Raw genomic sequence first — 115,343 nt, 5'->3', positions numbered from 1 at the left:
GAGATTGCCCGGCGCGAAACTGCCGATGTAATCGCCGACGAACATCTTGCCCGTCGTCGCGACGATCAGATGGATTTCGAATTCCGGATGGAAATGCCAGCGCACTGTGCGGTACGGAAAGCCGTGATACCACACCTTGAACGACTCGTCGCGTCGCACGCTGACCAGTTCGAGATCGGGTTGCACGTCGGTTCTCCTCCTGTTCGTTCGTCCGGCGCCTTGCGTTTCACGTCTTGCGGGCGCCATCGGCTTCATTGCTTTTGTGTACCGAAAGTTAGACCGCGAGCGCAATCGCGGCCACTAGAAATGAGACCGTGGACTGATACTTTTTTGCATTCGGGTTAGTCCTGGCCTTCCGGCTGTCAAATTTGATGCAATGCAACAGCCTGCCGACCGGCCGCTTGTCAACGTTTCTGTCAACGTTTCGCGGGCAGCGCATCGGCCGTCGAAAAGCTCGCCCCGCCGCGCTGCGCAACGATCTGCCATGAAAAAGCACTGTCCTTCGCCTTGACTTTCGATCGGCCGAATACGATCATTAGTTCACGTTTAGAGCAAATGCTCTTGATTCGAATCGGCGGCTCACGTCGCCGAGACAGCTTCTAGACTTATCCCAAGCAACGCACGCGAAAGACCGTGCGCATAAGACTTCACTAGCATGGGACCCGGGCAACGTATGGAACGGGCGTCAGCGCGAAAGCGCCAACGCCCGTCGGCACGCCAACCCGGGTCGACACAGGAGACGCACATGAACAGCGGCCAAAGCAGCGGCGCAAACAACGGCGCAAGCACGCAGGTGATCCTGCACATCGGCGCGGGATCGTTCCATCGCGCGCATCAGGCGTGGTATCTGCACCGGCTCAACGAAGCGAGTCAGCCTGGCGATACGCACTGGTCGCTCACCGTCGGCAATATCCGCAGCGACATGAATGCCGTCGCCGATGCACTGGCCGCGCAGAACGGCGTCTACACGCTCGAAACCGTCACGCCGCAAGGCAAGCGCGACTACGAGACGATCCGCTCTATCGAGCGGGTGGTGCCGTGGTCGGCGAATCTCGATGGGCTCGTCGACGCGGGCGCCGATCCCGCGTGCAAGATCATCGCGTTCACCGTGACGGAAGGCGGCTACTACCTCGACGAACACCATAAGCTCGACACGGCGAATCCCGATCTGTCCGCCGATCTGAACGGCGCGCGCACCACGATCTATGGCGCGCTCGCCGCGATTCTCGAAGCGCGGATGCAGCGCAACGCCGGCCCCGTTACGCTGCAGACCTGCGACAACCTGCGCAGCAACGGCGAGCGCTTCCGCGCGGGCATGACCGAGTTTCTGGAGCGGCGCGGCGCGAGCGCGCTGCGTCAATGGTTCGATGCGAACACGGCGTGCCCGAACTCGATGGTCGACCGGATCACGCCGCGCCCGACACCCGACGTGCGCGAGCGCGTGAAGGCGGCGACGGGCGTCGACGACGCGTGCCCCGTGATGGGTGAATCGTTCATCCAGTGGGTGATCGAGGATCACTTCGTCGCCGGGCGGCCGGCATGGGAGCAGGTCGGCGCGGAGATGGTCGAATCGGTGCTGCCGTATGAAGAGGCAAAGATCCGCATTCTGAACGCGACGCACAGTTGCATCGCGTGGGCGGGCACGCTGGTCGGCCTCTCGTATATTCACGAAGGGACGCACGATCCGGAAATCCGCCAGTTCGCGCACGACTACGTGACACAGGACGTGATCCCCTGCCTCACGCCGAGCCCGCTCGATCTCGCAAAGTATCGCGATGTCGTGCTCGAACGCTTCGGCAATCCTTATATCCAGGACACGAATCAGCGCGTCGCCGCCGATGGCTTTTCGAAGATCCCCGGCTTCATCGCGCCTACGCTGTCCGAGTGCTTCGAGCGCAAGGTCGAGCCGAACGCGACGGCGATGCTGCCCGCGCTCTTCTTCCGCTTTCTCGACAGGTGGCAGCGCGGCCAGTTGCCGTACACGTATCAGGACGGCGTGATGGACGAGAACGTCGCGCGCGGCTTCTTCAAGGCACCCGATCCGGTGCAGGCCTACTGCGCGGACCGTCTGCTCTGGGGCGGCATGGCGGGCACGGCTTCGCTCGAGAAAGTAGTGCGCGCGGCGCTCGAACGCGTCGATGCGTGGCTCGCGAAGCGCGGCGCTTGAAGCTGACTAAAGCCGACTGGAGCCGACTGACCTTGGCCGACTGACCCTGGCCGACTGACCCTGGCCGAATGAACTCGGCTGACCAAGACCGGCTGAAGCCGTCGACATCGCCTTGCTCGACACACGACAGCATGGCCGCGCGTGTGAATGCATCCATGCTGCATTCACGCGCGGCCGTTCCCATTGATCGCCGCGTTCGAAGCCTGCCATGCGTCAGGTCTATTGCGCATGGCATCGCCAGCGGCATGCGGCTAAAGTAGCGCATCTCCTACCGACGAAGGTTTCGCGCCCATGTATCTCGGCATCGACCTCGGCACGTCCGAAGTAAAAGTTCTGCTGCTCGCGTCCGACGGACGCGTGATCGGCACGGCAGGTTCTCCGTTTACCGTTTCGCGTCCGCATCAGCGCTGGTCGGAACAGAACCCGTCCGACTGGTGGCAAGGCACGCGCACCGCGCTCTTCGCATTGCGCGACCGTTACCCGGAAGAGTTCGCGCAGATTCGCGGCATCGGGCTGTCTGGACAGATGCACGGCGCGGTGCTGCTCGACAACGAAGACCGCGTGCTGCGACCCGCGATTCTGTGGAACGACATGCGCGCCGTCGAGGAATGCGATGAGCTGTACCGGCGCGCGCCGGACCTGCATCGCATCGCCGGCAATCTGGCGATGCCCGGCTTCACCGCGCCCAAGCTGCTGTGGGTCGCGCGACACGAGCCGGAGATCTTCCGGCAGACGGCCTGCGTGCTGCTGCCGAAGGACTATCTGCGCCTTCAACTGACGGGCGACAAGGTCTCCGATCCATCCGACGCAGCGGGCACGCTATGGCTCGACGTCGCGCAGCGCGACTGGTCCGATACATTGCTCGCCGCCTGCGACCTGAACCGCTCTCATATGCCGCGTCTGGCGGAAGGCAGCGCGCCATCGGGCATGCTGCGTCCCGAACTCGCGCGCGAGCTGGGCTTGCGCGAGCCCGTCGTGGTCGCGGCGGGCGGCGGCGACAACGCGACGAGCGCGATCGGCATCGGCGCGACGCAGCCGGGCGACGGCTTCGTGTCGCTCGGCACGTCGGGCGTGTTGTGCGTGATCGGCAACAGCTTCCGCCCGAATCCGGAGTCGGCCGTGCACGCGTTCTGCCACGCGATTCCTGACCGCTGGCATCAGATGAGCGTCGTGCTGTCGGCGGCGAGCTGCCTGCGCTGGGTCTGCAAGCTGACATCCACTGACGAGCCGACGCTGCTCGCCGAAGTCGAAAAACTCCCCGACGACGCGCTCGCGACCGCGCCGCTCTTCCTGCCGTATCTGTCCGGCGAACGCACGCCGCACAACGATCCGTATTCGCAAGGCGTGTTCTTCGGCATGACGCACGCGACCGATCGCGCGCTGCTCGGCTATGCGGTGCTCGAAGGCGTGACGCTCGCGCTGACGGACGGCCTCGACGCGTTGCGCGCGGCGGGCACCGAAGTGAGCGCGCTGTCGCTGCTCGGCGGCGGCGCGCGCAGCAACTACTGGGCGCAGTTGCTCGCGGATTCGCTGAACACGGCGACACGCAAGCATGGCGGCGGCGAAACGGGCGCGGCGCTGGGCGCGGCGCGTCTGGGCTGGCTCGCGGCGGGCGGCGATCCGTCGACGGTGCTGACCAAGCCGCCCGTCGAAATCGAATTCACGCCGAACGCGCGGCGTCATGCCGTGCTGCGCGAGCGGCTCGCCAGCTATCGCGCGCTGTACCGGCATGTGAAGCCGATGTTCGCGCCCGCGCGCGATGCGAACGCAACGTAATGTGAGCCCGTGATGCGCACTACGACGAATGCGTACGGCAAGCAGCACACCAGAACGTCCGATGCGGGCTGCCTGGTGTTACGCGCTTCGGCGCAATCCTGAGCGAACCCATCGTGCCCAAGTCCACTGAAAAGCTCGATCTCGCGACGCGCGCCGCCTGGCTCTACTACGTCGCCGGCAATACGCAGAACGAGATCGCCGAAAAACTGCAGGTGTCGCGGCCCGTCGCGCAGCGGCTGGTCGCGTTCGCCGTCGAGAAGAACCTGATCCGCGTGCGCGTCGATCATCAGCTTGCGGACTGCCTGTCGCTCGCCGCGCAACTGTCGAAGCGCTACGGGCTGTCGATGTGCGAAGTCGTGCCCGTCGACAACGACAACCCCGAAGAGATCGACCGCAAGCTCGCCGTCGCGGGCGCGCAGGTGATGGAGCGCTATCTCGGCGAAGAACGGCCGATGGTCGTCGCCGTGAGCAGCGGGCGCACGCTGAAGGCCGTCGTCGATCAGGTCGCGCAACTGGAGCGGCCGCAGCATCGGCTCGTGTCGATGGTCGGCGCGATCGCGCAGGACGGCTCGTCGAACCGCTACGACGTCGCGCTGCACATCTCCGAGAAGACGGGCGGCAAGCACTTCCTGCTGCCCGCGCCGCTGATCGCCGACAGCGAAGCGGAACGCGCGCAGTGGTGCAATCACCGTCTGTACCGGATCGTCGAGTCGCTGTCGGGCGAGGCGGATGTGGCGTTCGTCGGCATCGGCAATATCGGCTTGCATTGTCCGCTGCATGAGGATGGCTTCATCACGTCGGATGAAGTGGAGGAGCTGGTGTCGCTGGGCGCCGTCGCCGAATTGCTCGGCCTGCCCATCGACGCCGACGGCGCGCGCGTCGAATCGCCGACCGGCCGCCGCGTGACGAGCTTGCGGCTCGATTCGCCGCCGAAGCGTCCCGTGATCGGCTTCGCGGGCGGCGAGCGCAAGCGCGGTGCGGTGATCGCCGCGCTCAAGGGCGGCTGGCTGTCGGGACTCGTCACCGACGAGCTGTGCGCGCGCGCCGCGCTGAATCACGGCGCGGATGTGTCCGTCGCGTCACGCGCGTGATGAGACGACGCTAGCGCCCTCTCGAAACGATCGCAGCGCTTGCGTTGCTCAAAGCGCTTCGAGCGCGCCGCGCAGCGCTTCGATCACAGGCATCCAGTCGCCGAGCACCTGCTGACGGAAAAGACGTGCAGTCGGATACCACGGGTTGTCCTCGCCCGACATCATCCAGCGCCAGTCGGCCTGCTTTGGCAACATCACCCACACCGGCTTGCCGAGCGCGCCTGCCAGATGCGCAACGGACGTATCGACGGTGATCACGAGATCCAGACACTCGATCACGGCCGCCGTCGCGTCGAAGTCGTTCAGCAGTTGACCGAGCGCGCAGATCGGCCAGCGATGCGCGAGCCCGTCGAGTTGCGCCTCCGCCGCGCCCTTTTGCAACGCGAACCATGCGAGCCCTCGCACCGACGCAAGCGGTTCGAGTGCCGCAAGAGGCGCCGAACGATAGACGTCGAGATAGTGCTGCGGATTGCCCGCCCATACGAGTCCGATCTTCTTGCGCTCGCCCGCGGCCTGCGCGAGCCGCTCGCGCCAGACGGCGACCTGCGCCGCGTCCGCCGACAGATACGGCACCGCGTTCGGGATCGCGTCGTCGGAAAGCCACACGGGCACGCTCATCATGCGACACGAGTAGTCGTAGCCGCCGTCGGGCTGGCTCGTCAGCACGCGGTTGACACTGGGCATGCGGGAGATGAGCGGCGCCAGTTCGTTGCTGGTCCACACGTCGACGGTCGCGCCGAGACCGCGCAGCACATCGGCATAACGGATGAACTGCAACTGATCGCCGGCGCCCTGCTCGCGCGCGAGCAAAACGCGCTTGCCGCCGATCGGCTCGCCCTGCCATTCGGGCATGCCGAGCTTCGGATAATCGAGCAAGCCACTCGGCGTGGTCTTGCGATGCTCGTAATACGTCCAGCCGCGGCGGAAATTCCCACGCCGTAATTCCGACATGCCGAGCAGCTTGTAGGCGTTGGAAAGATTGGGGCTGAGTTCGATCGCGCGGCGCAGATGATCGTCGGCTTCGTCGTAGCGCGACAGACACGTCAGCGTGAAAGCGACGTTGTTGTGCAGCGTCGGCGAGTTGGGCGCGATCTCCAGAGCGCGCGCGTAGATCGCGAGCGCATCGTCGAACTTCAGTTGCGCATCCGTTGCGAATGCGAGGCCGAACAGCGCGTGGATATCGTACGGGTCCTGCTGCAAGGCGCGTTGAAAAACCTCGGCGGCTTCCGTATGCCGGCGCACTGCGTTCAACGTCCCGCCCAAACCGCGCAGCACGCGTATGTCCTGCGGCGCCAATTGCTCCGCGTACTGATAGGCGGCAACCGCTTCCTGCGGACGCGAAAGCGCTTCAAGCACATCGGCACGGCCGAGCGCCGCTTCGAAGAGATCGCTCTCGAGTTCAACCGCCTGCTGGAAACTGGCCAGCGCCTCTTCGCGCTTGCCCAGAAGCCGTTGCACCTCGCCGAGATTGCTGTGCGCCAGCGCGTGACGCGGCGCGTGCTGGACGGCCTGGCCGAAGAATCGCTCCGCGCCTGCATCGTCGCCGCGCGCGAGGGCCGCGATGCCGCGATCGATCAGGCAATCGGCGTCATGCGGCTCCAGCGCGAGCGCCGCATCGAAGCGTTCGATCGCGCGCTCGATGTCCTGGCGCTGCAGGTACAGCACGCCCAGCATGTAGAGCGTGCTCGCGTCGCACGGCTGCGCATCCAGAATCGCGCGATACGCGTGCTCGGCGCTATCGAGCCGGCCCGCGCGATGGAGCGCGAGCGCGTTCCTGATGGGGTCGTCGATCGGGTTGTCGACAGTCGATGTCGTGAAGGTTTCTTGTTGCGTGAAGACGGGAATGTTGTGCATGGCGTCTTGTGTCGTCGGCGGCACGCACATGCACGCGCGATTCGGATTGCGATCGCTTTGATGGCGTATTCGATGGGATGGACGGGAAATCGACAGAACGCGCCGGGCCGTTTGGCCTGAGTCGTCCCGTCAGACGATGCACAATTTTGATATGGGATAGGTCGCGGAAATATCGGATAAGTCCGAGTCTGCAAAAGCAAGGCGCCGTTGTTCCGCCATCGCCTTTATGGCAACGGCGGAACAACGGCGCCTGTAGCTGCGCGCTGGAACGGCGTTCGTTCAGCGCTCTTTCTATCGGCGAATCAGGCGGCAAGCACCTCGACGATCTTGCGCTGGAACGCCTGCCCGTCGCCATTGAACAGATGGCAATGATCGGGCGTTGCGCCAAGCCGGATCGTTGCGCCTTTCTCGTGCCGTTCAAGCGGCGGGATGCGCGCGATCAGACCGTCGGGCGCGACGCTGCTTTCGGCGTACAGATAAGCCGCATCGCCGAGCGATTCGACCGCCATGATGCGCGCCGACACGCCATACTCCGCCACGTCGATATGCAGATGCTCGGGCCGGATGCCGACCGTCACCTTGTCGCCCTCTTTCGCGCGGCCGGGCTCGACCAGCACGAGCTGTGTCTCGCCCGTTTCGTACTTCACGAGCACGCCTTTCGCCGACACCGACTGCACGACGCCTTCGAGGAAATTCATCTTCGGCGAGCCGATGAAGCCCGCGACAAAGCGGTTCGCGGGCGCGTGATACAGCATGTTGGGGCTGCCCACCTGTTCCAGATTGCCCGCCGACAGCACGACGATCTTGTCCGCGAGCGTCATCGCTTCGACCTGATCGTGCGTGACGTAGATCATCGTCGTCTTCAGTTCGTCGTGCAGACGCGCGAATTCGAGGCGCATCTTCACGCGCAGCGCGGCGTCGAGGTTCGACAGCGGTTCGTCGAACAGGAACACCTTCGGCTTGCGCGTGATCGCGCGGCCGATCGCGACGCGCTGCCGCTGGCCACCCGACAGCTGCTTCGGCTTGCGTTCGAGCAGATGGTCGATGTGCAGGATCTTCGCGGCGTTGCGCACGGCGGCGTCGATCTCCGGCTTCTTCGTGCCCGCGAGCTTGAGGCCGAACGCCATGTTGTCGTACAGCGTCATATGCGGATACAGCGCGTACGACTGGAACACCATCGCAATGCCGCGCTTGGCGGGCGGCACGTCGTTCATGCGCGTGCCGTCGATCTGCAGATCGCCGCCCGTGATGTCTTCGAGGCCGGCGATCATCCGCATCAGCGTGGACTTGCCGCAGCCGCTCGGCCCGACGAACACGACGAACTCGCCGTCCTGAATGTCGAGGTTGATGTCGCGCATCACCTCGTTCTCGTCGTAGGCTTTCCTGATGTTGCGCAGAGTTACGCTTGCCATGATGTGTCTCCATTGTCGACGGACGTTGGCGCTTTAGCGTCTACTTCCGTCCCATGCAAAATAGTTGCTGCTTCTCTACTACGTTCAATCGCTTTGCCGGAAAGCGTGCTTTCATGCGATGCCCGTCCGGCCATCACGTAACCTTCACGCGACCGTTATGCGCTGCATCCAGTCCGCGACCAGTCCCGGCAATTGCCTCATGTCGTCGAAGATATGTTGCGCGCCCACTCGGTGCAGCGCGCCGATCTGCTCGTCGCTCGCATGGCCGCCGCCGATGAATCCATACACCGTCATGCCCGCCGCCGTTGCCGCCGTGACGCCCGTCACGCTGTCTTCGATGACGAGGCATGCATCGGCGCTCACGCCCAGTCCGCGCGCGGCGGCGAGATAGACGTCGGGCGCGGGCTTCGGTTGCGCGACGGCATCCGCGCAAAACAGCCGGTTGCCGAAATGCCGGACGAGGCCCGTGCGCGCAAGCGCCGCTTCGACGTACGCGCGAAAGCTGTTGCTCGCGCACGCCTTCGTGAGCGGAATGCTCGCGAGCGCCGCCTCGATGCCCTCGACCATCGGCGCCTTCACGGCCGCGGCTTCGACAGCGCTGCGGATCGCGGCGATGTCCGTGGGCGTCAACGTCTTGCCGAGCTGCGTCGCCGTGCCTTGCAGCACACTCTCGATGCGCAAGCCCAGCAACGGCATCACGACGGGCGCAACGTCGGCATCGGCCCAGCGCGCTTCGAGCTCGTGTACGAGCATCGCGGCCGCGACGGCTTCGCTGTCGATCAGCACGCCGTCGCAATCGCAAATCAAAGCCAGCCTCGCGTCGGTTCTGATATCCGTCACTTGACCGCCCCGAACGTAAGGCCACGCACCAGCTGTTTCTGCGAAACCCAGCCGACGATCAGGATCGGCGCTACGGCCAGCAGCGACGCCGCCGACAGCTTCGCCCAGAACAGACCTTCAGGACTCGAATACGACGCGATGAAAACGGTCAGCGGCGCGGCGTTCGAACTCGACAGGTTGATGCTCCAGAACGCTTCGTTCCACGACAGGATCACGAGCAAGAGCGCCGTCGATGCGAGCCCCGGCAGCGCCATCGGCATCAGCAGATAGACGATCTCCTGCCACGTCGCGGCGCCGTCGATGCGGCCCGCTTCGAGAATGTCGCGCGGTATTTCGGCGAAGTACGTGAACGCCATCCACACGGCGATGGGGAGATTGATCAGCGTGTAGACGATCACGAGGCCCGTGACGGTATCGAGCAGCCCGCTGTTCTTCCACAGCAGATAGATCGGCACCAGCACGCCGACGGACGGCATCATCTTCGTCGACAGCATCCACAGCAGCACTTTCTGCGTGCGCCGGGTCGGGAAGAAGGCCATCGCATACGCGCACGGCACGGCGAGGATCAGGCACAGCAGCGTCACACCGACCGAGATCAGGATCGAGTTCCACGCGAAGCCGAAGTAATTGCTGCGCGCGAAAACCTCGCGGAAGCTGTCGAGCGTCGGCATGAAGAAGAGCGACGACGCGTACGCCTGCTGCTCGGTCTTGAATGCCGTGATCGTCATCCAGAAGATCGGGAAGAACAGCAGCAACGCGAGCAGCCACGCGATGATGCCGGGAATGCTGCGCCGGATGACAGCAAGCGGCGAAGCGGACGACGACTGAGTCGTCGTAACGGGTGTAGCAGCAACCTGGCTCATTTTTCGTACTCCCCTTTCAGGTTCTTCGCGAGCATGCGCACGAGGAAGAACGACACGATATTCGCGAGCACCACGGCGAGAATCCCGCCTGCCGATGCAAGGCCGACGTCGAACTGTTGCAGGCCCAGCGCGTAGATCAGGTACGACAGGTTGGTCGTCGCGTTGCCCGGACCGCCGCCCGTCGTCGTGTAGATTTCGGCGAAGATCGACAACAGGAAAATGGTTTCCATCATCACGACCACGGCGATCGCGCGCCTCAGGTGCGGCAGCGTGATGAAGAAGAACATCGAGAACGGACCGGCGCCGTCGATCTTCGCCGCTTCCTTCTGCTCCTGGTCGAGCGACTGGATCGCAGTGAACAGAATGAGGAAAGCGAACGGCAGCCACTGCCACGCGACGATGATGATCACGGCCGTCAACGGATAGTCGGCGAACCAGTCGATCGGCGTGAGGCCGATCGCGCGCATGCCTTGCGCGACGAGCCCGTACACCGGATGCAGGATCATGTTCTTCCAGATCAGCGCGGAGACCGTCGGCATCACGAAGAACGGCGCGATCGCGAGCAGCCGCGCGATGCCCTGCCCGTAGAACTTGCGGTCGAACAGCACCGCCATCAGCACGCCGCCGACCACGGTGATGACCAGCACGGCGACGATCAGCTGCAGCGTGTGCAGGATCGACGGACCGAACGCCGGGTCGCTGGCGAGGAACTTGTAGTTGTCGATACCCGTGAAACCTTTTTCATCCGGATTCAGCAGGTTGTAGCGCGAGAACGAAAACCAGATCGTCATCGCGAGCGGTATCGTCATCCACAGAACGAGAAGGCCTACGGACGGCGAAACGAGCCAGCGCGCGTGCGCGGCCTTGCGCTCTTCTCGCTCGTGTTCAGTTTTGGGCTGGGGTTGGGCGTGCATGAGGGGTAGACGCAAATGAAGACGCATGATGGACCACCTCTTCGGTAGTGCGCGGGTCGCGGGGCTTGCGGCTCGCTGTGCTGCCAGGGTCCGGCTGACGGTGCGCTGTCAGCCGGCGCGTTACATCGTTACAGCGCGGTTTCGAGGCCAGTGGCTGGGTACGCCGCTTGCGCCAGGGGAAACGCAAACGACGTGCCCATTTTCACTTCGTCGTTATTTCTGGTAGCCGGCCTGCTTGACGGCACGGTCGGCTGTTGCGTTGCCGGCTGCGAGCGCCTGATCGACGGACATCTGGCCCGCGACGGCGCCCGAAATGCTCTGGCCGACCACCGTCCCGAACGACTGGAACTCAGGGATGCCGACGAACTGCACGCCCGTGTACGGAACCGGCTTGGCCGTCGGATGGTTCGGGTCAGCCGTTTCGATTGCCTTCAGCACGAAGTCGGCGAACGGCGCGGCCTGCTTGTACTCGGGGCGCGCATACGTCGACTGGCGCGTGCCCGGCGGCACCGAGGCCCAGCCTTCATCCTTCGCGACGAGCTCGATGTACTGCTTCGACGTCGCCCACGTGATGAACTTCTTCGCGGCATCGGCCTGCTTCGACGACTTCGGAATCGCCAGCGCCCACGCCCACAGCCAGTGCGAGCCGTTCGGCGTCGCTTGCGTCGGCGCGGCCGCGAAGCCGACCTTGTCCGAGATCTGCGATTGCTGCTTGTTGTAGAGCATGCCCGCCGCGACCGTCGCGTCGATCCACATCGCGCACTTGCCCGACGACATCAGCGTGAGGTTCTCGTTGAAGCCGTTCGAGCTCGCTCCCGGAGGGCCGTCCTTCTTCAGCAGGTCGGTGTAGAAGGAAACGGCCTTTTTCCATTCGGGCGTCGTCAGCTGCGCATTCCACTTTTCGTCGAACCAGCGGCCGCCGAACGTATTCACGAGCGTCGTCACGTAAGCCATGTTCTCGCCCCAGCCAGCCTTGCCGCGCAGGCAGATGCCGTAGGTGCCCGCCGATTTGTCGGTGAGCTTGTCGGCGAACTGGGCGATCTGGTCATACGTCGGGTTGTCGGGCATCTTCAGGCCCTTCGCCGCGAACAGATCCTTGCGGTAGTACGTCATCGAGCTTTCGACGTAGAACGGCAGCGCGAACAGCGTGCCGTTGTACGAAAGACCATCGCGCGCCGTCTTCACGACGTCGTTCAGGTCGTAGTCGGCGGGCAGGCCCGTGAGCGGCGCGAGCCAGCCGCGCTTGCCCCATTGCGGCGTTTCATACGCGCCGATCGTCATCACGTCGAACTGGCCGCTGCCCGTCGTGATGTCGGTCGTCGCGCGCTGACGCAGCACGTTTTCTTCCAGGATCACCCAGTTCAGCTTGATGTCGGGATTCGCTTTCTCGAATGCCGGCGACAGCTTTTTCAGCTCGATCATGTCCGGGTTGTTCAACGTCGCGATCGTCACGGTCGCCGCGTTCGCGCTGAACGCGGCGCACGCGAGCGCCGCGGCGCCGAATACATTGAGCGCGGGTTTGAAGGTGGGCTTCATCGTTTGTCTCCTTTATTCGTACTTGCGTTTTGGTACGTGACCGGCGGGTACGCGCAGGACGCCGGAATTGGATGCCGGTGAATGAATGACGGTCAGCTCATCCAGTTGCCGCCGTCGACGTTCAGGGTTTGCGCGGTGATGTAATCCGCATCCGAAGACGCGAGGAACAGCGCCGCCCCCGTCAGATCCGCGGGCAGCCCCATCCTGCCCAGCGGCACCGCTTCACCGACGAGACGCTTCTTCTCGCCGAGCGGCCGGTTCTCGTAACGCGCGAAAAGGGCATCGACCTGATCCCACATCGGCGTATCGACGACGCCCGGAGCGATGCCGTTCACGTTGATCCCGTGAGGCGCGAGCGCCAGCGCAGCCGATTGCGTATAGCTCAGCACGGCCGCCTTCGTCGCGCAGTAGTGCGACACGAGCGCCTCGCCGCGCCGGCCCGCCTGCGACGACATGTTGATGATCTTGCCGCCGTGTCCCTGCTCGACCATGCGCTGTGCGACGGCCTGCATCAGGAAGAACATGCCCTTCACGTTGACCGCGAAGAGCTTGTCGAAGATGTCCCAGGATTCGTCGAGCAGCGGGCGCATGTCGAACAGCGCCGCATTGTTGAAAAGAATGTCGATCTGGCCGAAGCGCCGCACCGTCTCGTCGACGATGCGCGCGATGTCTTCGCGGCGCGTCACGTCCGCGCTGATCGTCAGCAGGCGGTCGCCGTCCGTTTCGCGCAGCGCGTGCGCGAACTCGCCAGCCGGCTTCACGTCGACCAGCACGCAGCGCGCTCCCTCCTCGAGATAGCGGCGGGCCACCGCCTCGCCGATACCGCTCGCTGCGCCCGTCAGAATCGCCACCTTGCCTTGCAGTCGGGCTGTCACAACCTGTCTCCGGTTCGTTTGATTCTTCGAATCAGCATGAGCGAACGCTCGTTTGCCGAGCAATTGCTCTCGTTGTGATCGAATGATCGGATACACGTCCGGTCATGTCAAGGCGCGTCGCGCAATTTCGATGGTGCAGCGCGGCAGCGTCAAAAGCCTCGGATACAGCGCTTCTTTCTAAGAATCGGCGATGACTTTGCAACGGGCAATGACAATTTTTCGAGATACGTTATATCATTTCGCCTTCGTTGATTCCGACGCTGTCCGGAGGTCGTGACATGGCCCGCTTATCCGATGCTCACGGTTTTCATGGCGCCGCCCGTCCCGGCGATCAGACCGCGCTGTCCGCGGAGAAGCTCGCGCGCAAGCTGGCCCGCGCCGATGCGCTCGCCGCCGAGCGCGGCCTCGCACTGACGACACTGCGCCGCAAGGTCTACACGCTGATCGCGCAGAGCGAGCGCCCGGTCGGCGCATATGACTTGCTCGCGGCGCTCGAGCCACAGCGCGGCCGCGTGCCGCCGACCACGGTCTACCGTGTGCTCGAGTTTCTCGTCGAGCATGGCTTCGTGCATCGGATCGAATCGAAGAATGCGTTTTTCGCGTGTTGCCAGATGGGCGAGCCGCATCAGAGCCAGTTCCTGATGTGTGAAGCGTGCGGCGAAACGGTAGAGATTCCCGGCGACGGAGTGGCCGCGCAGTTGTCACGCAGCGCACCAGGTTTCGAAGTGCATCACCAGGTCGTCGAACTGAGCGGGGTGTGCGCCGCCTGCAAGCACGCTCACCCATAACGCCGCGCCCCTTTCGTTTCAACCCGACGCCTTCAAGCCACAGGTCAATCCGATATGAAGAAGAACATCTCGATGTGGAAGTTTCTTACCCGCGCCGCCGCTTCGACGCTGATGGCCGTCGCATTTACTCAGGCGGCGCAGGCTCAGGATGCGAAGATTCCCGTCGTCGCCGCAGAGAATTTTTATGGCGACGTCGTGCAGCAACTCGGAGGCGACCGCGTCGACGTGACCAGCATCCTGAGCAATCCCGACCAGGACCCGCATCTGTTCGAAGCGAGCCCGAAGACGGCGCGCGCGTTGCAGCGTGCGAGCCTTGTCGTCTATAACGGCGCCGATTACGATCCGTGGATGACGAAGCTGCTGAACGCGTCGAAGAATGACAAGCGCAAGGTGATCGTCGCGGCCGATCTCGTCGGCAAGAAAAGCGGGGACAATCCGCACCTGTGGTACGACCCGCCGACGATGCCCGCCGTCGCCCGCGCGGTGAACGCGGCGCTGACGGCAGCCGATCCATCGCACAAGGCCGTGTACGATGCAAACCTCGCAAAGTTCCTCGATTCGCTCAAGCCGATGAACGACAAGATCGCCGCGCTGCACAGCCAGTACGCGCATGCGAGCGTGACGGCGACCGAGCCGGTGTTCGGCTACATGTCCGATGCGATCGGACTCGATATGCGTAACCAGCGCTTTCAGCTTGCCGCGATGAACGACACGGAAGCGAGCGCATCGGACATCGCTGCATTCGAGCGCGATCTTCGCGAGCGACGCGTGCGTGTTCTGATCTACAACAGCCAGGCAACGGAAGCCCTCACGAAACGCATGCTGAAACTCGCACAGCAATCGCACGTGCCGACGGTCAGCGTCACCGAGACGCAACCCGCCGGCAAGACCTTCCAGCAATGGATGCTGGCGCAGCTCGACACGCTCGGAAACGCGCTGGCCGCGGGCAACGGCGGCGGCGCGAACCAAGGAAAGACCCCATGAACATGCCTCGCCGCGCCGCATCGTCTGGCAACGCGCCCGTGCTCGAACTGGATCGCGTGACGTTCGAACTCGGCGACCGAAAGATCCTGCGCGACACCAGCTTCACGATCAACCAGGGCGAGTTCATCGGCGTGCTCGGGCCGAACGGCGCGGGCAAGACGACGCTGATGCGCTCGGTGCTCGGGCTCGTCCCCGCTGCAAGCGGCACGGTGCGCGTGCTCGGCGAGCCCGTGGTGCGCGGCAATCCGTCGATCGGCTACATGCCGCAGACACGCAGCGCGCTCGCCGGCCGCCGCGTGCGCGGACGCGATTTCGTCGCGATGGCCGCCGACGGGCATCGCTGGGGCCTGCCTCACGCCGATGCCAAAACACGCGCCGATGTCGATCGCGTGCTGGAACTTGTCGGCGGCAGCGCGCTGGCTGCGAGGCCGTTGTCCGAGCTGTCGGGCGGCGAGCGGCAACGGCTGCTGCTCGCGCAATGCCTGCTCGGCAATCCGCGCCTGCTGCTGCTCGACGAGCCGCTGATCAGCCTCGATCCGCATCATCAAAAGGCGGTCGTCGAGCTGGTGAAGCGCGTGCAGCAGGAGCTCGGCATCGCCGTACTGTTCTCCGCGCATGAGCTCAATCCGCTGCTGCATGCGCTCGATCGCGTGCTGTATCTCGGCAATGGCGTCGCCGCGCTCGGCACCGTCGATGAAGTGATCACGAAGCCGGTGCTTTCGCGCCTCTATGGTTCGACCATCGAAGTGATGCGCGTGAACGGCCGCATCTTCGTGATGTCGGGCGACGTCGAAGTCGAGAAGCACGATCACGAGCACGAGGACGATGACCATCATCACGGCGAGCCGCACAGCCACGGACATGCGCATAACCACGGGCATGCGCACCATCACGCCTCACGCGACGGACACACGCACGATGTTTGAATACGATTTCATGGTGAACGCCTTCGCGGCGTCGGGGATTGTCGCGGTGCTGTCGGGTATCGTCGGCTACTTCCTCGTGATGCGCGGGCAGACCTTCGCGGGACACGCGCTGTCGCACGTCGGCTTCACGGGCGCGACGGGCGCCGTGCTGATCGGCATTTCGCCGATCTGGGGGATGATTGGCTTCACGCTCGCGGCGGGCGTCGGCATGGGCGCGCTCGGCGAAAAGCTCGCGGGCCGCGATGTGGCGATCGGCGTGATCCTGTCGCTGGCGCTGGGTTTCGGTTTGTTGTTCCTGCACTTTTTCACCGCGTACGCGACGCAGGTCACGGCCTTGCTCTTCGGCAACGTGCTGGGCGTCAGCTCGGCGACGCTCGCGGTGCTCGCCGCGCTCGGCGTCGTCAGCCTGCTCGCGTTGGCGGCGATCATGCGGCCCTTGCTGTTCGCGTCGTTGCAGCCGGAACTGGCGGAAGCGAAAGGCGTGTCGCTGCGGCTCGTGTCGGTGCTGTTTCTGGCGATCGCTGCGCTCGCGGTGGCCGCATGCACGCAGATTGTCGGCGTGCTGCTCGTGTTCACGTTGATGGTCGGGCCGGCGGCGGCGGCGCAGAACCTGTCGACGCGTCTTTCCGTCGGGCTCGTGGTCGCTGCGCTGCTCGCGCTCGCGCAGGCGTGGATCGGCGTGACGCTCGCTTTCTACACCGACTGGCCGACGAGCTTCTGGATCACGTTGCTCGCGGCGCTCGTGTATGGTGCGAGCCTGATGGCGCAACACATGCGCAGATAAAGAACGGGGTGGCTTGCGAGCCACCCCGTTCCGTTTCAGGCACCGGCGGCCTCGACGTCTTGACGGTTAGCCGAGCAACACCTTCGCGTGATGCGCGAGATGATCCTCGATGAACGTCGAGATGAAGAAATAGCCGTGGTCGTAGCCTTCATGCCGACGCAGCGTGAGCGGCTGCCCCGCCGCGTTGCAGGCGGCCTCGAACACGTCGGGGTTGAGTTGCTCGGCGAGAAACTGATCCGCGAGGCCCTGATCGACCAGGATACCTTCCGCGAACTTGCGCTTCGCCTTGCCGACCAGTTCGCTTGCGTCGTACTGCTTCCACGCCTCGCGGTCCGCGCCGAGATAGCCGCTGAACGCCTTCTCGCCCCACGGACAGCGCATCGGCGCGGCAATCGGCGCAAACGCCGAGACCGACCGATAGATGTCCGGATGGCGCAGCGCGAGCATCAGCGCGCCGTGCCCTCCCATCGAGTGACCGAAGATGCCCAGTCTTTCACCATCGACCGGCAGTTCATTCGCGACCGTTTCGCGCAGCTCGTCCCGCACGTACGAGTACATCCGGTAGTGCTTCGACCAGGGCTCCTGCGTCGCGTCGACATAGAAGCCCGCGCCGACGCCGAAGTCCCACGACGCGCTCTCGCCCGGCACGCCCGCGCCACGCGGACTCGTATCGGGCGCGATCAGCGCGATGCCGTGCTGCGCGGCAAAGCGCTGCGCGCCCGCCTTGATCGGGAACGTCTCTTCGGTACAGGTCAGGCCTGCGAGGTAGAACAGCGCCGGCACCTTCCGCTGCGACGCCTCTTTCGGCATGAAGACCGAGAAGCGCATCGGCAGCCCGATCGCCTTCGACTCATGCCTGTAGATACGCTGCGTCCCGCCGAACGACGCATGCGATTCGATCAGTTCGAGCATCGCGCGCTCCTTTAGTAGATGACCACCGAGCGGATCGACTCGCCCTTCTTCATCAGGTCGAAGCCTTCGTTGATCTGGTCGAGCTTCAGGTGATGCGTGATCAGGTCGTCGATGTTGATCTTGCCTTCCATGTACCAGTCGACGATCTTCGGCACGTCGGTGCGGCCGCGCGCGCCGCCGAACGCCGAGCCCTTCCATTGACGGCCCGTCACCAGCTGGAACGGCCGCGTGCTGATTTCTTCGCCCACCGCCGCCACGCCGATGATGAACGACTGGCCCCAGCCCTTGTGCGTGCATTCGAGCGCCTGGCGCATCAGCGTCGTATTGCCGACGCATTCGAACGAATAGTCGGCGCCGCCATCGGTGAGCTGCACGATATGGTCGACGACGTTCTCGACTTCCTTCGGGTTGATGAAGTGCGTCATGCCGAACTTCTTCGCCAGTTCGACGCGGCCCGGATTGATGTCGACGCCGATGATCTTGTCAGCGCCGACCATCTTGGCGCCCTGGATCACATTGAGGCCGATGCCGCCCAGACCGAACACGACCACATTCGCGCCGGCCTCCACCTTCGCCGAATAGACCACGGCGCCGACGCCCGTCGTCACGCCGCAGCCGATATAGCAGACCTTGTCGAACGGCGCGTCCTCGCGGATCTTCGCGACGGCAATCTCAGGCACGACGATGTAATTCGAGAACGTCGATGTGCCCATGTAATGAAAGAGCGGCTTGCCGTCGAGCGAGAAGCGCGACGTCGAATCGGGCATCAGGCCCTTGCCCTGCGTCGAGCGGATCGCCTGACACAGGTTCGTCTTGCGCGACAGGCAGAACTTGCACTGGCGGCACTCGGGCGTGTAGAGGGGAATCACGTGATCGCCCTTCTTCAGCGTGCCGACGCCCGGCCCCACATCGACGACGACGCCCGCGCCTTCGTGACCGAGAATGGCCGGGAAGATGCCCTCGGGATCGGCGCCCGACAGCGTGTAGTAGTCGGTGTGGCAGATGCCCGTCGCCTTCACTTCGATCAGCACCTCACCGGCACGCGGCCCTTCGAGGTCGACTTCCTCGATCGTCAACGGTGCGCCGGCTTTCCATGCGATTGCTGCTTTCGTCTTCATCGTGAATGCTCTCCTGTGGTTCGCCAAGGCTGTTCCATGAATCTGAGTTTGAATCTGAATCTGTTCCCGACTGCCGTGAACGATTGCGGCCCGGATTGTCTCGCATGTTCGCGCGCCGCGCTTCGGACATCATCGCCGACAATCGCGACCCGTCCATGGCGTGCCGCGCCGCGCGATTGTCGTCATGCGACGCGGCGCGCGCCTCACGCCGATGGCCGCGCGAACCAGCCTTCGACGCGGCCGTAAAGATCGATAAAGCGCGCGTACCGCGCGGCAAGCGCCGTATCGTTTTGCGGTCCCGCGACGCGTGTCGCTGCGGGCGCGAGCGCCGCGAGATCGCTTGCATGCCAATGACCGCACGCGATTGCGCCGAGCATCGCCGCGCCACGCGCCGCCGCGTTCGGACAATCGACGGCATGCAGTTCCACATCGAGCGCATCGGCGAGCAACTGGCGCCAGCGCGCATCGACGGAACCGCCGCCCGCCAGACGCAGCGCCGACACTTGCGCGCCGCTTTGCCCGATCGCGTCGAGCCCCGCGCGCAACGAAAACGCGACGCCTTCGAATGCGGCCCGCATCATCGCGCCGCGCGATGTGCCCAGCGCGAGCCCGAGCCAGCCGCCGCGCGCCGAGGGATTGAGCCAGGGCGTGCGCTCGCCCGTCAGATAAGGCAAGAACGTCACACCCGACGCTGGATCGGATTCGAACGCATCGCGGTAGGCATCAGACCATTCGTAAGACAGCCAAGCTCGTACCGCCTCGAGCGCAACGCCGACGTTTTGCATTGCGGCCATCCGATACCAGTGGTCGGTGGCGGCCCTGTAGCGATGCAGGCCCTGTGCCTCGTTCGGCTGTTCCGTCGCGAGCACGAGAATCTGTCCGCCCGTGCCTGTGGTGAGCAGCGCGTCGCCATCGTTCGCGAGGCCGCTGCCGAGCGCGGCGCAAGGCGTGTCGCCTGCACCTGTGGCAAGCATGATGCCAGCGCGCAAGCCGAGCATGCGCGCCGCGTCGTCGGACAGCGAGCCACTTGCCGCATACGACGCAGCAAGCGGCGCGAACCGGTCGAACGGCAACCCGAGACGTTCCAGCAAGTCGTGATCCCATAGGCCGGTTGGATCGGCAAGCGCTGTCGCGCAGGCATCGGAAGGGTCGGTCGCGATTGCGCCGCCGAGCTTGAAGCGCAGCCAGTCTTTCGGTTGCAAGGCCCAGCGAGCCGCTTGCATGGACTGTGGCTCGTGCAGCGCGATCCATCGCAGCAGCGGGCCTGCCATGCCCGGCGCGACGGGGTTCGGCTGCGGCGCGGGCCATGCGTCGAGCAACGCCTGCGCCCGCGTATCGGGCCAAAGCATCGCGGGCCGCACGGCATCGCCTTGTGCGTCGCTCAATACGACGCCGTGCATCTGACCTGAAAAACCGATCGCCCGAACGGCGCTGCGTTGGGCCTGCGGCAAGCGCGAAGCCGCTTCGCGCAGCGCGCGCCACCAGATCTCCGGATCGATTTCCGCCCAGCCCGGCTGCGGCGTGTCGATCGAATATGCGATGCTCGCCGCGCATTGCTCGCGCGCTTCGACGTCGATGATCGCGAGCTTTAGTGAACCTGTACCAAGATCGATGCCAAGGAAGGACATGAATGCGATGGGTTAAATGCGGGTTGAACGTGTGTGTTGAAGAGAACCGTGCTTTCGGGGCACGGTGCGCTCCATCGAGATGGGACAGCTTGCGTCGAGACGGGACAGGTTGCGAACGGCCATTTTCATGTGCGACGGCCGGCCGCGCGGGTTAACCCACCCCCGACAGAACGCAGCCCGAAAACGCATTATGTGCGAGCCGCAATACACATCATATGGCCGCCGATACGTCACCATTGAGCGCCCCTTTGATGAACATCCCGCAAGCCGCCACGCCACAAGGGCTACGGCCAGATTCTTCCGATTCCGCCAAGGACACGTGTTTCAAATCCGTTTCGCGCATATCGTCGCCGCAAAGGTTGAAATAGAATGACGTGGTCTTGTCGCGTTTTTTCGTCCCGCATACCTTGGAGTCATCCCAAAACCAGATGTGGAGAGAGACAAGATGCACTCGAACACGGTTCATCCGTGCGACGAGCGACTGCCCTTCGGCCAGTTGCTGACGCTCGGCATCCAGCACGTGCTGGTGATGTACGCGGGCGCCGTCGCCGTGCCGCTGATCATCGGCAGTGCCCTCAAGCTGCCGAAAGAGCAAATTGCCTTTCTCATCAGCGCCGACCTTTTTTCGTGCGGCATCGCAACGCTGATCCAGACGCTCGGCCTGTGGATCTTCGGCATCCGGCTGCCCGTCATCATGGGCTGCACGTTCGCCGCAGTCGGCCCGATGGTCGCGATTGGCACGAACCCGAACTTGGGCATTCTCGACATCTTCGGCTCGACGATCGCGGCCGGCGTGATAGGCATCGTCGCCGCGCCGATGATCGGCAAGCTGCTGCGCTTTTTCCCTCCCGTCGTGGTCGGCGTGGTGATATCGGTGATCGGTCTTTCGCTGATGGAAGTGGGCATCAACTGGGCGGCAGGCGGAGTCGGCAATCCGGATTACGGCAACCCGATCTACCTCGCGCTGTCGCTCGTCGTGCTCACGCTCATCCTTTTGATCAACAAGTTTGGCAAAGGCTTCATCGCGAATATTTCGGTGCTGCTCGGCATTGTGGCGGGCTTCATCATTGCCGCGCTGCTCGGTCGCGTGAACATGGATGGCGTGACGAACGCACCGTGGGTCGGCTTCGTGATGCCGTTCCATTTCGGCCTGCCGCACTTCGATCCGCTCTCCATCGCGACGATGGTCACGGTGATGTTCGTCACGTTCATCGAATCGACAGGGATGTTCCTCGCCGTCGGCGACATGGTGGACCGACCCGTCGACCAAAAGACGCTCGTGCGCGGTCTGCGCGTGGACGGTCTCGGCACGCTGATCGGCGGCATCTTCAACTCCTTCCCTCATACGTCGTTCTCGCAGAATGTCGGCCTGATCGGCGTGACGGGCGTCAAGAGCCGCTTCGTCTGCGCGATGGGCGGCGTGATCCTCGTGCTGCTCGGCCTGTTCCCGAAGATGGCCCAACTGGTCGCGTCGGTGCCGGCCTTCGTGCTGGGCGGCGCGGGCATCGTGATGTTCGGCATGGTGGCAGCAAACGGCATCAAGGTGCTGTCGAAAGTCGACTTCGTGAAGAACCATCACAACCTCTTTATCGTCGCCGTAAGCATCGGTCTTGGCCTCGTGCCCGTAGTCTCGCCGAACTTCTTCTCGAAGCTGCCGCCCGCGCTCTCGCCTCTGCTGCACAGCGGGATTCTGCTGGCATCCGTTTCGGCTGTCGTGCTCAACCTGATCTTCAATGGCGTGAAGGGCGAACGCGCAGCGAAGCGCGACATTCATCGCACCGGTCACGACTTCGACGGACGCGCTGGCAACGACGACACCCTCGCCGGCGACGAAATGCTGCGCGCCGCCGACATGCACTAAGCCTCGCGCCAAACGCTGCACAAGGCGCCAGGCAGCAACTCTCGCCTTTACGCGTGCGCATGACTACGGTCGTGCGCACGCAAACGGCAGAACGAACACCCTCTTCCCGCTTCAAGCGACCAGGTTGTTGAAGTGTCGCGTCACCTTCGGCTCAAGATCGCGAGCCTCCTTCATCAGATTGATCTGCTTCGCCGATCTCGCCACTTCGAAAACTTCGGGCGCGATGTCATAGCCGCCGCGATCGTGCATCCATTCGAGCACGTCCGACAGATGCCACAACGACGTGCTGCCCTCATGAACGGGCGCGGGAAATTCCGTAGCATGCGACTGCATCAGCTTGCGCATGTTCTGGCGCGAGACGCCAGCCACTTCCGCCACATCCGTCAACCCGACAAAATCGGGCGCGGCCTCGACCAGTTGTGCCGTCGGCACCGCGCGGCGCACGTCCTTCAACGCGCTGACGAGCGCATGCGTCGCGCTTTTTGCCTCGCGCGCGAACGCGAGCGCAATACGCCCCGGCTGGCCGACACCGATGGTCGCATCGTCGCAACCTTGCGCAGCGAGACGCTCGACGATGTCGTCATGATCGCAATCTTCCGCGCTCAGACGGTACTTCAGTGTGAAGGTGTATTCCATGTTTGCTCCTTGTCCTTCCCTGGTTGCTGCTCCGGCTGCTCCGGCTGCTCTGGCTGCTGCCCGTGCTGCTGTTGTGCCCGCGCGCGCCTTTTCGCTTCGGCAATCACGTGCAAGGAAATGACCTTGTGCCGATGCGGCGCGCAATTCTCCACGATGCGACGCAACGTTCTTGCATGACTGACTGCATTGCGCGGCGTGCACCAGATGCTGGTGATGCAAAACTCGCCGCATCGGCAATCGCTGTCGTTGTAGGGGCAATACATTCGCCCCCACGCATGCCCGCAGCCCGTGCCGGGCACGACGCACCAGCCGTTTTCTTCCGCATAGCCGAGTGCCGACTCGACTTCCTTCTTCGAATGAGTTCGACGATTCATGAACAACTCCAGTCTATAGCGCCTGTCGTATGGTTGTCAATTGACAACCTTTAAATGGGCCATCAGTTTCCGTCCATCAGGTGCCGATACTAGCGGCTCACGGCGCGAGTAAACGATCTGGATAACTGAATTAGCCATTCGGACGATGGCTTGTAGGACGGCAATAAAAAAACGCCACGGCATGCCGTGGCGTTTTGCATAGAGAAAGGAAAAGCCGCTGTCGATGCGGCCAGGGACTCAGCCCGACGTCGCAGCCGATGCCGCAACGGGCGCACTGGCCGCGCCGTAGTCGGCGGGTGCGTCGGCGGGACGCGGCTGCTCGCCCGCGCGCTCGATCCATCCGCCGCCGAGCGCCTTGTACAGATCGACGAGGTTCGTCAGACGTTGCACGCGCGCCGTGATCAGCAACTGCTGTGCGTCGTACAGGGCGGTCTGCGCGGTCAGCACGGCAAGATAGCTGTCGACGCCGTTCCGGTAACGCAGGTCCGACAGATCGAGTCGACGCTGTTCCGCGAACGTGTCGCGTTCGAGCGCCTTGATCTGCTGATCGTACGTGCCGCGCGCGGCGAGCCCGTCGGCCACCTCTCGGAACGCCGTCTGGATCGCCTTCTCGTACTGCGCGATCTGGATGTTCTTCTCGACGTTCGCGAGATCGAGGTTCGCGCGGTTCTGGCCGCCTTCGAAAATCGGCAGCGTGATCTGCGGCGCGAAGCTCCACGCCGCCGAACCCGGCTTGAACAGCCCGCCGAGCGTCGGACTCAACGTGCCGAAGTTGCCCGTCAGCGAAACGCGCGGGAAGAATGCCGCGCGCGCCGCGCCGATATTCGCATTGGCTGCCAGCAGGTTTTGCTCGGCCTCCATGATGTCGGGACGGCGCGTGAGCAGATCCGACGGCAGACCGGCAGGAATGTCGGTCAGCAAGTCCTGGTCGTTGAGTACGAGTCCGCTCGGCATATCAGTCGGCAGCGGTTCGCCGATCAGCAGCACGAGCGCATTCTCAGCCTGTGCCCGCAGACGCGCTTGTGACTGCAGATTCGCATTCGCCTGTTCGACAACAGTCTCAGCCTGACGCAGATCGAGTTCAGAACCCGTGCCCGTGTCGTACTGCAGCTTTGTGATGCGATACGACTCTTGCGCGGTCTTGAGCGTGTCCTGCGTGACCTTCAACGAATCGTCAAAGGCGAGCACCGTCAGATACTGATCCGCGACGGAAGCAACGAGTGCGATCTCCGCGGCCTTGCGCGCCTGCGCCGTCGCCAGATATTGCGCGAGCGCCTGGTCCTTCAGGCTGCGGATGCGGCCGAAGAAGTCGATTTCCCACGATGCGTTCAGACCGACCGAGTACTCGTTGGAAATCGTCTTGCCGAAGAACGACAGGTCTTTCGGCGTGCGCTGCTTCGTCTGCGACGCGACGGCGTCGATCGTCGGCATCAGCGCCGCGCGCGCGATCTGATACTGCGCGCGCGAAGCCTCGATGTTCAACACCGACACGCGCAGATCGCGGTTGTTCTTCAGCGCGATATCGATCAGTCGTTGCAGCCGCTGATCGACGAAGAAATCGCGCCAGCCGATGTCGACGGCCGCCTGGCTGTTCGCCGAGCGCCCGCCCGTGCCGGGCGCAGGCTGCGTCGCATAAACGCCGTCGCTCGGGAACGCACCCGAGACAGGTGCGGCCGGCCGTTCGTACTTCGGCTCCATCGTGCAGCCCGCGGCGAAGAGCGCGACGGCCACTGCCATCAAAGAATATTTATGCATCTCAATGTCCTCAGCTGGCGTTGCCCGGGCCGCTGCCGCCCTGCGGGTCATGCGGATGGTGCTCGTTATAGTGTTTCAGCGCCTCGTCGGGGTCTTCCTTCTCGCCGGTGAACTTCGCGCGGATCACGACGAAGAACATCGGGATCATGAAAATCGCGAGGAAGGTCGCCGTCAGCATACCGCCGATCACGCCCGTACCGATTGCGTGCTGGCTCGCCGAGCCTGCGCCGTTACTGATCGCGAGCGGCAGCACGCCGAGAATGAACGCGAGCGACGTCATCAGAATCGGGCGCAGCCGCAGACGCGCCGCTTCGAGCGCCGCTTCGATCGGGCCCATGCCTTCGCCCTGCTGCAGCTCGCGCGCGAATTCCACGATCAGAATCGCATTCTTCGCGGACAGGCCCACCGTCGTCAGCAGACCGACCTGGAAGAACACGTCGTTCTCCAGTCCGCGCAGCGTCGCGGCCAGCAGCGCGCCCAGCACGCCGAGCGGCACGACCATGATCACCGAGAACGGAATCGACCAGCTTTCATACAGCGCCGCGAGACACAGGAACACGACGAGGATCGAGATGCCGTACAGGATCGGCGCCTGCGAGCCGGACTGACGCTCCTGGAACGACAGACCCGTCCACTCGTAGCCGATACCCGCCGGCAGCTTCGCTGCGATCGCTTCCATCGCCGTCATTGCCTGCCCCGTCGACTTGCCCGGTGCCGCCTGGCCCTGGATTTCCATCGCCGAAATACCGTTGTAGCGCTCGAGCTTCGGCGAACCATAGGCCCACTGACCACTTGCGAACGCGGTGAACGGCACCATCCCGCCCGCCGTGTTGCGCACGTACCAGTCGCTCAGGTTCTCCGGCGTCATGCGGAACGGCGCGTCGGCTTGCAGATACACCTTCTTGATCCGGCTGTCCGTATCGAGGAAGTTGTTGACGAACTGCGATGCCCACGCGATCGAGAACGTCTGGTCGATCGTCGACAGATTCACGCCCAGCGCCGACGCCTTTTCCTGGTCGATCGACACCTTGAACTGCGGCGTATCGTTCAGGCCGTTCGGACGCACCTGCGCGAGCGTCGGGTCCTTCGAGGCCATGCCGAGCAGCTGGTTGCGCGCATCCATCAGCTTTTGGTGACCGAGACCCGCGCGGTCCTGCAACTCGAAGTCGAAGCCCGATGCCGTGCCGAGTTCGGGAATCGACGGCGGATTCACCGGGTACACGGTTGCGTTCTTGTACGTCGAGAAGTGCATGAACATCCGGCCGACCAGCGCCTGCACCTTCTGATCCGCATGCTGACGCTCCGAATAATCCTTCATCCGCACGAACACGAGACCGGAGTTCTGGCCGCGGCCCGCGAAGCTGAAGCCGTTCACCGTGAACGTCGATTCGACGATCGACTTCTCGTCGTTCAGCAGATAGTCGGAGATGTCCTTCAGCGCGCGCGCCGTGGTTTCCTGCGTCGAGCCCGACGGCGTCTGCACCAGCACGAACATCGTGCCCTGGTCCTCATCCGGCAGGAACGACTTCGGCAGACGCACGAACAGCAGACCCACGGCGACGATCACCACCAGATAGATGATGAGCCAGCGGCCCGAGCGCTTGATCACGTGGTGCACGCCCGTGTGGTACTTGTCGCGGCTCTTGTCGAAGGTGCGGTTGAACCAGCCGAAGAAGCCCTTCTTCTCTTCGTGATGACCCTGCGGAATCGGCTTGAGAATCGTCGCGCACAGCGCCGGCGTCAAAATGAGCGCGACCAGCACGGACAGCACCATCGCCGCCACGATGGTCAGCGAGAACTGCCGGTAGATCGCGCCGACCGAGCCGCCCGAGAACGCCACGGGCACGAACACGGCAGAGAGCACGAGCGCCACGCCGACCAGCGCGCCCGTGATCTGGCCCATCGCCTTGCGCGTCGCGTCGCGCGGTGACAGGCCTTCTTCCGACATCACCCGCTCGACGTTCTCCACGACCACGATCGCGTCGTCCACCAGCAGGCCGATTGCGAGCACGAGACCGAACATCGACAGCACGTTGATCGAGAAGCCCACCGCGCTCATGATCGCGAACGTACCCAGCAGCACCACGGGCACCGCGATCGTCGGGATCAGCGTCGCGCGCAGGTTCTGCAGGAACAGGTACATCACGAGGAACACCAGCACGATGCCTTCGAGCAGCGTCTTGACCACTTCCTCGATCGACAGCCGCACGAACGGGGTCGTGTCATACGGGTACTTCACGACGAGACCATGCGGGAAGTACTTCGACAGCTGGTCGATCTTGTCGCGCACGGCCTTCGCCGTCGCCAGCGCGTTCGCGCCCGTCGCCAGCTGGATACCGAAGCCCGCCGTCGGCTGGCCGTTGTACTTGGTGTCGAAGTTGTAGTTTTCGCCGCCCAGTTCGATGCGCGCGACGTCCTTGATGCGGACCTGCGAGCCGTCCTGGTTCACCTTCAGCAGCACGTTGCCGAACTGCTCGGGCGTGTTCAGCAGCGTCGCTTCCGTGATCGTCGCCTGCAACAGCTGGCCCGGAATCGACGGCGTGCCGCCGAGCGAGCCGCCCGCCACCTGGACGTTCTGCGCCTGCAACGCGTTTTCGACATCCACGGGCGTGAGCCCATAGTTGGTCAGCTTGTGCGCGTCGAGCCAGATCCGCATCGCGTACTGCGAGCCGAACAGCGTGACGGTACCGACGCCGTCGATACGGCTCACCGGGTCCTGCACGTTCGACGCGACGTAGTTCGCGAGGTCGTACTTGCTCATGCTGCCGTCCGTCGACACGAACGCCAGCACCAGCAGGAAGCTGCTGCTCGACTTCGTCACCTTCGTGCCGAGCTGCTGCACCACTTGCGGCAGGAGCGGCGTCGCGAGCTGCAGCTTGTTCTGCACCTGCACCTGCGCGATGTCCGGGTTCGTGCCGGGCGCGAACGTCAGCGTGATGGTCGCCGTACCCGAATCGTCCGACGTCGACGACAGATACAGCAGGTGGTCGAGGCCGCTCATCTGCTGCTCGATCACCTGCGTGACGGTGTTTTCAACCGTTTTTGCCGATGCGCCCGGATACGTCGCGCTGACCTGCACGGCAGGCGGCGCAATCGTCGGGTATTGCGCGACCGGCAGCGTGAAGATCGACGCCAGACCCGCCAGCATCAGAATGATGGCGATCACCCATGCAAAGATCGGGCGATCGATAAAAAACTTTGCCATGAAGCAGGCTCCCTTTGATTACGCGCCCGATGCAGCGGAGGCCGCGGACGCGCCGCTGGCTGCCTGCGCGCCGCCCGGAGCCGGCGAGTTCTGCGTGCCCGCGGCTGCCGCGTCCGACGCGGCGGGTGCGGGCGGCAGTTGCGCCGGCACGCCCTTCGCCTGTGCGCCCGGACGGACCTTGTCGGTGCCTTGCACGATCACGCGGTCGCCCGCGTTCAGGCCACCATCGACCACCCAGTACTGGCCATACGTCGCCGAGGTCTGCAGCACGCGCGACTGGACCTTGTCGTCCTTGTCGAGCACGAGCGCCGTCGGCTGGCCCTTCTGGTCGTGCGTGACGCCCACTTGCGGGACGAGCAGCGCGTTGTCGTTCATGCCCTCTTCGATGCGCGCGCGCACGAACATGCCCGGCAGCAGCACATGATCCTTGTTGGGGAAGATCGCGCGGATCGTCACCGAGCCGGTGGTCTGATCGACGGTCACGTCGGTGAATTGCAGCTTGCCCTTCTCCGAATAGACACGGCCGTCTTCGAGAATCAGATCGACCTTGGCGGCATTCGGACCGCTCGTCTTCAGACGGCCCTGCTGGATTTCGCGGCGCAGCTTCAGGCCCGCGAGGCTCGATTGCGTCACGTCGACATAAACCGGGTCCAGTTGCTGAACCGTCGACATCAGCGTCGCCTGGCTTGCCTGCACGTAGGCGCCCGGCGTCACCTGCGAGATGCCGACCTGACCCGTCACGGGCGAAACGACATCCGTATAGCCGAGGTTGATCTGCGCGGTGTCGACAGCGGCCTTGCCTGCCGCGACATCGGCGGCGGCCTGGCCTTCGGCGGCCACGGCGTTGTCGTAGTCCTGCTTCGACACGGCGTTGGCCGCGACGAGCACCTTGTAGCGGTTCGCCTGCGCGGTCGTCGACGCGAGATTCGCCTGCGCCTTCGCGAGCGACGCCTTCGCGTTGTTCAGCGACGCGATGAACGGCGCCGGATCGATCTTGTACAGACGCTGGCCGGCCTTGACCTGCGTACCTTCCGTGAATTCGCGGCGCAGCACGATGCCGTCGACCCGCGCGCGCACTTGCGCGACGAGGAATGCGCTGGTGCGGCCCGGCAACTCGGTGACGACCGGCACGGACTGCGGCTGAACCGTGACGACACCGACTTCGGGAGTTTGTGGCGGAGGTGCTGATTGTTTTTGTCCGCACGCTGCCAGCATTACGGCAGCCGTCGCGGCAGTGAGTAAGCGGAATGGAACCCGTTCGACGCGCATGGAGCGACCTCTGTCAAAGACTGAGAAGGAAAAAGTGCGTGCATCTCTCTGCGGAGAAGGCTGCGCACATCGACGTCTCGACGACGACGCCATGACCGGACGCTCACGAATGCGCTTCCTGCGGGTGCACCCATTGCGAAATGCGCGAAGCCGGGAAATGCAGCACCGCGCCGCCCAATAATTGAGACAGCGCAAGGCACCTGTAAAAGGCAACAGTGACGGATATTAACCGTTCACTCCAACATGAGCTATCCGATCGATGGGGTGCTATTATATATACATTCATGAATGCACGTAAAAGAGCGTTCAGCCCGAAAGAAGGCGTTCTCCCGAAAGATCAACCTGGCGATAACCGGCATGGGAAATGATCTTTATCACGCACGTTTAAAAACGTCAGGGAAACCCCGCAATTACCAGCAGGTCACACGCATGGTCCGTCGAACCAAGGAAGAAGCGCAGGAGACGCGCACCCGCATCCTCGATGCCGCAGAAAAGGTCTTTTTTGAGAAAGGTGTGTCGCGCACTTCGCTGGCCGACATCGCGCAAACGGCGGGCGTCACGCGCGGGGCGATCTACTGGCACTTCGCCAACAAGGGTGAACTCTTCACGGTCATGTTCGACCGCGTGCTGCTGCCGCTCGACGAACTCAAGGCGGCCTCGGTGGACCCGAACGAAGCCGATCCGCTCGGCCGCCTGATCGATATCTGCACCGTGTGTCTGCGCGACACGGCCAACGACCCGCATCGCCGCCGGGTGTTCGAAATCCTGTTCCACAAGTGCGAGTTCGTCGAGGAGATGGGCCCCGTGATGGCGCGCTATCAGAACAACATGCGCGAGGGACTCGCCAACATGCAGGTGGCGATGCGCAACGCGATTTCCAAAGGACAACTGCCGGTGGACATGAACGTGCCCGTCGCCGCGTCGATGGTGCATGCGTTCATCAGCGGCTCGTTGCGCGACATGCTGTTCGTGCCCGAAGCGCTGGACTTCGGCCATCACGCGCGGCAGATGGTCGAAAGCATGATCGACGGGCTGCGCAGTCCGGCGTTGCGGCTGGGCGCGTGAGGACAGGCGCGCGAGGACCGGCGCCGTTAGCAGGCTATTCGTGCACGCGGCTGGAACCGCTCCTGACCGTCCGCGAAGAAGCCGGCTCAGGCGCCGCCGGCCGGCTCATGTTCGCTTCGACTTCGTTCAGACCGCCGTCCTCGCGCGCGCCTTCTGATTCGACGCATAGATAGAACCGCGCTCGAGCGGGCCGCCCGACTCGACGGCCGCGATCCACTGCTGCGTGCTCGCGACCGCCGCGAAGCGCGACTGCAACACGACGCAGAACACGCGATGAATCTCCTCGGCGCTCGCAAAGCCCGCGCTGTTCTCGTACGGCACCGAGCCCGTCGCATCGTGCAGAAACTCGACGGCCAGTCCCATGTGCAGCGCGTGATTGATCGTCGATGCGTCGCAGTTGTGCGTCATGTAGCCGATCACCGTCAACGTGTCGATGTCGCGCGCGGCGAGCCAGTCGGCAAGGTCCGTGTTCGTGAACGCGCTCGGCAGCGCTTTCTCCATGAAGTGATCGCGCTCGCGCGACGCCACCACGGAATGAAGCGCCGCGCCGTCGCTGCCGCGCGCGAAGATCGGCGCGCCGGGCGGCGTGAGGTTCTGCACGACGACCACGGGAATGCGCGCGGCGCGCGCCGCGTCGATTGCGCGGCCGATGTTCGCGAGCGACGTCTGCACGTCGGGGTATTCGATCGGCAGGTCGCCCGTGACGTATTCGTTCTGGACGTCGATGACGATCAGGGCGCGACGGGGCGTCGACATGGCAGGTCTCCTCAAGGTAGTGGTGAGCAGGTGGCGTGAGCGGCTGGCGGTTGCAGCCGCGATGCCGCATTCTTCGCTTTCCGGCCGCCGCGCGACAGTGACCCGAATGACAATTTTCGCTAGGATTGGGCCATTCGCATTTTCGCTCCGGAGGCCGTGAATGGCCCGCCACGCTTCCCGTTCCGCTGTTCCTCAAGGTGCTGTTCCTCAAGATGCTGTTCCTCAAGGTGCTGCTCCTCAAGGTGCCGTTCCCCAAGGTGCCGTTCCTCAAGGTGCTGTTCCTCAAGATGCCGTCCCCACGCCCCGACGCGTCAAGACGGCCACTCGCAACGCCGCCGCGAAAGAGCCACGCAGACATGTGATCGCTGCGATCGCATTCGACGGCATCAGCCCGTTTCATCTGTCCGTGCCTTGCGTCGTGTTCGGCGAGGACCGCAGCGACGGCGGCGTGCCCGTTTTCGATTTTCGCGTCTGCTCGATCGAGCCTGGCCCGCTGTCGACGACAGCCGGTTTTTCGATCGCCGCGACGCACGGTCTCGAAGTGCTCGCCGATGCCGATACGATCATCGTGCCCACGTGGCGCGATCCGCACGAAGATCCTCCAAGAGCGCTGCTCGACGCATTGCGCGCCGCTCACGCACGCGGCGCGCAACTGGTCGGCCTGTGCCTCGGCGCGTTCGTGCTCGCCGCCGCGGGCCTGCTCGACGGGCGTCCCGCGACGACGCACTGGGCGTGGGCCAGCGACTTCGCGCGCCGCTTTCCGAAAGTGAAAGTCGATCCGCAAGTCCTGTATGTCGACGACGGCGACATCCTCACGTCGGCGGGCACGGCGGCGGGACTCGACTGCTGCCTGCACGTCGTGCGCACGCTGTGCGGCGCGCAAAGCGCGAACCATGTCGCGCGGCGCCTCGTCGTGCCGCCGCATCGACAGGGCGGACAGGCGCAATACGTGCAGCAGCCGATGCCGCACGACGTGCGCGGCAATCGTCTCGCCGCGCTGCTCGACTGGGTGAACGGCGCGCTCGACGCGCCGCATACGCTGGATTCGCTCGCCGGCCGCGCGGCGATGAGCCGCCGCACGTTCACGCGTCACTTCAAGGCGGCGACGGGCACGACCGTCGGCGCGTGGCTGCTTGCGCAACGGCTCACCCTCGCGCAGCAATTGCTCGAGAGCACCGACGAGTCGATCGAATCGATTGCGGGAATGGCGGGATTCGGTTCGACGGCGTCGCTTCGTCAGCATTTCACTGACGCGTTCAGGACATCGCCGTCCGCGTGGCGGCGGGAGTTTCGCGGTGTGTGACGCGCGGCGGACCCGGCCCGCGATTCGCCGCCGGGCCGACAGTCACGAAGGCCGTCAGCCCTGCGTGAAGTACCGCGCGATGTAGAGCAGCAGCGCGACGAAGAAAATCATCGCGGCCCATGCCCAGTTGGGCAGCACATGCGGATCGTGCTCGTGATGCAAGCCGTGCAGCAGCGAATGCGCGGCGCGGCCCGTCAGCGTGCCGCCGTGCTGCTGGTCGTGCAGCCGCGCGCGGCGCGCGACGCCGCTCAGGCTGATCGGCCGCAGAAACACGTGCTGGCGGCGCCCCTGCGTGGCCGTCGCGCGATTCGGGCCCTTGCCGTGCTTCGCCTGAACGACTGCGCAGAACTCGGTGAAGAAATCGTCGGCGAGCTCGTGCAGCGCATTTTCGATCTGACGCGCTGGCAGTTCCGAAAGCGGCCCGGTCGCGGTCGCCCACACCGAATAGTCGATGCGCGTGCTCGGGCCGCGACCCGGCAAATGAAGCGCATCGTCGGTGCGCAGCGATACATCGATCTGTCCGCGCAACGAGCCGACGCCTTCCGCGCGTGCCTTGAAATTCAGCGTGCGGTGCGGCTTGTCGCTATCCGGGCCGTCCTCGCTCGCGACATGCGCGCGAATCTGGTAATGCGCGCGCAATGGTCCGAGCGGCACGGTCATCGTCAGCAGATATTCGCCGCCCTGGAGCCGGCGCAGCGACTCGCAGTTGTCGAGACTCGCGCGCAACAACGCGAGATCCTGCAGCGCGTCCCAGACTTCGGACGGCGCGAGCGGCACCCTCAACGCGTCGTTCAATTCCATGGCAGCCTCCCCGAAATACGCGCGACTGCGGGATCAGGACGTCTGATCGATGCGGTCGACGCGCGATGCGTAAAACGCCAGATAGCCCGCGATCTGCTTGACCTGTTCTAACGGGCTTTCATAACTCCAGACTGCGTTCTCGATGACCTCGTCTTCGGTGCGAAGATGAAAGTACGACGCTTCACCCTTGAACGGGCAGCGCGACGTATGAGTCGACCGTTCGAGCCGCGCCATGTTGACGTCGGCGCGGGGAAAATAAAACACGTCGGGATAGCCGGTTTCGCTCAGCGTGAGCGCGCCGAACGTATCCGCGAATGTCACGCCCTGATGGATCACGCGCACCCGGTGCCGGTTGGTCGTAATACGGATCGTATGGGGCGCCTGCCCATGAGCGCCGTGCGCTGGCGCACCACCGGACGCATCGCCGGGGCGGCCGCCTCGAACGGCATCGGCACCGTCAGCGCCGTCGGCGCTTCCGCTGGCTGGGGCATCGTTCATGTCGTCCGCTCCGCTGATGGCACATGCTTGTCCTGTCCGACTGGCCGCCCGGCTGAAGGGTCAGCCCGGCACTCGCGGCACGCGCCGCCTCGTTGTGATTCTGCGGTGCGCGTCTCCCTCGGCCACGCCGCGCCGACTCCGATACGGCGAAGCCACGAGCGTGTTCGTGGCTTCATTATTGACCAAACGCAGCGGGATTGCGCGACCTTCGTTGGCGGGATGGGGTCTCTACCGATTGCAGACGCGATTGCAGACGCGCACCTGTTGCGCCGCGCCCACGCTGCGCGCAGAAAGGGCGTTCAGCGCTGTCTCGGGCGGACTTTCGGGCAAGCATCGGCCATGCTTCGGGCCGCGCGTCGCACAGCCCCAAAGACCGCCCGCGCACCCGCCGACATTCCCGGCGAGCTTCGCAGGCGAATCCGGTCCGCTTACTGCGTGGCGAAGTAGAAGCCCGCCTTCGCCGTGCCGCTCGCCGGCACCGTGACGGCCTTCGACTGGTCGCGGTCCTTGTAGGAAGCGTGCACGGTGTAGCGACCGGGACGCAACCTGACCAGCATGTAAGGGCCGCGCGAAGTCACGTCGAGCACGTCGGCGCTATGCGCATCGACGATCTTCACCCTGACGTCCGCCAGGTAGTCGGAGCCGGGGCCCGTGAAGCGCAGCGACAACGGCCACTGGCTCTGCGCCGCGAGCAGCGCCTTCGATTCGTCGAGACCGACGCCGCCCGACGTGTACGACACGTCGCCCTGCTGCTGCACCTGCGGCAGGCCGCCGCCGTTGACGTTGCCCGCGCTCGTGTTATCCGTGGTGCTGCCGCCCGTGGTTTCGCTAGCCTGCTGCGCAAAGGCGCCGCCAGCGAGGCCGAGCGTGAGAACTGTCGCGGCCATCATGGCGCGTGTGACGATACGACGATGAATCATTGCGTGGCTCCTTTTTGGGCGATCCCAAACAGTCCTGACGAACTTGCGCATGCAATCTGTATGCCCGTTCATTCGTCATTCCCGCCGTCGCCTTGCAGGGCCGTAAATCGGGCTGGCTCCACGGCACGCGTTGCGCGAGCACATGAAAAAAGCTGCCGCCCTTTTTCCAGGGGCGGCAGCTTTTGCCGGTCGCAGCCGGCCGGCAGTGCAACATCAGCCCGGCGTCAGCCGATCGTCAGCCGAGGTCGACGGGCACGAAGATCTGCGCGTTGTCGCGCTGGATCAGCAGCGCGAGGCTGTTGCCCGCCGCAGTCACTGCCTGCTTCAGCTGATCGACGTTCGACACAGGGCGTCCGTTGACGGCCAGGATCACGTCGCCGGGCTGGATGCCCGCGCTCGCCGCCGCGCCGCCCGCATCCTGCACCAGCAGACCGTGCGATACAGACGCGCTGCTCTTCTCCTGCGGCGTCAGCGGACGCACGGCGACGCCGAGACGCCCTTGCATCTGCGCAGGGCCTTTTTCGTCATTCGACGCGATCTTCGCATCCGACAGCGAGCCGATCGTCACCTTCAAGTCCTTCGTCGACTTGTCGCGCCACACATGGACATCGGCTTGCGTGCCCGGCTTGATGCCCGCGATCTGCGACGGCAGATCCGACGAATCCGTCACGTCCGTGCCGTTCACGGACAGGATCACGTCGCCGGGCTGCAAGCCGGCCTTCGCGGCAGGACCGCCCGGATCGACGGAACTGACGAGCGCGCCTTGCGGCTTCTTCATGCCGAACGAATCTGCGAGCGTCTGGTTCATGCTCTGCACGGCGACGCCGAGACGTCCGCGGCTCACATGACCCGTCTTCACGAGATCGTCCTTGACCTTGATCGCCTCGTTGATCGGGATAGCGAACGAAAGACCCTGGAAGCCGCCCGTCTGCGAATAGATCATCGAGTTGATGCCGATCACTTCGCCTTGCAGATTGAAGAGCGGCCCGCCCGAATTACCCGGATTCACGGGCACGTCGGTCTGGATGAACGGCGTGTAGTTCTCGTTCGGCAGCGAGCGCGACTTCGCGCTGATGATGCCCGACGTCACCGTGTTGTCGAAGCCATACGGCGAGCCGATCGCAACGACCCACTGGCCGACCTTGCTCGCGCGCGGATCGCCGATCTTCACGGTCGGCAGGTCCTTCGCGTCGATCTTCAGGACTGCGACATCCGACTGCTTGTCCGAGCCGACCACCTTCGCCTTGAACTCGCGCTTGTCGGTGAGCTTCACCGTGACGACGTTCGCGCCGTCGACGACGTGCGCATTCGTCAGGACGTACCCGTCGCTGCTGACGATGAAGCCGGAACCGAGGCTCGCGCTCGGTTGATCGCCGCCGTCGTCGCCGCCGCCACCATTGGGGCCTTGCATGCCCGGCATCTGGCCGAAAAAGTGGCGGTAGAACTGATAGAACGGGTCGCTCGGATCGATGGGCAACTGGCCGTTGCCATTGCCGTTGCCGCGCATCGACGCCTGCTTCACGACGTGCTTCGCGCTGATGTTGACGACGGCGGGACCATACGTTTCGACGAGGCCCGAAAAATCGGGAATGCCCGTTTTCGCCGCAGCCTCGGCGGGCATCATCGCGGCGGCCTGCGCGGGCGAGATCACCTGCGGAGCGGGCACGTTGCGGTGGCCCGCCACGTAGCCCGCCGACAAGGCGACAACGACGGCCGCTGCAACGGCGCTACGGGTCAGTATTCTTGCTTTCATCGCGTACTCCTGACTGGGAGAGATTGGACTCTGATGTCTCGAAGAGTACGTGGCGTCGCTTAAATCAATCTTAAACAACGCTAACGGGATGAAAGCCCCGGCCGGGCAGCAAATTCAAAAACGAATGGTGACTTGCAGTCCGCCGGCGGGCGCATCGTCGAGCGTGACGGACGCGTGGTGCTGAAGCGCGATACGCCGCACGATCGCGAGCCCCAGACCGCTGCCCGACACGTCCGTGCGCGCGCGATTCACGCCCGCGCCGACGCGATAGAAACGGTCGAACACGCGCTCCCGCTCGTCGCGCGGAATGCCGGGACCGCTATCGGCGATCTGCACGACCGGCCGGCCGTTTTCGGCGCGCAGGCACACGTCGACGCGCCCGCCGCACGGCGTGTATTTGGTTGCGTTGTCGATCAGGTTGTTGAGCATCACGCGCAGCGCTTCGGCATCGCCGGGGACGGTCGCCCGCTCGCTCGCCTCGATGCCGAGATCGACGCGGCGCTCCTGCGCGAGCGGCAGATAGGCGGTCACGCATTCGTGAACCAGCGCGTCGAGATCGACGGTGGCCGTTGCCGCGTGTCCGTCCGGCTCGGAGCGCGCGAGCGCGAGCAGTTGCTCGGCAAGACGCGTCGCGCGCGTGACACCCGCTTGCAGATCGTCGAGCGCTTCGCGGCGCTCCGTTTCGTCGTGCGCGCGCGCCACCAGTTGCGCCTGAATCTGCACGGCGGCGAGCGGCGTGCGCAGTTCGTGCGCGGCATCGGCGACAAAGGCTTTTTGCGTATCCAGCGCGCCCGCCAGCCGTTCGAGCAGACCGTTCAATGCGCGCACGAGCGGCTGCACTTCGAGCGGCAGACGAGAGTCCGGCAACGGGTCGAGCGCCTCGGGGTGGCGCGCGTCGAGCGCGCCCGTGACGCGCCGCAAAGGCGCAAGCCCGCGCCCGACGACGCCCCACACCGCCACGCCCAACAGCGGCAGCAGAACGATCAGCGGCCACAGCGTGCGCAATGCGACGTTCGCCGCGAGCCGGTTGCGCACCGACACGGGCTGCGCGAGCTGCACGACGTTATCGCCGACGATTGCGCCATACACGCGCCAGTCGCCGCGCTCGGTGCGCTCCGTCGAAAAGCCGAGCTCGGCGCGCGGCGCGAGCGGCGCGCGCGGATGCGAGTAGTACATCAGCACGCCGTTGCGATTCCAGATCTGCAGCACGATGCCTTCGTCGCCCGTATCGCGCGAGCTGAGCACTTGCGAAAACGGCTCGGCGGGCAGCGCGGCGGCGATTTCCTGCAACTGGTAATCGAACAGTTCGTTGGCTTCGGCGAGCGCCTGACGGTAAATTAGCCAGCCCGCAATGCCGACGCCGAGCAACACGATAGCGAGCAGCCAGAACAGCAATTGACGGCGAATCGAACGCATCGTGTCAGGCTTCCTTTGCGATCATGTAGCCGAGACCGCGCACGTTGCGTATCAGCTCCGCGCCGAGCTTCTTGCGCAGCGCGTGGATATAGACCTCGACGGTATTGCTGCCGATTTCTTCGCCCCAGCCGTACATCTTCTCTTCGAGCTGGCTCTTCGACAGCACGGCGCCCGGCCGCGCGAGCAACGCCGCCAGCAGCGCGAACTCGCGCGCGGACAGCGCAACGGGCACGCCATCGAGCGTCACCTGATGCGACGCGGGATCGAGCGTCAGATTGCCGTGGCGAATCGTCGATTCGCTGCGTCCCGACTGACGGCGGATCAGCGCACGCATCCGCGCGCCGAGTTCGTCGAGATCGAACGGCTTGACGAGGTAATCGTCGGCGCCCGCGTCGAGTCCCTTTACTCGGTCCGCGACGGCATCGCGCGCGGTGACGATCAGCACGGGCAACTGATGGCCGCGCGAGCGCAGCGTGCGCAACACGTCGAGGCCGTCGCGCTTGGGCAAGCCGAGATCGAGCAGCACGAGATCGTAGGGCTCGCCCGCCGCCGCGCTCAACGCGGACTCGCCGTCCTGCACCCAGTCGACCGCGAAGCCTTCGCCGCGCAGCGCCTTGCGGACGCCCTCGGCGATCATCCGGTCGTCTTCAACGAGAAGTATGCGCATCGCTTTGTATCCGTGCCGGCTGTTCCGGCCGTTGCATTCCGGGATGGTTTTCCGATGCCAGCATTCTAGCGCCCGAGCGCTGAGCGGATGCCCGATGCATGCACGTTGCATGTCCTCGCGATGCGCCGGCGGACGCGGCGTGGCGCGCGCCAAACGCCGCGCTACACGCCGCACCGTGCGCGCCCCATCATTTTGTTCTCGACGTCACGGCAACTCTCTACAATGAGCGCTTTTGCATCGCGCGTGCGGTCTCTTTCGCTTGCCGGTGCTTGCATTTGCCTTTCCAGGCCGTTCGTTCCAGGCTGCCTGTCATGGTGCTTGCCGCGCCGCCTTTGCGCCGTCCGCCGGTGCGCCGCGACACCCGACTTGCGCTGCTGATCATTCGCCGATTCCTTCTACATGCCGCTCGCCTTCGCTTCACCCGCTTCGTCGTATGCCCGTTCGCTCGGGCGCCGTTTCAGATCGTTGACGGTCTCGCGCGCCGCCGTCGTGCTGTTCGCCTGTTCCGCGCTCGCCGTCGCCGCGCCCGCGCAGGCGCGCAAGAAAGCGCAGCACCCCGCCGTCAACGTCACCACGGTATTGCCCGCGCCCGTCATGGCGGGCTTGCAGCGCGCGCATGTGCCGCTGTCGTCGATCAGCGTCGTCGTCGAGAAGGTCGGCGACCGCACGCCCGTCCTCGCGCTGAACGCGGGCCAGCCGATGATGCCCGCGTCGACGATGAAGCTCGTCACGACCTACGCGGGCCTGTCGATGCTCGGTCCCGACTACCGCTGGAAGACCACGGCCTATGCGCAAGGCGACCTCGACGGCAACGGCGTGCTGCACGGCAATCTGTACATCCAGGGCACGGGCGATCCGAAACTCGTGCCCGAAGAGCTGATCGATCTCGTCCAGAAGATCCACAAGGCGGGCATCACGGGCATCGACGGCGCGCTCGTGCTCGACAAGCGCTTCTTCGATCCGTCGACGCGTGACCTGCCCGCCTTCGACGACGACGTGAACGCGCCGTACAACGTCGGCCCCGATCCGCTGCTGTACGCGTTCAAGTCACTGTCGTTCACGATGTCGCCGAACGACGACGGCAAGGTGCAAATCGACGTGCTGCCCGCGCTCGCGCAATTGCAGATCGACAACGAACTGCACGCGACGCGCGGTCCGTGCCGCGGCGAACTGGTGACGCCGGCCGTCACGCCTGCATCGAATGGTGTCGTCAATGCGTCGTTCGTCGGCGACTATCCGCTGCGCTGTGGCGAGCGCACGGTCAACGTGGCCGTGCTCGATCACACGACGTTCTTCGCGGGCGGCTTCCTCGCGCTGTGGCAGCAGACGGGCGGCACGTTCACTGGCACGACGCGAGAAGGCGCCGTGCCCATCGATGCGAAGCTCGTCGCGACGCACCAGGGTCCGGTGCTGTCGGACATCGTTCACGACATCAACAAGTTCAGCAACAACACGATGGCGCGCAATCTGTTCCTGACGATCGGCGCCGTCACGAACAAGCCGCCCGCGACGCCCGCGAAGTCGGCGGCGGCCATCGAATCGTTCCTGCATCGCAGCGCGATGCCGATGGAATACCTGTCGCTCGACAACGGCTCGGGCCTCTCGCGCAACGAGCACGTCACCGCGCTCGCGCTCGCCGATCTGCTGCAAAGCGCGAACGCGAGTCCCGTCGCGCAGGTGTTCGTCGATTCGCTGCCCGTGGTCGGCGTGGACGGCACGATGCGCAACCGCCTGACGTCGAAGCCCGTCAACGGCAATGCGCACATCAAGACGGGCACGCTGCGCGACGTGCGCGCGATCGCGGGCTACGTTGCTTCCGCAGATGGACAAAGCTACGTGGTGGTCAGCCTGATCAACGATCCGCATGCGGAAGCGGCGCGCGCCGCGCATGACGAACTGCTCGAATGGGTGTACCAGGGGCCTTCGACAATGCTCGCGGAAACAGCCGCGCCGGTCGCTGCGGAACGCAGCGCGGCGCCGCATCGCAAGACCAGGACAAACCCTCAGCGGCGCGGCGCGCACTGAGGATTCCTTCTAGCGAAGCGCTGCGCCGCGCGTCGTGAGGCGTTGTACGCTGTCGGGCAGTATGAAAATGGCGTCGGCAAACCGGTACACGCAGATACAAGCAAGCATCATCGCGCAAGCCGCACACGATGCGCGCCGCTCGTCGAACGACGCCGCATTCAAACAATAAAGACAATGCCGGCCTCCTGAAGGGGGCCGCAGGGACCCTCGGAGGGAGACGTCAATGCAATTCGATGCCGAATTGCTCCTGCTCGCCATGGCGCCGGTCTTTCTCGCGTGCATCGGCTGGGAAGCGTGGCACGTGCGGCGCACGCAACCCGAAGCGCGCATCTACAGCTGGCGCGACACGTTGTGCAATACGGCGCTCGCGCTGATGCATCAAGGCGCCGACAAGCTCGCCTGGCTGTTCGTCATTCCCGTCTATGCGTGGTGCTACGAGCATTACCGTCTCTTCGACTGGCACGTGGGCTGGTTGTCGTTCGCCGTGCTGTTCGTCGCGCAGGACCTGCTCTACTACGTGTTTCATCGCTGCAGCCATCGGGTGCGCTGGCTGTGGGCCGCGCATGTCGTGCATCACTCTTCGGAACGGATGAACTTTTCGACGGCGTTCCGGCAGAGTCTCATGTATCCCGTCGCGGGCATGTGGCTGTTCTGGATTCCACTCGCGTTGCTCGGCTTTCCGCCGAAGCAGATCGTCGGCATCGTGCTGATCAATCTGGCGTTTCAGTTCTTCGTGCATACGCAGGCGATCGGCAAGCTCGGCTGGCTCGAATACGTGCTGAATACGCCGTCGATTCATCGCGTCCATCACGCGCGCAACGACCGCTACATCGATCGCAACTACGCAGGCGTGCTCGTGATCTGGGACCGTCTGTTCGGCAGCTACGTCGGCGAAGACGCCAACGAGGCGCCCGTGTACGGTATCGTCGAGCCGCTGCGCACCTATAACCCGTTGAAGGCGACGTTTCACGAATGGGCGTCGATGGCGTGCGATGTCGCGCGGGTGCGCGGCTGGCGCAACCGGTTGAACGCGCTGTTCGCGCCGCCTGCATGGGCCGCGCAGTATCACGCGAACCTTCGCGGCGTACAAGGCGCGTTTGAATCGGCAGGACGCACGCAGCAGAACAACAACGCGGCCATCTAGCCGTCGCGAATCGAATAACAAGGGAAAGTTTTTGCAAAGCCGTCGCCGCGTCCACACGACGCTGGTCACTGCCTGCATCAGATGGCTCAAGAGACGGATCGCTCGAGGCCAAATACATACGAGGAGATAAAGACCTTATGAAGCAAGCATCGAACAAGACTGGCATCGTGCGCGTGGCACGGATCGCCGTCGCGTGCGCAGCATTCGCGACGCTCGTCGCGTGCGGCGGCAGTGACAACAACAATAACAACGCGAGCAGCACGCCGGCGGGCGGGGTCAAGCTGCAGGTGGTGTCGTTCGGGGACAGTCTGTCGGACGCCGGTACGTACACGCCCGTGATCGCCGCGAACTTCGGCGGCGGGCGCTTCACGACGAACCCCGGTGAAGTGTGGACGCAGAAGGTCGCCGAGTATTACGGCGATACGTTGACGCCCGCCTACGTCGGCGGCTTCGGCCAGCCGCTGAAGGCCACCGGCGGGTTCGGCTACGCGCAAGGCGGCGCCGATGTGGCAAATCCGATCGGCATCGGCTTCGCGCCCAACAACATGGCGGCCACGACCGTGCCCGTCGTGTCGCAGGTCAAGCAATATCTGACGGATCACGGCAGCTTCAACTCGAATCAGCTCGTGCTGATCAACGGCGGCGCAAACGACATCTTGCAGTTGCTGCAGAACACGCAGTTCATGACCAACCTTCAGACTCAGCTCGCGACGGCCACCTCCTCGGAGCAACAGAAGCTGATCATCGCGACGGCGGTCGGCACGCAGCTTCAGACGGCGATCGCGAGCTTCGTGGGCCTGGTCGGCACCACGTTGTCGAACGGTGCGACGCACGTCGTCGTGGTCGATGTGCCGGACATTGGCCTGACGCCGCTTGCGACGGGCGAAGCGGCAGCGAACAACGCGCCGCAACTGCCGACGCTGATCACGGGCATCGTGTCCGCGTACAACGCGCTGGTTGCAAATGGCCTGGCGACGGCCGGAATCGACACGAAGGTGATCAAGGTCAGTTCGTTCAACTGGCTGCATCAGTTGCTCGGCAGCTATCAGGCGCAAGGATTCACCAACGCGACAGGCACGGCCTGCAACATCACGCAGATGGAACAGAACGCAACGGCCTATGCGACGGCGAACCCGTCGGTGCTGGTCGGCGGCATGACGGCGCAGCAGTACGGCCAGCAATTCGGCTCGTCGCTGTTCTGCTCGCCGCAGACGCTGACCGTCGCAGGCGCGGACCAGTCGTATGTCTTCGCGGACACGCTCCATCCGACGACGCACGCGTATGCCGCGTTCGCCACGTTTGTCGAACAGCAGATCGCGGCGACGGGTCTGGGCAAGTAAGCGGAAATCCGGCGCCTGGCGGGAGCGTCGTCCGCTGACGTCCTCCCGTTTGGTTCGATATGAAAAAGCCCGGCTCCTTGCGAGTCGGGCTTGTTCTTTTTGCGCGCTGATTTTGTTTGCGCGTTCGCTCCGGGCATTGCGCGCGAAGCGTCGAAGACGAAGCGTCGAGCCGTCAGGACTCGTGCGCCTCGAATGCGGCCGCCGCCCTGCCGAGCCGGTCGTTGACGGCGATCCACTCGATCGTATCGGGCAACTTCTCGATCAGGATGCGCGACACGTTCGCGCGATCCAGCGCGCGCAGCAAGCCGTACAGATCGCGCGCATAGAGATGCGGGTCTTCCGGCGCGGCGACGAAATGCACGCCGTCCGCCTCGGCCCAGCGTCCCGCGCGCGAGGCACGCGCGACCAGCGCGACGCGCTCGTCGGGCGCGCGCGCGGCGAGCATCGGCTCGAGCACGTCGAACGGCAGCAATGCGAGCGGCGTGCGGGGCGCATAGTGCGCCTTCAGCGTGCCTGACGCGCGCGGCGCGCTCGCATCCGTTCCATCCGGCAGACGCGGCATCTCGCCGAGCACGTCGGCGATGTCTTGCGGCGTCACGTGACCCGGGCGCAGCAGCGCAGGAAATCCGCGCGACAGATCGATGATCGTCGATTCGATACCCACATCCGACGAACCGCCATCGAGCACATGAATCGTATCGCCGAACTCATCGCGCACATGTTGCGCGGTGGTCGGACTGACATGCCCGAAACGGTTCGCGGACGGCGCGGCCACGCCGCCATGTCCGTTGCGCAGCGCGCTGAATGCGTCGAGCAACGCCTGGGCGACGGGATGCGACGGACAGCGCAGTCCAACCGAATCCTGACCGCCGCTCACGGCAGCCGGAATATGCGCGGCACGCTTGAGAATCAGCGTAAGCGGACCCGGCCAGAAGGCATCGATCAGACGCTGTGCATCGGACGGCAGTTGCTCGACCCAGTAATTCGGATCGCCGTTCGGCGCGAGATGCACGATGACGGGATGATTCGCCGGCCTGCCCTTCGCCGCGTAGATGCGCGCGACGGCCTCGGGACTTTCCGCATCGCCGCCCAGCCCATAGACCGTCTCCGTTGGAAACGCTACGAGTTGTCCCGCATCGAGCAGCGCCGCTGAGTACGCGATTTCATCGGCGCCGACGTGCGACGCCGTGTCGGCAGGTTTCGTTTGATCCGGCATGACGGCTACCGCTCAAGTAGTCGGGATATGCAGCAGGCGCGCGCAGTCGCGGGCCGCCGTGCGTGCATGTTCGAGCGTCGCGGCCGTGAAGTTCACGTGGCCCATCTTGCGGCCAGGACGCGCATCTTCTTTCCCATACAGATGCAGACGCGCTTCCGGCATCGCGGCGACTTCATGCCACGGCGGCGTGACGGCCGCGCTCGGCCTTTCACCCTTCGCGTTGACGGGGAACCACACGTCGCCAAGGATATTCAGCATGACGGCGGGCGAATGCTGGCGCGTGTCGCCGAGCGGCATGCCCGTCATCGCGCGCACCTGCTGCTCGAACTGGCTCGTCGCGCACGCGTCGACCGTGTAGTGGCCGGAGTTGTGCGGACGCGGCGCCATTTCGTTCGCGACCAGCGTGCCGTCTTCGAGAATGAAGAACTCGACGCACAGCACGCCGACATAACCCAGTTTGTCAGCGATCTGCAGCGCGGCCAACTGCGCCTGTTCGACGAGCGTCGCGTTGGCGTCCGGCGCGGGCACGATGGTATGCGCCAGCACGCCATGACGATGGGTGTTCTGCGCGAGCGGATAGACGGCCGACGAGCCGTTCGTGCCGCGCGAGATCAGCGCCGACACTTCGAACTTCAACGGCAAGCGCTTTTCGAGCACGCAAGCGACGCCGCCCAGCGACGCATGCGCCGCGCGCACTTCCGCCGCGTTGCCGACGCGCACCTGGCCTTTGCCGTCGTAGCCGAGCCGCGCGGTCTTCAGGATGCCCGGCAGCACGGCTTCGAGTTCGGCATCGTCGAGCGCCGCCAGCGCATCCGACGATTCGATCACGACGTGCGGCGCAACGGGCACACCCGACGACGCGATGAAGCGCTTCTCCGCGATGCGGTCCTGCGCGACGGCGACGCAGCGCCCTGCGGGGCTCACGAACGTCGTGCGCGCGAGAAAATCGAGACTCGCCGCCGGCACGTTCTCGAACTCGGTCGATACCGCCGCGCACAGGCGCGCGAGTTCGGTAAGGGCCGCTTCGTCGTCGTAAGCCGCGCGCAGATGACGATCCGCGACGGCGCCCGCCGGACTGTTTTCATCCGGATCGAGGACGGCGACGCGATAGCCCATCGCCTGCGCGGCAAAGCAGAACATGCGGCCGAGCTGGCCGCCACCAACCATGCCGAGCCATGCGCCGGGCATAATCGGTGATACCGGAGTGTTGTCTGGATTCATCGTGGTGTTCGGTCGCGGCCGATGTGCGTATCGGCCGGTCAAAGCGTTGGACTGCGTTGAACTTCTTCGGGTGCTAGCCGCCGCGAATCTGAAGCGCTTACAGCGGCGGCAGCGTCATCGCGTGAGCCGCTTCGTTCTGGCGCACGCGGAAGGCGGCGAGCTTCTCCGCATATTCCGGCGACGTTCCGCTCAACATCGACACTGCGAACAGCGCCGCATTCGCCGCGCCTGCTTCGCCGATCGCGAACGTCGCGACGGGCACGCCTTTGGGCATCTGCACGATCGAGTGCAGCGAGTCGACGCCCTTCAGATACTTGCTGGCCACGGGCACGCCGAGCACGGGCACCGTCGTCTTCGCGGCCAGCATGCCGGGCAGATGCGCCGCGCCGCCGGCGCCCGCGATAATCGCCCGCACGCCGCGTTCGCGCGCGCTTTCAGCATAGGCGAACATTTCGTCCGGCATGCGGTGTGCCGAGACGACCTTCGCTTCGTACGGCACGCCGAATTCCTGCAGGACGGCGACTGCGTTCTTCATGACTTCCCAGTCGGAGCTGGAACCCATCAGCACGCCGACGAGCGGCGCGTCATGGGTATGTGCTGTCTGAACTTCACTCATGATGTTGCTTGTTCCGTGTGCGTGGCGCTCAGGCGAGCTTCTGACCCGTCAGGCGCTCGAGCGCTTCCTGATACTTCTGCGCCGTCTTCTCGACGACTTCGTCCGGCAGCTTCGGCGCGGGCGGCTCCTTCTTCCAGGGCTGCGTTTCGAGCCAGTCGCGCACGAACTGCTTGTCGAACGACGGCGGGTTCGTGCCGACCTGGTATTGATCGGCCGGCCAGAAGCGCGACGAATCGGCCGTCAGCGCTTCGTCCATCAGATAGAGCTGACCCTTGTCGTCGAGACCGAATTCGAACTTCGTGTCCGCGATGATGATGCCGCGCGTCGCCGCGTAGTCGGCGGCTTCCTTGTACAGGCGGATGGAAATATCCCGGATCGTCGCCGACAGTTCGGTGCCGATGCGGCGCTCCATCTCTTCGTACGTGATGTTTTCGTCGTGGTGGCCCATCTCGGCTTTCGCGGCCGGCGTGAAGATCGGCTCGGGCAGCTTCTGCGCGTTTTGCAGGCCCTCGGGCAGCGTCACGCCGCACACGGCGCCCGTCGCCTGATAGTCCTTCCAGCCGCTGCCGGCCAGATAGCCGCGCACCACGGCTTCGACGAGAATGGGCTCGAGGCGCTTCACGACGACCGCGCGGCCCTTGACCTGCTCGACTTCATCGGGCGCGACGACGGTTTCCGGCGCGACGCCCGTCAGGTGATTCGGCACGACGTGCTTGAGCTTGTCGAACCAGAAGTTGGCCATCTGGTTCAGCACGCGCCCCTTGTCCGGAATCGGCTCGCCCATGACCACGTCGAACGCGGACAGACGGTCCGTCGTGACAATCAGCAACTGGTCGTTGCCCACCGCGTAGTTGTCGCGGACTTTGCCGCGGCCGAGCAGCTGCAGCGAGCGGAGCGTGGATTCGTAAAGGGTAGACATCGTCGTGATTCGCAAAAAGGGGGCTGAAAAACGGCCCGGAACAAAAGGGAAACGCCGTTCCCCGGATCATGCGGGAACGGCGATCGGGCGACAACCTGGCCAGATGGCCAGGCGCCTGATGCTCGTGCAGCGGGCGAGCGGGGCCAAGCCCCGCCCGTGTGCCGCTTAGCGGACGACTTGCGCGAGCTCGCCCGCCTTGTACTTCTCAGCCATCTTGTCCAGCGAGATGGGCTTGATCTTCGACGCCTGGCCTTCGCAGCCGAACGCCAGATAGCGGTCCACGCAGACCTTCTTCGCGGCTTCGCGAGCCGGCTTCAGGTAGTCGCGCGGATCGAACTTCGAAGGGTTCTCGGCCATGTAGCGGCGGATCGCGCCCGTGATGGCCAGACGCAGATCGGTGTCGATGTTGATCTTGCGCACGCCATGCTTGATGCCGATCTGGATTTCCTCGACGGGCACGCCGTAGGTTTCCTTCATGTCGCCGCCGAATTCGCGGATTTCCGCGAGCAGGTCCTGCGGCACCGACGACGAACCGTGCATCACCAGGTGCGTGTTCGGAATGCGCTCGTGAATCTCACGGATGCGCTGAATCGACAGGATATCGCCCGTCGGCTTCTTCGAGAACTTGTACGCGCCGTGCGACGTGCCGATCGCGATCGCCAGTGCGTCGCACTGCGTGAGCTTCACGAAGTCCGCTGCCTGCTCGACGTCGGTCAGAAGCTGTTCGCGCGTCATCGTGCCTTCCGCGCCGTGGCCGTCTTCCTTGTCGCCCTTCATCGTTTCCAGCGAACCGAGCACGCCCAGTTCAGCTTCCACCGTCACGCCGATCGAGTGCGCCGCTTCGACGACCTTGCGCGACACGTCGACGTTGTACTCGTACGACGCCACCGTCTTGCCGTCGGCTTCGAGCGAGCCGTCCATCATCACGCTCGTGAAGCCGCTGCGGATCGCGGCCATGCAGACGGCCGGCGACTGGCCGTGATCCTGGTGCATCACGACGGGAATGTGCGGATACGATTCGATGGCCGCTTCGATCAGATGGCGCAGGAACGGCTCGCCGGCGTACTTACGCGCGCCTGCCGACGCCTGCATGATCACGGGCGCGTTGACCTGATCGGCCGCCGCCATGATCGCCTGCACCTGCTCCAGGTTGTTTACGTTGAATGCCGGAAGGCCATAGCCATGTTCGGCGGCATGGTCCAGCAGTTGACGCATTGATACGAGAGGCATTGATGTACTCCTTAGATTGAAACGAATCCTGTGCCGACGGCATCTATTTATGCAAATTCATGCAATTTTATCGTGAAGCAGACCGTGTCCCGAGCGCACCCTTCCCAAACTGCGTGCGCCGCCTCTCTTTCGGGGACACGGCGCTCTGCTTCACGCGCGCCGTTCGGCTCGCCGTCGCGGTTCCTTTACGGTTCCGCGACGGCTCGTATTTCCTCGCTCTTACGGCGTGCCAGTAAACAATCAGACCGGCTCGCCGACGCGCACGATCTTCAGCGTGTTCGTACCGCCCGCCTGGCCCATCGGCTCGCCGACCGTCAGCACGACCATGTCGCCGCGCGCCGCGTAGCCCTTGCCGACGACCACTTCGAGTGCCTGCTGGAGCGCGATGTCGCGATCGCTGCTGGTGTCGAGATGCAGCGGGTTCACGTTGCGGTAGATCTGCATCGCGCGCTCGCTGCCCTCGCGCGGCGTGAGCGCGAAGATGGGAACGTGCGTCCAGTGGCGCGACATCCACAGCGCCGTCGAGCCCGACTCCGTCAGCGCGACGATCGCCTTCGCGCCGAGGTGATACGCGGTGAAGAGCGCGCCCATTGCAATCGACTGATCGATGCGCGTGAAGGTTCGGTCGAGGAAGTCCTTGTCCAGTTCGACGTGCTCGGACTTCTCGGCTTCGACGCAAATCGCGGCCATCGTTTCGATCGTCTGCACCGGGTACTTGCCCGCCGCCGATTCCGCCGACAGCATCACGGCGTCCGTGCCGTCCAGCACTGCGTTCGCGACGTCGGAGACTTCGGCGCGCGTCGGCACAGGCGCATTGATCATCGATTCCATCATCTGCGTGGCCGTGATGACGAACTTGTTCGCCTCGCGCGCCATCTTGATCATGCGCTTTTGCAGCGCGGGCACGGCCGCGTTGCCGACTTCGACGGCCAGATCGCCGCGCGCGACCATGATGCCGTCTGATGCTTCGAGAATGCCTTGCAGCGCCGGAATCGCCTCGGCGCGCTCGATCTTCGCGATCATCTTCGGCTTGATGCCGTACGGCGCGCCCGCGATGTTCGCGAGCTGGCGCGCCATTTCCATGTCCGTCGCGTTTTTCGGGAACGACACGGCGACATAGTCCGCGCCCAGCGACATCGCCGTGTGGATATCCTCCATGTCCTTCGCGGTCAGCGCGGGCGCCGTCAGGCCGCCGCCCTGGCGGTTGATGCCCTTGTTGTTCGACAGGTCGCCGCCGATCTTCACGACGGTGTGAATCTCGTTGCCGATCACGCGCTGCACGCTCAGCACGATCAGGCCGTCGTTCAGGAGCAGCGTGTCGCCGGCTTTCAGGTCGCGCGGCAGGTCCTTGTAGTCGAGGCCGACGCGCTCGTCGTTGCCGAGTTCGCAGTCGGCGTCGAGGATGAAGGTGTTGCCGGCGACCAGCGTCGTCTTGCCGTTTTCGAACTTGCCGACGCGGATTTTCGGGCCTTGCAGATCGGCCATGATGCCGACTTCATGGCCTGCCTGCCGGGCCGCTGCGCGCACGAACTCCGCGCGCTGACGGTGATCGTCGGCGGTGCCGTGAGAAAAGTTGAGGCGCACCACGTCGGCGCCCGCTTCGATCATTTGCTGCAGGATTTCCTGCGTGCTGGAAGCCGGCCCGATGGTTGCGACAATCTTGGTGGCGCGATGCATGAGTCTCCTCGTTTGGATGAGATCGCTGGGATGAACGTCAGGAGTCGGATGCGGAGGCTGCGCAACGACAGGTGCTACATGGGGTGGTGCGCCGTTCGTTCCCTTCGAACCTTGAAGGCCCGGCGTCATATCGTGGGGGACTGCTGCGAAATCATTAAGCTGCACATAAACCCGCGGCGACGGCTGATCGGCCGCGGGCAAAGACTCATCATCGGCTTCGGTGTGCGAGGCGGGAGACACCGTTGCACTCGAACCGGCCTCTGCTTGCGCGTCTGTCGCGGCGTTTGCGGCGACGGCTTCGGAGGCCAGTTCCGTATTCTGTTCTGCTCGATCCGTGCGATCTGAGCGGTCTGCGGCAACGGCTGCGGTCTGTGCCGCTGGCGCGTTGCCCGGAGGTTGCAAAGCCGCCTGCGCGGCGGCCTCGGGTTGCAGCGCTTTTGCGGAGCGCGCTGCGCGCTCCCCTGCCGCTGCCGTGCGCGACGCGTTGCGCGTCTTCTGAGGCTTGTTGGGGGAGCGCGTCGCCATTATCAGGCTCGCGATTCCAGCACGGCGACGGCCGGCAGCTTCTTGCCCTCGAGGAACTCGAGGAATGCGCCGCCGCCCGTCGAGATATAGCTCACCTTGTCGTGGATGCCGTACTTGGCGATGGCCGCGAGCGTATCGCCGCCGCCCGCGATCGAGTACGCCGACGACTTCGCGATCGCTTCAGCCAGCGTCTTCGTGCCGTTGCCGAACTGGTCGAACTCGAACACACCGACAGGGCCGTTCCAGACGATCGTGCCCGCCCTCTCCAGCTGCGACGCGAGCGCCTTCGCCGTTTCCGGTCCGATGTCGAGGATCATGTCGTCGTCCTGCACATCGGCGACCTTCTTGATTTCGGCCTTGGCCGTCGGCGAAAACTCCTTGGCCGTGACCACGTCGCTCGGAATCGGCACCGATGCGCCGCGCGCCTTCGCCGATTCGATGATCGCCTTCGCTTCGTCGACGAGATCCGCTTCGACGAGCGACTTGCCGATCTTCAGACCGGCCGCGAGCATGAACGTGTTCGCGATGCCGCCGCCGACGATCAGCTGGTCGACCTTGTCGGCCAGCGATTTCAGGATGGTCAGCTTGGTCGACACCTTCGAGCCCGCGACGATCGCCACCAGCGGACGCTTCGGCGAGCCGAGCGCCTTGCCCAGCGCTTCGAGTTCGGCGGCGAGCAGCGGGCCCGCGCACGCGATGCTCGCGTACTTCGCGATGCCATGCGTCGTCGCTTCGGCGCGGTGCGCAGTGCCGAACGCGTCGTTCACGTAGACGTCGCAGAGCTTCGCCATTTTCTGCGCGAGCTCGTCGGAATCCTTCTTCTCGCCCTTGTTCACGCGGCAGTTTTCGAGCAGCACGACCTGGCCCGGCGCGACGTTCACGCCGTTCTCGACCCACTGCGACACGAGCGGCACGTCGCGGCCGAGCAATTCGGACAGGCGCTTCGCAACGGGCGCGAGCGAGTCCTCGGGCTTGAAGTCGCCTTCCGTCGGGCGGCCCAGGTGCGACGTGACCATGACGGCCGCGCCGGCGTCCAGTGCGGACTTGATGGCGGGCACGGAAGCGCGGATGCGGGTGTCTTCGGTGATGTTGCCGGCGTCGTCCTGTGGCACGTTCAGGTCGGCGCGGATGAAGACGCGTTTGCCGGATAGCTTGCCTTCGGCGATCAGATCGGAGAGACGCAATACCTGTTTCATGATTCGTATGCGAGTTGATTGGAAGGCGGTGCGGACGCTGCGCGAACGGCCTCTCGCGAACGGTGCCGGCGGCTTCGCGCGTGTTCCGGGAGACGGGTATTTTAACCGATCGACAGACCGATCTAACCCGTGGCGCGAGAATCCCGGTATTTGGCGGCGCCAGCGGGGCCCGACAGGTTATTGCACTGCAACATCCGCACGCCGCGTCAGAAGATCAGCCGCAACGCCGTGAACACCAGCATCCCGACGACGATCGTGCCCAGCATCGTGCGCCGCCAGAGGAACCACGCGAGGCCCGCGAGCGTGCCGTACAGCTCGTGATTCGACAGCGCGACGGACACGCCGCTGTCCGTCACCAGCACGTCCGGCACGACGACGGCCGCGAGCGCCGCCGCGGGGGCGTAGCGCAGCATCCGTTGCGCGCGCTCGGGCAAAACCGTGCGCTCACCCCCGATCAGAAACAGCGCGCGTGTCAGCGCTGTGACAAACGTCATGCCGATGATCGCAAGCCAGATCTGCAGCGTGGTCATCGCGGGTTCTCCGTGCTGTTGCGGATGCGGCGCAAGTCGGCGCGCTCTACCATCGCATCGGCGGCGCTGCCGGCGACGATCGCCGACAGGACGGCGAGCGGCAGCGCAAGCCGGTACGGCAGGTCGAACGCGATCAGCGCGACGATGCCCGCGACGCTGACGGCCGCGAGCGTCGAGCGCGACGAGATCGCCGATACCATCACGGGAATCAGCGCGAGCGTGCCCGCGAGCGAAAGGCCCCAGTTATCGGGAAAGAGGCTCGCGAGCAGAATGCCGACGATCGACGACACCTGCCACGACAGCCAGCTGGAGACGGCCATGCCCCAGAAATACGCTTCCTTGCCGGGCACATAGCCCGTCGCGAACGCCTTCTTCTGGAACAGCAGATAGATGACATCGCCGTTGAAGTAGCCGACGAGCAGCCGCCGGTACAGCGGCAGATACGAAAAATGCGGCGCGAGACCGGCGCTGAAGATAACGAAACGCGTGTTGACCATCGCGGCGGTCAGCAGAATGGTCCACACGGGCAGCTTCGCGAGCATCAGCGGCAGCACGGCCAGTTGCGACGAGCCCGCGTAGACCAGCAGCGACATGCCGAGCGATTGCGGCACCGTCATCACCGATTTGCTCATTGCGATGCCTGTCACGAGACCCCAGGAGAAGATCGCCATCAAGGTCGGCGAGTAGGCGCGCATGCCATCACGGAAGGCACGGCGATCGAGATCGGACAGGCGAGCGAGCATGAGGCGAGGCAATGCGGCGCGATGGACGCCGCGACGGCTGGAGGTCAGCGCCAGATCGTGAGGCAGCCGCTGGCGCATGCGGTTTTCTTTTCAGCGACCGCCGGATTATAGCGTCCAAGGTGCCCGCGAATGCCCGTTGCCTGTGCAAATGACGGTAAAATATCGCGTTTGCCGCGTGTCCCCGGCGCTTTGTGTAGTCGGCGCGCCACGCGCATCGCGCGTCACAACAAGTCCGTACATGTTGGAACGTTAGAACCCGAACCCGCACCGCCTGGAGAACCGTATGTCAATGGCCGACCGCGACGGCAAGATCTGGATGGATGGCAAGCTCATCGAATGGCGCGACGCCAAAATCCACGTCCTCACCCATACGCTGCACTATGGGATGGGCGTCTTCGAGGGCGTGCGCGCGTACAAGACGGTCGACGGCGGTACGTCGATCTTCCGTCTGAAAGAGCACACCAAGCGCCTGCTCAACTCGGCCAAGATCTTCCAGATGGACGTGCCGTTCGACCACGAAACGCTCGCCGCCGCGCAGCGCGAAGTCGTGCGCGAGAACAAGCTGGAGTCGTGCTATCTGCGCCCGATCATCTGGGTCGGCTCGGAAAAGCTGGGCGTGTCGGCAAAGGGCAATACCATTCACGTAGCGATCGCCGCCTGGCCGTGGGGCGCGTATCTCGGCGAAGACGGCATCAAGAAGGGCATCCGCGTGAAGACGTCGTCGTTCACGCGCCATCACGTGAACGTGTCGATGGTCCGCGCGAAGGCGTCGGGCTGGTACGTGAACTCGATCCTCGCGAACCAGGAAGCCACCGCCGACGGCTACGACGAAGCACTGCTGCTCGACGTCGACGGCTATGTGTCGGAAGGCTCGGGCGAGAACTTCTTCCTCGTGAACAACGGCAAGCTGTACACGCCCGACCTGTCGTCGTGCCTCGACGGCATCACGCGCGACACCGTCATCACGCTGGCGAAGGACGCGGGCATCGAGGTGATCGAAAAGCGCATCACGCGCGACGAAGTCTATACGGCCGACGAAGCCTTCTTCACCGGCACGGCCGCCGAAGTCACGCCCATCCGCGAACTCGACAACCGCACGATCGGCTCGGGCGCGCGCGGCCCGATCACGGAGAAGCTGCAATCGGCGTTCTTCGACATCGTAAACGGCAAGAGCGAGAAATACGCGCACTGGCTCACGAAGATCTGAATTCCGCGGGCGCGGCGGCCACACGTGAAGGCAAACGCCAGCCGCGCCTGCTCTTTGCATACAACGAGAAAGTCCCTATGAGTGAAATCAAGGAAATGCCGCTGGTCGAACTGTCGGCGAAAGATCTTCCTGCGTACTGCCCGAACCCGTCGATGCCGCGCTGGAGCAACCATCCCCGCGTCTTTATCGACGTGTCGCACGGCGAAGCGCGCTGCCCTTACTGCAGCACGCGCTACAAGCTGCGCGACGGCGAAGTGATCAAGGGTCACTGATCCGCGCACCGCTTCGTCTGCGGCACGGGCTGCGGCGCCACGCGTCGTCCGGCAACTCGCGCGGGAAGCCGGACTTCTCGCGGCGCACGCCGAAATAGCCTGAGCCGTAGCGTAGTCCACTGTTCCTGACAACCCCGGCTCCGCGCGCCTCGTGCGCGCGGCGCTTTATTTTCGACATCGGAAACTCCCCCTGATGCGTCGCGCGTTGGTTATCGCACCGAACTGGATCGGTGACGCATTGATGGCGCAGCCTTTGTTCGCGCGCCTCGTGAAATTGCATCCGCGTATCGCGATCGACGCGGTCGCGCCCAGCTGGGTCGCGCCCATCCTCGAGCGGATGCCTGAAATCCGCGACGTCTACGCGACCGATCTCGCGCACGGCAAGCTGCAGATGCTGCGCCGCTGGCAACTGGCGAGCGATCTGCGCGACGTAGGCTATGACGCTGCCTATGTGCTGCCGAATTCGCTGAAGTCGGCGCTGATTCCGTGGATGGCGGGCATTCCGCTACGCATCGGCTATACGGGCGAAAGCCGCTACGGTCTGCTGAACGTGCGGCACGCAAACCCGCGCAAGGACGAGCGTCCGCCGATGGTCGGCCAGTACGCGGCGCTCGCCTACGCGCCCGGCGCGAAAGTGCCCGACGACCTGACGCAGCCCCGGCTCGACGCCGACCTGAACGAGGCCGCGCGCGTCTCTTCCCGCTTCAACCTGGACACGCGCGTGCCGCTGCTGGTGTTCTGCCCCGGCGCCGAGTACGGCCCCGCGAAGCGCTGGCCGCCCGAGCATTTCGCGGCGCTCGCGCAGATGGTCGGCCAGTCGTTTCCGTACACGAAGATCGTCGCGCTCGGCTCGCCGAAAGACGCGCCCATCGCGCAGGCGATCGCCGACCGCGCGCCGAACGTGCGCAACCTGTGCGGCCAGACGGCGCTCGGCGAAGCGAGCGCGCTGATCTCGCGGGCGAGCGCCGTCGTGACCAACGACTCCGGGCTGATGCACGTCGCAGCGGCGCTGCGCCGTCCGCTCGTCGCCGTCTACGGATCGACCGATCCGCGCCACACGCCGCCCTTGTCGGAGCTCGCAAAGGTACAATGGCTGCATCTCGAGTGCAGTCCGTGCTTCCAGCGCGAGTGTCCGCTGGGCCATCTGAATTGCCTGCGGCAACTGAGCGCCGAGCAGGTGTTCGACGATCTGCGCGGCATGCTGCTCGCGCAACGCTGAGCGTTCGGGCCGCGCCGCCTGTCGAAACGCCTGCTGTGTGTTCGCAGGAAAGCATCGCGGGCAGGTCGACGGCCATCGGTCGTGTGTTGTGTGCGAAGCGCGCCGCGTCCGCTCGATGCGTCATGCTCGCGTCTTGCAGCGCGGGCATGCTGGCGGATGGCCTTGCAGGCGCGTTGGGAAAGGCCCGGAAAAAGTCGCCTGAAAACAGGCCGGAGAGTTGGCCCGGAATCGACCTGAAATCGACTTGGAATCCATCCGGAATCGACCTGAATTCGGCCCGGAAACTGTTCTGGAAAAGGCGTGGAAAAAGCCTGTGCATCCGTGCCACGAGCCAGCCCGCGCGAACTGTGCCGCTGAGGCACGAGACGCCGACCACTGACCCGCAACCGCGCGCCTTGCGCGCAAGAGACTGACGAGCCATGCCACGTTTTGCCCACATCTTCGAAGCCGCTGCGGACACGTTGAACGCCTACTACCAGGCGGTCGCGGAGGTCAATATCGACAGCTTGATGGGCCTGTGGATCGACGAGGAATTCGTCAGCTGCATCTGCGCCGATGGCTCGCATCTGCACGGCCTCGACGCGATCCGCGCGGGCCTTACGCTTCAGCTCGAAGCGCAGCCCGTCTCGATCGAACCGCTCGACATCCGCGTCTACGACAGCCTGGGCACCGTCGTTTATGCGATTGCCGAAGCGCACCGTCCGGCGGACCCGGCGGCCATTCCGTCGATGATCTTCACGACCTATGTGATGGTCCACGAGCGCGGCGAATGGAAGATCGCGCATATCCACGCGAGTGCGATGCCGAACGAAACGGCCACGCAGTTTGCTGCCAAAATGAGACATGGTCAGGGCGCGCTGCACTGAAGCGCGCCGCGAGACCCGCTTTTCCGAAGCCTCGCCTTGGGGCTTCGCTCGAATACCGGTGTTGGCATGAGCACGACCCACGACAAGAAAGCTTCTTCCAGACCGGCCCTCGATGCAGCGGCGGCGGTCCTGGAGGCTGCGATGGGAGCGCCCGTCGAGGCGACGGTCGACCTGCTCTACCGTGCCCCGCTCTGGCTGCCCAACAGCCATATCCAGACGATCGTTCCCGCCCTGTTCGGCCGCCGTCCCGTGGTCGCTTACCGGCGCGAACGTTGGGATACCCCCGACGGCGATTTCATCGATCTCGACTGGCTCGCGCCCGATCCCCTCACCGGCTATCGCGCGCGCCCTGACGCGCCGCTTTTCGTGCTGTTTCACGGACTCGAAGGCAGCTCGGACTCGCATTACGCGCGCACGCTGATGGCGGCCGCCTACGCGCGTGGCTGGCTCGGCGTCGTGCCGCACTTTCGCAGTTGCAGCGGTTCGATGAACCTGTTGCCGCGCTTCTACCATCTCGCCGACAGCAGCGAAGTGGACTGGGTGCTGCGCCGTCTGCGCGAGATGCACACGGGGCCGATCGTGGCGGCGGGCGTGTCGCTGGGCGGCAACGTGCTGCTGCGCTGGCTCGGCGAGCGCCGCGAGGATGCGTCGATCATCGCGGCGGCCGCGGCGATCTCCGCGCCGCTCGACGTGCACGCCGGGGGCCGCGCGCTGTCGCAAGGCCTGGGCATGATCTATACGCGCAGCTTCCTGAAGACGCTCAAGCAGAAGGCGCAGCAAAAGCTCGCGCAGTATCCGGGGCTGTTCGATCTCGACGATGTGCTCGCGAGCCGCACGATGTATGAGTTCGACGACGTCGTGACGGCGCCCTTGCACGGCTTCCGCAATGCCGACGACTATTGGACCCGCGCGACCAGCCGCCCGCTGCTGCCGGAAATCACGGTGCCGACGCTCGTGCTGAATGCGCGCAACGACCCTTTCCTGCCCGGCGCCGCGCTGCCGTCGCGCAGCGAGGTATCATCGGCGGTGCAACTCGATCAACCGGAGCATGGCGGACACGTCGGCTTCATGACGGGCCCTTTCCCTGGCCGTATCGACTGGCTTTCGCGCCGCGTCTTCGGCTACTTCGATCCGTTCACGCATCATGGATGACATCGTCAGGCAGGCACTCGCCAAATGGCCGAACGTGCCGCATTGCACCGGCTGGCTGCTGCTCGACAGGCGCGGCAACTGGCGCATGCGCGACGAAGCGGCGCAAGCGGCAGGCGCGCTCGGCGAGCCGATCCGCCACACGGCGCTGCTCGGCTTCATCAACCGCAACTACGAAGCCGATGACAAGGGCCAATGGTTCTTCCAGAACGGCCCGCAGCGCGTGTACGTCGAACTCGTCTACACGCCGTTCGTCGTGCGGCTTTCCACCGACGACGCGACCGGCAAGCTCGCGCTGACCGATCAGGCGGGCGCGGCGTTCGAACCCGCCGCAGCGTATCTCGACGACGAAGGCGGCATTCTCTTCACGGACGAATCTGCGCCCGCGCGCATCGCGGTCCTGCACGATCACGATCTCGACCTGTTCTCCGAACATGCCGAACTCGCCGACGACGGACGCAGCGGCCAGTTCCTCTGGCGCGACGATATCGCGTTGCGGCTACAGCCAGTACGCAAGGCCGACGTCGAGAAGCGCTTCGGATTCGTCGCAAGCCCAGCTACACGCGCCACAGCAGAGGCAGCCTCCGCCTCGGACAATTCCGCGCGCTAGCTGCTGTTCTTTTCGTCGTCGCGCTCTTCCTTGTAGCGCGCCTCCAGTTCATGCAGACGCGCATCGATGGTTGACAGGTCGTAGTAGCCGACCGACTTGATGTCGCGCGCTTCCTTGAGCTGCCGGATCGCCGACGGCCACGCCCCTTCCAGCGCGAATTTCTCCGCCAGCGCGCGATGCTGCGTCAGCGCATCGCCCGTGCCGACGCTCGCCTGCGCGAGATAGCGCCACCAGACGGGCTGCTGCGGATCGGCGCGCGTCTCGCGCAGCGCCTGCGCTTGCGCCTCGCCGAAACGGCGCGCGGTGAGGAGCGTCTGCAGATGCATGTCGATGGCCGCGTGCGATTGCGGCCAGCGCTTTTGCGCGAGTTCCGCGAGACGCACGGCTTCGTCGTTGCGGCCGGCGCGCCGCGCGATATCGACGGCGAGCACGTCGAGGCTCGGCGAACTGCGCGTCGCGTCGCCCTCCGCGCGCTCGGCCGACTCGAACGCCGCGCGCGCATTGGCGAGCGCTGCGGCAGCGTCGTCGTAACGTTCGAGCAGCGTCTGCGCGTAGGCGATGCCGTACCAGTTGCCCGCCACGTTGATCGCGGTGCGGTCCTCGATCTCCGTGCGCATGCGCGAAATGTCGTCCGCGTACTCGCTGCGCGAGCGGTCCTGGAGCACGCGTGCCCGCGCGCGCACGAACGCATATTCCGACGACTGGTGCGGCTGCCGGTACGGCGAGCGGCGCGCGCGGTCGGACATGTCGGCGATACGCTCGCCCGTCAGCGGGTGCGTGCGCGCGTAGGCGGGCGCGCCGGCGTCGCTCATCGACGCGCGATCGAGCCGCTCGAAGAACGCAACCATCCCGTACGGGTCGTAGCCCGCGCCCGCAAGCAGCTGAAAGCCGACGCGGTCCGCTTCATGCTCGGCCGCGCGCGAGAAGCGCAACTGGTTGTCGACGGCGTAGGCCTGGCCGCCGACGGCGATCGCGCTGCCCAGATCGCCGCTATGAGCGAGAACGCCCGCCAGCACGCCGAGCAGCATGCCCGCCAGCGCCGCGTAGCCGCTGTGCTCGCCCGCCGTGATCATGCGCGCGATGTGCCGCTGCAGCACGTGGCCCATTTCGTGGCCGAGCACCGATGCGAGTTCCGATTCCGTCTGGGTCGCGACGATCAGGCCCGTGTTCACGCCGATAAAACCGCCCGGCAGCGAGAACGCGTTGACCTGCGCATCGCGCATCGCGAACAGATCGAAGTCCGGACGATAGCCGCCGACGTACTGCGCGACCGCGGCGGCGGCCAGCTTCGTGGCGATCGAGTTCAGATAGTCGCGCACGAGCCAGTCGTCGAGATAGTCGGGATCGCTGCGGATTTCGCGCATCACGCGCTCGCCGAGCTTGCGCTCGGCTTGAGGCGTGAGCGTTCCGCCGGAGCCGTCGCCGAGGTCCGGCAGCTGTTGCGTCGACATCGGCGCACGCAGGCTCGCATTGCCGCCGGGGTTGCCGGAGAGGCGCGCCTGCGCGCCGCCATACATGCCGAACACGCCTTGCGCGATGTCGTGCGGCACGGAGGCATCGCCATACGCGTCGAGCGGCCCCGTGACGAGCGGCAGCTCAGAGGTATTCGACGGCTGCGCGATGATCGCGGGCGGAACGGCGAGCGTGACGGACAACAACGCAGCGATAAACCGTTTCAGACGCATTGCGGACGATGGGCGAAATCGAAAGCGGCGTAAGGAGCCGGAAGGAACGGGCCTCTTGCGATTGTACCGAGTGCAACGGATGCACAGGCTTCCTGAAACGCCTGGGCGGCGGCTCACGCGCGATCGAGCGCGGCTAGGCGATGTGGGTTATCGTGAATCGATGGCAATCCGCACCCGGGAGCCCGGCGGCATCCTGCGCTGCTATGATAGGCGCCCTCTGAAGGAGCCAACCATGTCCGAACTCACTCATTTCGACGCAGCCGGCCAGGCGCATATGGTGGACGTCGGCGGCAAAGCGGAAACGAAACGCATCGCGGTCGCGCGCGGGTCGATCCGCATGCTGCCCGCGACGTTCGAGCTGATCCGCAAAGGCGAAGCGAAGAAAGGAGATGTGATCGGCGTCGCGCGCATCGCTGCGATCCAGGGCGCCAAGCGCACTGCCGATCTGATTCCGCTCTGCCATCCGCTCGCGCTCACGCGCGTGGCCGTCGCTTTCGAACTCGACGAGACCGCGCCCGCCGTGCATTGCCGCGTGCAGGTCGAGACGCTGGGGCGCACGGGTGTCGAGATGGAGGCGCTGACGGCCGTTCAGGTCGGCCTTCTCACTGTCTACGACATGTGCAAGGCGGTGGATCGCGGGATGACCATCACCGATGTGAAGGTGCTGGAAAAGCACGGCGGCAAGTCAGGGGATTGGGTGGCGCAGTGACGGCGCGCTGCGCGCCGCTCACGTTTCCACGACACTTGGAACGGGCGACTCAACTTTCGTCGTCGCCATCGTCCTCGTCGTTGTCGTTGATGCCCTTCGGCGGCGTTCCGTACTTTTTCAGCAGGTCCGCCTTGAACGCGCCCAGCGTCTTCTGCTGGTCGCACAGATCGTACAGATACGCGAGCTGCGAAGGCCAGTCGTGCAACTCTTCCGCGAAAATTTTCAGGCGCTCGACGGTGTCGAATGCGCCGTTCGTATCGCCGGCGAGCGCCTGCAGCACCGCGTATCGCCGCAGCACCGTTTCGCCCGGCAGCAACGCAATCGCCTGACGATGCATTGCGAGCTTGTGCGGCAGATCCTGCGCGTTCATCGGCAGGAGCGTCGCCATGCCGTACTCGCCCCATGCGCCGAACAGGAACGACGGGTCCTCGCGATACTGGTCGAACGGACGCGAGCCGTAGTACAGCACCTCCGAGCGCGCGTAATCGCGATAGACGGGATACAGCGCAGCCAGCCCGCCGAACACGATCACGACGAACGCGCCGAACGAGACGCCGCCGGGAATCAGACGCAGCGGCTTCGTATCGAGCAGGCCGAACAAGAACATCGCGGGCAACAGGAAGAACATGTACTGCTGCGGATATTCAACGAGCGCGTGCATCACGAGCACGCCGATCATCGCAAGGCCGAACACGCGCGCAGCCGTGTGCGGCGCGCGCACGACGCGCACGAACCATGCGCCCAGCCCGAGCAGCACGATGCCCAGACCGATCAGCCCCGTCTTTGCGAGCAGATCGATAAAAATGTCATGCGAGTTGTTCGCGATCTCAACGCCGCCTAGCGCTTTTGCCAGATCGAACTGATAGCGCGGAAATTCGCCCCAGCCGACGCCGAGCAACGGGTGCGTGCGGAACATCGTCAAGCCGTATTTCCACAGCGCGAGACGCGGCGCGATCTGGCTCGCGTCTTTCATGCGCTCTGCCGCGGACTGTGCAAGGCCGAGGTCGTAATGCAGGTTCGCCCAGCGAATCACCGCATTCACCACGAAGAACAACACGGCGAGCACGACGGGCAACAGCCACTCGCGACTGCCGCGGCGTCGGGACGCATTGCGGCGCTGCTCGGCGAACGCCATCCAGAAGCCCGCGACGACGATCACGCCCATCTGCAGCCACGGACCGCGCGACACGGTCAACGCAAGCCCGCCCGAGTAAATCGCCGACACGAGCAGCCAGATGAAAACGTTGATGCGCCGCGTCTGCACGAGGTACATCGCGCCCGCAGTCGCAAACGCGATATAGGTTGCGAGGTGATTGGCCTGCGCCATGTTGCCGAACGGCCGGCGCTCCGACATCACGTTGTACGCGACGACGAGCGGCGTCACCTTCACCTCCAGGTGGAACAGCTGGATCACCTGACAGAAGACGGCAAAAAGCCCGCCGACCACCAGCGCGAACGCGGCCACCGTCACCGCGGTCTCCGACAGATTCGCGCGGCTGAACCCATAGCCCGCGTGCACCGCCATGAGCGAAGCAAGCAGGAAGCCGGCGCCGAGCCAGTTCATCGACGGCTGCGCGACGGGCAGCACGATGGACTGCGCGATCAGCACCAGCCCGAACGCCAGCGGCACCAGCGCCACCACGGGAGACGCGAACGCCACGCGCGGCCGGGTCGTCGACACCAGAAAGGCGACGCCCGCGCCCAGCAGCAGATAGAGCGCCAGCGCCGTGAATTCGGCATAGAACGTCGGGATCGGGTACGTGTGGTTGACGACGGCATACGGCAGGATCAACGCACAGGCCAACAGGAATAAGGACAGGTAACGCGCAAAGGGGTTGGACATGAGTAACCGGGGATCTCAGCAACCGGCGCACTATACAAAAAAATCCTTGCGCTGTGCGCCGGCCGGCCGAAATAACCTCGAATCGGGCCACGGCGCGAAAGCTTTTGCCGTGCCCCTTTACGATGTTCAACAGATTCAGGACGCGCCACCCGTCGTCGGGTTCCCGTCAGCCACGACACTCCGGCGGCGCGAGATTGGACGCCAGCGTCGGAGCGTCCACGGGCACCGGTCCGGCGCCCGGCGCGGGCAGCGACGACGCGGCCTTGCCGCCCGCAAAGCATTCCCACGTGATCGTGCCCTTCTGCACCGCGCCCTTCGCGAGCGCGACGCGCGCAGTCGGCGTGTCGGCGTTATCGGGCGCGGACGGCACGAACACGATCGTATTCGCGCCGTCTTCGGCGACGCGCGTCGTGAACGCAACGGTGATCTGACCCGTGTCGTCGTCGATGTGGATCGACTGGACATTGCGCGTGGCGGGCGGTGAAGCGTAACCGCTGCCGAATGCGTTGCCGCTGCCGGCGTTCTCGCCGACGGTCAGCTGCGCGGCGGCCGCCAGCGACATCCCCTCGCCGACGCGGCTGCGCGCGAGATAGTCCTGATAGGCGGGAATGGCATACGCCGCAATCACGCCGACGATCGCCAGCACGATCATCAGCTCGATCAGCGTGAAGCCCCAGAATCGCCCGATGCGCGCGAGCGCGGCGGACCAGGGGCGCATCGAACGGGCGTGCCGCCCGGGGGTGTGAAGCGTGGACAACGAAGCAACGGCAACAGTAGCGATCATCGGCAGACTCCTCAAAAACGAAAGCGCCTGCCCCGGGAATCAGGACAGGCGCTTCGATCGTAGCGAGCCGTGAATGGCGCCGGCAGTCGGCCGAATGGCTAATGGTGCGCGAGCGAATGCATCGGTAGAGTGAATGGCATCAATGCGTGCCGGGCGGCGCGCCCGTGATGCGCGCCGCGTTTCGCCGCTTCAGCGCGTAGCCGGCTATCACGACGAACAGCGCGCAGGCGATGCGCATGCCGTATTCGGCGATGGGTGTGTCGAGGATCGGCCAGCGGTCGCCGGCCGGGTCGTTGACGATGAGGCCGCCCGCGATCCAGCCGAGCAGCGCGCCGCCGACCGTGACGACGACCGGGTAGCGGTCCAGCAGTTTCAGAACGAGCTGGCTGCCCCACACGATCAGCGGAATGCTGACGAACAGCCCGAACACGACGAGGGCAATGCGGTGATCGGGCTCGGCTGCCTCGGCGGCGCCTGCGATCGCGATCACGTTGTCGAGGCTCATCACGGCATCGGCGATGATGATCGTCTTGATCGCCGTGATCAGCTTGTCGGCGGGTTTGACGTTCGCGTGGGCGTCGGGTGCGGGCGCGAGCAGGCGCACGCCGATCCACAGCAGCAACAGGCCGCCCGCGAACTTGAGCAGCGGCACGTCGAGCAGGGCGACGGCAAACGCAATCAGCACCACGCGCAGCACGATCGCGCCCAGCGTGCCCCACAGCACGCCCTTCGTGCGCTGCGCCGCCGGCAGATTGCGGCAGGCGAGCGCGATCACGACCGCGTTATCGCCACCCAGCAGGATGTCGATGACGATGATCTGAAAAACGGCGCCCCAATGGAGCGTGGCGAGGAACTCGAGCATGGAAAGCAGAATAAAAGGTGGCGAAAGCGACAGGCAACAAAAAAGCGAGGGAGCAATTGCTCGCTCCCTCGCTTTGAACTGCGTCTTACGAAAGAATTTCGTAAGAGTACCAAAAAACGCCGCAACCAGCCGGCGTTTCCGGCGCTATCGCCCCACGTCTTACAGGATCGACTTCAGCAGGCGAGCCATTTCCGACGGGTTCTTCGTGACCTTGATGCCGCAGGCGTCCATGATTTCCAGCTTCGCGTCAGCCGTATCCGCACCGCCCGAGATCAGCGCGCCGGCGTGGCCCATGCGCTTGCCCGGAGGCGCCGTGACGCCGGCGATGAAGCCGACCACCGGCTTCTTCATGTTGTCCTTGATCCAGTACGCCGCGTTCGCTTCGTCCGGGCCGCCGATTTCACCGATCATGATGACGGCGTCCGTATCCGGATCGTCGTTGAACATCTTCATCACGTCGATGTGCTTCAGACCGTTGATCGGGTCGCCGCCGATACCGACTGCCGACGACTGGCCGAGGCCGAGCGCCGTCAATTGGCCGACTGCTTCGTACGTCAGCGTGCCCGAACGCGACACGACGCCAATGCGGCCTTTCTTGTGGATGTGGCCCGGCATGATGCCGATCTTCAGTTCGTCCGGCGTGATCGTGCCCGGGCAGTTCGGTCCGAGCAGCAGCGTCTTGCGGCCTTCGCGGCGCATGCGGTCCTTCACTTCGATCATGTCGCGAACGGGGATGCCTTCCGTGATGCAGATCGCGAGATCGAGATCGGCTTCGACGGCTTCCCAGATTGCAGCAGCCGCGCCTGCGGGCGGCACGTAGATGACCGAGACGGTCGCGCCCGTTTCTGCCTTCGCTTCCTTGACGCTCGCGTAGATCGGAATGCCTTCGAAGTCTTCGCCAGCCTTTTTCGGGTTCACGCCCGCGACGAACGCTTCGCGGCCGTTTGCGTATTCACGGCATGCGCGCGTGTGGAACTGACCGGTCTTGCCGGTGATGCCCTGCGTGATGACCTTGGTGTCTTTGTTGATCAGAATCGACATGTATTGACCTCTGTTCGTTTGGCGACATGCGCTTTAGCGTCTTGCGGCAACTCTCTACCCGCGCCGCTCGCACGCCGCCATTCGTAATCCCGTGATAAGCGCCGGGGCGATCAGGCCTTGCCTGCGGCAGCCGCGACGACCTTCTGCGCGGCTTCTTCCATGCTGTCCGCCGAGATGATCGGCAGGCCGGAGTCAGCCAGCATCTTCTTGCCGAGGTCTTCGTTCGTGCCCTTCATGCGCACGACGAGCGGCACTTGCAGATCGACCGCCTTCGAAGCCGCGATCACGCCTTCCGCGATCACGTCGCAGCGCATGATGCCGCCGAAGATGTTGACGAGAATCGCCGTCAGGTTCGGGTTCTTCAGCATCAGCTTGAAGGCTTCCGTGACCTTCTCCGTCGTCGCGCCGCCGCCGACGTCGAGGAAGTTCGCCGGCTCGCCGCCGAACAGCTTGATCGTGTCCATGGTTGCCATGGCGAGGCCCGCGCCGTTCACGAGACAGCCGATGTTGCCGTCGAGCGAGATGTACGCGAGGTCGAACTTCGATGCTTCGACTTCAGCGGGATCTTCTTCGTCCAGATCGCGGTAAGCGACGATTTCCGGATGACGGAACAGTGCGTTCGAGTCGAAGTTGAACTTGGCGTCCAGCGCGATCACCTTGCCGTCGCCCGTCAGGATCAGCGGGTTGATTTCGGCCAGCGATGCGTCCGTTTCCCACGTTGCCTTGTACAGGCCTTGCAGGATCGTGCGAGCTTGCGGGATCGAAGCGTCGGGCACGCCGATCTTCTTCGCCAGATCGTCGGCTTCCGCGTCGAGCAGACCCTTCGACGGATCGACGGCAACCTTGTGGATCGCGTCCGGCGTCTTCGCGGCGACTTCTTCGATGTCCATGCCGCCTTCGCTCGAGGCCATCACGACGACCTTCTGCGACACGCGATCGATCACGAGACCGACATACAGTTCCTTCTTGATGTCAGCGCCTTCTTCGATCAGCAGACGATTCACCTTCTGGCCTTCCGGGCCCGTCTGGTGCGTGACCAGTTGCATGCCGAGAATCTGGTTCGCGTATTCGCGGACCTGCTCGAGCGATTTCGCGACCTTCACGCCGCCACCCTTGCCACGGCCACCCGCGTGGATCTGAGCCTTCACGACCCACACCGGGCCGCCCAGCTCTTCAGCGGCCTTGACCGCATCGTCCACCGAGAAGACCGGCTTGCCGCGCGGTACCGCGACTCCGAATTTCCGCAGGATTTCCTTACCCTGGTACTCGTGAATCTTCATGCGTGATTCCCTTCAGTCTGAGAGTTGGATTGAACTTCGCTTCCGCCTGGGCCGCTTACTCGGGACGGGCCGTCTTCACGGTCTGTCCGTCGGGCGCGGCGTCCGCGCGATCCGCTGAACGCGGCGCGTGGCCATACCAGCGCGGATAAAACTGGCGCACCGCCTCGCCGTCGAATCGCAGCGCATGGCAGCGGCCCAACTGGAATGGCGGTTTGTCGTTTGATTGCTCGCTTGCCTGACCGCTCGCGTGCTCGTTCGAAGCGTTGTTTTGTGCGTCCTGTCCGTTGCTGCCGTGTGCGTGCTGGCTCGAACCGTCTCCCGATCCGTTTTGCGAACCTGCTTGCTGCCCGTCTCCCGGTTTTCCCCTCGCGGTGTTCCACACGTCGCCGGCGAATGCCTGGATGGCTGCCGTCGGCAGGACTGCGCACAACTCGGTGAGATGCGTGCAGCCAGCCGTGCCGGCCAACAAGCGGACGGCATCACGGCGAAAGTTGCGGAACAGATTGAGCCCGATGAGGGCGCGATAGGCGGGATTGGAGGCTTCACACACACCGGGATACGGCACCCAGTCGGACGACGCTTCGGCGTCGACGACATTGAGCTTGCGATCGATCGTGATGCGGAGCCAGAGTTCATGGATCGGCAGGCCGTTCGGCCGGACACCCGACGCAAGCGCCACGTCACGTGGCTTTTCGTCGGTGAGGCACGCCTCGATATCCCACAGGCCATCTTCACGCTCGTACGCGTCCACTCGGATTGCGCGGCGATGGCGCAATTGTCGGGACACTGGCGGAGAGAGCGGCATGCGAGAAAAAAGGCCGGATTGAAGAACCGTTGAATTTTAGCATACTGGGTATTTGAGACTGGCCGAAGCCCGCCGGGGCTTGTCCCGACGGGCCTTGCGCGTAGTTGCGGCACGGGTCTCACGAGCGTTCATTCGGCGCGGCTGTTGTGGGGCCGTGGGGCGCCCGATTCATTCGCCCCATTCGCCCTATTCCGACGCCCAGTCTTCGTCGATACCCTTGAGAATCTTCCCGATGATCGCCTGCGAAAAGCCACGCGCAGCAAGGAAGCGCGCCTGCTTCGCGCGCTCGTTGGGCGTCTCGGGGAGTTGGCCGAATTTCTTGCGCCACACGGCTTGAGCGCGCGCCAGTTCCGTTTCGCGCAATTGCGCACCGACTTCTTCGACCAGCGCCTGCCCGACCGAATGGCGCTTGAGTTCGCCGACAATGCGGCTCGCGCCCATGCGCGACGCGCGCCGGTTGATCAGGCTTTCCGCGAAACGCGAATCGGATAGCCAGCCTTCGCGTTCGAGCGAATCCAGAAGTTCGTCGATGGATTCGCCCTCCTCCGCGTAGGGCGTGAGTTTGCGCGACAACTCCGCGCGACTGTATTCGCGGCGCGAAAGGTAGCCGAGCGCGCGGCCTTTGAGCGAACGCGCGGGACGTTGTGATGCGCGGCTTGCCGTATCGGCAGATTTGGGCTCGCCAGGCTGGCGACGTGATCGGGTGTAGGTGGTCTCGCCGCCGCCGTCGCCTGAACGGTTGAAAGGAGACGGACGGGAAGACGGACCGAGCCCCGCGGCACGATCGTGGGCATCGAACGATTCGAAAGGATCAGAATCGTCCGATGACGACTCGTGTGTACGCGACGAGGCCACAGACGTAGATGAAGCTGAAGATGATAGAGATGAGCGTGGCGACGATTCGAATGCCTCGTCGTCACGCGGGCCGCCCCCATCGTGTCCTGCGTCCGTGGTGGAAGCAGGGCGCGAAGAAACGGGGCGGCCCTTGCGTATCACGCGACGATTATTCTTCTTCGCCCGCGACTTCCGCGTCTGCACCGACTGCGGCGTCCGTCGGCATTGCGTTCACGCCGAGCGACTCGCGGATACGATTTTCGATCTCGCGCGCGATATCGGGATTCTCACGCAGGAATTCACGCGCGTTGTCCTTGCCCTGGCCAATACGCTCGCCGTTATAGCTGTACCAGGCACCGGCCTTGTCGACGATCTTCGCCTGCACGCCGAGATCGATGATTTCGCCCTGACGCGAGATGCCTTCGCCATACAGGATGTCGAAGATCGCTTCGCGGAACGGTGGCGACACCTTGTTCTTCACGACCTTCACACGCGTTTCATTGCCGATCACTTCGTCGTTCTTCTTGATCGAACCGATACGGCGAATGTCCAGACGCACCGACGCGTAGAACTTCAGCGCATTGCCGCCTGTCGTCGTTTCCGGGTTGCCGAACATCACGCCGATCTTCATGCGGATCTGGTTGATGAAGATGACGAGGCAGTTCGTGCGCTTGATCGTGCCCGTCAGCTTGCGCAGCGCCTGCGACATCAGACGCGCCTGCAGGCCGGGCAGTGAATCGCCCATTTCGCCTTCGATTTCAGCCTTCGGCACGAGCGCCGCAACCGAGTCGATCACGATCATGTCGATCGAACCCGAACGGACGAGTGCGTCCGCGATTTCGAGCGCCTGTTCGCCCGTGTCCGGCTGCGAGACCAGCAGATCGCTCACGTTCACGCCGAGCTTTTGCGCGTACTGGATGTCGAGCGCGTGCTCCGCGTCGATGAACGCCGCCGTGCCGCCGAGCTTTTGCATTTCGGCGACGACCTGCAGCGTCAGCGTGGTCTTGCCCGACGACTCCGGCCCGTAGATTTCCACCACACGGCCGCGCGGCAGACCGCCGACGCCCAGCGCGATGTCGAGGCCCAGCGATCCCGTCGAGACCACCTGAATATCTTCGACTGCCTCACCTTGGCCGAGCCGCATGACCGACCCCTTGCCGAACTGCTTTTCAATCTGCGCAAGCGCGGCAGCGAGGGCCTTGCTCTTTTCCGCAGTCAGTCCAGCCGAGCCTTTCTTGCTTTCTTCCATGAATCGTCCTTTGCTATGATGAACGGCGTCTGAGGCAGGTGCACCAGCTGATTCGACACCGCTTTGTACACGGTATGAACAGCCAGCACGCTAAACGCAGACACTGTATAAAAAAACAGTAGTTTTGGCAAGCCCGAATCACATGCGGACGTCCACATGTGCCAAGCGGGCCACACTCGCTACCCCACAAAAAATTTTCGGAGACGCTGTGCGCCGGAGCGCCCCGGTGCCGGCCGGGCAGGGCGCATCATGCGAATTCTCATTGCCGAAGACGACAGCATACTCGCGGACGGTCTCGTCCGATCACTCCGCCAATCGGCATACGCCGTCGACCATGTGAAGACGGGCGCGGAAGCGGATACCGCGCTGTCGATGCAGACTTTCGACCTCCTGATTCTCGATCTCGGACTGCCGAAAATGTCCGGTCTAGAAGTGCTGCGGCGCCTGCGCGCGCGCAATTCGAACCTGCCCGTGCTGATCCTGACGGCGGCGGACAGCGTCGACGAGCGCGTCAAGGGACTCGACCTCGGCGCCGACGACTATATGGCGAAGCCCTTCGCGCTCAACGAACTCGAAGCACGCGTGCGCGCGCTGACCCGGCGCGGCGCGGGCGGCGGACCGACCGTCGTCAGGCACGGATCGCTGTCGTTCGATCAGGTCGGTCGAATTGCCTATGCCAACGAGCAGGTTATCGATCTCTCCGCGCGTGAGCTAGGATTGCTCGAAGTCCTGTTGCAGCGGATCGGGCGGCTGGTATCGAAGGAACAGCTCGTCGATCACCTGTGCGAATGGGGCGAGGAAGTCAGCAACAACGCGATCGAGGTGTACGTGCACCGGCTGCGCAAGAAGATCGAACCGAGCGGCGTACGCATCATCACCGTGCGCGGGCTTGGCTATTGTCTCGAGAAGGCCGCGCCGTCACCTCCTACGCAAACGCAACCGCAAACGGCTGGCGAGCTGGCATCGCCGCAGACGCAGGCGCCGCAGCAATCCGAGGCGACCGCGTCGGCGGCGATGCCTGCCAGCCACCATTTCAAGTAAAGGCGCTCCATGTCCGTCCGCGCACCACGCGCCACGGCGCACGCGGCGGATATCGACGAAGTCCGCGACGCCCGTTACGCGAATCCGTTCGCGCCGCCCGACGAAACCGAAGCGGCGGCGGAGACGCGTCCGCGCTCGCTGTTCGGCGAAATCCTCGACTGGATGCTCGCGCCCCTGCTGCTGCTGTGGCCGATGAGTCTTGCCGTCACGTATCTGGTCGCGAAGTCGATTGCGAACGGGCCGTTCGACCGCGCGCTGGAAACCGACGCGTACGTGCTCGCGCGACAGATTCATCCCGTCAACGGCGTCGCGGAACTGACACTGCCCGAGTCGACGCGCGATTTCCTGCGCGCCGACAACATCGACAGCGTGTTCTATCAGGTGCTAGGCACGCGCGGTGAACTGGTCGGCGGCGATCGCGACATGCCGCTTCCGCGTGAAGAGGACCGGCCGCAGCCGGGCATCGTCGAGTTTCGCGACGACCTGCTGCGCGGCAACGATATCCGCGTGGCCTATACGACCGTCGAGTTTCCGCAGACGCCCGGCGCGCAGCCCGTGCTCGTGCAGGTGGCCGAGACGCTCGACAAGCGCAGCGCGCTCGCCAACGACATCATCAAAGGCGTGATCCTGCCGCAGTTCGTGATCCTGCCGCTCGCGATTTTGCTCGTATGGTTCGGGCTGTCGCGCGGCCTCGCGCCGCTGCATGCGCTGCAGGCGCATATCCGCGCGCGCCGCCCCGACGATCTGTCGCCGCTCGAAGCGCGCCGCGCGCCGCCCGAAATCGAACCGCTCGTCACGTCATTCAACGACCTGCTGACGCGCCTCGAACAGAACATGGAGCTGCAAAAGCGCTTCATCGCCGACGCCGCGCATCAAATGAAGACGCCGCTCGCCGGCTTGCGCACTCAGGCGGAACTGGCGCTGCGGCAGGATGCGTCGGCGGAAGTGCATCGGTCGCTCGAACAGATCGCAACCAGTTCCGAGCACGCCGCGCGGCTCGTCACGCAGCTGCTCGCGTTGGCGCGCGCGGAGAACCGCATGTCCGGGCAGATCTTCACGCCCGTCGAAATCGGCGACGTCGCTCGCAGCGCCGTGCGTGACTGGGTCCAGGCGGCGCTCGCGAAGCAGATGGATCTCGGCTACGAAGGACCGGAAACGCCCGAAGAAGCGATCGAGGTGGAAGGCAACCCGGTCATGCTGCGCGAGATGCTGTCCAATCTGATCGACAACGCGATCCGCTACACGCCCACAGGCGGACGCATCACCGTGCGGGTGCGGCGCGACGATGTCGCGGGGATGGCCTATCTGGAAGTCGAAGACACGGGCATGGGCATTCCTCCCGCTGAGCGCGAGCGCGTGCTCGAGCGCTTCTATCGGATTCTCGGACGCGAAGGAGACGGCAGCGGCCTCGGTCTCGCGATCGTCCGCGAAATCGCGACGATGCACGGCGGCAAGCTCAGCATCGAAGACAACGTGTATCAGACGTCGCCGCGCCTTGCCGGGACGCTCGTCCGTGTCAGCCTGCGGATGTTGGATCGTGCACGGGACTTACCCTAACCCGTCAGTTTAGTTCGTTTCAGTCAGCAATCGCATGCGGAGCGTTTTCAAGCTGTTAGCGGATGAATTGACGAAGTTGCATGCAATTAGCCGACGTCAGTCGAATTCGCGCGCTCTTAAACACATGCATCGCGAGTCAGAACGCCGTAAGTTTCCGCTCCAATAATCGCTACACGGCAACGCCTGTCCGGGCGAACCGCGACTTATATCAATACTGGAGACGACATATGGCTACCGTAAGCGGGCAAATCTCGCACGCGCCGATGACGAAAGACGAAAAACGGGTGATTTTCGCGTCGTCGTTGGGCACGGTTTTCGAGTGGTACGACTTTTACCTGGCCGGCTCTCTCGCGGCCTACATCAGCAAGAGCTTCTTCTCAGGCGTCAATCCGACGGCCGCCTTCATCTTTACCCTCCTCGGCTTCGCGGCCGGTTTCGCGGTGCGCCCGTTCGGCGCACTGGTGTTCGGGCGGCTCGGCGACATGGTCGGCCGCAAGTACACGTTCCTGATCACGATCGTCATCATGGGTCTGTCGACCTGCGTGGTCGGTTTCCTGCCTGGCTATGCGGCGATCGGCTTTGCATCACCGGTGATCTTCATCGCGATGCGTCTGCTGCAAGGCCTCGCGCTCGGCGGCGAGTACGGCGGCGCCGCAACGTATGTCGCGGAACACGCGCCCGCCAACCGGCGCGGCTTCTACACCGCGTGGATTCAGACGACGGCGACGCTCGGCCTGTTCCTGTCGCTGCTCGTGATTCTCGGCGTGCGCACGTCGATGGGCGAAGAAGCGTTCGGCAGCTGGGGCTGGCGCATTCCGTTCATTGCATCGCTGTTCCTGCTGGCCGTCTCGGTGTGGATCCGTCTGCAACTGCGGGAGTCGCCGGCATTCGAGCGCATCAAGGCCGAAGGCAAGACCTCGAAGGCGCCGCTCTCGGAAGCGTTCGGCCAGTGGAAGAATCTGAAGATCGTGATCCTGGCTCTGATCGGCGTAACGGCCGGCCAGGCTGTTGTCTGGTACACGGGTCAGTTCTATGCGCTCTTCTTCCTGACGCAAACGCTGAAGGTCGATGGCGCGAGCGCGAATATTCTGATCGCGATCGCACTGCTGATCGGCACGCCGTTCTTCCTGTTCTTCGGTTCGCTGTCTGACCGCATCGGCCGTAAGCCGATCATCATGGCGGGCTGCCTGATCGCCGCGCTGACGTACTTCCCGCTGTTCAAGGCGCTGACGCACTACGCGAACCCGGCTCTCGAAGCCGCGACGCAAAAGGCGCCCATCGTCGTGATCGCGAATCCGGACGAGTGCTCGTTCCAGTTCAATCCGGTCGGCACGGCCAAGTTCACGACATCCTGCGATATCGCGAAGAGCGCACTGTCGAAGGCCGGCTTGAACTACGACAACGTGGCGGCACCGGCGGGCACGCTTGCGCAGATCAAGGTCGGCGACACGACGATCGACACATATGACGGCAAGGCGGCGGGCGCCAAGGAAGCGGGCGCGACGTTCGACAAGACCTTGAGTACCGCGCTGAAGACTGCCGGCTATCCGCCGAAGGCCGACCCGTCGCAGCTCAACTGGCCGATGACGGTCGTGATCCTGACGATCCTCGTGATCTACGTGACGATGGTGTATGGGCCGATCGCGGCGATGCTGGTCGAGATGTTCCCGACACGCATCCGCTATACGTCGATGTCGCTGCCATATCACATCGGCAATGGCTGGTTCGGCGGCTTCCTGCCGGCGACCGCGTTCGCAATCGTTGCGGCCAACGGCAACATCTACTCCGGGCTGTGGTATCCAATCGTGATCGCGCTGGGCACCTTCGTGATCGGCCTGCTTTTCGTGCGGGAGACCAAGGACTCCAACATCTACGCGCAGGATTGAGCGCCGCGTAGACGAGGGGCCGTAAAAAGATGCCGGCGGGGGTTGACAGCCTCTGTCGGCATCTTCATAATTTCGCTTCTTTCGGCGAATTAGCTCAGTCGGTTAGAGCGACGGAATCATAATCCGCAGGTCCGGGGTTCGAGTCCCTGATTCGCCACCAAATGCAAGAAGCCGCTGTTTCTCACGAAACAGCGGCTTTTTTCATTTCCAGCACGCCGATTTAAAGATCGATGGCCGCGCAACCAACAGCGCTGCGCGCGCCCTCACCGCTCGACGATCCTCGTCAGATTCCCCCGCACTTTCTGCAGCAGCGCGATGAGTTGCTTCGCTTCCTCGTCGGTCAAGCCGCTCAGACCCTCCGCCGCAATCTGATCGCCGACTCTCTTCGCATCGTCCAGCGTCTGCTCGGCCTTCTCCGTCAATCGAATCTGCTTTTCGCGTCGATCACGCGGATTGCCGATGCGCTCGATCCATCCGCCCTCTTCCATCCTGTCGAGCAGCCGCCCAGCCGAAATGGGTGCGACCTCCAGCAGATCCGCGAGCCGTGCCTGATTGATATCGCCGTAATGCGACAGATACGCGAGCGCGCGACATTGCGCGCGCGTCAAGTCGATCGACAGCCGCGCGAGGTCGTCGAACCGCTTGCCGACCAGCCTGCCGACATCGGAAATGAGAAAGCCGAAGCGCTCGTCGAAATGGGTTTTCATCGCGCGATTATACGAAGAGGCTCCGCTTCGTCGGCCCGAAACATCCCGCGAAAAGCCGTATCCGGGAAATTCAGCGTTTCCATAAAAAGCGGCCGCCTATACAATAAGCATGCTTACTATCTCAAAATTATCGCTTCATGGCCCCCGATTCGCCGGCAGCAAAGCCCGCCGTCGCACTCAACCGTCCGATGATCACGATCGCGATCATGCTCGCGACGCTGATGCAGACGCTCGACAGCACCATCGCCAATGTCGCGCTGCCGCACATGCAGGGCAGTCTGTCGGCGTCGCAGGATGAGATCACGTGGGTGCTCACGTCGTACATCGTCGCGGCCGCGATCGCGACGCCGCTCACCGGCTGGCTGTCCGACCGGCTGAGCGTCAAGCGGCTGCTGATGTTCGCGATCGGCGGGTTCACGGTCGCGTCGGCGCTGTGCGGGCTGTCCGAGACGTTGACGCAGATCGTCGCGTCGCGTCTCTTGCAGGGTATCTTCGGCGCATCGCTCGTGCCGCTGTCGCAGTCGATCCTGCTCGACATCAACCCGCGCGAGAAGCAAGGCCAGGCGATGGCCGTCTGGGGCATGGGCGTGATGGTCGGCCCGATTCTCGGCCCGACGCTCGGCGGCTGGCTCACCGATAGCTACAACTGGCGCTGGGTCTTCTTCATCAATCTGCCGATCGGCGCGTTCGCGCTCTTTGGCGTGCTGACGTTTCTGCCGTCGCGCGAACCGAAACACGACGCGAAGTTCGACGCCTTCGGTTTCGCGACACTCGGCCTCGCTATCGGCGCGCTACAGGCGATGCTCGATCGCGGCGAGCAGCTCGACTGGTTCGGCTCGCATGAAATCGTCGTCGAAGCGCTGATCGCGTCGATCAGCTTCGCGTTCTTCATTGCGCATACGGCGACCGTCGGCAAGTCGTCGTTCTTCAAGTACGAGTTGCTGAAGGACCGCAACTTCGCGACGGGCACGTTCTTCATCTTCATCATCGGCGCGGTGATGTATGCGACGCGCGCACTGCTGCCGCCGATGCTGCAAAACCTGATGAACTATCCCGTCGCGACGACGGGCCTCGTCACCGCGCCGAGCGGCGCCGGCACGATGCTCGCGATGCTGCTCGCAGGGCGGCTGCTCAAGCACATCGACGCGCGCGCGATGCTTCTCACCGGCTTCGTCGTATCGGCATTCGCGCTCTGGCAGATGATGCATTACACGATCGTGCTGTCGGCATCGGACATCGTCTGGCCTGGCGTGATCCAGGGCTTCGGCCTCGGGCTCGTGTTCGTGCCGCTGAGCGCGCTCACTTTCTCGACGCTCACGCCCGCGCTGCGCGCCGACGGCACCGCGACCTATAGCCTGATGCGCAACATCGGCAGCAGTATCGGCATCTCGATCGTGCAGACGCTGCTCACGCGCAACACGCAGGTCGCGCACTCGGACCTCGCAGCGAACGTGAACATGTTCAACCCGATCGCCCAGCCGATACTCGCGACGGGTTCGCGCGTCGACGTCGCCGTGCTCGACGCATCGATCACGCAGCAGGCCGCGATGATCGCGTATCTGAACGACTTCAAGCTGATGTTCGTCGCGACGCTGGCCGTCATTCCCCTCGTGCTGCTGATTCGCCCGTCGCGGGGAGCAGGCAGCGAATCTGCCGCGCATGCGGCCATGGATTGAGGCGACGCACGACGTGAGCCCTCACCCGCGTCAGCCTTCGATCCGCCCTCGCGTGACGCCGAGCAGCGACGCCATCGCGTGACGCGCGCGCGGCGCATCCCGGTCGCGGATCGCTTCGAACACGGCCGTATGCTCGGCGAGCGACGCATTGAACACGTCGGCGCGTTTCGCGTTCAGACGCAACTGCGCTTCGAGCGTGCGCTCGATCAGCGTGCCGAGCGGTATCAGCAATTCGTTGCTGCATGCGGCGAGCACGCTCAGATGGAACTGCAGGTCTGCGCGCACCCATTCGTCGACGTTGCGCGCCGCGGCCATCGCCGAATGCGCGGCATCGAGCGCACCGAACGATTCGTCGCTGTGCGACGCCGCCGCGAGCGCGGCCGCGTAGGGCTCGATCATCTCGCGCATTTCCTGCAGCTTCAGCGCGAAATCCATCGCGGGCGCGACGCGCGAATACCAGTCGAGCAGATCCGCATCCAGCAGATTCCACGCGGTCTTCCGACGCACGCGCGTACCGACGCGCGGCCTCGACTCGATCAGCCCTTTCGACGTCAACGTGCGCAGCGCTTCGCGAAGCACGGTGCGGCTCACGCCGAACGTCTCCATCAGGTCCGCTTCGCGCGGCAGAATGGATTCCGGCGCATAGTCGCCGCGCAGAATGGCCGTCGCCAGCAAATACGCGACGCGGCCGTGCAGATCTCGCTGAATGTCGGTTCTCCTGATGCGGAATGTCGGTGGTCCGTTACGCGGCATCGCGTGGGGAAGCGGCGTGGACCGCCCGCGATTATCGGCGATCGGGCGCGCGAAACCCAACGCGAATCCCGTCTCGCCCGATAAAACCTTGCGTCAAATAATACTATTAATACTACTTTAAAGCGATTTTGCTGTAGCATGTGGCTCCTCGACTGCCGCGCCGCGCTCAATCCGTCGGCGAAACGAGGCGCTCATGAACTGCAACCGGCTTTGCCAGCAAAGGAGACACCCATGAAGATCACCCGAATCGAAACATTCATCGTTCCTCCGCGCTGGTGTTTCGTGAAGATCGAGACGGACGAAGGCCTTGTCGGCTGGGGCGAGCCCGTCGTCGAAGGGCGCGCGCATACCGTCGCGGCCGCCGTCGACGAGCTTTCCGACTATCTGATCGGCAAAGACCCGCGCAACATCGAGGACCACTGGCAGGTCATGTACCGCGCGGGCTTCTATCGCGGCGGCCCGATTTCGATGAGCGCGATTGCGGGCGTCGATCAGGCGCTGTGGGACATCAAGGGCAAATTTCACGGCGTGCCTGTGCACACGCTGCTCGGCGGCCAGGTGCGCGACCGCATCAAGGTGTATTCGTGGATCGGCGGCGACCGTCCAAGCGACGTCGCGAACAACGCGCGCGCCGTCGTCGAGCGCGGCTTCAAGGCCGTGAAGATGAACGGCTCGGAAGAGCTGCAGATCATCGACACTTTCGACAAGGTGCAAGGCGTCATCAACAACGTCGCGGCCGTGCGCGAAGCCGTCGGGCCGAACGTCGGCATCGGCGTGGATTTCCACGGCCGCGTTCACAAGCCGATGGCGAAGGTGCTCGCGAAGGAACTCGATCCGTTCAAGCTGATGTTCATCGAAGAGCCCGTGCTGTCGGAGAACGTCGAGGCGCTGCGCGACATCGTCAACCAGACGAGCACGCCCATCGCACTCGGCGAGCGTCTGTATTCGCGCTGGGACTTCAAGCACATTCTCGCGGGCGGTTACGTCGACATCATCCAGCCAGACGCATCGCACGCGGGCGGCATCACGGAATGCCGCAAGATCGCATCGATGGCGGAGGCCTACGACGTCGCGCTTGCGCTGCACTGCCCGCTCGGACCGATCGCGCTCGCGACATGCCTGCAGATCGACGCCGTCAGCTACAACGCGTTCATCCAGGAACAGAGCCTCGGCATCCACTACAACCAGGGCAACGATCTGCTCGACTACATCAAGAACCCTGAAGTCTTCAAATACGACGAAGGCTTCGTGTCGATTCCGCAAGGTCCGGGGCTCGGCATCGAAGTGAACGAGGACAAGGTGCGCGACATGGCGAAGATCGGCCATCGCTGGCGCAATCCGGTTTGGCGTCACGCGGACGGCAGCGTCGCCGAGTGGTGAGCAGGCTCGCGCCGTATCGCGAATGAACAAGCAGACGCCGCCTTCGGGCGGCGCTTGTCATTTGACAACCGTTCGTTTCGTCGCCGGCGTTACGTGAAGCGTCGCCACATAGGGCGTTTCAGTAACGTTACATAACTGACCGGGAAAGCGCGTTGCCGTCTTTCACACGCGTCGCAACCGCCGCGAAGGCCCTTGACGGACAAGGCTCCTCGCGATGCAAGACGACACTTCACGAGCTCTGGCCCGCTCCTTGCTGAACGTGATGCAAAACATCCGTTCAAGCAGAGGACGCAATGGGCGAATTTCTTCCTGACTATCTGATCCGCGAACAGGCGGCCGTCGGCGCGCTGGTGGTGTTCGGCGTGTTGCGCGTGATCGGCGCGGCGATCGCGTTCGAGCGCGGCTGGCGCATCGCGACGATCGAAAGGTGTTTCCTCGCCGCGGCGTTTCTTTATTGCGTGCCGCAACTCCTCGATCTGCTGATGCACATGACGAGCGCACATGCGGCAGCGGCTGAGCTCGAAGGCAAGGCGGCGGGCTGCGCGATCGGACTTTTTTGTGCGCCTATCGTCGGGCACAAACTGGGCTACGAGTGATCCGCGCATCGGCTTGCATCGGCGCCGCACGTCGGGTCGTGCGGCGCATTCGTGCGTGATGATCCGGCGCGCTTCAAGTGCTACAACGCTCCCAAGCGCTTCATGCACTTCAAGCACTTCAAGCACTTCAAGCGCTTCAAGCACTTCAAGCGTTCAAGCGTTCAACCCAACGCGACATACCCCGGCACGCTGTGCGACAACATAGCCGCAGCGGCGAAGATGCCGAGCATCGCAAGCGCCTCGAGATACAACACGTTCGAGAACGTATGCGCATCCATCGTCGCGGCGGTGCGCCGCAGTCTCGGCAGCGCGGCAAAACGGTTGAGTCCGCCCATCACTAGCGCGAGCGCAACGAGCACGAGCTTGAGCGTGAGCACGTGACCCCATGTGCTTCCCGTGATCGCGTCGAATGATCCGCCCGCACCGCGCACTGCATTGAACACGCCCGAGAGCACCACGAACACGACAGCGACGAGCGATACGTTCGACAACTGCGTCGCGGTGCGTATCATCACGCCGCGCGCGATCGACGTGCCGAGCGCCGGCAGCACCGAGAACCCCGCTGCGAGCACGAGGCCGCCCCACACGGACGTCGTGAGCACGTGCAGCGTTTGCGTGCCGATCGCGGCAGATGCGACACCCGCATCCGCCGCATGTCCGAGCGATGCCTTGCCGCCCGCAATCGCGATCACGGCGAGCCACAGCAGCGCATTGCGCAGCATGTTGGTCTGCCGTGCGAACGATACGAGCACCAGCACGAGCGCGCCGACGAACGCGATGCTCCAGCCGAAACCGACATGCGTCTGCGACAGCATCGTCGGCACGACGCCGATTGCCTCAGGCAGGCTGACACCCGCCATCTCCGCCGCCTGATAGAGCAGCCAGCCGAGATCGGCGAGCACGAGCACGATCGCGGCAGCCTGCATCGACCGCTGCGCGCGCAACCACGCTGGGCGCGCGGGCGCGATCTTCGCCTGCGCATCGTTCGCGAGCCACGCGCCGAGCAACGCCGAACCGACGGCAAACGCAAACGCGACGTTCATGAGCGCGGCCATCGCGACCTGCCCGATCCACAATCCGTCGACTCTCATTTGACGCTGAAGGCGTAGGTGCCTTTGGTGCGGTGTCCGTCTTCGGCAACGGCCGTCCATTGCACCGTGTAACGCCCCGGCGCGAGCGGCTGCAACGCGAGACGCATGGTCTGCGTGTCCGCTGCATCGACTTCGGAAGCGGCGGACGCCGCCGGCTTGCCATGCGCATCGACGAGCGCGATCTTGCTGAACGCCGGCTCGAGCGGCTCGCTGAAGTGGATCGTCACTGCGGAAGGCGCTGCTATCGCGGCATTGGGCGCGGGTTGGCGCGACGTCGGCGTCGCATGAGCGAAGGCGTTCGACGCGACGACGAGCGACACGCCGCACGCCGCAAGCCAGCGAAGTGGCGAGCGCAATGGCAGGGAAAGAGTCATAAGGTGGCTATGAATGGAACGCTGGAAAATGCAAGGACGGCAACGACGGTCGGAATAGTACGCTTCGATATCTCGCGGCTGAGTCAGTTCAACGATGCGGAGCCGTTCATCGCGCCGCGCGGCATCAGCATCACTTCGCGAACGAAGCGACGCGCGTGAATAGCGTGAAAGCGAAGAGCGCGAGACATCGCAATCGAGTGACCGCCTATCGATGCAAATGCGCAATCTTAAATGAGCTGGAAGCGCTGCCGCCAGGGCGCAACGCATTTTGTGAGCAAGCACGCGTCCTTATGCGATGACGATCGATTGCGTCAACTTGTCGCATCGACGGGTGTCGTGAGGGCGCATCAGGTGGGAAATCGGTCGCATGTGTCAAATAGTCACCATTACCCATCGATGATAGAATGCTGCGTCGCCGCGCAGCGTCGGAAGTATCCATCGCGCTGCACACACCGATCCGCTCGAAGTTCGGCAAGGTCCCCGATAATCATGGAGTTACGCGTGTCTTCAAGACGCATTTTCCGCCCTTTGCTCGCCCTGCTGTTTATCGGGTGCGCAGGCGTATCTGGCGCTGCGAAAGCGCAAACTCAGCCCAAAGCTCCGGACACGATGGAAGCGCGCGTGCAAGGCTGCACGGCATGTCACGGCTCGAAAGGCCAGGGCACGGATAACGACTACTTCCCGCGTCTCGCTGGCAAGCCGGCCGACTATCTGTACAACCAGTTGAAGAACTTCCGCGAAGGCCGCCGGAAGTATCCGCCGATGAACTACCTCGTCACGTATCTCTCGGACGACTACCTTCATCAGATCGCGACGTACTTCTCGCAGCAGCGTCCGCCGTATCCGACGCCGGCCAAGCCGACCGTCTCCGATGCGACGCTCTCGCGCGGCAAGGAAATCGTGCTGAACGGCGACGCATCGAAGCAGATTCCCGCTTGCGCGGCTTGCCACGGCAAGGGCCTCACGGGCATGGAACCGGCTATTCCGGGCCTGGTCGGACTGCACTCCGACTACATCAGCGCGCAGCTGGGCGCATGGCGTTCGGGTTCGCGCCACGCAATCGAGCCTGACTGCATGCACACGATCGCAACGCGTCTGACGGACGCCGACGTGAACGCGGTCGCCGCGTGGCTGTCCACGCAGCAGGCGCCGCAGAACCCCGTGCCGGTACCCGCCAAATCGTTGAAGACTCCGCTTGCCTGCGGCAGCGAACCGCAATAAGGCACCGGGAGAGACAAACAAATGAAACGCAAGTCTTTGTTCGCCCTTTCGGCTGTCGTCGTCGTCGCGGCCGCCGCACTCGTTCCCGTCCTGTGGTCGGGTGGCGACAACCTGCACAACGGCACCGCGATGGCGGCCACGCCGGCAGACCAGGCTGAACTGATCAAGAAGGGCGAGTACCTCGCCCGCGCGGGCGACTGTATCGCGTGCCATACGGTGCGCGGCGGCAAGATATTCGCCGGCGGCCTGCCGATGGCCACGCCGTTCGGCACGCTGTTCACGCCGAACATCACGCCCGATGACCAGCACGGCATCGGCAAATGGTCGCAGGACGACTTCTATCGCGCGATGCACACGGGCCGCTCGAAGGACGGCAGCCTGCTCTATCCGGCGTTCCCGTTCACGAGCTACACGAAGGTCTCGCGCGCCGATTCCGACGCGATCTACGCCTATCTGCGTTCGGTCCCGCCCGCATCGGTGCCGAGCCGTCCGCACGAACTCAAGTTCCCGTTCAACAACCGCAACCTGCTGATCGGCTGGCGCACGCTGTTCTTCCGTGAAGGCGACTACAAGCCGGACCCGACCAAGTCGGTCGAATGGAACCGTGGCGCGTATCTGATCGAAGGCCTCGGCCACTGCGGCATGTGCCACACGTCGATCAACGCGATGGGCGGTCCCGTCAACTCGGCTGCGTTTGCCGGCGGCCTGATCCCGCTGCAGAACTGGTACGCGCCGTCGCTGACGTCGAACAAGGAAGCGGGCCTCGGCGACTGGGACATCAAGGAAATTTCCGATCTGCTGAAAACAGGCGTGTCGCCGCGCGGCGCGGTGTTCGGTCCGATGGCCGAAGTGGTTCACAACAGCCTGCAGTACATGACGGACGAAGACATCCACGCGATGTCGACGTACCTCAAGACGATCCCGCAGAAGAGCGAAGCGCCTGAGCATCTGCAACTGGAAACGTCGGAGCAGTTCGGCGGCGAACTGTTGAAGCAAGGCCAGAAGGTCTACGCGGACAACTGCGCGAAGTGTCACGAAGCGAATGGTCTCGGCCAGCCGCCGAACTTCCCGCCGCTCGCGAACAACCAGTCGATCCAGATGCCGTCGGCCGTCAACCCGATCCGCATGGTGCTGAACGGCGGCTATCCGCCGAGCACGGATGGCAATCCGAAGCCGTATGGCATGCCGCCGTTCGCGCAGTCGCTGTCGAATCAGGAAGTCGCAGCCGTTGTGACGTACATCCGCCAGTCGTGGGGCAACCACGGCACGGCTGTGTCGCCGCAACAAGTAGTCGATCTGCGTTCGGCGCCGCTCGACTAAGCGCCGTCTGATGTATCGGGGCGCGGCCTGCGGTTATCGCGGCCGCGCCCTTCGCTTTTTGTAGCATCGTGTAGCATCGCGGTATCGAAGCCCGCCTGTCTTCGACGTAACGGAATCTGACATATCGGGCGTATAACGTATGTCCAGTGTCGTTTGTCGGATGGCGCAGGCATCATGCGGGAGGAAGTATCGTGCACGTCGGGGAGCGTCTGAACAGCATCACTCACCTCGTCGGCGCCGTGTTGTCGGTGGCGGGGCTCGCAACGCTCGTGACAATGGGCGCGCTCGACGGCGATGCGTACAAGGTCGTGAGCTTCAGCGTGTACGGCGCGATGCTTTGCGCGCTGTACGGCATCTCGACGCTCTACCACAGCGTGAAAGGTCCGCGTCTGAAGGCGATCTTGCAGAAGTGCGATCACTCCGCGATCTACCTGCTGATCGCGGGCAGCTATACGCCGTTCACGCTGGTCACGCTGCGTGGTCCGTGGGGCTGGTCGCTGTTCGGCGTGAGCTGGGGCCTGGCGGCGCTCGGGATCGTGCAGGAATTGACGCTCGGGCGACGCACCCGCAGCGTATCGATGGTGCTTTACGTGCTGATGGGATGGCTTGCGCTCGTCGCCATCCGCCCGCTGGTCACTGCGTTGCCGGCCGCGGGCACTGCATGGCTCGTGGCCGGCGGGATCATCTATAGCGCGGGCATCTACTTCTTCGTCAACGACGAGCGCATCCGGCACGGACACGGTATCTGGCACCTGTTCGTACTTGCCGGCAGTCTGTGTCAATTCGTCAGCGTCGCGCGTTATGTCGCGTGAGACGCGCGGCGGCGGATGCAACTTAATGCCAGTCGACGTGTCTGCATAGCGCGTCGAGCATTCGGCACGCATCGCGCGTGCCGCCGATTTCTCCGTGAACGGTGAGTGTCGGGCGAGCGATCGCCTCGATCGCCCGGGAGCGCGCCTGATGGCCGCGTTCGCACCGTTCGCACAATTGCATTGCAAAGAGCTTTTATGTCTTTTGATTCTCTCGGCTTGTCCGAATCGCTGGTCCGCGCCGTCAACGAACTGGGCTACACGTCCCCGACTCCGATCCAGCTGCAAGCCATCCCCGCCGTGCTCAACGGCGGCGACCTGATGGCCGGCGCGCAGACGGGCACCGGCAAGACGGCCGGCTTCACGCTGCCCATCCTGCAACGTCTTCTGACGATGCCGCCCGCGCCGGGCGGCAAGCGCGTCGTGCGCGCGCTTATTCTCACGCCGACGCGCGAACTCGCCGCACAGGTCGAAGAAAGCGTGCGTGCTTACGGCAAGTATCTGAAGCTCAAGTCGACGGTGATGTTCGGCGGCGTCGGCATCAATCCGCAGATCGACGCGTTGAGGCGCGGCGTCGATATCGTCGTCGCGACGCCGGGTCGTCTGCTCGATCACATGCAGCAGAAGACCATCGACCTGTCGCATCTCGAGATTCTCGTGCTCGACGAAGCGGACCGTATGCTCGACATGGGCTTCATCCACGACATCAAGCGCGTGCTCGCGAAGCTGCCGCCGAAGCGGCAGAACCTGCTGTTCTCCGCGACGTTCTCCGACGAGATCAAGGCGCTTGCCGACAGCCTGCTCGATTCGCCCGCGCTGATCGAAGTCGCGCGCCGCAACACGACGGCCGAAACGGTCGCGCAAAAGATTCACCCCGTCGATCGCGACCGCAAGCGCGAACTGCTGACTCACCTGATCAAGCAGCACAACTGGTTCCAGGTGCTCGTGTTCACGCGCACGAAGCATGGCGCGAACCGTCTCGCCGAACAGCTGACGAAGGACGGCATCAGCGCGCTCGCGATTCACGGCAACAAGAGCCAGTCGGCGCGCACGCGCGCGCTGTCCGAGTTCAAGGACGGCACGTTGCAGGTGCTCGTCGCAACGGATATCGCCGCGCGCGGCATCGACATCGATCAGTTGCCGCATGTCGTCAACTTCGATCTGCCGAACGTGCCCGAAGACTACGTGCATCGCATCGGCCGCACGGGCCGCGCGGGCGCGACGGGCGAAGCGGTGTCGCTGGTGTGCGTCGACGAACTGCAACTGCTGAAAGACATCGAGAAGCTGATCAAGCGCGCCGTGCCGCAAGAAGTGATCGCGGGCTTCGAGCCCGATCCGAATGCGCGTCCCGAACCGATCCAGCGTCGCGGACAAGGCAGTGGTGGCCGCGCACCGCGTCAGGGCCAAGGCCAAAGCCAGGGCCAACGGCAAGGCCAGCGTCAGCCGAAGCGCGAAGGCTCGTCGGGCGGGAACAACGGCGCGTCGCGCGAAGGTCAGCGCGGTTCGGCTTCGGGCTCAGGTTCGGGTTCGGCCGATAAGCCGAAGCACCAGCCGCACGCGAAGACGCAAAACGCGAAGACGCAAAGCGCAAAGCCCACGCATGCGCGTCACGATGGCGCGCGTCATCAGGACAAGCCGCGCGCGGCAGCGCATGACGGCGCGGCGCATGCTCCGCACGCGCCGCGCAAACCGCGCAATGCGAACCCGGGCGCGCTGCTCGGCGGCGGCAAGCCGCGCAGCGATGCGCCGCATACGCGGCGCGACGGTCAGCGCGGCAACTAACGCAAATCGATTGAAGCAATTCTGTCGATGCCTCGCGGACATCGACCCCGCTTCTGACTGCTATCTCCCAGCCGCCGCGCCGCCGGCGGCTTTCTTCAGGTACTCGATCTGCTGCGTCCAGCGTTCGAGTACCGCATCTCTCCCCTCTTCCAGTTCGAACGCGATGCCGGACGTGAGCCGCGCATAACGCACCCGCTGCGCTTCGCCCGATTCGATCGATCCCGCGAAGCACGCAAGCCCGGCACCTTCTGCATGCATCGGCGCAAGCTGGAGTTGAATCTGATAGAACGCATCGTCGAATACGAACGTCAACGCGGCGCGCCCGTTGAGTCCGATCGCTCGCGCCGCGCGCGACTGCGGCCACAGCGCGATACATAGCGTGCGCGAATCAGGCGCGTACAACTCGCCGATGCCGAGCAGCGACGTGCGCACGTGTCCGCCGCTCGTATCGACGGTCAGCAGCGACGCGGTGAATCCCACCTTCGATTCGAGCGCAGCGCCGTCGAAGAGTGCGCGCAACTCGACGGGCCATTCGTCGAATACCTGTTGATCGAGTGCGCGGTTTTGATCCGCGGATGCAGTCATGAATCTTTCCTCCGTCGATGGTTCGGGGCCGTTGCGATGCCGACGCACGCGCGTCATGGCAGTTGCCGAGCCCAATGCGAATGGCCCGCGCGTGGCGGGCCATCCGTTCGTCGTATGTCGTTCGTCAGCAGTCGAAACCGGCCAGCAAGGTGCGGCCGCGACATTCAGCGGAAGAACACGTGCTGCGTGATCTTCGCCAGCGGGTAGTGAACGCCGGGCTGGATCTTCGCCGGCAGATCGAGCGGCTTGAGCAGCATCTTCACACACATATCGGCTGACAGGTTGTGCCGCACGAGGCGGTTCACGCGCGCGGCCCTGTCGCGGTTATACGCGGGATCGTTGACGCGCTCGGGATAGCGGATCGCGAACACATGACGCAGCGCGATCTCCGAGTCTTCGTTCTTGATCTCCATCACGCGGCGCATCAGCGCGCCCAACACGGCCAGGCGGCCATTGCCTTCGATCTTGTTGTACTTCTTGAAGTATTTGAAAAAGTGCTTGTAGTGACGGACTTCGTCGGTGCGGATGTTGTCGGTGATTTCTTTCAGCACGGGTTCATCCGAACATTCGCCGATCGCGCGATACAGCGTGGCCGTACCCGTCTCGACGACGCAGCGCGCGACCATCTCCAGCGCACGCGTCTTCTCGAAGTCCTCGACACTGCAGGTCTTCGAATACTCTTCGAAGAAGTTACGGAAGGCCGTGTCCCAATCGAACTCCGGCCATACGTGCGCGATATATGCCTTCAGTGCGCGGCCGTGCTGCATCTCTTCCGGCTCCCACTCGTTGTTGAGCCACGCGGACACTTCCGGATCGCCGTTGAAGAACTTGCTCAGATTGCTGGTGTAGAGGTCGGTGCCGCTCTCGATGAACGAAGCCGCGCAAAGCAGCAACAACAGGTCTTCATTGGCGACCGCGCGTTGACGGTCGATGCGATTGAGATCGATGTCTTCGATGCGCCAGGGCATCACGTGGGCAGCCTCGTTGTGCATAAACGTACGCTCCGAAAACCGTAGCGCCCCGTGCGCGGGCTGATCCGTATGAATCCGGCTCGACCGCCGCCTGTGACTACTACAGTGCCTTGCAACATTTGACTTCTTTCTTTCATCTTAGCCGTTGCTCTGCGATTTCGCAGATAACACAGCACAGACCGTGCCGGAGGGTCGCAGTTCCACGCGAGCGTTAGTTGAAACGTGCAAATACCAACGGCAATCAACGCGACGCACAAAAGGAACGGGAAGCGTGTGAACGCAACGCCTTGCGGACTCGGCGCGACGGCTTCGCACACGCAATCGCATTGCGGTAATCGACGGTAAGAAGAGCCGCGAGCGTTATCGCAAAGGCCTTCGTTTGCGACGACAATGCGGGCTTTCGAATCGTTGTCATTGCGAGCTATTCGAGCATGCAGAGCGCAATCGGCATGACCGATACGACATCCGAAAGAACCGAAGCGCGAGGCCCACGCCGATGAAGGTCTTACAATACGGCCAAGCCAACCTTCGCCCGCTCATCGTGCGGCGCTCAACACAATCACCATGACACGAGACCCACGCCTCACGCTCAATGCACGTCAACAGGAACTGCTCGAGTGGGTACAGCGCGACGGCTTCGTGACGGTCGACGACCTGGCCTCGCACTTCGACGTAACACCGCAGACGATTCGCCGCGACGTCAACTGGCTCGCCGACATGAATCTGCTGCGCCGCTATCACGGCGGCGCCAGTCTGCCGACCAGTTCGGAGAACGTGTCGTACAGCGCGCGGCAGCGGATGTTCCATGACGAGAAGCGGCGCATCGCGGCCCTCGTTGCCACGCACATTCCCGATCAGGCTTCGCTCTTCATCAACCTCGGCACGACGACGGAGGAAGTCGCGCGCGCATTGAACCGGCATCGCGGGCTGCGCGTGATCACGAACAACCTGAACGTCGCGAGCATGATGAGCGGCTATCCGGACTGCGAGGTGCTGGTGACGGGCGGCATCGTGCGTCCGTGGGACAAGGGCATCGTCGGCGAGCTTGCGATCGACTTCATCCGGCAGTTCAAGGTCGACTTCGCGATCATCGGCACGTCGAGCATCGAGACGGACGGCACGCTGCGCGACTTCGACACGCGCGAAGTACGCGTCGCAGAAGCGATCATCGAGCATTCGCGCACCGTCTTTCTCGCCGCCGACCATTCGAAATTCGGCCGTCCGGCGCTCGTCCGCCAGGGACATCTGAACCAGATCGATTCGCTCTTCACCGACGCGCCGCCGCCCCCGGAAATGGCCGACACGCTGGCCAGCGCGGGCACGCAGGTCTACGTCGCGGAATGACCTTCTTCGGGGCACGCCCGGAGTAGTCGCAAGCCGATTTCCGCCATGCTGCACCGCACGCAATACCTCCAGTGAAATCAAGGAGTTGCCGTCGAACCCGGACCGCCTCTCAGTGGTCGCGCTGTCAACGGGAAAATTTTCGGGGGCCGATTTGGACTTCCCGCGGCGATTGACTACACTCCAGTTCCCCAACGTCCTTAAACGTCCTCGGACGGCAACGAATGCACGGACGTGGGGCGATAAAGCACTACTTCAGGCCTGATCCACGGGATTCACCCCCGTTGGATCCTCTGCCCGCCGAGAGGGCCGTCGGCTGGCGCAAAGGCAACCCGAGTACGCTTGACACGGAGAGAAACGATGCTGAGTCCGCATGAATTCGCCACGTTGTTGCTCGTCAAGGACGCCCCCAATCAGGTCGACATGGAACGCGAAGAGCTCGACGCCCTGCTCGAACGGCAGCTCGTTCAGCTCGAAAAACTCGCGTCTGGCTTGCAGCAATGGCGTGTCACGGAGTCCGGCGACACTGCTCTGCGCGCTATCAAGCGCTTTTCCTGACGGCAAACGATCGGGCTCACCGACGACTTGCCTGTCAAACCACCGCGTCCGCCGGCGTGTTCGCAACGAACACGCAAGCATACGGACGCCTGGACGGTCACGCGGCCTTGCCCGCCTGGCCGTCTTTACGTTTTTTTTGGCTTCGGTTTTGCGGCTTCGGTTTTACGCGTCGCTTCGGTTTTTGTGCGCCATTACACCTCGCGCCGCGCAGCCCCGTTCTGATGCACGCCCAGCGCGCTGACTGCACGCTCAGCCGCTGCGCAGCGTCGGATCGACGGCCGCACGCCAGCTCATTGCCTTCACGCGCTGCGCGTTGAAAAACTCCACCCATTGGTTGCGCGCGTGCGGATCGCTGCTCGCGCCCTGTGATTCATAGCGCTGCGCGATCGACGCCTGGAACGCGCAGAAATCCGCTTTCGAGAGCCCGCCGCGCTTGTTCGCCACATAGGCATCGAACATCGTCACATAGACGGACTGCGCGTCGTTTCCATAATCGACCCGTTGCGTGCCGCACATCGCCTGCAGATCCGCGAACGAAGGCGCGCCCAACGTTCCGCTCAGGCTCGGCGTGCTGACGCATGCCGTGAGCGCCACTGCCATCGACAGCGCCGCCGCGCCCGTCTTCCAGAGTCCACGCATGAAATTCACCTCGTCAAACCGCTAGTTGGCTGGTTGCCGAAAGTATCGTCCGGGCGCGGCATTCGCGCCACCAGCGTGCGCAAACGCGCGCCAATCCGGGTCAAGTCGAACTTTACTTTTTCGTATACGTTCATTAAAGTTTCGAAAACGAACATTTTGATTTCGAAACATGTCAGCTTTTCTTCTCCGTCAAGGGCGCTCCGGGTGACGCACGATTCCACTTATGACCTGCTCGTCGTCGGCGGCGGGATCAACGGCGCGGGCATCGCGCGCGACGCGGCGGGGCGCGGCCTGTCCGTGCTCCTGTGCGAGCAGGACGATCTGGCGTCGCATACGTCATCGGCGAGCACCAAGCTGATTCACGGCGGCTTGCGCTATCTCGAGTACCGTGAATTCGGCCTCGTGCGCAAGGCGCTCCAGGAACGCGAGACGCTGTTGCGCGCAGCGCCGCACATCATGCGGCCGCTGCGCTTCGTGATGCCGCATATGCCGGATCTGCGTCCCGCATGGCTGATCCGCGCCGGGCTCTTTCTCTACGATCACCTCGCGCGCCGCGAGCTGCTGCCGGGCTCGCGCGGCATCGACATGCGCCGGCATCCGGCCGGCAGGCCGCTCGTCGATTCGATCCGGCGTGGCTTCGTCTATTCGGACGGCTGGGTCGACGATGCGCGCCTCGTCGTGCTAAGCGCGCTCGACGCGCGCGAACATGGCGCGACGATCCTGACACGCACGAAGCTGGTCGGCGCCGAAAGAACGAATGGCGCGAACGGCGAATGGCATGCGCGACTTGCGCGCGCGGACGGCTCGACGATCACGGTGCGCGCTCGCTCGATTGCGAACGCGGCAGGGCCGTGGGTCGGCGAACTGCTGCGCGGTCCGCTTTCGCGCGGCCGCGATGCGAACTACAGCGTGCGGCTTGTGAAGGGCAGTCACATTGTCACGCGACGCCTGTTCGACCACGATCACGCGTACATCTTCCAGAACCCCGACAAGCGCATCATCTTCGCGATCCCGTACGAGCGCGACTTCACGCTGATCGGCACGACCGATCTCGAATACGATGGCGATCCGTCGAAAGTCGCGATCACCGAAGAAGAAACACGCTATCTGTGCGACTCGATCAACCGCTACTTCAAGAAGCCCATCGCGCCGCGCGACGTGTGCTGGACATACTCGGGCGTGCGCCCGCTGCTCGAGGACGAAAACGCGGACAACCCGTCGGCGGTCACGCGCGACTACCGGCTCGAACTCGACGCGCCCTCCGGCGAAGCGCCGCTGCTGTCGGTGTTCGGCGGCAAGATCACGACGTTTCGCAAGCTCGCGGAAGAAGCCGTCGACGAACTCACGCGCGCGCTGGGCGATGTCAAACCGTCGTGGACGGCGCGCGCGCCGCTGCCCGGCGGCGATATCGCGGATGCCGACTTCGAGCGCTTCGCGTCGCAGTTCCAGAAGCAGCACGCATGGCTTCCCGCCGATCTCGCGCGCCGCTATGCGCGCGCATACGGCACGCGTGCCGCACGCGTGACAGGCAACGCGCGTTCGCTCGCCGATCTTGGACATCGGTTCGCACCCGGCCTGTATGAAGCGGAATTGCGCTATCTGCGCGACACGGAATGGGCGACGACGGCACACGACGTGCTGTGGCGCCGCTCGAAGCTCGGGCTGCACGTCGAGCCGGGCACGCTCGATAGCGTCACACGAGAAATCGACGCCTGGTTCGCCCGCGAACCGTCGAAGCAGCACGCCTGCAACTAGCCAATCAGGAACGCTTGCGCGCGCCGCCACGTCACATGCAACAATCCGCGCAAGCACGTCGCGTTCACGCGGCCGGGGCGCGAAACCGCGCCCGTCCAACAAGACACGCATGGAGAAGACAATGCAGGATCAGTACATCCTGGCGCTAGACCAGGGCACCACCAGTTCGCGCGCGATGCTGTTCGACCGCAACGGCAATGTCGTCTCGGTGGCGCAGAAGGAGTTTCAGCAGATCTATCCGCGTCCGGGCTGGGTCGAGCACGATCCGCAGGAAATCTGGTCGACGCAGGCGGGCGTCGCCGCCGAGGCCGTCACGCGCGCCGGGCTGAACGGCACGTCGATCGCCGCGATCGGCATCACGAACCAGCGCGAGACGACCATTGTCTGGGATCGCGAAACGGGCCATCCCGTCTACAACGCAATCGTCTGGCAGGACCGGCGCGCGGCCGACTTCTGCGACCAGTTGAAGGCGCAAGGACTCGAAGGGATGGTGCGCGCGAAGACGGGCCTGCCCATCGATTCGTATTTCTCTGCGACGAAGATCCGCTGGATTCTGGACAACGTCGAAGGCGCGCGCGACAAGGCGAAGCAAGGCAAGCTCGCGTTCGGCACGGTCGACAGCTGGCTCATGTGGAACTTCACGAAACACGGGCTGCACATCACCGACGTGACGAACGCATCGCGAACGATGCTCTTCAACATCCATACGCTGCAATGGGACGACGAACTGCTCGACGCTTTCGACATTCCGCGCAGCATGCTGCCCGAAGTGCGTCCGTCGTCCGAGGTGTACGGGCCGACGAAAACGACTGTGTTCGCATCGACGATTCCGCTCGCGGGCATCGCCGGCGACCAGCACGCGGCCCTCTTCGGCCAGATGTGCACGCGCTCGGGGATGGTGAAGAACACTTACGGCACCGGCTGCTTTCTCGTGATGAACACGGGCACGAAGCCGATCGAATCGAAGAACAATCTCGTGACGACGATCGCCTGGCAGATCGGCGATCAGGTCAACTATGCGCTCGAAGGCAGCATCTTCATCGCGGGCGCTGTCGTGCAATGGCTGCGTGACGGGCTCGGCGTTATCCGCAGCGCGTCGGAGGTCGAAGCGCTCGCGCGCGGCGTGCCGCATTGCGACGGCGTGTATCTCGTGCCCGCGTTCGCGGGTCTCGGCGCGCCGCACTGGAACGCGCGCGCTCGCGGCACGCTGTTCGGCGTCACGCGCGGCACGACGTCCGCGCATATCGCGCGCGCGGCGCTCGATTCGATCGCGTATCAATCCGTCGACGTGCTGAAGGCGATGGAAGCGGATTCGGGCATTCACATCGACGAACTGCGCGTCGATGGCGGCGCGTGCGCGAACAATCTGCTGATGCAGTTCCAGGCCGATATTCTCGGCGTCGATACCGTGCGTCCGCAGATCAGCGAAACGACGGCGCTCGGCGCCGCGTATCTCGCCGGTCTCGCAACGGGCTACTGGAAAGACATCGCCGAACTGCAAAGCCAGTGGAAGCTCGAACACCGCTTCTCGCCGTCGATGCCTGCCGACGAAGCGAAAGCCTGTCTCGCGGGCTGGCAGCGCGCGATCCGCGCCGCCAAAGCGTGGGCCGACGCGCCCTGATGCGGCGCCGCCTCTTCCCGAACCCGCATGCACACGCACCCGCACACGCGCTTGCATTAGCCCGCGCGCCCGCTTGACGCGCGGGGCTGCGAAGCACGTATCATGTCGCTTTCAGCCCGCTGTCCAGTGCGTCGTTTCATCGGTACGCCGACGCTTGCGGGCTGCGCTTCCCTTCAGTATTTCCGCATGATCGATCATCTCATTTGCGACTGCGACGGCGTGCTCGTCGACAGCGAAGTCATCGCCGACCGCGTGATGCACGACACGCTCTCCTCGACGTTTCCGGTACTCGATTTCCACGAGATCTGCAAGACGGCTTTCGGCCAGCAGACTTCGCGTTTTCTGAAAAGCGTCGAAGCTGCTTTCGAAATCGTGCTGCCCGCCGACTTTCTTCAAACCGTCGAGGCGAACGTCGAGGTGGAGTTTGCTTCGTCGCTCTCCGCGATCAGCGGCGTGCGCGATGCGTTGCAGCGCGTGACGCTGCCCGTCGCCGTCGTGTCGAATAGCCATATGGCGCGCGTCAGCGCATCGGTGCGCCGCGCCGGGCTCGCCGAGATTTTCGGGCCGCGCGTGTTCAGCGCCGAGCAGGTCCCGCGCCCGAAGCCTTACCCCGACGTGTACCTGTTCGCCGCGCAACAGCTCGGCGTCGATCCGTCGCGCTGCATCGTCGTCGAGGATAGCGTCGCGGGCTTGAACGCGGCGCGCGCGGCGGGCATGAAGACGATTGCGTTCGTCGGCGCGAGCCACATTCCCGATGGTTACGCCGACGTGCTGCGCAATATGGGCATCACGCGGATCATGCAGCACATGGACGAGCTGCCCGCGCTGATCGATGCAGGCATGCGCGGAGAGTTTGGCGACGTGCAGTCGTAGCGCCGGATACGGCGCAGTCGCGCGCGATCGGCGACTGCGCCACGCTTTGCACAAAAAGGCCCGCGTATCGTCACGCGGGCCTTTTCATTTCGACTGAACGCTTACGGCATCACGCTTCGTCGATGCACAACTCACGCGCGGCGGCCAGCACCTGACGGAATTCGACCAGCTCCGCGATAGTCAGCATCGGCATATCGTGCTTCGCGGCGAACCGTTCGACGTCTGCGCCGCGCATCATCGTGCCGTCGGCGTTCATCAGTTCGCACAGCACGCCTGCGGGCTTCAGCCCGGCGAGCGTCACCAGATCGACGGTCCCTTCCGTGTGGCCGCGGCGCGCGAGCACGCCGCCCGGCATCGCGCGAAGCGGATACACGTGGCCCGGACGCACGATGTCCGAAGGCTTCGCGTGATCGGCGATCGCGGCGCGGATCGTCGTGATGCGGTCGGCCGCCGACACGCCCGTCGACACGCCCTCGCGCGCCTCGATCGATACCGTAAACGCCGTCGTATTGCGACTTTCGTTGTTGGCCGTCATCGGCGGCAGATCGAGCGCGCGCACCTTGTCGTCGGTGAGGCACAGGCAGACGATGCCGCTGCATTCGCGGATGAAGAGCGCCATCATCTCGACGCTCATCCGCTCGGCGGAAATGATCAGGTCCGCTTCGTTCTCGCGGTCATGGTCGTCCTGAAGCACGACGGCGCGGCCTTCGCGCAACGCGGCGAGCGCGGCGGCGATGCGCGGCGGAACGGGTTCGGAGGCAAGCAGGGGGAGATCGGCCAACGCGTCGTCAGCGACGATCGGCGAAGCGGGCCAGACAGATGCAGCAGACCGGGATACAACGGACATGTGAAACGCTCCTCGCAAGAGTGTGGGCGAAAAACGTTTCAGGGCATTGCAAACAGACAAACGCGCCCTGCGGGCCGCGAGCGCGCGTCCATCCAGCGAACGACACACCCGCGCCGCTCGCGACAACGAGCAGCACGGCAGGCATGAGCAGTCAGATGACTATCTGCACATCTTCTTCCATCCGGACTGTGACCGTCGGCTCTGGCCTCTCACCAGATCTGCTGACCCTGCGACCAAACGACGATGCAGGCGCTCGCGGGCTCGCAGACTCACGCGCGTTGCGCGCCGCCTGCATACCGCCGGTGGGGAATTTCGCCCCGCCCTGAAGACGTACTGATTGCCGGAACGATCCGGCTCGCAGAGCATACAGCAACCGCGCGCGGCGTGCAGCCCGCGTGTACCGGACGGTTCACGCGTCGGAATGACCACGCGCGGGCGGCGTATCTTCCGTGACGTCCTTCGCGGATTCTTTCGCGGCCTCCCAGCGCGGCGGGGTCTCCGCGTTCACCGTCACGCGAAACGCGCGCGCTTCCGTGTCGCCGGGATTGCGCAGGCTGTGCGGCTGATCGGCATCGAAGACGAGCGAATCGCCCGTCGCGAGCAGCTGGCGGCGCTCGTGCACGCTCACCTCGATCGCCCCCACGCTGACGACGAGATTCACCGTCGTCCCCGGCGCGCGGCGCGTGCCCGGCTCGGTGTGCAGCGGCGCGATGCGCAACTCGTGGAACTCGGCCGTCGACGGCTCGGCGTCGGGATACAGCGCGCGCGTCCAGAAGCGGCCATTCGACGTGACCACGCGCGCGGTGCTGTCCGCCGGCAAGTGCTCGAAGCCGTTCACGGCATGCTGGCGCAGGAACGCCGCCACCGACACCTTCAACGCCGCAGCGACCTTGCACAGCACCTTGATCGACGGCACGCTGCGCGCCGATTCGATCTGCGCGAGCATCGCGCGCGACACGCTCGACGCGCGGGCCAATGCATCGAGCGACAACTGACGCTCGGCGCGCAGCCGCGCGAGATTCACGCCGACGCGACGTTCGAGCGCATCGAACTCCGACGTGCGCGCTTCGTCATGTGCGTGCGGCACATCGTCTCGACCGTGGTGATCGCCAGAACCGTTGGAACCGTCGGATGCGCGATCGCGCACGAGCGCAAGCGGTGATTGCATGGTTGCCTCCTGACACCCCGCGGCAAGCGGAGCAAGCATGAATGGAGGCAAGCCTAGCACCCGGCTTTCACGCGCCCAACGAAGTTATCTTCACACTGTTATCACGATCGCAGAGGACGCTTATGCGCTGGCGTGCGATGCGAACAGCAAGTGTCGCGGGCGGCGGCCGGCGCGTCCTTATGGCTTGCGGCGCGTCCTGCACGTCGCGCAGGCCGGGAAGCATCGATCATCGAATGCACCGACACACGGCGCGATCGAACAACCGTCCAATGTAAAAAGCGCGACCACGATCATGGCCGCGCTTTCGACTCGCAACGTGCCGCTCAAGCCCGCTCGCGCACCTCGCGCGCAACGACAACGGCAGGCGCGTCCATCCGCGCGGCGATCCACGTCACCGCGAGCGCCACGAGCGCGACGACGGCCGCCACATACGGCAGCGCATCGAGCCCATAACCATGACCGATCGCGAGCCCGCCGAGCCACGCGCCGCCCGCATTGCCGACATTGAACGCGCCGATGTTGAGCGTCGACGCGAGATTCGGCGCAGCCTTCGCCTTCTCGACGACGCGCATCTGCAGCGGCGGCACCGTCGCAAACGCCGCGACGCCCCACACGAACACGGTGACGGCAGCCGCGATCCGCGAGTGGCTCGTATGCGCAAACACGGCCATCACGACGGCGAGCGCGATCAGAATGCCCATCAGCGACGGCATCAGCGAGCGGTCCGCCAGCTTGCCGCCGATCGTGTTGCCGACCGTCAGACCCACGCCGAACAGCACGAGAATCAACGTGACGCCGTGCGGCGTGAAGCCGCTCACCTGCTCGAGAATCGGCGCGATGTACGTGAACACGACGAACACGCCGCCGAAGCCCAGCACCGTCATCGTCAGCGCGAGCCACACTTGCGGCTCTTTCAGCACGCGCACTTCGTGACCCAGCCCCGCCGGCCCGCTGTCGTGCCGGTTCGGCACGAGCGCAGTCACGCCGAGAAACGACAGCACGCCGAACGCGGCGACGATCCAGAACGCGACGCGCCAGCCGAACTGCTGGCCGATGAACGTGCCGAACGGCACGCCGAGCACGTTCGCGAGCGTGAGACCCGTGAACATCAGTGCAATCGCGCTCGCACGCTTTTCCTGCGGCACGAGCGACGCGGCCACCACCGCGCCGATGCCGAAGAACGAGCCGTGCGCAAACGACGTCACGACGCGCGCGACCATCAGCATCGGATAGTCGGACGCAATTGCGCACAGCACATTGCCGACGATGAACACGCCCATCAGCAGTTGCAGCGCGAGCTTGCGCGGCATCTTGCTGGTGACGACGGCGAGCAGCGGCGCGCCGACGGCCACGCCGAGCGCGTAGCCGCTGACGAGCAGCCCGGCGGACGGAAGCGACACGGACAGGTCTTTCGCCACTTCGGGCAGCAAGCCCATGATGACGAATTCCGTCGTGCCGATGGCGAATGCGCTGATCGCGAGCGCAAGCAAAGGGATAGGCATGTGAGACTCCAGACGACGATTCAGAAGGACGCGCGCCCAACGTTGCGCGCCGCCGTCACGAATTCGATGACGACGCCGGGCGCCAGCGCGACGAACAGTTGCACTTCACCCGAGAGCGGCACATCGGCGCTCTGATTCGCGACGCCCGCCGCTTCCAGCCGCGCGAGCAGCGCCTGCCACTCGTCGTCGCCGTCGAGACGGAACGCGATGTGGTCGATGCGCGGACTCGTGCGGCCCGAGTGGTGCGGCAGCGTCGAATCGACGAGATGGATCACGGGGCGGCGATCGGCGGGGCGGCCACCCGCGTACAGCCAGTAGCCACCGACGCCGAACGGCGGCCGCGCCCCTTCCGTCAGCCCGACGACATCGACAAAGAACTGCCGTGTAGCGTCGAGATCAGGGGTGACGATCGTCGCGTGGTCGAGATGCATGATGCGGACTCCGGGTAAACGCGGATTTCGCGTTTTTCAGCGTGGGATTGTCCGCGCACGTCGATATTTTGATAATTGGCGTACCATTTGAAGGATTTTCAAACGGTTCTGAATAATGACCGACAATCTGGGCGATATTCGCCTCTTCGTCGAAGCGGCGCAACTGGGCAGCCTGTCGGCGGCGGGGCGCAAGCTCGGCCTGACGCCGGCGGCCGCCAGCGCGCGCCTCGCGAAGCTCGAAGGCGGACTCAAGGCGCGCCTTTTCGAGCGCACGACGCGGCAGCTGCGTCTCACCGACGAAGGCCGTCTCTATCTGAACTGCTGCCAGCAGGCGCTGCGCGCGCTCGACGACGCCGAAGCCGCATTGCAGGAAGGCCAGAACGCGGTGCGCGGCAAGGTGCGCATTTCCGCGACATCCGATTTCGGCCGCAATCTGCTGATGCACTGGCTCGACGAATTCAACGCGCTTTATCCGGACGTCACGTTCGCGCTGACGCTGTCCGACTCGCTGTCGAATCTGGTCCAGGAAGACATCGATCTCGCGATCCGCTTCGGCGTGCCGCAGGACAGCTCGCTCGTCGCGCGCCGGCTCGCGCCGAATCCGCGCGTGCTGTGCGCGTCGCCGGAATACATCGCACGGCGCGGCGAGCCGACAGATCCGCTCGATCTGGCGCGCTTCGACTGCATCGTGCTCGGCACGGCGTCGGGGCCCGTCAACGAATGGCGCTTCACGCGCGGCGTCGATACCGTCACCTATACGGTTCCGCTCGAATCGGCGCGCGAAACCAACGACGGCGCCGTCGCCCGCGAATGGGCGCTGCGCGGCTACGGCATCGTGATCAAGTCGATGTGGGACGTCGAAGCGGACCTGAAAAGCGACGGCCTGCGCGTGCTGCTGCCCGACTGGCGTTATCCCGATGCGCCGTTGCACGCGCTGTATCACCGCAACCGTTTCATGGCGCCGCGCGTGCGCGTGCTGCTCGATTTTCTCGCCGGCCGTTTCGCAACGGTGACGGGCGAACTGGAAGCGCAATTCGGGCTGCCGCACCCGCCGGACAGCGAGCCGACGCCCGTAAGCGGTGCGCGAAAAACGTCTGCACGGGCGCAAAAACCGTCGGCAGACGCGGCCCCGGACGCATGACCGTCACGGCGGCAAGCCGCCAAAGCCCCACGTCGCAAAGGGCTATAATGTTGGACTACGCTGTAAAACGCGCTCCGGGCTGGCCAGACCCCCATTCTCGCGCCCCCGGCGCCGCGCGTTTTTGTCTCTTCACCCTTTATTGACGCCCCCAGATTAATCACTGCGACCGGCGAACACTCGATGACCAAGAAAGTTTATGTAAAAACCTTTGGCTGCCAGATGAACGAGTACGACTCCGACAAGATGGTCGACGTACTCGGCGCGGCTGAAGGCCTCGTCAAGACCGACAACCCCGAAGACGCCGACGTCATTCTGTTCAACACGTGCTCTGTGCGCGAAAAAGCGCAGGAGAAAGTGTTCTCCGATCTCGGCCGCGTGCGCGAACTGAAAGAAGCGAACCCGAATCTGCTGATCGGCGTCGGCGGGTGCGTGGCGAGCCAGGAAGGCGCGTCGATCGTCTCCCGCGCGCCTTACGTCGACCTCGTGTTCGGTCCGCAAACGCTGCACCGTCTGCCGCAGATGATCGACCAGCGCCGCGCGAGCGGCCGTCCGCAGGTCGACATCACGTTCCCGGAAATCGAGAAGTTCGATCACCTGCCGCCCGCGCGCGTCGAAGGGCCGAGCGCATTCGTGTCGATCATGGAAGGCTGCAGCAAGTACTGCAGCTATTGCGTCGTGCCGTACACGCGCGGCGAGGAAGTGTCGCGCCCTCTCGACGACGTGCTGACGGAAATCGCCGGTCTCGCCGATCAGGGCGTGCGCGAAGTGACGCTGCTCGGCCAGAACGTGAACGCCTATCGAGGCGCGATGACGCTCGGCGCCAGTGAAATCGCCGACTTCGCGACGCTGATCGAATACGTCGCTGAGATTCCGGGCATCGAACGGATTCGCTATACGACCTCGCATCCGAAGGAATTCACGCAGCGGCTGATCGACACCTACGCGAAGGTGCCGAAGCTCGTCAGCCATCTGCATCTGCCCGTGCAGCACGGCTCCGACCGCATCCTGATGGCGATGAAGCGCGGCTACACCGTGCTCGAATACAAGTCGGTGATCCGCAAGCTGCGCGCGATCCGCCCGGACCTGTCGCTGTCGACGGACATGATCGTCGGCTTCCCCGGCGAAACGGAAGAAGACTTCGACAAGATGATGCAGCTCGTGCACGACATGAGCTACGACACGAGCTTCTCGTTCATCTACAGCCCGCGTCCCGGCACGCCCGCCGCGAACCTGCACGACGACACGCCGCGCGAAGTGAAGCTGCGCCGCTTGCAGCACCTGCAGGCGACCATCGAAGAAAACGTGCAGCGCATCAGCGCGTCGATGGTCGGCAAGGTCGAGCGCATTCTGGTCGAGCGCCCGGCGCGCAAGGACCCGAACGAGCTCGCGGGCCGCACCGAGAACAACCGCGTCGTGAACTTCCCCGCGCCGATGGAATCGCATGCGCGCCTGATCGGCCAGATGATCGACGTGAAGATCGTGCATGCGTACCCGCACTCGCTGCGCGGCGAACTCGTGATGGTTCACGAGGTTCACGACACGGCATCCGCCACTCATTAAGCCGTAGCGCACCGACAGGATCGAATATCAGCCTTGAAGCCCACTCAGCAACATCTGGAATTCACTGCGCCGCGCGAGGATAACGCGCGGCTCGCCAACCTCTGCGGCCCCCTCGACGAGAACCTGAGGCAGATCGAACAGGCACTCGACGTCACGCTGCAACGCCGCGGACACCGCATCAGCATTCGCGGGCGCGGCGCAAAAGTCGCGCTCAATGCGCTCGAAAACTTCTACAACAGCGCGCGCGATCCACTCTCCGTCGACGACATCCAGCTCGCGCTCGTCGAAGCGCGCCATCCGGGCAACAACGGACGCCCGAACGGCGGGAACGGCGATACGGAAGAACTCGATCCGCGTTTTCGCGGCGACCCCGATCATCCGTTCGACGAACCGGCGCACGAAGGCATCGACGAAGTTGAAGAACTCGGCCCGAAGCTGTACACGCGGCGCGCCGATCTGCGCGGCCGCACGCCTGCGCAGCGCGAGTATCTGAAGCAGATCGTCTCGCACGACGTGACGTTCGGCGTCGGTCCGGCGGGCACGGGCAAGACGTACCTCGCCGTCGCGTGCGCCGTCGATTCACTCGAGCGCGATCAGGTCAAGCGCATCGTGCTGACGCGCCCGGCCGTCGAAGCAGGCGAGCGGCTCGGCTTCCTGCCCGGCGATCTCGCGCAGAAAGTCGATCCGTATCTGCGTCCGCTATACGACGCGCTCTACGATCTGCTCGGCTTCGACAAGACCGCGAAGATGTTCGAGCGTCAGATGATCGAAATCGCGCCGCTCGCGTACATGCGCGGCCGCACGCTCAATCACGCGTTCATCATTCTCGACGAGGCGCAGAACACGACGCCCGAGCAGATGAAGATGTTCCTCACGCGTATCGGCTTCGGCTCGAAGGCGGTCGTCACGGGCGATACGACGCAGGTCGACTTGCCGCGCGGCCACAAGAGCGGGCTGATCGAAGCGCAGCAGGTGCTCGCGAACGTGCGCGGCATCGCGCTCACGCGCTTCACGAGCGCCGACGTGGTGCGGCATCCGCTCGTCGCGCGGATCGTCGAAGCGTATGACGCGCACTCGAAGAAGGAAGCGAGCGCGTCCGATGCAGCCGACGCCGCCCGGTGACACGGACATGACAGGCACCAGGAACCCTGCATGAGCCGCGCCCCGAAACTGTCGCTGAACCTGCAATTTCCCGCTGGAAAAGCGTGGCCCGAGCACAAGGCGCTGTTGCCCAAGGCAACCGTCGCCGCGTGGATCAAGGCCGCGCTTTTCGCCGACGCCGAGCTGACCGTGCGTTTCGTCGATGCGGACGAAGGCCGCACGCTTAACCGCACGTATCGCGGCAAGGACTACGCGACCAACGTGCTGACCTTCGCGTACGCGGAATCGGAAGACGATCCCGTGACGGGCGACCTGATCCTGTGCTGCCCCGTCGTCGAGAAAGAAGCGAACGAACAGGGCAAGCCGCTCGAGGCGCACTACGCGCATCTGCTCGTCCACGGCACGCTGCACGCCCAAGGCTACGACCACGAGCAAGAGGACGAAGCCGAAGAAATGGAAGCGATCGAAACCGAAGTGCTCGGCAAGCTCGGCTTCCCCGATCCGTACGAATGACGAATGACGCTCGACGCAGCATCACGCGACCGAGCTGGCATCGCCGCCCTGTCCCGCAGATCGCAGGCTCCGAACTTTAGTCCAGCCGCCCATCGATCGAAACCAACGTGAGCCAGCCCCTTTCCTCACCGACGCCGCCTCAGCCCTGCCCCGGCTATCCGCCGTCGCTCGGCGAGTCGCGCCTGCTGACGGACGACGAACTGCGCGCGTCGCTCGATTGCTCGCTGCGCGACTGGGACGGCAAGCGCGACCTGTGGCTCTTCGGCTACGGCTCGCTGATCTGGAACCCCGGCCTGCCGACCGTCGAGGGGATGCGCTCGCGCGTGCACGGCTATCACCGCGGGCTGTATCTGTGGTCGCGCGTCAATCGCGGCACGCCGGAGCAGCCGGGCCTCGTGCTCGCGCTCGATCGCGGCGGCTCGTGCAGCGGCATCGCGTTCCGGCTCGCGGCAGAAGGCGCGATGCCGCATCTCGAAGCGCTCTGGCGCCGCGAGATGGCGATGGGCTCGTATCGTCCCGCGTGGCTGCCGTGCGTGCTCGCCGACGGACGGCGCATCGAAGCGCTCGCGTTCGTGATGCGCCGCGACGTGCCGTCGTACACGGGCAAGCTGTCCGACGAAATGGTGAGTACGGTGCTCGGCTGCGCGTCGGGCCGCTACGGCACGACGCTCGACTACGTGAGCCGCACCGTCGAGGCGCTGCGCGAAAGCGGCATGCCCGATCGCGCGCTCGAGGCGCTGCTTGCGCGTTGCCGCAAGTGAGCGCTGCGCCGCCGCGCGCCGATATGCGTCCAAATGCGTCGAAACGCATCGATTGGCGCTGGCATGCAGGCCCGCCGAAAGGAAGCGCCCGCAATTTTGACCATGCGCCCCCCGGCGCTCCGATATCAGTTAGGATAAAAGCGAGCGTCACCCCGCTGGACGTCTTTGCCATCAAACGGCAACAACTGCGCCGGGAACTGCGCTTTGCACCGCCTCGTGCGCCGGGACACGGTCCTGCCATGAGCGTGGTGTATCCTTAACGCTCTGCAACAGCGCGCCCGGCTTTTCGGGGCGCACCACCATGAACGACACGTATCCCAGTCGACGCCATACCAGCGACAAACCCCAGGAAAAACGCTCGCTCCTTGAGCGATTGACCGATTTCATCTCGCCCGAGCCCGATTCTCGCGGCGAACTCCTCGAAATCCTGCAAGACGCGCACGAGCGCAATCTGATCGACGCCGACTCGCTGTCGATGATCGAAGGCGTGTTCCAGGTTTCCGAGCTCTGCGCACGCGACATCATGATTCCGCGCGCGCAAATGGACGCGATCAACATCGCGGACGCCCCCGACGAATTCATCCCGTACATGCTGGAAAAGGCGCACTCGCGCTACCCCGTGTACGAAGGCAACCGCGACAACGTGATCGGCGTGCTGCTCGCGAAAGACCTGCTGCGCTACTACGCCGAAGAAGAAGCCGACGTGCGCGGCATGCTGCGCCCCGCCGTGTTCATCCCCGAATCGAAGCGCCTGAACGTGCTGCTGCACGACTTCCGCGTGAACCGCAATCACATCGCGATCGTCGTCGACGAATACGGCGGCGTCGCGGGCGTCATCACGATCGAGGACGTGCTGGAGCAGATCGTCGGCGACATCGAGGACGAATACGATTTCGACGAGGAAAGCGGCAACATCATCGCGTCGCCGGACGGCCGCTTCCGCGTGCGCGCGCTGACCGAGATCGAGCAGTTCAACGAAGAGTTCGGCACGCACTTTTCCGACGAGGAAGTCGACACGATCGGCGGACTCGTCACGCACCATTTCGGACGCGTGCCGCATCGCGGCGAGAAGGTGAAGATCGACGACCTGATCTTCGAAGTGCTGCGCGCCGACGCACGGCAGATCCACATGCTGCTCGTGCGTCGCGATCCGCTCGCCGGACAGCGCGAGCGCGACGCACAGCACGTGCAGACCTGATTTCCCCCTTTGGTTTTCATCAAGCCGACCACGCAACAATGGCCGACCCGATCACTTCCCGTCTGCGCCGCGGCGTGACACCCGACGCAGCCGATAGAGGCGCACGGGTGCTGCCGTGGTGGCATTACCTCACCGCCGCCGCCGTCGGCGCGCTCAACACGCTTTCGTTCGCGCCGACGCCTCACGGCGGCTGGCTCGAACTGGCGATCTTCGCTTTCTTCTTCGCGTGGCTCACGCGCACGACGGGCTGGCGGAGCGCCGCGCTCACCGGCTTCGCGTTCGGCTTCGGCAACTACGTGACGGGCGTGTGGTGGCTGTACGTGAGCATGCACTTCTACGGCGGAATGGCCGCGCCGCTCGCCGGCACGGCGCTCGTGCTGTTCTCGATGTATCTGGCCGTCTATCCGGCGTTCGCCGCGGGCATCTGGTCGTTCTGCGCGGGACACGCGCGCAACGGCAAGCTTGCCGACCTCCAGCCTTTCTCGCCGACGTGGCATGGCGCGTTCGCTTTCGCGAGCGCGTGGGCCATCGGCGAATGGCTGCGCGGCACGGTGTTCACCGGCTTTCCGTGGCTCGCGAGCGGCTATGCGCAAGTCGACGGGCCGTTTGCCGGATTCGCGCCCGTTGCGGGCGTGTACGGCGTCGGCTGGGTGATGGCGCTCGCCGCCGCGCTGATCGCGCAGGCCGTGCTGCGCTCGCGCGCGGCGTCGAACGGCGATGCGAAGGCTGCGCCGCGTACCGCGCGCGTCGTCACGCCCGCCGCGATCGCCGTCGCGCTGATCGCAGCGGGTTTGCTGCTGCCGCTCGTCGCGTGGACGACGCCCGCGAACGCGCCGCTGACCGTGCGCCTGCTGCAAGGCAACGTGAAGCAGGACATGAAGTTCGAAGAGTCGGGCGTGAAGGCCGCGATCGACGAATACGAACGGATGATCACCGCGAAGCCCGCCGATCTCGTCGTCACGCCGGAAACCGCGATTCCCGTGCTCGCGCAAGCCATTCCCGAGTCGTTCGCGTTGGCCGTGCGCCGTTTCGCCGACTCGACGAATACGTCGATCCTGTTCGGCGCGATCGGCGGCACGATCACGGCGGAGGGCCATGTCGTCGATTACACGAACAGCCTGTTCGGCATCACGCCCGGCGAAGCGGGCGTGTACCGCTACGACAAGCATCATCTCGTGCCGTTCGGCGAGTTCGTGCCGTGGGGCTTTCGCTGGTTCGTGAACCTGATGAGCATTCCCCTCGGCGATTTCGCGCGCGGCGCACCCGTGCAAAAACCGTTCGTCGTGCACAACCAGCCCGTCGCCGTCGATATCTGCTACGAGGACATCTTCGGCGAGGAAATCGCGCGCACGGTGCGCGAGAGCGACACGCCTGCGGGCGTGCTCGTCAACTCGACGAATCTCGCGTGGTTCGGCAACACGATCGCGCTCGACCAGCACCTGCAGATCGCGCGCATGCGCTCGCTCGAAACGGGACGCCCGATGCTGCGCGCGACGAACACGGGCGCGACGGCCGCCATCGACGCGCGCGGCAACGTGATCGCGCGGCTGCCGACGTTCACGGAAGGCTCGATCGAAACCGTCGTCCAGGGCACCACGGGCAAGACGCCGTACGTGACGAGCGGCAACAACACGGTGCTCGCGGCGTCGCTGCTGTTCCTCGCGTTCGGTTTCGCGTTCGGGCCGGGCCGCAACCGGTCGAACGGCAAGAACGGTAAAAACGGCGCGGGCAGCGCGAGCGACAACCCAAAGCGCAATCGCGACGCCTGACAGGCCCGGAACAGCGGGCGGCGCAACGACAACAAGCACAACGGCGCGCCCCCGTTGAGTCGCCAGGCAATCACCAGGCCCCGGAAAGTCTCAAGCCACCGGCAATCCGGTAAAATTCAGGGTTTTACAGCACTGGGCCGCGCAACCGGCCGGCTGATTGATCGACGGCCAGCAAGGCCATCGCGTCACGCCAGCCGCACGGCATCCGCGTCCTGCCTGAAAGGCACCTTCAAGGCTCTTCATGCTCACGTTTCAGCAAATCATCCTGACGCTGCAATCCTATTGGGACAAGCAGGGTTGCGCGCTGCTCCAGCCGATCGACATGGAAGTCGGCGCGGGCACGTCCCACGTCCATACGTTCCTGCGCGCGATCGGCCCCGAGCCGTGGCGCGCCGCGTACGTCCAGCCGTCGCGCCGCCCGAAAGACGGCCGCTACGGCGAGAATCCGAACCGCCTGCAGCACTACTATCAGTACCAGGTCGTGCTGAAGCCCGCGCCTGAAAACATCCTCGACCTGTACCTCGGCTCGCTCGAAGCGCTCGGCTTCGACCTGAAGCAGAACGACGTGCGCTTCGTCGAGGACGACTGGGAAAATCCGACGCTCGGTGCGTGGGGTCTCGGCTGGGAAGTGTGGCTGAACGGCATGGAAGTGACGCAGTTCACGTACTTCCAGCAGGTGGGCGGCCTCGACTGCAAGCCGGTGCTCGGCGAAATCACCTACGGTCTCGAACGTCTCGCGATGTATCTGCAGAAGGTCGAGAACGTCTATGACCTCATCTGGACCGAGTGGGAAGAAGAAGGCCCGAACGGTCCCGAACTGCGCCGCCTCACTTACGGCGACGTGTATCACCAGAACGAAGTCGAGCAGTCGACGTACAACTTCGAACAGGCCAACACCGATCTGCTGTTCACGTTCTTCAACAGCTACGAAAGCGAAGCGAAGCGCATGATCGAAGTGCCGCTCGCGCTGCCTGCTTATGAACTCGTGCTGAAGGCCGCTCATACATTCAACCTGCTCGACGCGCGCGGCGCGATTTCCGTGACGGAGCGCGCCGCGTACATCGGCCGCATTCGCGCACTGTCGCGCCTCGTCGCGCAAGCGTATTACGACTCGCGCGAAAAGCTCGGCTTCCCGATGCTCGGCAATCCCGTGCACGGCGTACCCGGCCTCACCACCGACGAACAGGACGCCGCGCTGCCCGCGTGGGCGCCGCCGCTCAAAGTCGAACGCAAGATCGATCAGGACTGACGAGACCAAGAAGACATGACGCAATCCCATCAAGCCACCCTGCTCGTCGAACTGCTGACCGAGGAACTGCCGCCCAAAGCGCTCGCGCGTCTTGGCGATGCGTTCGCGGAAGGCATCGCGCAACGTCTCGCCGCGCGCGATCTGATCGAAGGCGAACTGTCGTTCCAGCGTTACGCGACGCCGCGCCGTCTCGCCGTGACCGTGAAGAACGTGCGCAGCGTCGCGCCGGAAAAACACGTGCGCGAAAAAGTGCTGCCCGTCTCCGTCGCGCTCGATGCGAACGGCCAGCCCACGCCGCCGCTCGCGAAGAAACTCGCGGCGCTCGGCTTCCCCGATTTCTCGGTGAACGACCTCGAACGCGCGAACGACGGCAAGGCCGAAGCGTTCTTCCTGCGCTACGCGGCGCCCGGCGCGACGCTCGCCGAAGGACTGCAAGCCGCGCTCGACGAAACGCTCGCGAAGCTGCCCATTCCGAAGGTGATGACGTATCAGCGCCCGGACGGCTCGAACGTGCAGTTCGTGCGCCCCGTGCATCGCCTGACGGTGCTGCATGACAACCATGTCGTGCCCGTCACCGCGTTCGGCATCGACGCCGACGACACGACGCTCGGCCATCGCTTCCTGTCCGAAGGCTACGTGCAGATCCAGCACGCGGACCATTACGCGGACACGCTGATGCACAAGGGCCACGTGATGCCGAGCTTCACGGACCGCAAGGAAGCGATCCGCGAGCATCTGCTCGCGCAAGCAAACGGCGATCAGGTGGTGATGCCCGAGTCGCTGCTCGACGAAGTGACGTCGCTGGTCGAATGGCCCGTCGTCTACGCATGCAAATTCGAGGACGAGTTCCTGCAAGTGCCGCAGGAATGCCTGATCCTCACGATGCAGACGAACCAGAAGTACTTCGCGCTCACCGATGTTCACGGCAAGCTGCGCTCGCGCTTTCTGATCGTGTCGAACATCGAGACGAAGACGCCTGCCGAGATCGTCGAAGGCAATGAGCGTGTCGTGCGTCCGCGTCTCGCCGACGCGAAGTTCTTCTTCGAGCACGACAAGAAGAAGCCGCTCGCCGAGCGCGTGCCGCAACTCGCGAACGTCGTCTATCACAACAAGCTCGGCTCGGCGCTGCAACGCGTCGAGCGCGTCGAAGCGCTGTCGACCGTCATCGCGCAGATGATCGGCGCGGACGTCGCGCTCGCGAAGCGCGGCGCGCATCTCGCGAAGGCCGATCTGCTGACCGACATGGTCGGCGAATTCCCCGAGCTGCAAGGCACGATGGGCACGTACTACGCGCGCCACGACGGCGAGCCGGAAGAAGTCGCGCTCGCGTGCACGGAGCACTATCAGCCGCGCTTCTCCGGCGACGCATTGCCGTCGACGGCGACGGGCACGGTCGTCGCGCTCGCCGACAAGCTCGAAACGATCGTCGGCATATGGGGCATCGGCCTGCAGCCGACGGGCGAAAAAGATCCGTTCGCACTGCGCCGTCACGCGCTCGGCGTGCTTCGCATTCTGGTCGAGAAGCAGTTGCCCGTCGATCTCGTCGAACTGCTGCGCGCCGCTTACGCGCAATTCGCGAACGTGCCGAGCGTCGCCGATTCGACGCAAGCGATCTACGAGTTCTGCATCGACCGTCTGCGCGGCCTGCTGCGCGAGCGCGGCTTTGCCGTCGGCGAAGTCGATGCCGTGCTCGCACTGAACCCGACGCGCTTCGACGACATCGTCGCGCGGCTGGATGCCGTGCGCGAATTCGCGGCGCTCGCGGAAGCGGCATCGCTGGCGGCTGCGAACAAGCGCATCTCGAACATCCTGAAGAAGTCGGAAGGCGCGAAGGTCGACGGCGTGGATATCGCGCTGCTCATCGAAGCAGCCGAAAAGGCGCTGCATGCGCAACTCGAGCAGGTCACGCCGCGCGTGCAGTCGCAACTGGCTGAGCGTCAGTACACGGGCGCGCTGTCGGCGCTCGCGGCGCTGCGCGAGCCCGTCGATACGTTCTTCAACGACGTGATGGTCAATGCCGAAGATCCGGCGCTGCGCGCGAATCGCCTTGCGCTGCTCGGCGCGCTGCATCAGCAGATGAACTGCGTCGCCGATATTTCCCGCCTCGCCGCCTGAGCACCACATCATGCCGATCAGCGCAAAGAAACTCGTGGTGCTCGACCGGGACGGCGTGATCAACGTCGACTCGGACGCGTACATCAAATCGCCCGATGAGTGGGTTGCCCTGCCCGGCAGTCTCGAAGCGATCGCGCGTTTGAACCAGGCCGGTTATCGCGTGGCCATCGCGACGAACCAGTCGGGCATCGGCCGGGGACTGTTCGACATGAACGCGCTCAACGCGATGCATCTGAAGATGCATCGCGCGGCGGCGGCTGTCGGCGCGCGCATCGATGCCGTGTTCTTCTGCCCGCATACGGCGGAAGATCACTGCGAGTGCCGCAAGCCGAAGCCCGGCATGCTGAAGCTGATCGCCGAGCGCTTCGAGATCGACCCGGAAGAAACGCCCGCAGTCGGCGATTCGCTGCGCGATCTGCAAGCGGCCGCAGCGCTCGGCTTCGTCCCGCATCTGGTGCTGACGGGCAAGGGCAAGAAGACGCTCGCGGCAGGCGGCCTGCCCGAAGGCACGCGCGTGCATGACGACCTGCGTGCCTTCGCGCTCGACTTCCTCGCCGAAGAACAAGAATGACGCGCACGGGCGCGCCCTCATCTCACCGACCACACCGATGCGCTTCATCCGATCGCTGTTGCTGCTGATCTTCTTCGCGGTCTTCACGATTCCGTACGCGACCGCGTGCTTCTTCGCGTTTCCGTTCATGCGCGCCGACAAGCGCTACTGGATGGCCGTCGGCTGGTGCCGCGTGACGCTCGCCGTCGTGCGCGTGCTGAACGGCATCCGTTATCAAGTGCAAGGCATGGAGAATCTGCCGCGCGGTCCGGCCGTGCTGTTGTCGAAGCATCAGTCCGCGTGGGAGACGATCGCGTTCCCCGCGCTGATGCCGCGTCCGCTGTGCTACGTGTTCAAGCGCGAGTTGCTGTACGTGCCGTTCTTCGGCTGGACGCTCGGCTTGCTGAAGATGGTTCACATCGACCGCAAGGAAGGCAAGAACGCGTTTGCATCGGTGACGAGGCAAGGCGCGCGACGCCTCGCGGAAGGCGCGTGGATCATCATGTTCCCCGAAGGCACGCGCACGCCGACGGGCAAGCAGGGCAAGTACAAGACGGGCGGCGCTCGCTTCGCGGTCGCAACGGGAGCGGTCGTCGTTCCCATCGCGCACAACGCGGGGCGCGTGTGGCCCCGCAACTCGTTTACGAAATATCCGGGTATAGTCACAGTGTCGATCGGCAAACCGATCGACACCACCGGGCTCACGCCCGACGAAGTGAACACGCGCGTCGAAACGTGGATCGAAGCTGAAATGCGCCGCATCGATCCAGCCGCTTATGGCGTCGAGCAGAATTCGCCCGCCGCCGCCCGTATCTGACGCGCCACGCCGCAACGGGCCCGTGCAGCACGCGTGCCCCGCGCGACGTATCAGCGCGAAGTGAGTCCGATGCAGAAGTCTCCAAAGCCGCAGCCTGCTGCGGCGCTCGATAGCCGGCAACTCGATCTGCCGCTCTTCGACGAGCCGGGCCAGTCTGCCGCGCCGCCGCAGTCCAAGCCCGCCGTTCCCCTTGCTCCCGACGGTTCGAAACTGCGCAGCGTCACGCTCGGCGCGCGCACGCTGTTTTACGCGTTGAAGCGCTCGTCGCGCCGCTCGATCGGCTTTGCAATCGACAGCACGGGGCTCACGATCACGGCGCCACGCTGGGTCACGCTCGCCGACATCGAAACGGCGATCGCCGAAAAACAGCGTTGGATTTTCACGAAGCTCACCGAATGGCAGACCCGCACCGAGCAGCGCGTGATGCCGCGCGTCGACTGGAAAGACGGCGCCGAACTGCCCTATCTCGGACGGACCGTGCGCGTGACGCTTGCGGCGCACAACGGTCTCGTCGCATTCGATGCCGAACAGAACGTGCTCGCGCTGCCGTTGCCCGCGCACGCCGATCCGCAGCAGATCAAGGACCGCGTACAAGGCTGGCTGCAAGGCGAGGCGAAGCGCATCTTCGGCGAGCGTCTCGATGTGTATGCGCAGAAGCTTGGCGTCACGTATCGCGCGTATGCGTTGTCATCGGCGGCGACGCGCTGGGGCAGTTGTTCGAGCGACGGCAAGATCCGGCTCAACTGGCGGCTGATTCACTTCCCGCTGTCGATCATCGACTATGTGGCCGCGCATGAACTCGCGCATCTGCGCGAGATGAACCACAGTCCGCGTTTCTGGCAGACGGTCGAATCGATCTTCCCCGAGTTCAAGGAAGCGCGGCAGACGCTCAAGCATCATCCGCCCGAGTTGCTGCCTACGCTGTAAAGCAAAAAGCGCCGGACTCATCATCCGGCGCTTTCGTTTTTACATCACGACTTCTTTTGAATGAACTCGATCTTGTAGCCGTCCGGGTCGGTGACGAACGCGATCACCGTCGTGCCGTGCTTCATCGGACCGGCTTCGCGCACCACCGTGCCGCCCTGCTGCTTGATCTTCTCGCATGCCGCATACGCATCGTCGACTTCGACGGCGAGGTGGCCGAACGCGTTGCCCATGTCGTATGCCTCGGTGTCCCAGTTGTGGGTGAGCTCGATTACCGTGCCGTCTTTTTCGTCTTCGTAGCCGACGAAGGCGAGCGTGAACTTGCCCTCCGGATAGTCATTGCGGCGCAGCACTTTCATGCCGAGCAGCTCCGTGTAGAACTTGATCGAGCGGTCGAGGTTGCCGACTCGAAGCATCGTGTGAAGAAGGCGCATCGTGTACTCCCTGTTGCTTGATGATGTCGAGGACGTCAATGTACAGAAAAAGCCGCGCGGCCGCAGACGGCGACGTCGCGGCGTCGTCCTCGTTCGCGTGCGCCGCATGCTCAGAACAGATGCCGCAGCCCCGCCATCATGCCGATCTGCGAGCCCTTCTGCGCGAGGCCGACGCCGTTGACGCCCTGCAACTGCGCGCCGATCAGATCGCCGCGATACAGCGCGTAATCGGCTTCGACATACACGTCCGTGCGTTTGGACAGATTGTAGTCGGCGACCAGTTGATACTGCCACGCGGAGCCGTCCTGCGCATGTGTCTTGCCGTCCTGCAAGGTCCGCCACACGTTCGCGGCGAAATGCCATGCGGCGCCCACCTGTTGCGTGATGCCGCCCAGTATCATCCGCCGGCGTGAAAAGTCCGTGTACTTGAGCGCGGCCAGCACGGGTGCCGTGAACGGTCCGTTCGCGAAGTTCGAAAAGCCCGGGTCGTTGCGGTTGACGATATAGCCGAGCGCGAAGCGCGTCTGGTCCCATGTGTACGACGCGCCGAACGTCCACGCTTTCGCGGTACTGCCGTTCACCGAATCGCGCGTCTCCTCGTATGCGCCGCCGAGATTCACGGGCCCGCCGTGCGGCGCATAGGCGGCGGCCGCGCCGAACTGCGAGCCATACGACGTATGCCCCGCGACGCCGCCGAACGCATAGGCCGCCGAGAACATCAGGTCATGCGCGCGCGCCTGATACTGCACCTGATTGCTCGTCCAGATGCCGCCCGACATCGTCACTTCCGGCTGGAAGCTGAAGTTGTATGGAATCCACGGATTGCTGCCGTAGCCGCCGATCGTGATGCCCTCGATCAGCACGTTCGGCATGCGCCCGAAGATCAGCTTGCCATACGACGACGACTGCACGCCGATCTGCGCTTCGTTGAAGAACGGCAGAGTCGGATCGCTCTGGCCGCCGTTGATGAAGAAGCGATTTTCGAGCTTGAAGAAAGTGGACCAGCCGCCGCCCAGGTCCTCGACGCCGCGCAAGCCCCAGCGGCTCTCCGACATGCCGCCGTTGCCGAGGCCCACGCTCGAATCGCCTTTCGTGTTCACGTGCGTCATATAGCGGACGCTTTCGTCGACGATTCCGTATAGCGTGACGCTCGATTGCGCGTGCGCCGTCGTAGCCGTCAACACGGGCGCCAGCGCCGCGCAGGCACAGAACAGATGCCTCTTGCTCACCATCGTCATACCGTCTCCTCAACCAGCATGCATTCGAATTGAATTGCCAGGGAAATTCATCAAGCGGTGCGGCGGCCAGCGCGAATGGCGAGCGCGGGCAAATGCGTAAGATTAATCTGTGTGATGCGTCAGAAAGATAAAAGAAAGCCCGCGTGTTGCGGGCTGTCTACACTGATCCGTGCAAATGCAACGAGCGGCGTTGCATGATCTCCGGCTAACCGCCCGCTGCGCGCGAGACGGCTTGCGCGACGGCCACGTACTCTTCGACGGGCACGTCTTCGGCGCGGCGTTGCAGATCGAAGCCGAGCGCCTCGAAATCGACGACATCGCGATAGCTCGTCAACGTGTTGCGCAGCATCTTGCGACGCTGCGAGAACGCCGCGGTAACGACGTTGCCGAGCGTCTTTTCATCGACGACGGGCAGTTCGTGCGGCGCATACGGAATCATGCGGACAATGGCCGAATCGACTTTGGGCGGCGGCTGGAACGATTCGGGCGGCACGTCGAGCAGCTTGTCGATCACATAGCGGTACTGGAGCATCACCGAAAGCCGGCTGAACGCCTTGGTGCCCGGCTCCGCGACCATGCGCTCGACCACTTCGTCCTGCAGCATGAAGTGCTGATCGATCACGCGCCCGGCGAAAGTGGCGAGATGAAACAGCAGCGGACTCGAAATGTTGTACGGCAGATTGCCGACGATGCGCAGCGTCGGCTTGTCGCCATCCGTCGCGAGTGAGCCGAAGTCGAACGCGAGCGCGTCGCCTTCGTGCAGCTCGAGCAGATCGCCGAACTTCTTCTTCAGACGCCCGATCAGATCGCGGTCCAGTTCGACGGCGTGCAGCGGCGCTTCGGGCGTCGCAAGACGCTCGATCAGCGGTCCGGTGAGCGCGCCCAGCCCCGGCCCGATTTCGACCATGCGTTCGCCGCGTTGCGGACGGATCACGTCGACGATCGAATCGATGATGCCGAGGTCGACGAGAAAATTCTGTCCGAAGCGCTTGCGCGCGAAGTGGCCCTGGTGCTGTCTGCTTGAACTGTTGGACATCGAAAGAAGCTTAAGAAAAAATCACGCGGCGCGGCGGTTGCGCGCCATGGAAACCGCGGTGTCGATTGCGGCGATCAGGCTGCCCGCATCCGCGCGGCCCGTGCCCGCGAGATCGAGCGCCGTGCCGTGATCGACGGAAGTGCGGACGATGGGCAGGCCCAGCGTCACGTTGATGCCCTCGCCGAACGTCGCGTATTTGAGCACGGGCAGGCCCTGGTCATGGAACATCGCGAGCACGCAATCGGCTTCGTTCAGATAGCGCGGCTGGAACAGGGTATCGGCGGGATACGGGCCGCGCGCGTCGATGCCCTGACCGTTGGCAAGCTTCAGCGCGGGCGAGATCACGTCGATCTCCTCGCGGCCGAGATAGCCGTTTTCGCCCGCATGCGGATTCAGGCCCGTGACGAGAATGCGCGGCGCGGGCAAGCCGAAGTGATGGCGCAGATCGTGATCGATGATGCGCAACGTATCGACGAGCCCATCGACAGTCAATGCCGACGACACATCCTTCAACGGCAGATGCGTGGTCGCGAGCGCGACGCGCAGCGGCCGCGCGCCCGTGCCCGCGAGCATCATCACGACGTGCGGCGTGTGCGTGCGCTCGGCGAGATATTCGGTGTGGCCGGTGAAGGGCACGCCTGCATCGTTGATCGTGCTCTTTTGCAGCGGCGCGGTCACGACCGCATCGAATGTGCCGGCAAGCGCGCCGTCGATCGCGGCGTCGAGCAAGCCGAGCACATACGGACCGTTTTTCGCATCGAGCTTGCCCGCCTGCGCGGGCACGGCGAGCGCGTGATGCTGCGTCGCGATGCGGCGCCCCTGCTGCGCCGTCCAGTGGATGCCGACGGCCTTCGCGCGCTCGGCGAGCAGGCCGCTGTCGCCGAGCACCGTGAAGTGCGCATCGGGCCA

General features: G+C 64.4%; 103 protein-coding genes, 1 tRNA gene, 1 pseudogene and 1 riboswitch (2 of these 106 cut by a window edge). Of the genes and pseudogenes, 49 read left to right on the top strand and 56 right to left on the bottom strand.

All coding sequences use genetic code 11. The features are described from left to right. Positions 1-186 carry the 5' end (the start) of an AraC family transcriptional regulator gene (locus VSR68_RS00745; protein ID WP_342937986.1) on the bottom strand. Its footprint begins 816 nt before the window's first position, so only the first 186 of its 1,002 coding nucleotides appear in the window; its start codon is at positions 184-186; its stop codon lies off the left edge, out of view. A gap of 559 nt (positions 187-745) precedes the next feature. On the opposite strand from VSR68_RS00745, the gene dalD reads away from it, so the two are divergent. From dalD to VSR68_RS00730, 3 genes are all read left to right on the top strand, one after another. After that, a complete protein-coding gene (gene dalD / locus VSR68_RS00740; RefSeq protein WP_342937985.1) occupies positions 746-2,167 on the top strand; it encodes a D-arabinitol 4-dehydrogenase in 1,422 nt (473 codons plus the stop codon). A 291-nt stretch (positions 2,168-2,458) separates the two neighbouring features. Then, positions 2,459-3,943, top strand: coding sequence for a xylulokinase (gene xylB, locus VSR68_RS00735; protein WP_342937984.1), 1,485 nt, complete (start codon positions 2,459-2,461; stop codon positions 3,941-3,943). Positions 3,944-4,056: 113 nt separating this feature from the next. Then, positions 4,057-5,034: a sugar-binding transcriptional regulator gene (locus VSR68_RS00730; protein ID WP_342937983.1), complete on the top strand. Its 978-nt coding sequence runs from the start codon at positions 4,057-4,059 to the stop codon at positions 5,032-5,034. A 48-nt stretch (positions 5,035-5,082) separates the two neighbouring features. Here VSR68_RS00730 and VSR68_RS00725 read toward each other — a convergent pair whose 3' ends face one another. The 7 genes from VSR68_RS00725 to VSR68_RS00695 form a co-directional block, all read right to left on the bottom strand. Then, positions 5,083-6,888: a tetratricopeptide repeat protein gene (locus tag VSR68_RS00725; protein ID WP_342937982.1), complete on the bottom strand. Its 1,806-nt coding sequence runs from the start codon at positions 6,886-6,888 to the stop codon at positions 5,083-5,085. A 302-nt stretch (positions 6,889-7,190) separates the two neighbouring features. Further along, the gene (locus VSR68_RS00720; RefSeq protein ID WP_342937981.1) at positions 7,191-8,300 is read right to left on the bottom strand and encodes a sn-glycerol-3-phosphate ABC transporter ATP-binding protein UgpC; all 1,110 of its coding nucleotides are present in this window, start codon (positions 8,298-8,300) and stop codon (positions 7,191-7,193) included. Between the two features lie 144 nt (positions 8,301-8,444). Then, the gene (locus VSR68_RS00715) at positions 8,445-9,140 is read right to left on the bottom strand and encodes an HAD-IA family hydrolase (RefSeq protein ID WP_342937980.1); all 696 of its coding nucleotides are present in this window, start codon (positions 9,138-9,140) and stop codon (positions 8,445-8,447) included. Then, positions 9,137-10,003, bottom strand: a complete 867-nt coding sequence (locus VSR68_RS00710; RefSeq protein WP_342937979.1) for a carbohydrate ABC transporter permease — start codon at positions 10,001-10,003, stop codon at positions 9,137-9,139. Before VSR68_RS00710 ends, VSR68_RS00715 begins: the two co-directional genes overlap by 4 nt. Next, a complete protein-coding gene (locus VSR68_RS00705; protein WP_342937978.1) occupies positions 10,000-10,944 on the bottom strand; it encodes a sugar ABC transporter permease in 945 nt (314 codons plus the stop codon). The genes VSR68_RS00710 and VSR68_RS00705 overlap by 4 nt, the downstream gene beginning before the upstream one ends. A gap of 186 nt (positions 10,945-11,130) precedes the next feature. Further along, positions 11,131-12,453, bottom strand: a complete 1,323-nt coding sequence (locus VSR68_RS00700; protein ID WP_342937977.1) for a sugar ABC transporter substrate-binding protein — start codon at positions 12,451-12,453, stop codon at positions 11,131-11,133. A gap of 92 nt (positions 12,454-12,545) precedes the next feature. Continuing rightward, a complete protein-coding gene (locus VSR68_RS00695) occupies positions 12,546-13,328 on the bottom strand; it encodes an L-iditol 2-dehydrogenase (protein WP_342937976.1) in 783 nt (260 codons plus the stop codon). A gap of 278 nt (positions 13,329-13,606) precedes the next feature. Between VSR68_RS00695 and VSR68_RS00690 the strand changes: the two genes are divergently transcribed. Genes VSR68_RS00690 through VSR68_RS00675 form a run of 4 tightly spaced genes read left to right on the top strand, consistent with a single transcriptional unit; the run spans position 13,607 to position 16,810 of the window. Next, positions 13,607-14,116, top strand: a complete 510-nt coding sequence (locus VSR68_RS00690) for a Fur family transcriptional regulator (RefSeq protein WP_342937975.1) — start codon at positions 13,607-13,609, stop codon at positions 14,114-14,116. A gap of 54 nt (positions 14,117-14,170) precedes the next feature. Continuing rightward, the gene (locus VSR68_RS00685; RefSeq protein ID WP_342937974.1) at positions 14,171-15,100 is read left to right on the top strand and encodes a metal ABC transporter solute-binding protein; all 930 of its coding nucleotides are present in this window, start codon (positions 14,171-14,173) and stop codon (positions 15,098-15,100) included. Continuing rightward, the gene (locus VSR68_RS00680; RefSeq protein ID WP_342937973.1) at positions 15,097-16,026 is read left to right on the top strand and encodes an ABC transporter ATP-binding protein; all 930 of its coding nucleotides are present in this window, start codon (positions 15,097-15,099) and stop codon (positions 16,024-16,026) included. The genes VSR68_RS00685 and VSR68_RS00680 overlap by 4 nt, the downstream gene beginning before the upstream one ends. After that, positions 16,019-16,810: a metal ABC transporter permease gene (locus tag VSR68_RS00675; RefSeq protein ID WP_342937972.1), complete on the top strand. Its 792-nt coding sequence runs from the start codon at positions 16,019-16,021 to the stop codon at positions 16,808-16,810. The genes VSR68_RS00680 and VSR68_RS00675 overlap by 8 nt, the downstream gene beginning before the upstream one ends. Positions 16,811-16,876: 66 nt before the next feature. On the opposite strand, the gene fghA is transcribed toward VSR68_RS00675, so the two are convergent. The 3 genes from fghA to VSR68_RS00660 form a co-directional block, all read right to left on the bottom strand. After that, entirely contained in the window at positions 16,877-17,722 is an 846-nt protein-coding gene (fghA, locus tag VSR68_RS00670) for an S-formylglutathione hydrolase (RefSeq protein ID WP_342937971.1), read from the bottom strand. Between the two features lie 11 nt (positions 17,723-17,733). Continuing rightward, complete coding sequence (locus VSR68_RS00665; RefSeq protein ID WP_342937970.1) at positions 17,734-18,840, bottom strand: S-(hydroxymethyl)glutathione dehydrogenase/class III alcohol dehydrogenase; 1,107 nt, start codon at positions 18,838-18,840, stop codon at positions 17,734-17,736. Positions 18,841-19,043: 203 nt separating this feature from the next. Beyond that, entirely contained in the window at positions 19,044-20,468 is a 1,425-nt protein-coding gene (locus VSR68_RS00660; protein WP_342937969.1) for a xylulokinase, read from the bottom strand. A gap of 445 nt (positions 20,469-20,913) precedes the next feature. Between VSR68_RS00660 and VSR68_RS00655 the strand changes: the two genes are divergently transcribed. Further along, entirely contained in the window at positions 20,914-22,329 is a 1,416-nt protein-coding gene (locus VSR68_RS00655) for a nucleobase:cation symporter-2 family protein (RefSeq protein ID WP_342937968.1), read from the top strand. 111 nt (positions 22,330-22,440) lie between these two features. Here VSR68_RS00655 and VSR68_RS00650 read toward each other — a convergent pair whose 3' ends face one another. The 5 genes and pseudogenes from VSR68_RS00650 to VSR68_RS00630 all read right to left on the bottom strand — a co-directional run bounded on the left by VSR68_RS00650 (position 22,441) and on the right by VSR68_RS00630 (position 29,568). Then, entirely contained in the window at positions 22,441-22,965 is a 525-nt protein-coding gene (locus VSR68_RS00650; RefSeq protein ID WP_342937967.1) for a DNA-binding protein, read from the bottom strand. 128 nt (positions 22,966-23,093) lie between these two features. Beyond that, positions 23,094-23,339, bottom strand: a pseudogene (locus VSR68_RS00645) (hypothetical protein); the annotation flags it as partial. 237 nt (positions 23,340-23,576) lie between these two features. Next, the gene (locus VSR68_RS00640; protein WP_342937966.1) at positions 23,577-25,094 is read right to left on the bottom strand and encodes an efflux transporter outer membrane subunit; all 1,518 of its coding nucleotides are present in this window, start codon (positions 25,092-25,094) and stop codon (positions 23,577-23,579) included. Between the two features lie 10 nt (positions 25,095-25,104). After that, positions 25,105-28,299, bottom strand: coding sequence for an efflux RND transporter permease subunit (locus VSR68_RS00635; protein ID WP_342937965.1), 3,195 nt, complete (start codon positions 28,297-28,299; stop codon positions 25,105-25,107). 18 nt (positions 28,300-28,317) lie between these two features. Next, complete coding sequence (locus VSR68_RS00630) at positions 28,318-29,568, bottom strand: efflux RND transporter periplasmic adaptor subunit (protein WP_342937964.1); 1,251 nt, start codon at positions 29,566-29,568, stop codon at positions 28,318-28,320. A 429-nt stretch (positions 29,569-29,997) separates the two neighbouring features. On the opposite strand from VSR68_RS00630, the gene VSR68_RS00625 reads away from it, so the two are divergent. Then, positions 29,998-30,633, top strand: a complete 636-nt coding sequence (locus tag VSR68_RS00625) for a TetR family transcriptional regulator (RefSeq protein WP_342937963.1) — start codon at positions 29,998-30,000, stop codon at positions 30,631-30,633. 126 nt (positions 30,634-30,759) lie between these two features. On the opposite strand, the gene VSR68_RS00620 is transcribed toward VSR68_RS00625, so the two are convergent. Next, positions 30,760-31,389, bottom strand: coding sequence for a cysteine hydrolase family protein (locus tag VSR68_RS00620; protein ID WP_342937962.1), 630 nt, complete (start codon positions 31,387-31,389; stop codon positions 30,760-30,762). A gap of 125 nt (positions 31,390-31,514) precedes the next feature. On the opposite strand from VSR68_RS00620, the gene VSR68_RS00615 reads away from it, so the two are divergent. Together VSR68_RS00615 and VSR68_RS00610 are read left to right on the top strand one after the other, a co-directional pair. After that, a complete protein-coding gene (locus VSR68_RS00615) occupies positions 31,515-31,751 on the top strand; it encodes a hypothetical protein (RefSeq protein WP_342937961.1) in 237 nt (78 codons plus the stop codon). Beyond that, positions 31,748-32,692 carry a helix-turn-helix domain-containing protein gene (locus tag VSR68_RS00610; protein WP_342937960.1) on the top strand — a complete coding sequence of 315 codons (945 nt, stop codon included), beginning with the start codon at positions 31,748-31,750 and terminating at the stop codon, positions 32,690-32,692. The genes VSR68_RS00615 and VSR68_RS00610 overlap by 4 nt, the downstream gene beginning before the upstream one ends. 54 nt (positions 32,693-32,746) lie before the next feature. On the opposite strand, the gene VSR68_RS00605 is transcribed toward VSR68_RS00610, so the two are convergent. The 6 genes from VSR68_RS00605 to VSR68_RS00580 form a co-directional block, all read right to left on the bottom strand. Further along, positions 32,747-33,493: a CoxG family protein gene (locus tag VSR68_RS00605; protein ID WP_090865552.1), complete on the bottom strand. Its 747-nt coding sequence runs from the start codon at positions 33,491-33,493 to the stop codon at positions 32,747-32,749. 33 nt (positions 33,494-33,526) lie between these two features. Then, the gene (locus VSR68_RS00600; RefSeq protein WP_342937959.1) at positions 33,527-33,991 is read right to left on the bottom strand and encodes a DUF427 domain-containing protein; all 465 of its coding nucleotides are present in this window, start codon (positions 33,989-33,991) and stop codon (positions 33,527-33,529) included. Positions 33,992-34,419: 428 nt separating this feature from the next. Next, positions 34,420-34,911, bottom strand: a complete 492-nt coding sequence (locus VSR68_RS00595; protein WP_342937958.1) for a carboxypeptidase regulatory-like domain-containing protein — start codon at positions 34,909-34,911, stop codon at positions 34,420-34,422. A gap of 235 nt (positions 34,912-35,146) precedes the next feature. Beyond that, on the bottom strand, positions 35,147-36,664 hold the full coding sequence (locus VSR68_RS00590; protein ID WP_342937957.1) for a DegQ family serine endoprotease: 1,518 nt from the start codon (positions 36,662-36,664) through the stop codon (positions 35,147-35,149). A gap of 114 nt (positions 36,665-36,778) precedes the next feature. Then, positions 36,779-38,080, bottom strand: a complete 1,302-nt coding sequence (locus VSR68_RS00585) for an ATP-binding protein (protein WP_342937956.1) — start codon at positions 38,078-38,080, stop codon at positions 36,779-36,781. A 4-nt stretch (positions 38,081-38,084) separates the two neighbouring features. Then, positions 38,085-38,747 (bottom strand): response regulator, encoded by a 663-nt coding sequence (locus VSR68_RS00580; protein ID WP_342937955.1) that lies wholly within the window; start codon positions 38,745-38,747, stop codon positions 38,085-38,087. A 399-nt stretch (positions 38,748-39,146) separates the two neighbouring features. Between VSR68_RS00580 and dacB the strand changes: the two genes are divergently transcribed. From dacB to VSR68_RS00565, 3 genes are all read left to right on the top strand, one after another. Further along, positions 39,147-40,772, top strand: a complete 1,626-nt coding sequence (gene dacB / locus VSR68_RS00575) for a D-alanyl-D-alanine carboxypeptidase/D-alanyl-D-alanine endopeptidase (protein ID WP_342937954.1) — start codon at positions 39,147-39,149, stop codon at positions 40,770-40,772. Between the two features lie 223 nt (positions 40,773-40,995). After that, positions 40,996-41,916 (top strand): sterol desaturase family protein, encoded by a 921-nt coding sequence (locus tag VSR68_RS00570; RefSeq protein ID WP_342937953.1) that lies wholly within the window; start codon positions 40,996-40,998, stop codon positions 41,914-41,916. 137 nt (positions 41,917-42,053) lie between these two features. Next, positions 42,054-43,256 (top strand): SGNH/GDSL hydrolase family protein, encoded by a 1,203-nt coding sequence (locus VSR68_RS00565; protein ID WP_342937952.1) that lies wholly within the window; start codon positions 42,054-42,056, stop codon positions 43,254-43,256. A 172-nt stretch (positions 43,257-43,428) separates the two neighbouring features. Here the strand turns inward: VSR68_RS00565 and VSR68_RS00560 are convergent, their stop codons facing one another. From VSR68_RS00560 to VSR68_RS00520, 9 genes are all read right to left on the bottom strand, one after another. Further along, positions 43,429-44,472: an L-threonylcarbamoyladenylate synthase gene (locus tag VSR68_RS00560; RefSeq protein ID WP_342937951.1), complete on the bottom strand. Its 1,044-nt coding sequence runs from the start codon at positions 44,470-44,472 to the stop codon at positions 43,429-43,431. Positions 44,473-44,484: 12 nt separating this feature from the next. After that, positions 44,485-45,693 carry a 5-(carboxyamino)imidazole ribonucleotide synthase gene (locus VSR68_RS00555; RefSeq protein ID WP_342937950.1) on the bottom strand — a complete coding sequence of 403 codons (1,209 nt, stop codon included), beginning with the start codon at positions 45,691-45,693 and terminating at the stop codon, positions 44,485-44,487. A gap of 97 nt (positions 45,694-45,790) precedes the next feature. Continuing rightward, positions 45,791-46,309: a 5-(carboxyamino)imidazole ribonucleotide mutase gene (gene purE, locus VSR68_RS00550; protein ID WP_087738774.1), complete on the bottom strand. Its 519-nt coding sequence runs from the start codon at positions 46,307-46,309 to the stop codon at positions 45,791-45,793. Between the two features lie 28 nt (positions 46,310-46,337). Beyond that, positions 46,338-47,228, bottom strand: coding sequence for a phosphoribosylaminoimidazolesuccinocarboxamide synthase (locus VSR68_RS00545; protein ID WP_342937949.1), 891 nt, complete (start codon positions 47,226-47,228; stop codon positions 46,338-46,340). A gap of 165 nt (positions 47,229-47,393) precedes the next feature. Next, positions 47,394-48,458 (bottom strand): class II fructose-bisphosphate aldolase, encoded by a 1,065-nt coding sequence (gene fba / locus VSR68_RS00540; RefSeq protein WP_342937948.1) that lies wholly within the window; start codon positions 48,456-48,458, stop codon positions 47,394-47,396. A 240-nt stretch (positions 48,459-48,698) separates the two neighbouring features. Next, a complete protein-coding gene (pyk, locus tag VSR68_RS00535) occupies positions 48,699-50,135 on the bottom strand; it encodes a pyruvate kinase (RefSeq protein ID WP_342937947.1) in 1,437 nt (478 codons plus the stop codon). 527 nt (positions 50,136-50,662) lie between these two features. Continuing rightward, the gene (locus VSR68_RS00530; protein ID WP_342937946.1) at positions 50,663-51,856 is read right to left on the bottom strand and encodes a phosphoglycerate kinase; all 1,194 of its coding nucleotides are present in this window, start codon (positions 51,854-51,856) and stop codon (positions 50,663-50,665) included. Between the two features lie 206 nt (positions 51,857-52,062). Next, positions 52,063-52,386, bottom strand: coding sequence for an AzlD domain-containing protein (locus VSR68_RS00525; RefSeq protein WP_087738778.1), 324 nt, complete (start codon positions 52,384-52,386; stop codon positions 52,063-52,065). After that, a complete protein-coding gene (locus VSR68_RS00520) occupies positions 52,383-53,129 on the bottom strand; it encodes an AzlC family ABC transporter permease (protein ID WP_342938418.1) in 747 nt (248 codons plus the stop codon). The genes VSR68_RS00525 and VSR68_RS00520 overlap by 4 nt, the downstream gene beginning before the upstream one ends. Before the next feature lie 283 nt (positions 53,130-53,412). On the opposite strand from VSR68_RS00520, the gene VSR68_RS00515 reads away from it, so the two are divergent. The 6 genes from VSR68_RS00515 (at position 53,413) to VSR68_RS00490 (ending at position 58,452) form a co-directional block, all read left to right on the top strand. Continuing rightward, on the top strand, positions 53,413-54,336 hold the full coding sequence (locus VSR68_RS00515) for a branched-chain amino acid transaminase (protein ID WP_342937945.1): 924 nt from the start codon (positions 53,413-53,415) through the stop codon (positions 54,334-54,336). Between the two features lie 77 nt (positions 54,337-54,413). Then, on the top strand, positions 54,414-54,608 hold the full coding sequence (locus VSR68_RS00510) for a zinc-finger domain-containing protein (RefSeq protein WP_342937944.1): 195 nt from the start codon (positions 54,414-54,416) through the stop codon (positions 54,606-54,608). A gap of 193 nt (positions 54,609-54,801) precedes the next feature. After that, entirely contained in the window at positions 54,802-55,827 is a 1,026-nt protein-coding gene (gene waaF, locus VSR68_RS00505) for a lipopolysaccharide heptosyltransferase II (protein WP_342937943.1), read from the top strand. A 419-nt stretch (positions 55,828-56,246) separates the two neighbouring features. Further along, positions 56,247-56,693 (top strand): nuclear transport factor 2 family protein, encoded by a 447-nt coding sequence (locus VSR68_RS00500; RefSeq protein ID WP_090865533.1) that lies wholly within the window; start codon positions 56,247-56,249, stop codon positions 56,691-56,693. 141 nt (positions 56,694-56,834) lie between these two features. Then, positions 56,835-57,845 carry a hydrolase gene (locus tag VSR68_RS00495; protein WP_342938417.1) on the top strand — a complete coding sequence of 337 codons (1,011 nt, stop codon included), beginning with the start codon at positions 56,835-56,837 and terminating at the stop codon, positions 57,843-57,845. After that, positions 57,838-58,452 (top strand): DUF2946 family protein, encoded by a 615-nt coding sequence (locus tag VSR68_RS00490; RefSeq protein ID WP_342937942.1) that lies wholly within the window; start codon positions 57,838-57,840, stop codon positions 58,450-58,452. The genes VSR68_RS00495 and VSR68_RS00490 overlap by 8 nt, the downstream gene beginning before the upstream one ends. Here VSR68_RS00490 and VSR68_RS00485 read toward each other — a convergent pair. Beyond that, complete coding sequence (locus VSR68_RS00485) at positions 58,449-60,137, bottom strand: M48 family metalloprotease (protein WP_342937941.1); 1,689 nt, start codon at positions 60,135-60,137, stop codon at positions 58,449-58,451. The two genes, VSR68_RS00490 and VSR68_RS00485, sit on opposite strands and share 4 nt — an antisense overlap. Positions 60,138-60,369: 232 nt before the next feature. On the opposite strand from VSR68_RS00485, the gene moaC reads away from it, so the two are divergent. Beyond that, on the top strand, positions 60,370-60,846 hold the full coding sequence (gene moaC, locus VSR68_RS00480; protein WP_342937940.1) for a cyclic pyranopterin monophosphate synthase MoaC: 477 nt from the start codon (positions 60,370-60,372) through the stop codon (positions 60,844-60,846). 49 nt (positions 60,847-60,895) lie between these two features. Here moaC and VSR68_RS00475 read toward each other — a convergent pair whose 3' ends face one another. The 8 genes from VSR68_RS00475 to recA form a co-directional block, all read right to left on the bottom strand. Beyond that, positions 60,896-62,689 (bottom strand): PglL family O-oligosaccharyltransferase, encoded by a 1,794-nt coding sequence (locus tag VSR68_RS00475; protein ID WP_342937939.1) that lies wholly within the window; start codon positions 62,687-62,689, stop codon positions 60,896-60,898. A gap of 166 nt (positions 62,690-62,855) precedes the next feature. Continuing rightward, the gene (locus tag VSR68_RS00470; RefSeq protein WP_177200373.1) at positions 62,856-63,407 is read right to left on the bottom strand and encodes a pilin; all 552 of its coding nucleotides are present in this window, start codon (positions 63,405-63,407) and stop codon (positions 62,856-62,858) included. A gap of 205 nt (positions 63,408-63,612) precedes the next feature. Continuing rightward, complete coding sequence (locus VSR68_RS00465) at positions 63,613-64,335, bottom strand: TerC family protein (protein WP_342937938.1); 723 nt, start codon at positions 64,333-64,335, stop codon at positions 63,613-63,615. 159 nt (positions 64,336-64,494) lie between these two features. Next, on the bottom strand, positions 64,495-65,376 hold the full coding sequence (gene sucD, locus VSR68_RS00460; RefSeq protein ID WP_152755494.1) for a succinate--CoA ligase subunit alpha: 882 nt from the start codon (positions 65,374-65,376) through the stop codon (positions 64,495-64,497). Positions 65,377-65,486: 110 nt separating this feature from the next. Then, positions 65,487-66,656 (bottom strand): ADP-forming succinate--CoA ligase subunit beta, encoded by a 1,170-nt coding sequence (gene sucC / locus VSR68_RS00455; RefSeq protein ID WP_342937937.1) that lies wholly within the window; start codon positions 66,654-66,656, stop codon positions 65,487-65,489. Positions 66,657-66,711: 55 nt separating this feature from the next. Then, entirely contained in the window at positions 66,712-67,461 is a 750-nt protein-coding gene (locus VSR68_RS00450) for a DUF2889 domain-containing protein (protein ID WP_342937936.1), read from the bottom strand. Positions 67,462-67,647: 186 nt separating this feature from the next. After that, entirely contained in the window at positions 67,648-68,457 is an 810-nt protein-coding gene (gene recX / locus VSR68_RS00445) for a recombination regulator RecX (RefSeq protein WP_342937935.1), read from the bottom strand. Between the two features lie 7 nt (positions 68,458-68,464). After that, complete coding sequence (recA, locus tag VSR68_RS00440; protein ID WP_342932486.1) at positions 68,465-69,544, bottom strand: recombinase RecA; 1,080 nt, start codon at positions 69,542-69,544, stop codon at positions 68,465-68,467. A 249-nt stretch (positions 69,545-69,793) separates the two neighbouring features. Here recA and VSR68_RS00435 point away from each other — a divergent pair, with 249 nt between their 5' ends. The 4 genes from VSR68_RS00435 to VSR68_RS00420 all read left to right on the top strand — a co-directional run bounded on the left by VSR68_RS00435 (position 69,794) and on the right by VSR68_RS00420 (position 74,188). Beyond that, positions 69,794-70,585 carry a response regulator transcription factor gene (locus tag VSR68_RS00435; protein WP_342937934.1) on the top strand — a complete coding sequence of 264 codons (792 nt, stop codon included), beginning with the start codon at positions 69,794-69,796 and terminating at the stop codon, positions 70,583-70,585. 9 nt (positions 70,586-70,594) lie between these two features. Continuing rightward, the gene (locus tag VSR68_RS00430; RefSeq protein ID WP_342937933.1) at positions 70,595-72,142 is read left to right on the top strand and encodes a sensor histidine kinase; all 1,548 of its coding nucleotides are present in this window, start codon (positions 70,595-70,597) and stop codon (positions 72,140-72,142) included. Positions 72,143-72,369: 227 nt separating this feature from the next. Beyond that, entirely contained in the window at positions 72,370-74,028 is a 1,659-nt protein-coding gene (locus tag VSR68_RS00425) for an MFS transporter (protein WP_342937932.1), read from the top strand. 83 nt (positions 74,029-74,111) lie between these two features. Next, positions 74,112-74,188, top strand: a tRNA-Met gene (locus VSR68_RS00420). A 103-nt stretch (positions 74,189-74,291) separates the two neighbouring features. Here the strand turns inward: VSR68_RS00420 and VSR68_RS00415 are convergent. After that, a complete protein-coding gene (locus VSR68_RS00415) occupies positions 74,292-74,735 on the bottom strand; it encodes a MarR family transcriptional regulator (RefSeq protein ID WP_342937931.1) in 444 nt (147 codons plus the stop codon). Between the two features lie 137 nt (positions 74,736-74,872). Here VSR68_RS00415 and VSR68_RS00410 point away from each other — a divergent pair, with 137 nt between their 5' ends. Continuing rightward, on the top strand, positions 74,873-76,411 hold the full coding sequence (locus VSR68_RS00410; RefSeq protein ID WP_342937930.1) for a DHA2 family efflux MFS transporter permease subunit: 1,539 nt from the start codon (positions 74,873-74,875) through the stop codon (positions 76,409-76,411). Between the two features lie 30 nt (positions 76,412-76,441). Here the strand turns inward: VSR68_RS00410 and VSR68_RS00405 are convergent, their stop codons facing one another. Continuing rightward, entirely contained in the window at positions 76,442-77,164 is a 723-nt protein-coding gene (locus VSR68_RS00405) for a FadR/GntR family transcriptional regulator (RefSeq protein ID WP_342938416.1), read from the bottom strand. Positions 77,165-77,395: 231 nt separating this feature from the next. Between VSR68_RS00405 and dgoD the strand changes: the two genes are divergently transcribed. After that, entirely contained in the window at positions 77,396-78,544 is a 1,149-nt protein-coding gene (dgoD, locus tag VSR68_RS00400; protein WP_342937929.1) for a galactonate dehydratase, read from the top strand. 293 nt (positions 78,545-78,837) lie between these two features. Further along, positions 78,838-79,140 (top strand): hypothetical protein, encoded by a 303-nt coding sequence (locus tag VSR68_RS00395; protein WP_342937928.1) that lies wholly within the window; start codon positions 78,838-78,840, stop codon positions 79,138-79,140. Between the two features lie 161 nt (positions 79,141-79,301). Here VSR68_RS00395 and VSR68_RS00390 read toward each other — a convergent pair whose 3' ends face one another. Beyond that, on the bottom strand, positions 79,302-80,231 hold the full coding sequence (locus tag VSR68_RS00390) for a CopD family protein (protein WP_342937927.1): 930 nt from the start codon (positions 80,229-80,231) through the stop codon (positions 79,302-79,304). After that, positions 80,228-80,605, bottom strand: a complete 378-nt coding sequence (copC, locus tag VSR68_RS00385; RefSeq protein WP_342937926.1) for a copper homeostasis periplasmic binding protein CopC — start codon at positions 80,603-80,605, stop codon at positions 80,228-80,230. The genes VSR68_RS00390 and copC overlap by 4 nt, the downstream gene beginning before the upstream one ends. A 489-nt stretch (positions 80,606-81,094) precedes the next feature. On the opposite strand from copC, the gene VSR68_RS00380 reads away from it, so the two are divergent. From VSR68_RS00380 to VSR68_RS00365, 4 genes are all read left to right on the top strand, one after another. Further along, positions 81,095-81,826 carry a c-type cytochrome gene (locus VSR68_RS00380; RefSeq protein ID WP_342937925.1) on the top strand — a complete coding sequence of 244 codons (732 nt, stop codon included), beginning with the start codon at positions 81,095-81,097 and terminating at the stop codon, positions 81,824-81,826. Positions 81,827-81,847: 21 nt separating this feature from the next. Then, positions 81,848-83,146: a cytochrome c gene (locus VSR68_RS00375; protein WP_342937924.1), complete on the top strand. Its 1,299-nt coding sequence runs from the start codon at positions 81,848-81,850 to the stop codon at positions 83,144-83,146. Positions 83,147-83,337: 191 nt separating this feature from the next. Beyond that, positions 83,338-83,958, top strand: coding sequence for a PAQR family membrane homeostasis protein TrhA (trhA, locus tag VSR68_RS00370; protein ID WP_342937923.1), 621 nt, complete (start codon positions 83,338-83,340; stop codon positions 83,956-83,958). Positions 83,959-84,153: 195 nt separating this feature from the next. Continuing rightward, complete coding sequence (locus VSR68_RS00365; protein ID WP_342937922.1) at positions 84,154-85,737, top strand: DEAD/DEAH box helicase; 1,584 nt, start codon at positions 84,154-84,156, stop codon at positions 85,735-85,737. Between the two features lie 60 nt (positions 85,738-85,797). Here VSR68_RS00365 and VSR68_RS00360 read toward each other — a convergent pair whose 3' ends face one another. Further along, positions 85,798-86,322, bottom strand: coding sequence for a hypothetical protein (locus VSR68_RS00360; protein WP_342937921.1), 525 nt, complete (start codon positions 86,320-86,322; stop codon positions 85,798-85,800). 164 nt (positions 86,323-86,486) lie between these two features. After that, positions 86,487-87,314: a ferritin-like domain-containing protein gene (locus VSR68_RS00355; RefSeq protein ID WP_342937920.1), complete on the bottom strand. Its 828-nt coding sequence runs from the start codon at positions 87,312-87,314 to the stop codon at positions 86,487-86,489. Between the two features lie 543 nt (positions 87,315-87,857). Here VSR68_RS00355 and VSR68_RS00350 point away from each other — a divergent pair. Both VSR68_RS00350 and VSR68_RS00345 read left to right on the top strand, forming a co-directional pair. Further along, the gene (locus VSR68_RS00350) at positions 87,858-88,637 is read left to right on the top strand and encodes a DeoR/GlpR family DNA-binding transcription regulator (protein ID WP_342937919.1); all 780 of its coding nucleotides are present in this window, start codon (positions 87,858-87,860) and stop codon (positions 88,635-88,637) included. Positions 88,638-88,994: 357 nt separating this feature from the next. Then, the gene (locus VSR68_RS00345) at positions 88,995-89,192 is read left to right on the top strand and encodes a hypothetical protein (protein ID WP_087734051.1); all 198 of its coding nucleotides are present in this window, start codon (positions 88,995-88,997) and stop codon (positions 89,190-89,192) included. 249 nt (positions 89,193-89,441) lie between these two features. On the opposite strand, the gene VSR68_RS00340 is transcribed toward VSR68_RS00345, so the two are convergent. Further along, positions 89,442-89,831 carry a hypothetical protein gene (locus VSR68_RS00340; RefSeq protein WP_342937918.1) on the bottom strand — a complete coding sequence of 130 codons (390 nt, stop codon included), beginning with the start codon at positions 89,829-89,831 and terminating at the stop codon, positions 89,442-89,444. A 204-nt stretch (positions 89,832-90,035) separates the two neighbouring features. Between VSR68_RS00340 and glpD the strand changes: the two genes are divergently transcribed. The 3 genes from glpD (at position 90,036) to VSR68_RS00325 (ending at position 94,080) form a co-directional block, all read left to right on the top strand. Next, a complete protein-coding gene (glpD, locus tag VSR68_RS00335; RefSeq protein WP_342937917.1) occupies positions 90,036-91,586 on the top strand; it encodes a glycerol-3-phosphate dehydrogenase in 1,551 nt (516 codons plus the stop codon). 121 nt (positions 91,587-91,707) lie between these two features. Then, the gene (gene glpK, locus VSR68_RS00330; RefSeq protein WP_342938415.1) at positions 91,708-93,207 is read left to right on the top strand and encodes a glycerol kinase GlpK; all 1,500 of its coding nucleotides are present in this window, start codon (positions 91,708-91,710) and stop codon (positions 93,205-93,207) included. A 186-nt stretch (positions 93,208-93,393) separates the two neighbouring features. Beyond that, positions 93,394-94,080: an HAD family hydrolase gene (locus tag VSR68_RS00325; RefSeq protein ID WP_342937916.1), complete on the top strand. Its 687-nt coding sequence runs from the start codon at positions 93,394-93,396 to the stop codon at positions 94,078-94,080. 109 nt (positions 94,081-94,189) lie between these two features. On the opposite strand, the gene ribB is transcribed toward VSR68_RS00325, so the two are convergent. The 4 genes from ribB to VSR68_RS00305 form a co-directional block, all read right to left on the bottom strand. Further along, positions 94,190-94,927 carry a 3,4-dihydroxy-2-butanone-4-phosphate synthase gene (gene ribB, locus VSR68_RS00320; protein ID WP_342937915.1) on the bottom strand — a complete coding sequence of 246 codons (738 nt, stop codon included), beginning with the start codon at positions 94,925-94,927 and terminating at the stop codon, positions 94,190-94,192. 165 nt (positions 94,928-95,092) lie between these two features. Beyond that, positions 95,093-95,261: riboswitch (FMN riboswitch) on the bottom strand. Between the two features lie 75 nt (positions 95,262-95,336). Beyond that, positions 95,337-96,095 carry an XRE family transcriptional regulator gene (locus VSR68_RS00315; protein ID WP_342937914.1) on the bottom strand — a complete coding sequence of 253 codons (759 nt, stop codon included), beginning with the start codon at positions 96,093-96,095 and terminating at the stop codon, positions 95,337-95,339. 323 nt (positions 96,096-96,418) lie between these two features. Then, complete coding sequence (locus VSR68_RS00310; protein ID WP_342937913.1) at positions 96,419-97,597, bottom strand: MFS transporter; 1,179 nt, start codon at positions 97,595-97,597, stop codon at positions 96,419-96,421. Between the two features lie 20 nt (positions 97,598-97,617). Continuing rightward, positions 97,618-98,028 carry a VOC family protein gene (locus VSR68_RS00305; protein WP_342937912.1) on the bottom strand — a complete coding sequence of 137 codons (411 nt, stop codon included), beginning with the start codon at positions 98,026-98,028 and terminating at the stop codon, positions 97,618-97,620. A 115-nt stretch (positions 98,029-98,143) separates the two neighbouring features. Here VSR68_RS00305 and VSR68_RS00300 point away from each other — a divergent pair, with 115 nt between their 5' ends. The 12 genes from VSR68_RS00300 (at position 98,144) to VSR68_RS00245 (ending at position 111,729) form a co-directional block, all read left to right on the top strand. Then, a complete protein-coding gene (locus tag VSR68_RS00300; protein WP_342937911.1) occupies positions 98,144-99,169 on the top strand; it encodes a LysR family transcriptional regulator in 1,026 nt (341 codons plus the stop codon). 180 nt (positions 99,170-99,349) lie between these two features. Continuing rightward, on the top strand, positions 99,350-100,729 hold the full coding sequence (gene miaB / locus VSR68_RS00295; RefSeq protein WP_342937910.1) for a tRNA (N6-isopentenyl adenosine(37)-C2)-methylthiotransferase MiaB: 1,380 nt from the start codon (positions 99,350-99,352) through the stop codon (positions 100,727-100,729). Positions 100,730-100,762: 33 nt separating this feature from the next. Continuing rightward, positions 100,763-101,851 (top strand): PhoH family protein, encoded by a 1,089-nt coding sequence (locus VSR68_RS00290; RefSeq protein ID WP_342937909.1) that lies wholly within the window; start codon positions 100,763-100,765, stop codon positions 101,849-101,851. A gap of 30 nt (positions 101,852-101,881) precedes the next feature. Beyond that, positions 101,882-102,343 (top strand): rRNA maturation RNase YbeY, encoded by a 462-nt coding sequence (ybeY, locus tag VSR68_RS00285; protein WP_342937908.1) that lies wholly within the window; start codon positions 101,882-101,884, stop codon positions 102,341-102,343. Between the two features lie 107 nt (positions 102,344-102,450). Further along, positions 102,451-103,104 carry a gamma-glutamylcyclotransferase gene (locus VSR68_RS00280; protein ID WP_342937907.1) on the top strand — a complete coding sequence of 218 codons (654 nt, stop codon included), beginning with the start codon at positions 102,451-102,453 and terminating at the stop codon, positions 103,102-103,104. A gap of 301 nt (positions 103,105-103,405) precedes the next feature. Beyond that, the gene (locus tag VSR68_RS00275; RefSeq protein WP_342937906.1) at positions 103,406-104,302 is read left to right on the top strand and encodes an HlyC/CorC family transporter; all 897 of its coding nucleotides are present in this window, start codon (positions 103,406-103,408) and stop codon (positions 104,300-104,302) included. 38 nt (positions 104,303-104,340) lie between these two features. Next, positions 104,341-106,071, top strand: a complete 1,731-nt coding sequence (gene lnt, locus VSR68_RS00270; RefSeq protein ID WP_342937905.1) for an apolipoprotein N-acyltransferase — start codon at positions 104,341-104,343, stop codon at positions 106,069-106,071. Between the two features lie 241 nt (positions 106,072-106,312). Next, complete coding sequence (gene glyQ / locus VSR68_RS00265; protein ID WP_342937904.1) at positions 106,313-107,320, top strand: glycine--tRNA ligase subunit alpha; 1,008 nt, start codon at positions 106,313-106,315, stop codon at positions 107,318-107,320. A gap of 15 nt (positions 107,321-107,335) precedes the next feature. After that, positions 107,336-109,435, top strand: a complete 2,100-nt coding sequence (glyS, locus tag VSR68_RS00260; protein ID WP_342937903.1) for a glycine--tRNA ligase subunit beta — start codon at positions 107,336-107,338, stop codon at positions 109,433-109,435. A 10-nt stretch (positions 109,436-109,445) separates the two neighbouring features. Then, positions 109,446-110,006 carry a D-glycero-beta-D-manno-heptose 1,7-bisphosphate 7-phosphatase gene (gmhB, locus tag VSR68_RS00255; protein WP_342937902.1) on the top strand — a complete coding sequence of 187 codons (561 nt, stop codon included), beginning with the start codon at positions 109,446-109,448 and terminating at the stop codon, positions 110,004-110,006. Between the two features lie 37 nt (positions 110,007-110,043). Beyond that, the gene (locus VSR68_RS00250; protein WP_342937901.1) at positions 110,044-110,802 is read left to right on the top strand and encodes a lysophospholipid acyltransferase family protein; all 759 of its coding nucleotides are present in this window, start codon (positions 110,044-110,046) and stop codon (positions 110,800-110,802) included. Between the two features lie 69 nt (positions 110,803-110,871). Further along, positions 110,872-111,729, top strand: a complete 858-nt coding sequence (locus tag VSR68_RS00245; protein WP_342937900.1) for a SprT family zinc-dependent metalloprotease — start codon at positions 110,872-110,874, stop codon at positions 111,727-111,729. 44 nt (positions 111,730-111,773) lie between these two features. On the opposite strand, the gene gloA is transcribed toward VSR68_RS00245, so the two are convergent. The 4 genes from gloA to pdxA all read right to left on the bottom strand — a co-directional run. Next, entirely contained in the window at positions 111,774-112,160 is a 387-nt protein-coding gene (gloA, locus tag VSR68_RS00240) for a lactoylglutathione lyase (protein WP_342937899.1), read from the bottom strand. Between the two features lie 110 nt (positions 112,161-112,270). After that, positions 112,271-113,398: a porin gene (locus VSR68_RS00235; RefSeq protein WP_342937898.1), complete on the bottom strand. Its 1,128-nt coding sequence runs from the start codon at positions 113,396-113,398 to the stop codon at positions 112,271-112,273. 205 nt (positions 113,399-113,603) lie between these two features. Continuing rightward, positions 113,604-114,434 carry a 16S rRNA (adenine(1518)-N(6)/adenine(1519)-N(6))-dimethyltransferase RsmA gene (gene rsmA / locus VSR68_RS00230; RefSeq protein WP_342937897.1) on the bottom strand — a complete coding sequence of 277 codons (831 nt, stop codon included), beginning with the start codon at positions 114,432-114,434 and terminating at the stop codon, positions 113,604-113,606. 21 nt (positions 114,435-114,455) lie between these two features. Next, positions 114,456-115,343, bottom strand: the 3' portion of a protein-coding gene (gene pdxA, locus VSR68_RS00225; RefSeq protein WP_342937896.1) for a 4-hydroxythreonine-4-phosphate dehydrogenase PdxA. The gene runs 114 nt beyond the window's last position; only the last 888 of its 1,002 coding nucleotides appear in the window; the start codon falls outside the window, past its right edge; it ends in the stop codon at positions 114,456-114,458.

Source organism: Paraburkholderia phymatum, assembly GCF_038900715.1.
Taxonomy (GTDB): Bacteria; Pseudomonadota; Gammaproteobacteria; order Burkholderiales; family Burkholderiaceae; genus Paraburkholderia; species Paraburkholderia phymatum_A.
Note: the sequence above shows the minus strand (reverse complement) of the source record. Positions and strands in the feature narration are given on the sequence as shown.

Coding starts and splice junctions, on each gene's coding strand:
- VSR68_RS00565 (WP_342937952.1), top strand. CDS start 42,054: ATGAAGCAAGCATCGAACAAGACTGGCATCGTGCGCGTGGCACGGATC.
- sucC (WP_342937937.1), bottom strand. CDS start 66,656: ATGAAGATTCACGAGTACCAGGGTAAGGAAATCCTGCGGAAATTCGGA.
- pyk (WP_342937947.1), bottom strand. CDS start 50,135: ATGCATCGCGCCACCAAGATTGTCGCAACCATCGGGCCGGCTTCCAGC.
- VSR68_RS00395 (WP_342937928.1), top strand. CDS start 78,838: ATGGGCGAATTTCTTCCTGACTATCTGATCCGCGAACAGGCGGCCGTC.
- VSR68_RS00470 (WP_177200373.1), bottom strand. CDS start 63,407: ATGCGCCCCTGGTCCGCCGCGCTCGCGCGCATCGGGCGATTCTGGGGC.
- waaF (WP_342937943.1), top strand. CDS start 54,802: ATGCGTCGCGCGTTGGTTATCGCACCGAACTGGATCGGTGACGCATTG.
- VSR68_RS00570 (WP_342937953.1), top strand. CDS start 40,996: ATGCAATTCGATGCCGAATTGCTCCTGCTCGCCATGGCGCCGGTCTTT.
- VSR68_RS00665 (WP_342937970.1), bottom strand. CDS start 18,840: ATGAAGACGAAAGCAGCAATCGCATGGAAAGCCGGCGCACCGTTGACG.
- glpK (WP_342938415.1), top strand. CDS start 91,708: ATGCAGGATCAGTACATCCTGGCGCTAGACCAGGGCACCACCAGTTCG.
- VSR68_RS00555 (WP_342937950.1), bottom strand. CDS start 45,693: ATGAATCCAGACAACACTCCGGTATCACCGATTATGCCCGGCGCATGG.
- VSR68_RS00360 (WP_342937921.1), bottom strand. CDS start 86,322: ATGACTGCATCCGCGGATCAAAACCGCGCACTCGATCAACAGGTATTC.
- VSR68_RS00490 (WP_342937942.1), top strand. CDS start 57,838: ATGGATGACATCGTCAGGCAGGCACTCGCCAAATGGCCGAACGTGCCG.
- dgoD (WP_342937929.1), top strand. CDS start 77,396: ATGAAGATCACCCGAATCGAAACATTCATCGTTCCTCCGCGCTGGTGT.
- VSR68_RS00600 (WP_342937959.1), bottom strand. CDS start 33,991: ATGAACGATGCCCCAGCCAGCGGAAGCGCCGACGGCGCTGACGGTGCC.
- VSR68_RS00580 (WP_342937955.1), bottom strand. CDS start 38,747: ATGCGCATACTTCTCGTTGAAGACGACCGGATGATCGCCGAGGGCGTC.
- VSR68_RS00310 (WP_342937913.1), bottom strand. CDS start 97,597: ATGCCTATCCCTTTGCTTGCGCTCGCGATCAGCGCATTCGCCATCGGC.
- dacB (WP_342937954.1), top strand. CDS start 39,147: ATGCCGCTCGCCTTCGCTTCACCCGCTTCGTCGTATGCCCGTTCGCTC.
- VSR68_RS00675 (WP_342937972.1), top strand. CDS start 16,019: ATGTTTGAATACGATTTCATGGTGAACGCCTTCGCGGCGTCGGGGATT.
- VSR68_RS00485 (WP_342937941.1), bottom strand. CDS start 60,137: ATGCGTCTGAAACGGTTTATCGCTGCGTTGTTGTCCGTCACGCTCGCC.
- VSR68_RS00465 (WP_342937938.1), bottom strand. CDS start 64,335: ATGCTCGAGTTCCTCGCCACGCTCCATTGGGGCGCCGTTTTTCAGATC.
- VSR68_RS00595 (WP_342937958.1), bottom strand. CDS start 34,911: ATGATTCATCGTCGTATCGTCACACGCGCCATGATGGCCGCGACAGTT.
- sucD (WP_152755494.1), bottom strand. CDS start 65,376: ATGTCGATTCTGATCAACAAAGACACCAAGGTCATCACGCAGGGCATC.
- purE (WP_087738774.1), bottom strand. CDS start 46,309: ATGAGTGAAGTTCAGACAGCACATACCCATGACGCGCCGCTCGTCGGC.
- VSR68_RS00275 (WP_342937906.1), top strand. CDS start 103,406: ATGAACGACACGTATCCCAGTCGACGCCATACCAGCGACAAACCCCAG.
- VSR68_RS00560 (WP_342937951.1), bottom strand. CDS start 44,472: ATGCCGGATCAAACGAAACCTGCCGACACGGCGTCGCACGTCGGCGCC.
- ribB (WP_342937915.1), bottom strand. CDS start 94,927: ATGTCCGTTGTATCCCGGTCTGCTGCATCTGTCTGGCCCGCTTCGCCG.
- VSR68_RS00725 (WP_342937982.1), bottom strand. CDS start 6,888: ATGCACAACATTCCCGTCTTCACGCAACAAGAAACCTTCACGACATCG.
- VSR68_RS00650 (WP_342937967.1), bottom strand. CDS start 22,965: ATGGAATACACCTTCACACTGAAGTACCGTCTGAGCGCGGAAGATTGC.
- VSR68_RS00525 (WP_087738778.1), bottom strand. CDS start 52,386: ATGACCACGCTGCAGATCTGGCTTGCGATCATCGGCATGACGTTTGTC.
- VSR68_RS00655 (WP_342937968.1), top strand. CDS start 20,914: ATGCACTCGAACACGGTTCATCCGTGCGACGAGCGACTGCCCTTCGGC.
- VSR68_RS00630 (WP_342937964.1), bottom strand. CDS start 29,568: ATGCGCGTCGAACGGGTTCCATTCCGCTTACTCACTGCCGCGACGGCT.
- dalD (WP_342937985.1), top strand. CDS start 746: ATGAACAGCGGCCAAAGCAGCGGCGCAAACAACGGCGCAAGCACGCAG.
- xylB (WP_342937984.1), top strand. CDS start 2,459: ATGTATCTCGGCATCGACCTCGGCACGTCCGAAGTAAAAGTTCTGCTG.
- VSR68_RS00590 (WP_342937957.1), bottom strand. CDS start 36,664: ATGAAAGCAAGAATACTGACCCGTAGCGCCGTTGCAGCGGCCGTCGTT.
- gmhB (WP_342937902.1), top strand. CDS start 109,446: ATGCCGATCAGCGCAAAGAAACTCGTGGTGCTCGACCGGGACGGCGTG.
- miaB (WP_342937910.1), top strand. CDS start 99,350: ATGACCAAGAAAGTTTATGTAAAAACCTTTGGCTGCCAGATGAACGAG.
- VSR68_RS00315 (WP_342937914.1), bottom strand. CDS start 96,095: ATGCAATCACCGCTTGCGCTCGTGCGCGATCGCGCATCCGACGGTTCC.
- VSR68_RS00720 (WP_342937981.1), bottom strand. CDS start 8,300: ATGGCAAGCGTAACTCTGCGCAACATCAGGAAAGCCTACGACGAGAAC.
- VSR68_RS00300 (WP_342937911.1), top strand. CDS start 98,144: ATGACCGACAATCTGGGCGATATTCGCCTCTTCGTCGAAGCGGCGCAA.
- VSR68_RS00620 (WP_342937962.1), bottom strand. CDS start 31,389: ATGTCGACGCCCCGTCGCGCCCTGATCGTCATCGACGTCCAGAACGAA.
- VSR68_RS00325 (WP_342937916.1), top strand. CDS start 93,394: ATGATCGATCATCTCATTTGCGACTGCGACGGCGTGCTCGTCGACAGC.
- rsmA (WP_342937897.1), bottom strand. CDS start 114,434: ATGTCCAACAGTTCAAGCAGACAGCACCAGGGCCACTTCGCGCGCAAG.
- VSR68_RS00530 (WP_342937946.1), bottom strand. CDS start 51,856: ATGAAACAGGTATTGCGTCTCTCCGATCTGATCGCCGAAGGCAAGCTA.
- VSR68_RS00500 (WP_090865533.1), top strand. CDS start 56,247: ATGCCACGTTTTGCCCACATCTTCGAAGCCGCTGCGGACACGTTGAAC.
- copC (WP_342937926.1), bottom strand. CDS start 80,605: ATGACTCTTTCCCTGCCATTGCGCTCGCCACTTCGCTGGCTTGCGGCG.
- VSR68_RS00660 (WP_342937969.1), bottom strand. CDS start 20,468: ATGTCCTTCCTTGGCATCGATCTTGGTACAGGTTCACTAAAGCTCGCG.
- moaC (WP_342937940.1), top strand. CDS start 60,370: ATGTCCGAACTCACTCATTTCGACGCAGCCGGCCAGGCGCATATGGTG.
- VSR68_RS00305 (WP_342937912.1), bottom strand. CDS start 98,028: ATGCATCTCGACCACGCGACGATCGTCACCCCTGATCTCGACGCTACA.
- gloA (WP_342937899.1), bottom strand. CDS start 112,160: ATGCGCCTTCTTCACACGATGCTTCGAGTCGGCAACCTCGACCGCTCG.
- VSR68_RS00430 (WP_342937933.1), top strand. CDS start 70,595: ATGTCCGTCCGCGCACCACGCGCCACGGCGCACGCGGCGGATATCGAC.
- VSR68_RS00340 (WP_342937918.1), bottom strand. CDS start 89,831: ATGCGTGGACTCTGGAAGACGGGCGCGGCGGCGCTGTCGATGGCAGTG.
- VSR68_RS00690 (WP_342937975.1), top strand. CDS start 13,607: ATGGCCCGCTTATCCGATGCTCACGGTTTTCATGGCGCCGCCCGTCCC.
- VSR68_RS00405 (WP_342938416.1), bottom strand. CDS start 77,164: ATGCCGCGTAACGGACCACCGACATTCCGCATCAGGAGAACCGACATT.
- VSR68_RS00450 (WP_342937936.1), bottom strand. CDS start 67,461: ATGCCGCTCTCTCCGCCAGTGTCCCGACAATTGCGCCATCGCCGCGCA.
- VSR68_RS00510 (WP_342937944.1), top strand. CDS start 54,414: ATGAGTGAAATCAAGGAAATGCCGCTGGTCGAACTGTCGGCGAAAGAT.
- VSR68_RS00390 (WP_342937927.1), bottom strand. CDS start 80,231: ATGAGAGTCGACGGATTGTGGATCGGGCAGGTCGCGATGGCCGCGCTC.
- VSR68_RS00355 (WP_342937920.1), bottom strand. CDS start 87,314: ATGCACAACGAGGCTGCCCACGTGATGCCCTGGCGCATCGAAGACATC.
- VSR68_RS00475 (WP_342937939.1), bottom strand. CDS start 62,689: ATGTCCAACCCCTTTGCGCGTTACCTGTCCTTATTCCTGTTGGCCTGT.
- lnt (WP_342937905.1), top strand. CDS start 104,341: ATGGCCGACCCGATCACTTCCCGTCTGCGCCGCGGCGTGACACCCGAC.
- VSR68_RS00545 (WP_342937949.1), bottom strand. CDS start 47,228: ATGTCTACCCTTTACGAATCCACGCTCCGCTCGCTGCAGCTGCTCGGC.
- glyS (WP_342937903.1), top strand. CDS start 107,336: ATGACGCAATCCCATCAAGCCACCCTGCTCGTCGAACTGCTGACCGAG.
- VSR68_RS00710 (WP_342937979.1), bottom strand. CDS start 10,003: ATGAGCCAGGTTGCTGCTACACCCGTTACGACGACTCAGTCGTCGTCC.
- VSR68_RS00585 (WP_342937956.1), bottom strand. CDS start 38,080: ATGCGTTCGATTCGCCGTCAATTGCTGTTCTGGCTGCTCGCTATCGTG.
- VSR68_RS00635 (WP_342937965.1), bottom strand. CDS start 28,299: ATGGCAAAGTTTTTTATCGATCGCCCGATCTTTGCATGGGTGATCGCC.
- VSR68_RS00365 (WP_342937922.1), top strand. CDS start 84,154: ATGTCTTTTGATTCTCTCGGCTTGTCCGAATCGCTGGTCCGCGCCGTC.
- VSR68_RS00245 (WP_342937900.1), top strand. CDS start 110,872: ATGCAGAAGTCTCCAAAGCCGCAGCCTGCTGCGGCGCTCGATAGCCGG.
- VSR68_RS00705 (WP_342937978.1), bottom strand. CDS start 10,944: ATGCGTCTTCATTTGCGTCTACCCCTCATGCACGCCCAACCCCAGCCC.
- VSR68_RS00640 (WP_342937966.1), bottom strand. CDS start 25,094: ATGCATAAATATTCTTTGATGGCAGTGGCCGTCGCGCTCTTCGCCGCG.
- VSR68_RS00250 (WP_342937901.1), top strand. CDS start 110,044: ATGCGCTTCATCCGATCGCTGTTGCTGCTGATCTTCTTCGCGGTCTTC.
- VSR68_RS00625 (WP_342937963.1), top strand. CDS start 29,998: ATGGTCCGTCGAACCAAGGAAGAAGCGCAGGAGACGCGCACCCGCATC.
- glyQ (WP_342937904.1), top strand. CDS start 106,313: ATGCTCACGTTTCAGCAAATCATCCTGACGCTGCAATCCTATTGGGAC.
- VSR68_RS00345 (WP_087734051.1), top strand. CDS start 88,995: ATGCTGAGTCCGCATGAATTCGCCACGTTGTTGCTCGTCAAGGACGCC.
- VSR68_RS00515 (WP_342937945.1), top strand. CDS start 53,413: ATGTCAATGGCCGACCGCGACGGCAAGATCTGGATGGATGGCAAGCTC.
- VSR68_RS00605 (WP_090865552.1), bottom strand. CDS start 33,493: ATGGAATTGAACGACGCGTTGAGGGTGCCGCTCGCGCCGTCCGAAGTC.
- VSR68_RS00380 (WP_342937925.1), top strand. CDS start 81,095: ATGGAGTTACGCGTGTCTTCAAGACGCATTTTCCGCCCTTTGCTCGCC.
- fba (WP_342937948.1), bottom strand. CDS start 48,458: ATGCCTCTCGTATCAATGCGTCAACTGCTGGACCATGCCGCCGAACAT.
- VSR68_RS00435 (WP_342937934.1), top strand. CDS start 69,794: ATGCGAATTCTCATTGCCGAAGACGACAGCATACTCGCGGACGGTCTC.
- VSR68_RS00700 (WP_342937977.1), bottom strand. CDS start 12,453: ATGAAGCCCACCTTCAAACCCGCGCTCAATGTATTCGGCGCCGCGGCG.
- VSR68_RS00415 (WP_342937931.1), bottom strand. CDS start 74,735: ATGAAAACCCATTTCGACGAGCGCTTCGGCTTTCTCATTTCCGATGTC.
- recA (WP_342932486.1), bottom strand. CDS start 69,544: ATGGAAGAAAGCAAGAAAGGCTCGGCTGGACTGACTGCGGAAAAGAGC.
- ybeY (WP_342937908.1), top strand. CDS start 101,882: ATGAGCCGCGCCCCGAAACTGTCGCTGAACCTGCAATTTCCCGCTGGA.
- VSR68_RS00375 (WP_342937924.1), top strand. CDS start 81,848: ATGAAACGCAAGTCTTTGTTCGCCCTTTCGGCTGTCGTCGTCGTCGCG.
- VSR68_RS00350 (WP_342937919.1), top strand. CDS start 87,858: ATGACACGAGACCCACGCCTCACGCTCAATGCACGTCAACAGGAACTG.
- VSR68_RS00680 (WP_342937973.1), top strand. CDS start 15,097: ATGAACATGCCTCGCCGCGCCGCATCGTCTGGCAACGCGCCCGTGCTC.
- VSR68_RS00495 (WP_342938417.1), top strand. CDS start 56,835: ATGGGAGCGCCCGTCGAGGCGACGGTCGACCTGCTCTACCGTGCCCCG.
- VSR68_RS00235 (WP_342937898.1), bottom strand. CDS start 113,398: ATGACGATGGTGAGCAAGAGGCATCTGTTCTGTGCCTGCGCGGCGCTG.
- VSR68_RS00410 (WP_342937930.1), top strand. CDS start 74,873: ATGGCCCCCGATTCGCCGGCAGCAAAGCCCGCCGTCGCACTCAACCGT.
- VSR68_RS00685 (WP_342937974.1), top strand. CDS start 14,171: ATGAAGAAGAACATCTCGATGTGGAAGTTTCTTACCCGCGCCGCCGCT.
- fghA (WP_342937971.1), bottom strand. CDS start 17,722: ATGCTCGAACTGATCGAATCGCATGCGTCGTTCGGCGGGACGCAGCGT.
- VSR68_RS00425 (WP_342937932.1), top strand. CDS start 72,370: ATGGCTACCGTAAGCGGGCAAATCTCGCACGCGCCGATGACGAAAGAC.
- VSR68_RS00520 (WP_342938418.1), bottom strand. CDS start 53,129: ATGCTCGCTCGCCTGTCCGATCTCGATCGCCGTGCCTTCCGTGATGGC.